At 54.6% G+C, this 100,490-nt stretch carries 104 protein-coding genes and 1 pseudogene; 65 read left to right on the top strand and 40 right to left on the bottom strand.

Annotated elements, in window-relative coordinates; genetic code table 11:
* The first annotated feature begins 273 nt into the window (after positions 1 to 273).
* From ghrA to LDK53_RS02350, 4 genes are all read left to right on the top strand, one after another.
* Complete coding sequence (gene ghrA, locus LDK53_RS02365) at positions 274 to 1,212, top strand: glyoxylate/hydroxypyruvate reductase GhrA (protein WP_225283931.1); 939 nt, start codon at positions 274 to 276, stop codon at positions 1,210 to 1,212.
* Positions 1,213 to 1,296: 84 nt separating this feature from the next.
* Positions 1,297 to 2,034: a phosphatase gene (locus tag LDK53_RS02360; RefSeq protein WP_047958251.1), complete on the top strand. Its 738-nt coding sequence runs from the start codon at positions 1,297 to 1,299 to the stop codon at positions 2,032 to 2,034.
* A gap of 20 nt (positions 2,035 to 2,054) precedes the next feature.
* On the top strand, positions 2,055 to 2,609 hold the full coding sequence (locus LDK53_RS02355; protein WP_025755860.1) for a molecular chaperone: 555 nt from the start codon (positions 2,055 to 2,057) through the stop codon (positions 2,607 to 2,609).
* Between the two features lie 96 nt (positions 2,610 to 2,705).
* The gene (locus LDK53_RS02350) at positions 2,706 to 3,188 is read left to right on the top strand and encodes a DUF1097 domain-containing protein (RefSeq protein ID WP_225283929.1); all 483 of its coding nucleotides are present in this window, start codon (positions 2,706 to 2,708) and stop codon (positions 3,186 to 3,188) included.
* A gap of 43 nt (positions 3,189 to 3,231) precedes the next feature.
* On the opposite strand, the gene csgG is transcribed toward LDK53_RS02350, so the two are convergent.
* The 4 genes from csgG to csgD are packed head-to-tail and all read right to left on the bottom strand — an operon-like array spanning position 3,232 to position 5,573.
* The gene (csgG, locus tag LDK53_RS02345) at positions 3,232 to 4,065 is read right to left on the bottom strand and encodes a curli production assembly/transport protein CsgG (RefSeq protein WP_025755858.1); all 834 of its coding nucleotides are present in this window, start codon (positions 4,063 to 4,065) and stop codon (positions 3,232 to 3,234) included.
* A gap of 26 nt (positions 4,066 to 4,091) precedes the next feature.
* A complete protein-coding gene (gene csgF, locus LDK53_RS02340; protein ID WP_025755857.1) occupies positions 4,092 to 4,505 on the bottom strand; it encodes a curli production assembly/transport protein CsgF in 414 nt (137 codons plus the stop codon).
* Positions 4,506 to 4,528: 23 nt separating this feature from the next.
* Positions 4,529 to 4,918 (bottom strand): curli production assembly/transport protein CsgE, encoded by a 390-nt coding sequence (csgE, locus tag LDK53_RS02335; protein ID WP_025755856.1) that lies wholly within the window; start codon positions 4,916 to 4,918, stop codon positions 4,529 to 4,531.
* 4 nt (positions 4,919 to 4,922) lie between these two features.
* Positions 4,923 to 5,573, bottom strand: a complete 651-nt coding sequence (csgD, locus tag LDK53_RS02330) for a biofilm master transcriptional regulator CsgD (protein WP_045284619.1) — start codon at positions 5,571 to 5,573, stop codon at positions 4,923 to 4,925.
* Between the two features lie 764 nt (positions 5,574 to 6,337).
* On the opposite strand from csgD, the gene csgB reads away from it, so the two are divergent.
* From csgB to ymdB, 5 genes are all read left to right on the top strand, one after another.
* Positions 6,338 to 6,793 carry a curli minor subunit CsgB gene (csgB, locus tag LDK53_RS02325; RefSeq protein WP_025755854.1) on the top strand — a complete coding sequence of 152 codons (456 nt, stop codon included), beginning with the start codon at positions 6,338 to 6,340 and terminating at the stop codon, positions 6,791 to 6,793.
* A 41-nt stretch (positions 6,794 to 6,834) separates the two neighbouring features.
* Entirely contained in the window at positions 6,835 to 7,290 is a 456-nt protein-coding gene (gene csgA, locus LDK53_RS02320; RefSeq protein WP_025755853.1) for a curli major subunit CsgA, read from the top strand.
* A gap of 61 nt (positions 7,291 to 7,351) precedes the next feature.
* The gene (gene csgC, locus LDK53_RS02315; RefSeq protein WP_045285017.1) at positions 7,352 to 7,684 is read left to right on the top strand and encodes a curli assembly chaperone CsgC; all 333 of its coding nucleotides are present in this window, start codon (positions 7,352 to 7,354) and stop codon (positions 7,682 to 7,684) included.
* A gap of 160 nt (positions 7,685 to 7,844) precedes the next feature.
* The gene (locus tag LDK53_RS02310; RefSeq protein ID WP_025755851.1) at positions 7,845 to 8,165 is read left to right on the top strand and encodes a type 1 fimbrial protein; all 321 of its coding nucleotides are present in this window, start codon (positions 7,845 to 7,847) and stop codon (positions 8,163 to 8,165) included.
* A 106-nt stretch (positions 8,166 to 8,271) separates the two neighbouring features.
* On the top strand, positions 8,272 to 8,814 hold the full coding sequence (gene ymdB, locus LDK53_RS02305) for an O-acetyl-ADP-ribose deacetylase (protein WP_025755850.1): 543 nt from the start codon (positions 8,272 to 8,274) through the stop codon (positions 8,812 to 8,814).
* A 34-nt stretch (positions 8,815 to 8,848) separates the two neighbouring features.
* Here the strand turns inward: ymdB and mdoC are convergent, their stop codons facing one another.
* Positions 8,849 to 9,988: a glucans biosynthesis protein MdoC gene (gene mdoC, locus LDK53_RS02300; RefSeq protein WP_225283927.1), complete on the bottom strand. Its 1,140-nt coding sequence runs from the start codon at positions 9,986 to 9,988 to the stop codon at positions 8,849 to 8,851.
* Between the two features lie 253 nt (positions 9,989 to 10,241).
* Here mdoC and mdoG point away from each other — a divergent pair, with 253 nt between their 5' ends.
* The 3 genes from mdoG to LDK53_RS02285 all read left to right on the top strand — a co-directional run bounded on the left by mdoG (position 10,242) and on the right by LDK53_RS02285 (position 14,628).
* Complete coding sequence (mdoG, locus tag LDK53_RS02295) at positions 10,242 to 11,795, top strand: glucans biosynthesis protein MdoG (RefSeq protein WP_032672403.1); 1,554 nt, start codon at positions 10,242 to 10,244, stop codon at positions 11,793 to 11,795.
* On the top strand, positions 11,788 to 14,316 hold the full coding sequence (mdoH, locus tag LDK53_RS02290) for a glucans biosynthesis glucosyltransferase MdoH (RefSeq protein ID WP_047958254.1): 2,529 nt from the start codon (positions 11,788 to 11,790) through the stop codon (positions 14,314 to 14,316). The genes mdoG and mdoH overlap by 8 nt, the downstream gene beginning before the upstream one ends.
* Before the next feature lie 84 nt (positions 14,317 to 14,400).
* Positions 14,401 to 14,628, top strand: coding sequence for a YceK/YidQ family lipoprotein (locus tag LDK53_RS02285; RefSeq protein WP_024908995.1), 228 nt, complete (start codon positions 14,401 to 14,403; stop codon positions 14,626 to 14,628).
* Between the two features lie 6 nt (positions 14,629 to 14,634).
* Here LDK53_RS02285 and LDK53_RS02280 read toward each other — a convergent pair whose 3' ends face one another.
* From LDK53_RS02280 to LDK53_RS02270, 3 genes are all read right to left on the bottom strand, one after another.
* Complete coding sequence (locus LDK53_RS02280) at positions 14,635 to 15,009, bottom strand: MysB family protein (RefSeq protein WP_008500834.1); 375 nt, start codon at positions 15,007 to 15,009, stop codon at positions 14,635 to 14,637.
* Positions 15,010 to 15,106: 97 nt separating this feature from the next.
* On the bottom strand, positions 15,107 to 16,324 hold the full coding sequence (mdtG, locus tag LDK53_RS02275) for a multidrug efflux MFS transporter MdtG (RefSeq protein ID WP_225283926.1): 1,218 nt from the start codon (positions 16,322 to 16,324) through the stop codon (positions 15,107 to 15,109).
* A 141-nt stretch (positions 16,325 to 16,465) separates the two neighbouring features.
* The gene (locus tag LDK53_RS02270; RefSeq protein WP_225283923.1) at positions 16,466 to 17,392 is read right to left on the bottom strand and encodes a Kdo(2)-lipid IV(A) acyltransferase; all 927 of its coding nucleotides are present in this window, start codon (positions 17,390 to 17,392) and stop codon (positions 16,466 to 16,468) included.
* 222 nt (positions 17,393 to 17,614) lie between these two features.
* On the opposite strand from LDK53_RS02270, the gene LDK53_RS02265 reads away from it, so the two are divergent.
* On the top strand, positions 17,615 to 18,664 hold the full coding sequence (locus LDK53_RS02265; RefSeq protein WP_045285013.1) for a rhodanese-related sulfurtransferase: 1,050 nt from the start codon (positions 17,615 to 17,617) through the stop codon (positions 18,662 to 18,664).
* Between the two features lie 41 nt (positions 18,665 to 18,705).
* On the opposite strand, the gene LDK53_RS02260 is transcribed toward LDK53_RS02265, so the two are convergent.
* From LDK53_RS02260 to mdtH, 9 genes are all read right to left on the bottom strand, one after another.
* On the bottom strand, positions 18,706 to 19,284 hold the full coding sequence (locus tag LDK53_RS02260; RefSeq protein WP_225283921.1) for a YceI family protein: 579 nt from the start codon (positions 19,282 to 19,284) through the stop codon (positions 18,706 to 18,708).
* Between the two features lies 1 nt (position 19,285).
* The gene (locus tag LDK53_RS02255; protein WP_225283910.1) at positions 19,286 to 19,852 is read right to left on the bottom strand and encodes a cytochrome b; all 567 of its coding nucleotides are present in this window, start codon (positions 19,850 to 19,852) and stop codon (positions 19,286 to 19,288) included.
* Between the two features lie 208 nt (positions 19,853 to 20,060).
* Complete coding sequence (locus LDK53_RS02250) at positions 20,061 to 20,174, bottom strand: DUF2770 family protein (protein ID WP_032672401.1); 114 nt, start codon at positions 20,172 to 20,174, stop codon at positions 20,061 to 20,063.
* Between the two features lie 60 nt (positions 20,175 to 20,234).
* Positions 20,235 to 21,353 carry an N-methyl-L-tryptophan oxidase gene (gene solA / locus LDK53_RS02245; RefSeq protein WP_225283908.1) on the bottom strand — a complete coding sequence of 373 codons (1,119 nt, stop codon included), beginning with the start codon at positions 21,351 to 21,353 and terminating at the stop codon, positions 20,235 to 20,237.
* A 116-nt stretch (positions 21,354 to 21,469) separates the two neighbouring features.
* A complete protein-coding gene (bssS, locus tag LDK53_RS02240) occupies positions 21,470 to 21,724 on the bottom strand; it encodes a biofilm formation regulator BssS (protein ID WP_008500827.1) in 255 nt (84 codons plus the stop codon).
* Positions 21,725 to 21,998: 274 nt separating this feature from the next.
* Positions 21,999 to 22,244, bottom strand: a complete 246-nt coding sequence (dinI, locus tag LDK53_RS02235; RefSeq protein WP_025755841.1) for a DNA damage-inducible protein I — start codon at positions 22,242 to 22,244, stop codon at positions 21,999 to 22,001.
* Between the two features lie 74 nt (positions 22,245 to 22,318).
* Positions 22,319 to 23,365 carry a dihydroorotase gene (gene pyrC / locus LDK53_RS02230; protein ID WP_225283906.1) on the bottom strand — a complete coding sequence of 349 codons (1,047 nt, stop codon included), beginning with the start codon at positions 23,363 to 23,365 and terminating at the stop codon, positions 22,319 to 22,321.
* A 127-nt stretch (positions 23,366 to 23,492) separates the two neighbouring features.
* Positions 23,493 to 24,053, bottom strand: coding sequence for a lipoprotein (locus LDK53_RS02225; RefSeq protein ID WP_025755839.1), 561 nt, complete (start codon positions 24,051 to 24,053; stop codon positions 23,493 to 23,495).
* A 123-nt stretch (positions 24,054 to 24,176) separates the two neighbouring features.
* Entirely contained in the window at positions 24,177 to 25,385 is a 1,209-nt protein-coding gene (gene mdtH / locus LDK53_RS02220) for a multidrug efflux MFS transporter MdtH (protein WP_025755838.1), read from the bottom strand.
* A 236-nt stretch (positions 25,386 to 25,621) separates the two neighbouring features.
* On the opposite strand from mdtH, the gene rimJ reads away from it, so the two are divergent.
* The 4 genes from rimJ (at position 25,622) to murJ (ending at position 29,457) form a co-directional block, all read left to right on the top strand.
* Complete coding sequence (rimJ, locus tag LDK53_RS02215; protein ID WP_008500822.1) at positions 25,622 to 26,206, top strand: ribosomal protein S5-alanine N-acetyltransferase; 585 nt, start codon at positions 25,622 to 25,624, stop codon at positions 26,204 to 26,206.
* Positions 26,207 to 26,215: 9 nt separating this feature from the next.
* Positions 26,216 to 26,866 carry a YceH family protein gene (locus tag LDK53_RS02210; RefSeq protein ID WP_059385702.1) on the top strand — a complete coding sequence of 217 codons (651 nt, stop codon included), beginning with the start codon at positions 26,216 to 26,218 and terminating at the stop codon, positions 26,864 to 26,866.
* Positions 26,867 to 26,868: 2 nt separating this feature from the next.
* Positions 26,869 to 27,792 (top strand): Gfo/Idh/MocA family protein, encoded by a 924-nt coding sequence (locus tag LDK53_RS02205; protein ID WP_225283905.1) that lies wholly within the window; start codon positions 26,869 to 26,871, stop codon positions 27,790 to 27,792.
* Positions 27,793 to 27,921: 129 nt separating this feature from the next.
* Positions 27,922 to 29,457, top strand: a complete 1,536-nt coding sequence (gene murJ / locus LDK53_RS02200) for a murein biosynthesis integral membrane protein MurJ (protein ID WP_225283903.1) — start codon at positions 27,922 to 27,924, stop codon at positions 29,455 to 29,457.
* A 59-nt stretch (positions 29,458 to 29,516) separates the two neighbouring features.
* Here murJ and flgN read toward each other — a convergent pair whose 3' ends face one another.
* The 3 genes from flgN to flgA form a co-directional block, all read right to left on the bottom strand.
* Positions 29,517 to 29,942 (bottom strand): flagella biosynthesis chaperone FlgN, encoded by a 426-nt coding sequence (gene flgN / locus LDK53_RS02195; RefSeq protein WP_025755834.1) that lies wholly within the window; start codon positions 29,940 to 29,942, stop codon positions 29,517 to 29,519.
* 4 nt (positions 29,943 to 29,946) lie between these two features.
* Positions 29,947 to 30,240, bottom strand: a complete 294-nt coding sequence (gene flgM, locus LDK53_RS02190; RefSeq protein WP_045285005.1) for a flagellar biosynthesis anti-sigma factor FlgM — start codon at positions 30,238 to 30,240, stop codon at positions 29,947 to 29,949.
* A 93-nt stretch (positions 30,241 to 30,333) separates the two neighbouring features.
* Complete coding sequence (flgA, locus tag LDK53_RS02185) at positions 30,334 to 30,993, bottom strand: flagellar basal body P-ring formation chaperone FlgA (RefSeq protein WP_225283893.1); 660 nt, start codon at positions 30,991 to 30,993, stop codon at positions 30,334 to 30,336.
* 157 nt (positions 30,994 to 31,150) lie between these two features.
* Here flgA and flgB point away from each other — a divergent pair, with 157 nt between their 5' ends.
* The 11 genes from flgB (at position 31,151) to flgL (ending at position 41,046) form a co-directional block, all read left to right on the top strand.
* Entirely contained in the window at positions 31,151 to 31,567 is a 417-nt protein-coding gene (gene flgB / locus LDK53_RS02180; RefSeq protein ID WP_025755831.1) for a flagellar basal body rod protein FlgB, read from the top strand.
* A 3-nt stretch (positions 31,568 to 31,570) separates the two neighbouring features.
* A complete protein-coding gene (gene flgC / locus LDK53_RS02175; RefSeq protein WP_025755830.1) occupies positions 31,571 to 31,975 on the top strand; it encodes a flagellar basal body rod protein FlgC in 405 nt (134 codons plus the stop codon).
* 11 nt (positions 31,976 to 31,986) lie between these two features.
* Positions 31,987 to 32,697, top strand: coding sequence for a flagellar hook assembly protein FlgD (gene flgD, locus LDK53_RS02170; RefSeq protein ID WP_025755829.1), 711 nt, complete (start codon positions 31,987 to 31,989; stop codon positions 32,695 to 32,697).
* 26 nt (positions 32,698 to 32,723) lie between these two features.
* Positions 32,724 to 33,974, top strand: coding sequence for a flagellar hook protein FlgE (gene flgE, locus LDK53_RS02165; RefSeq protein ID WP_225283891.1), 1,251 nt, complete (start codon positions 32,724 to 32,726; stop codon positions 33,972 to 33,974).
* Positions 33,975 to 33,994: 20 nt separating this feature from the next.
* On the top strand, positions 33,995 to 34,750 hold the full coding sequence (locus LDK53_RS02160; protein WP_025755827.1) for a flagellar basal body rod protein FlgF: 756 nt from the start codon (positions 33,995 to 33,997) through the stop codon (positions 34,748 to 34,750).
* A gap of 11 nt (positions 34,751 to 34,761) precedes the next feature.
* A complete protein-coding gene (gene flgG, locus LDK53_RS02155; protein ID WP_008500810.1) occupies positions 34,762 to 35,544 on the top strand; it encodes a flagellar basal-body rod protein FlgG in 783 nt (260 codons plus the stop codon).
* Positions 35,545 to 35,600: 56 nt separating this feature from the next.
* Entirely contained in the window at positions 35,601 to 36,299 is a 699-nt protein-coding gene (flgH, locus tag LDK53_RS02150) for a flagellar basal body L-ring protein FlgH (RefSeq protein WP_025755826.1), read from the top strand.
* Between the two features lie 12 nt (positions 36,300 to 36,311).
* The gene (locus tag LDK53_RS02145) at positions 36,312 to 37,409 is read left to right on the top strand and encodes a flagellar basal body P-ring protein FlgI (protein WP_025755825.1); all 1,098 of its coding nucleotides are present in this window, start codon (positions 36,312 to 36,314) and stop codon (positions 37,407 to 37,409) included.
* The gene (gene flgJ / locus LDK53_RS02140; RefSeq protein ID WP_045285001.1) at positions 37,409 to 38,362 is read left to right on the top strand and encodes a flagellar assembly peptidoglycan hydrolase FlgJ; all 954 of its coding nucleotides are present in this window, start codon (positions 37,409 to 37,411) and stop codon (positions 38,360 to 38,362) included. The genes LDK53_RS02145 and flgJ overlap by 1 nt, the downstream gene beginning before the upstream one ends.
* A 75-nt stretch (positions 38,363 to 38,437) precedes the next feature.
* Positions 38,438 to 40,078: a flagellar hook-associated protein FlgK gene (flgK, locus tag LDK53_RS02135; RefSeq protein WP_025755823.1), complete on the top strand. Its 1,641-nt coding sequence runs from the start codon at positions 38,438 to 38,440 to the stop codon at positions 40,076 to 40,078.
* Between the two features lie 14 nt (positions 40,079 to 40,092).
* Positions 40,093 to 41,046 carry a flagellar hook-associated protein FlgL gene (gene flgL, locus LDK53_RS02130; protein ID WP_025755822.1) on the top strand — a complete coding sequence of 318 codons (954 nt, stop codon included), beginning with the start codon at positions 40,093 to 40,095 and terminating at the stop codon, positions 41,044 to 41,046.
* Positions 41,047 to 41,120: 74 nt separating this feature from the next.
* On the opposite strand, the gene LDK53_RS02125 is transcribed toward flgL, so the two are convergent.
* The gene (locus LDK53_RS02125; RefSeq protein WP_225283873.1) at positions 41,121 to 42,335 is read right to left on the bottom strand and encodes an MFS transporter; all 1,215 of its coding nucleotides are present in this window, start codon (positions 42,333 to 42,335) and stop codon (positions 41,121 to 41,123) included.
* Positions 42,336 to 42,444: 109 nt separating this feature from the next.
* Here LDK53_RS02125 and LDK53_RS02120 point away from each other — a divergent pair, with 109 nt between their 5' ends.
* Positions 42,445 to 43,383, top strand: a complete 939-nt coding sequence (locus tag LDK53_RS02120) for a LysR family transcriptional regulator (RefSeq protein WP_225283863.1) — start codon at positions 42,445 to 42,447, stop codon at positions 43,381 to 43,383.
* Positions 43,384 to 43,424: 41 nt separating this feature from the next.
* Here LDK53_RS02120 and rne read toward each other — a convergent pair whose 3' ends face one another.
* Positions 43,425 to 46,538 carry a ribonuclease E gene (rne, locus tag LDK53_RS02115; RefSeq protein WP_225283855.1) on the bottom strand — a complete coding sequence of 1,038 codons (3,114 nt, stop codon included), beginning with the start codon at positions 46,536 to 46,538 and terminating at the stop codon, positions 43,425 to 43,427.
* Between the two features lie 572 nt (positions 46,539 to 47,110).
* On the opposite strand from rne, the gene rluC reads away from it, so the two are divergent.
* Positions 47,111 to 48,058 carry a 23S rRNA pseudouridine(955/2504/2580) synthase RluC gene (rluC, locus tag LDK53_RS02110; RefSeq protein WP_045284997.1) on the top strand — a complete coding sequence of 316 codons (948 nt, stop codon included), beginning with the start codon at positions 47,111 to 47,113 and terminating at the stop codon, positions 48,056 to 48,058.
* 76 nt (positions 48,059 to 48,134) lie between these two features.
* Here rluC and LDK53_RS02105 read toward each other — a convergent pair whose 3' ends face one another.
* Positions 48,135 to 48,719 (bottom strand): Maf family protein, encoded by a 585-nt coding sequence (locus LDK53_RS02105; protein WP_225283853.1) that lies wholly within the window; start codon positions 48,717 to 48,719, stop codon positions 48,135 to 48,137.
* Positions 48,720 to 48,859: 140 nt separating this feature from the next.
* On the opposite strand from LDK53_RS02105, the gene yceD reads away from it, so the two are divergent.
* The 22 genes from yceD to LDK53_RS01995 all read left to right on the top strand — a co-directional run bounded on the left by yceD (position 48,860) and on the right by LDK53_RS01995 (position 67,516).
* Positions 48,860 to 49,381 (top strand): 23S rRNA accumulation protein YceD, encoded by a 522-nt coding sequence (gene yceD, locus LDK53_RS02100; protein ID WP_021240759.1) that lies wholly within the window; start codon positions 48,860 to 48,862, stop codon positions 49,379 to 49,381.
* 16 nt (positions 49,382 to 49,397) lie between these two features.
* Positions 49,398 to 49,571 carry a 50S ribosomal protein L32 gene (gene rpmF / locus LDK53_RS02095; protein ID WP_003857964.1) on the top strand — a complete coding sequence of 58 codons (174 nt, stop codon included), beginning with the start codon at positions 49,398 to 49,400 and terminating at the stop codon, positions 49,569 to 49,571.
* Positions 49,572 to 49,651: 80 nt separating this feature from the next.
* A complete protein-coding gene (gene plsX / locus LDK53_RS02090) occupies positions 49,652 to 50,686 on the top strand; it encodes a phosphate acyltransferase PlsX (protein WP_025758132.1) in 1,035 nt (344 codons plus the stop codon).
* 6 nt (positions 50,687 to 50,692) lie between these two features.
* Positions 50,693 to 51,646, top strand: coding sequence for a beta-ketoacyl-ACP synthase III (locus LDK53_RS02085; RefSeq protein WP_025758133.1), 954 nt, complete (start codon positions 50,693 to 50,695; stop codon positions 51,644 to 51,646).
* Between the two features lie 15 nt (positions 51,647 to 51,661).
* Positions 51,662 to 52,591, top strand: a complete 930-nt coding sequence (gene fabD, locus LDK53_RS02080) for an ACP S-malonyltransferase (RefSeq protein ID WP_025758134.1) — start codon at positions 51,662 to 51,664, stop codon at positions 52,589 to 52,591.
* A 12-nt stretch (positions 52,592 to 52,603) separates the two neighbouring features.
* Complete coding sequence (fabG, locus tag LDK53_RS02075; protein ID WP_025758135.1) at positions 52,604 to 53,338, top strand: 3-oxoacyl-ACP reductase FabG; 735 nt, start codon at positions 52,604 to 52,606, stop codon at positions 53,336 to 53,338.
* Positions 53,339 to 53,491: 153 nt separating this feature from the next.
* Positions 53,492 to 53,728, top strand: coding sequence for an acyl carrier protein (acpP, locus tag LDK53_RS02070; protein WP_003857954.1), 237 nt, complete (start codon positions 53,492 to 53,494; stop codon positions 53,726 to 53,728).
* A 91-nt stretch (positions 53,729 to 53,819) separates the two neighbouring features.
* Positions 53,820 to 55,061, top strand: a complete 1,242-nt coding sequence (gene fabF, locus LDK53_RS02065) for a beta-ketoacyl-ACP synthase II (protein WP_052685737.1) — start codon at positions 53,820 to 53,822, stop codon at positions 55,059 to 55,061.
* 118 nt (positions 55,062 to 55,179) lie between these two features.
* Complete coding sequence (pabC, locus tag LDK53_RS02060) at positions 55,180 to 55,989, top strand: aminodeoxychorismate lyase (protein WP_045284994.1); 810 nt, start codon at positions 55,180 to 55,182, stop codon at positions 55,987 to 55,989.
* Between the two features lie 2 nt (positions 55,990 to 55,991).
* A complete protein-coding gene (yceG, locus tag LDK53_RS02055; RefSeq protein WP_225283851.1) occupies positions 55,992 to 57,014 on the top strand; it encodes a cell division protein YceG in 1,023 nt (340 codons plus the stop codon).
* The gene (gene tmk, locus LDK53_RS02050; protein ID WP_045284992.1) at positions 57,004 to 57,645 is read left to right on the top strand and encodes a dTMP kinase; all 642 of its coding nucleotides are present in this window, start codon (positions 57,004 to 57,006) and stop codon (positions 57,643 to 57,645) included. Before yceG ends, tmk begins: the two co-directional genes overlap by 11 nt.
* Positions 57,642 to 58,646 (top strand): DNA polymerase III subunit delta', encoded by a 1,005-nt coding sequence (gene holB / locus LDK53_RS02045; RefSeq protein ID WP_225283840.1) that lies wholly within the window; start codon positions 57,642 to 57,644, stop codon positions 58,644 to 58,646. Before tmk ends, holB begins: the two co-directional genes overlap by 4 nt.
* A gap of 10 nt (positions 58,647 to 58,656) precedes the next feature.
* Positions 58,657 to 59,451: a metal-dependent hydrolase gene (locus tag LDK53_RS02040; protein ID WP_225283838.1), complete on the top strand. Its 795-nt coding sequence runs from the start codon at positions 58,657 to 58,659 to the stop codon at positions 59,449 to 59,451.
* 297 nt (positions 59,452 to 59,748) lie between these two features.
* Positions 59,749 to 61,182, top strand: coding sequence for a PTS glucose transporter subunit IIBC (gene ptsG, locus LDK53_RS02035; RefSeq protein ID WP_014831454.1), 1,434 nt, complete (start codon positions 59,749 to 59,751; stop codon positions 61,180 to 61,182).
* A gap of 246 nt (positions 61,183 to 61,428) precedes the next feature.
* Entirely contained in the window at positions 61,429 to 61,788 is a 360-nt protein-coding gene (hinT, locus tag LDK53_RS02030) for a purine nucleoside phosphoramidase (RefSeq protein ID WP_006809243.1), read from the top strand.
* 1 nt (position 61,789) lies between these two features.
* Entirely contained in the window at positions 61,790 to 62,164 is a 375-nt protein-coding gene (locus LDK53_RS02025) for a YcfL family protein (protein ID WP_025758145.1), read from the top strand.
* Positions 62,165 to 62,177: 13 nt separating this feature from the next.
* The gene (gene lpoB / locus LDK53_RS02020; protein ID WP_095449563.1) at positions 62,178 to 62,822 is read left to right on the top strand and encodes a penicillin-binding protein activator LpoB; all 645 of its coding nucleotides are present in this window, start codon (positions 62,178 to 62,180) and stop codon (positions 62,820 to 62,822) included.
* Positions 62,803 to 63,627, top strand: coding sequence for a thiamine kinase (thiK, locus tag LDK53_RS02015; protein WP_225283820.1), 825 nt, complete (start codon positions 62,803 to 62,805; stop codon positions 63,625 to 63,627). Before lpoB ends, thiK begins: the two co-directional genes overlap by 20 nt.
* Before the next feature lie 11 nt (positions 63,628 to 63,638).
* The gene (nagZ, locus tag LDK53_RS02010; protein WP_225283946.1) at positions 63,639 to 64,664 is read left to right on the top strand and encodes a beta-N-acetylhexosaminidase; all 1,026 of its coding nucleotides are present in this window, start codon (positions 63,639 to 63,641) and stop codon (positions 64,662 to 64,664) included.
* A 34-nt stretch (positions 64,665 to 64,698) separates the two neighbouring features.
* Positions 64,699 to 65,241 (top strand): alpha/beta hydrolase YcfP, encoded by a 543-nt coding sequence (gene ycfP / locus LDK53_RS02005; RefSeq protein WP_008500781.1) that lies wholly within the window; start codon positions 64,699 to 64,701, stop codon positions 65,239 to 65,241.
* Positions 65,242 to 65,478: 237 nt separating this feature from the next.
* On the top strand, positions 65,479 to 66,783 hold the full coding sequence (locus LDK53_RS02000; protein WP_025758149.1) for an NAD(P)/FAD-dependent oxidoreductase: 1,305 nt from the start codon (positions 65,479 to 65,481) through the stop codon (positions 66,781 to 66,783).
* 193 nt (positions 66,784 to 66,976) lie between these two features.
* Positions 66,977 to 67,516, top strand: coding sequence for a glycine zipper 2TM domain-containing protein (locus LDK53_RS01995; RefSeq protein WP_025758150.1), 540 nt, complete (start codon positions 66,977 to 66,979; stop codon positions 67,514 to 67,516).
* 62 nt (positions 67,517 to 67,578) lie between these two features.
* On the opposite strand, the gene comR is transcribed toward LDK53_RS01995, so the two are convergent.
* On the bottom strand, positions 67,579 to 68,214 hold the full coding sequence (gene comR, locus LDK53_RS01990; RefSeq protein WP_025758151.1) for a TetR family copper-responsive transcriptional repressor ComR: 636 nt from the start codon (positions 68,212 to 68,214) through the stop codon (positions 67,579 to 67,581).
* Between the two features lie 244 nt (positions 68,215 to 68,458).
* Between comR and bhsA the strand changes: the two genes are divergently transcribed.
* The 5 genes from bhsA (at position 68,459) to LDK53_RS01965 (ending at position 71,940) form a co-directional block, all read left to right on the top strand.
* Positions 68,459 to 68,716 carry a multiple stress resistance protein BhsA gene (gene bhsA / locus LDK53_RS01985; RefSeq protein WP_025758152.1) on the top strand — a complete coding sequence of 86 codons (258 nt, stop codon included), beginning with the start codon at positions 68,459 to 68,461 and terminating at the stop codon, positions 68,714 to 68,716.
* Positions 68,717 to 69,016: 300 nt separating this feature from the next.
* Complete coding sequence (locus LDK53_RS01980; RefSeq protein WP_225283818.1) at positions 69,017 to 69,574, top strand: hypothetical protein; 558 nt, start codon at positions 69,017 to 69,019, stop codon at positions 69,572 to 69,574.
* Positions 69,575 to 69,587: 13 nt separating this feature from the next.
* The gene (locus LDK53_RS01975) at positions 69,588 to 70,307 is read left to right on the top strand and encodes a hypothetical protein (protein WP_225283817.1); all 720 of its coding nucleotides are present in this window, start codon (positions 69,588 to 69,590) and stop codon (positions 70,305 to 70,307) included.
* Positions 70,307 to 70,564 carry a PAAR domain-containing protein gene (locus LDK53_RS01970; protein WP_025758159.1) on the top strand — a complete coding sequence of 86 codons (258 nt, stop codon included), beginning with the start codon at positions 70,307 to 70,309 and terminating at the stop codon, positions 70,562 to 70,564. The genes LDK53_RS01975 and LDK53_RS01970 overlap by 1 nt, the downstream gene beginning before the upstream one ends.
* On the top strand, positions 70,564 to 71,940 hold the full coding sequence (locus LDK53_RS01965) for a hypothetical protein (RefSeq protein WP_225283816.1): 1,377 nt from the start codon (positions 70,564 to 70,566) through the stop codon (positions 71,938 to 71,940). Before LDK53_RS01970 ends, LDK53_RS01965 begins: the two co-directional genes overlap by 1 nt.
* A 314-nt stretch (positions 71,941 to 72,254) precedes the next feature.
* Here the strand turns inward: LDK53_RS01965 and ldtC are convergent, their stop codons facing one another.
* The 3 genes from ldtC to LDK53_RS01950 form a co-directional block, all read right to left on the bottom strand.
* Entirely contained in the window at positions 72,255 to 73,220 is a 966-nt protein-coding gene (ldtC, locus tag LDK53_RS01960; RefSeq protein ID WP_225283815.1) for a L,D-transpeptidase LdtC, read from the bottom strand.
* Between the two features lie 148 nt (positions 73,221 to 73,368).
* Positions 73,369 to 76,815 (bottom strand): transcription-repair coupling factor, encoded by a 3,447-nt coding sequence (gene mfd, locus LDK53_RS01955; protein ID WP_225283812.1) that lies wholly within the window; start codon positions 76,813 to 76,815, stop codon positions 73,369 to 73,371.
* Positions 76,816 to 76,964: 149 nt separating this feature from the next.
* Positions 76,965 to 78,038 (bottom strand): acyltransferase family protein, encoded by a 1,074-nt coding sequence (locus LDK53_RS01950; RefSeq protein ID WP_095449539.1) that lies wholly within the window; start codon positions 78,036 to 78,038, stop codon positions 76,965 to 76,967.
* A 256-nt stretch (positions 78,039 to 78,294) separates the two neighbouring features.
* Here LDK53_RS01950 and lolC point away from each other — a divergent pair, with 256 nt between their 5' ends.
* Genes lolC through cobB form a run of 5 tightly spaced genes read left to right on the top strand, consistent with a single transcriptional unit; the run spans position 78,295 to position 83,233 of the window.
* On the top strand, positions 78,295 to 79,494 hold the full coding sequence (gene lolC / locus LDK53_RS01945) for a lipoprotein-releasing ABC transporter permease subunit LolC (RefSeq protein ID WP_025758165.1): 1,200 nt from the start codon (positions 78,295 to 78,297) through the stop codon (positions 79,492 to 79,494).
* On the top strand, positions 79,487 to 80,188 hold the full coding sequence (lolD, locus tag LDK53_RS01940) for a lipoprotein-releasing ABC transporter ATP-binding protein LolD (RefSeq protein ID WP_225283810.1): 702 nt from the start codon (positions 79,487 to 79,489) through the stop codon (positions 80,186 to 80,188). Before lolC ends, lolD begins: the two co-directional genes overlap by 8 nt.
* The gene (gene lolE / locus LDK53_RS01935) at positions 80,188 to 81,432 is read left to right on the top strand and encodes a lipoprotein-releasing ABC transporter permease subunit LolE (protein ID WP_225283809.1); all 1,245 of its coding nucleotides are present in this window, start codon (positions 80,188 to 80,190) and stop codon (positions 81,430 to 81,432) included. Before lolD ends, lolE begins: the two co-directional genes overlap by 1 nt.
* A 53-nt stretch (positions 81,433 to 81,485) precedes the next feature.
* Complete coding sequence (nagK, locus tag LDK53_RS01930) at positions 81,486 to 82,397, top strand: N-acetylglucosamine kinase (RefSeq protein WP_225283807.1); 912 nt, start codon at positions 81,486 to 81,488, stop codon at positions 82,395 to 82,397.
* A gap of 14 nt (positions 82,398 to 82,411) precedes the next feature.
* Positions 82,412 to 83,233 (top strand): Sir2 family NAD+-dependent deacetylase, encoded by an 822-nt coding sequence (cobB, locus tag LDK53_RS01925; protein WP_225283805.1) that lies wholly within the window; start codon positions 82,412 to 82,414, stop codon positions 83,231 to 83,233.
* Between the two features lie 45 nt (positions 83,234 to 83,278).
* On the opposite strand, the gene LDK53_RS01920 is transcribed toward cobB, so the two are convergent.
* Complete coding sequence (locus LDK53_RS01920) at positions 83,279 to 85,210, bottom strand: methyl-accepting chemotaxis protein (RefSeq protein ID WP_225283803.1); 1,932 nt, start codon at positions 85,208 to 85,210, stop codon at positions 83,279 to 83,281.
* 237 nt (positions 85,211 to 85,447) lie between these two features.
* Here LDK53_RS01920 and LDK53_RS01915 point away from each other — a divergent pair, with 237 nt between their 5' ends.
* The gene (locus LDK53_RS01915) at positions 85,448 to 86,677 is read left to right on the top strand and encodes an EAL and HDOD domain-containing protein (RefSeq protein ID WP_045284979.1); all 1,230 of its coding nucleotides are present in this window, start codon (positions 85,448 to 85,450) and stop codon (positions 86,675 to 86,677) included.
* Positions 86,678 to 86,724: 47 nt separating this feature from the next.
* Here the strand turns inward: LDK53_RS01915 and potD are convergent, their stop codons facing one another.
* The 4 genes from potD to potA are packed head-to-tail and all read right to left on the bottom strand — an operon-like array spanning position 86,725 to position 90,533.
* Positions 86,725 to 87,759 (bottom strand): spermidine/putrescine ABC transporter substrate-binding protein PotD, encoded by a 1,035-nt coding sequence (potD, locus tag LDK53_RS01910; RefSeq protein WP_047958288.1) that lies wholly within the window; start codon positions 87,757 to 87,759, stop codon positions 86,725 to 86,727.
* Positions 87,756 to 88,547, bottom strand: a complete 792-nt coding sequence (gene potC, locus LDK53_RS01905; RefSeq protein ID WP_008500765.1) for a spermidine/putrescine ABC transporter permease PotC — start codon at positions 88,545 to 88,547, stop codon at positions 87,756 to 87,758. Before potC ends, potD begins: the two co-directional genes overlap by 4 nt.
* Entirely contained in the window at positions 88,544 to 89,401 is an 858-nt protein-coding gene (potB, locus tag LDK53_RS01900) for a spermidine/putrescine ABC transporter permease PotB (RefSeq protein WP_045284977.1), read from the bottom strand. Before potB ends, potC begins: the two co-directional genes overlap by 4 nt.
* Complete coding sequence (potA, locus tag LDK53_RS01895; RefSeq protein ID WP_225283944.1) at positions 89,385 to 90,533, bottom strand: spermidine/putrescine ABC transporter ATP-binding protein PotA; 1,149 nt, start codon at positions 90,531 to 90,533, stop codon at positions 89,385 to 89,387. The genes potB and potA overlap by 17 nt, the downstream gene beginning before the upstream one ends.
* A gap of 237 nt (positions 90,534 to 90,770) precedes the next feature.
* On the opposite strand from potA, the pseudogene pepT reads away from it, so the two are divergent.
* A pseudogene (gene pepT / locus LDK53_RS01890) lies at positions 90,771 to 91,993 on the top strand (peptidase T).
* Positions 91,994 to 92,099: 106 nt separating this feature from the next.
* Here pepT and LDK53_RS01885 read toward each other — a convergent pair.
* The 8 genes from LDK53_RS01885 to rluE form a co-directional block, all read right to left on the bottom strand.
* Positions 92,100 to 93,221 (bottom strand): cupin domain-containing protein, encoded by a 1,122-nt coding sequence (locus LDK53_RS01885; RefSeq protein ID WP_225283801.1) that lies wholly within the window; start codon positions 93,219 to 93,221, stop codon positions 92,100 to 92,102.
* Between the two features lie 91 nt (positions 93,222 to 93,312).
* Complete coding sequence (phoQ, locus tag LDK53_RS01880) at positions 93,313 to 94,776, bottom strand: two-component system sensor histidine kinase PhoQ (RefSeq protein ID WP_025758178.1); 1,464 nt, start codon at positions 94,774 to 94,776, stop codon at positions 93,313 to 93,315.
* Positions 94,777 to 95,448, bottom strand: a complete 672-nt coding sequence (gene phoP, locus LDK53_RS01875; protein ID WP_045285019.1) for a two-component system response regulator PhoP — start codon at positions 95,446 to 95,448, stop codon at positions 94,777 to 94,779.
* Between the two features lie 123 nt (positions 95,449 to 95,571).
* Positions 95,572 to 96,942, bottom strand: a complete 1,371-nt coding sequence (purB, locus tag LDK53_RS01870; RefSeq protein ID WP_047958292.1) for an adenylosuccinate lyase — start codon at positions 96,940 to 96,942, stop codon at positions 95,572 to 95,574.
* A gap of 19 nt (positions 96,943 to 96,961) precedes the next feature.
* A complete protein-coding gene (gene hflD, locus LDK53_RS01865; RefSeq protein WP_008500756.1) occupies positions 96,962 to 97,591 on the bottom strand; it encodes a high frequency lysogenization protein HflD in 630 nt (209 codons plus the stop codon).
* A 27-nt stretch (positions 97,592 to 97,618) separates the two neighbouring features.
* Positions 97,619 to 98,731: a tRNA 2-thiouridine(34) synthase MnmA gene (gene mnmA / locus LDK53_RS01860; RefSeq protein WP_225283799.1), complete on the bottom strand. Its 1,113-nt coding sequence runs from the start codon at positions 98,729 to 98,731 to the stop codon at positions 97,619 to 97,621.
* Positions 98,732 to 98,771: 40 nt separating this feature from the next.
* Positions 98,772 to 99,245, bottom strand: coding sequence for an NUDIX hydrolase (locus LDK53_RS01855; RefSeq protein ID WP_059385735.1), 474 nt, complete (start codon positions 99,243 to 99,245; stop codon positions 98,772 to 98,774).
* Positions 99,246 to 99,254: 9 nt separating this feature from the next.
* Complete coding sequence (gene rluE, locus LDK53_RS01850) at positions 99,255 to 99,908, bottom strand: 23S rRNA pseudouridine(2457) synthase RluE (RefSeq protein WP_045284970.1); 654 nt, start codon at positions 99,906 to 99,908, stop codon at positions 99,255 to 99,257.
* Between the two features lie 117 nt (positions 99,909 to 100,025).
* Between rluE and LDK53_RS01845 the strand changes: the two genes are divergently transcribed.
* Positions 100,026 to 100,490 (top strand): isocitrate/isopropylmalate family dehydrogenase (locus LDK53_RS01845; protein ID WP_263643417.1); only part of this gene is annotated, 465 nt, incomplete at its 3' end.

Below are 100,490 nucleotides of genomic sequence, written 5' to 3'. Positions count from 1 at the left end.
ACTTTCCAGGCGTGCTCCTTCAGCCACTCGGACACCTCACCATATTGTCATCCCGTTGTTGTCGGGACGGGCGCTAATGTAAGGAAAAGCTGAACTGCCGTCAACTCACTTTTTCAGTAATTTAGCGCGTTTAGACAAACTTCAGGCAACATGATTCTTAAATGTGCTGAAAGCGTCTTTTTTATCAGCAACACCCTTGTGCAATAAATTTGTTATGCTGGCACTCCAGTTAAAAAGCAAAATAAATCAGCGCAATAAAAGGCAGGAATCACTATGGATATACTCTTTTATCACCCTACTTTTGATACGGCTTACTGGATCAAGGCGCTCACGGCGGCGATCCCCGGCGCACGCGTTCGCGAGTGGAGGCGGGGTGATAACGAACATGCAGACTATGCGCTGGTCTGGCATCCGCCGGTAGAAATGCTTCAGGGACGTAACCTGAAGGCCGTTTTTGCCCTGGGTGCCGGGGTGGATTCCATCCTGAGCAAACTGAAGGCGCACCCTGAAATGCTGCCGGACGCCACACCTCTGTTCCGCCTGGAAGATACCGGAATGGGCCAGCAAATGCAGGAATACGCCGTGAGCCAGGTGCTGCACTGGTTCCGCCGCTTTGATGATTATCAGGCGTTTAAACAGCAAGCCCACTGGGAGCCGCTGCCGGAGTATCAGCGCGAGGATTTCACCATCGGCATTCTTGGTGCCGGTGTGCTGGGATCCAGAGTGGCTGAAGCCCTCGCCCCGTGGGGGTTCCCGCTGCGCTGCTGGAGCCGCAGCCGCAAGGATTATCCTGGCGTAGCGAGCTTTGCCGGAACCGATGAGCTCCCGGCTTTCCTGAAAGGCACACGGGTACTCATCAATTTGCTGCCAAACACGGCGGAAACGGCAGGGATCATCAATGAAGCCTTGCTCAACCAGTTAGCCGATGAGAGCTACCTGATGAACCTGGCGCGCGGAGTGCATCTGGTCGAGCCGGATCTGCTGAAGGCGCTGGACAGCGGCAAGTTAAAAGGTGCCATGCTGGATGTCTATAGCCGTGAGCCGCTGCCGAAGGAGAGCCCGCTGTGGGCACATCCGCGTGTGGCGATGACTCCGCACGTGGCGGCCGTGACGCGCCCGGCTGAAGCGGTGGCCTATATATCCCATACCATCAGCGAACTGGAAAAAGGCAACGCGGTCAGCGGCCAGGTCGACAGACAGCGTGGATACTGAGAGAAACCCGGCGTTTGCCGGGTTTTTGCTAATATTCGCTGCTGATAACTGCTATCCTTTGGAAAAACCGCAGAGGAGAGAGAGATGTATCCCGTTGACCTGCATATGCACACCGTCGCCAGTACCCACGCGTATAGCAACCTCCATGATTATATCGCCCAGGCGAAGCTCAAAGGCATCACGCTTTTTGCGATCACCGATCATGGCCCGGATATGGCGGATGCACCGCACTACTGGCATTTTGTGAATATGCGGATCTGGCCACGTCTGGTGGACGGCATCGGAATACTGCGCGGCATTGAGGCAAACATCAAAAACATCGACGGTGAAATCGACTGCACCGGCCCGATGCTAACCTCGCTTGATCTTATCCTTGCTGGTTTCCATGAACCGGTCTTTGCGCCTCAGGATAAAGAGACCAACACCGCGGCGATGATCGCCACCATTGCCAGCGGCAATGTGCATATTATCAGCCACCCGGGCAACCCGAAGTACCCGATTGATATTCAGGCTGTCGCGCAGGCGGCTGCAAAACACCGCGTGGCGCTGGAAATTAACAACTCCTCCTTTGTTCACTCGCGTAAGGGCAGTGAAGCTAATTGTCGCGAAGTGGCGGCCGCCGTCCGTGATGCGGGTGGCATGGTGGCACTGGGTTCAGATTCCCATACCGCGTTCACGCTCGGTGACTTTAGCGAGTGCCTGAAAGTGCTGAATGACGTTGACTTCCCGGAAGCGCAAATCCTGAACGTCACCCCACGCCGCATGCTCGATTTCCTCGAGTCGCGCGGAATGGAGCCGATTGCCGAATTTGCCGATCTTTAATTGTGTAATGGAATAAAAAAATGAATGAGTTTTCCATCCTCTGCCGCGTGCTGGGTACGCTGTATTACCGTCAGCCACAAGACCCGCTGCTGGTTCCGCTCTTTACATTGATTCGTGAAGGGAAACTGGCGCAGAACTGGCCGCTGGAACAGGATGATTTACTGGAGCGTCTGCAAAAAAGCTGCGACATGCAGCAGATTGCGACGGATTACAATGCCCTGTTCGTGGGGGATGAGTGCCGCGTTTCGCCATACCGTTCTGCCTGGCAGGAAGGGGCAACGGAAGCGGAAGTCCGTGCTTTTCTCTCCACGCGTGGGATGCCGCTGACCGATACCCCTGCGGACCATATCGGTACGCTGCTGCTGGCCGCGTCCTGGATCGAGGACAACGCGGGGGATGATGAGAACGAAGCCATCGAAACCTTGTTCGAAACGTACCTGTTGCCGTGGGTCGGGACTTTCCTGGGTAAAGTCGAAGCGCATGCAACCTCGCCATTCTGGAGAGCGCTGGCGCCGTTGACCCGCGACGCCATCGCGGCAATGTGGGATGAGCTGGAAGAAGAGAACGAAGAGTGATGCTCGTCACATAAATTCTGCAACTCTACATTTCAATTTGCACGTAATGTGCGGATGATCGCATTTCCATGGTGCGCTTCTGCTAAGATGCGCGCCATGAACATATTACTTTGTATCGCATTAACGACAGGCATTCTCTCCGGGCTGTGGGGGTGGGTGGCCGTGTCTCTCGGATTGCTCAGCTGGGCCGGGTTCCTCGGCTGTACGGCCTATTTCGCCTGCCCGCAGGGCGGCATAAAAGGGCTCTTTATCTCAGGTTGCACGCTGATGAGCGGTGTTATCTGGGCGTTGGTGATCATGAAAGGCAGCTCGCTGGCGCCGCATCTGGAGCTGCTGGGGTATATCATGACGGGTGTTGTCGCCTTCCTGATGTGCATCCAGGCCAAGCATCTGCTGCTTTCGTTCGTGCCGGGCACCTTTATGGGAGCGTGCGCGACGTTTGCAGGGCAGGGCGACTGGAAGCTGGTGGTCCCTTCGCTGCTGCTGGGCCTGCTGTTTGGCTATGCCATGAAAAACAGCGGACTTTGGCTGGCATCGAGGCGGGAAAAAGCGCAAAACGTCGCGACGGTGAGTGAATAAAAAAAGGCGAGATAATCATCTCGCCTTTTTTATACGCTTCCTGTCAGGATTCCGGAGGCACTGACATATCGCGGTATTTCACCAGTATCGGGTTCTGGACGTCCGCTTTATTTTGCAGATCCCACAATCCGCGATCGATACCGTCGTTGATTAAGAAGATCACGCCGGTTTCAATGGCTGACATCAGGCACATCATGACCGGTTCGTTAGAGGTGTAGCCAATTTCACCCTCCAGCAAACGCTGGTAATCGATGAAGCGGAACACCCCTGCCTGCACTTCATAGGACAGGATGGTTTTGCTGGTGTTCACCGAAGAGAGCACTTCACCCGTACTGACGTTGACCACACGCAGGTTAACGGCGATTTGGTCGAGCTGATACTGGGTATCCGCGCCGATACCGAAGTAACGCGCACCCGCACCACCCGATTTAACGTTACTTTCGTAACCAATAATCGATCCTTCAATCATTACGTTCGCCGCCGCCAGCGATTGCAGAGGCATACGGTTATTGTCCGCGACGGTGCCATTCTCCTGGGCGGCACGGATAATTTTGCGTTCATTTAACAGGTTCTGTAGCCCCTGGCGTTCCAGAGGAATAAACCAGTGTGAATCCTTGAGCGCGGTTACCAGCATCGCGGTGGCGCTTTGCGGCACAGCCGTGGAGAAGTTACTTGCCGGGTAAGGCTTAAATTGCCCGGTTTCATCCTGAATATTATATACGGAAACAAATATTTTCCCCGTCGGAGAAGGTAAATGCGTTAAATCACGATAACTCTGGGCCCGAGGCATTAAAGTGGGTTTTGCAGCTTCTTTAGGGGGAGCAGTTAAACAACCGCTCAATAAGCACACTGCAACAAATATCAGGAAGCGCTGCATGATCGTTGTCCTTATTTAGCTGTTGTTTAGAAGTCAGTTGAATTAGTTTGTAGACCGGAAACCTGAATGGTTGAGGTTTTACCGGTTTTACGATCGGTCACGTTCAACTGGAGCTGTCCGTCCCTGTTCGCGATGTCGACAATAAAGTCGTTGGTCACCATTCGGCCGGGTTTGCCGGTATTGATGTTGGTCAGCAACCCGCCCAAAATCTGCGACTGGATAGCCTGCGTGAAGTTGTCCAGTGCGGACGGGGTATCCACGCCAAGATCCTTAAAGCTGGGATCTTTATAAGAGTTTTGCGCCTGAGCTTCATTCAACATGAACGCGCCGTTGTTAGGGTTACCCCCAAAGTTAGGGTTCCGGAACTGGAATGTCATGTTCCCGGCCCAGCTTAAGGGTGTTATTAGCATTATCGAAACAACTGCATATGCAATACGCATGACAGCCTCCGCATATCGGTTCGCTAGAACTCGTCTTTTGCTAAATCGCGGGTGCTTAATAGGGCTTTATCTATTTGCAGGCGATTAATAGCGTCTTCTGATTGGGCCAGCGCTAAGGCGACGTTTTTATCGAAGTCTATTTTCGTGGGGAATAAAAACGTTTGATAGATAACGGTCTGGTTCGCCGTTATTGTTATCCAACTTCCCCATCGTGCACTGGGCCGCTCGTTGATTGTTATATTTCCGGTGTAGGTACTGTCCCATTTATCACTGAAGGCGCGATAAAAATTGTGCCCGACAGAGGAAACAGTGTGGTCTGTTAACAATCCGGGAACTTCGACCTCGACGGCCTGTAGGTTCCCTGCAGCGAGGAGAAAGCCCGCTGCGGCAATCCAACTCACGGTGCGTTTCATGTGATTAACGCCTGAGGTTATCGTTTGCCCACGAAACAGCCTGAGTTCGGTTTTTAACAGCTATCTTCTTGAAAAGATTATAAAGGTGCGTCTTTACTGTATTTTCGCTGATAAATAACGAACGGGCGATTTCAATATTTGAAGCACCAATGCGTAATTTGTTCAGGATCTCTTTCTCACGGTGTGTGAGCAGTGCGGACTCTGAGCTGTTATAGCGATAATTGCCGGAATGCGTGATGAGATAGCTGGCAAGTTTTTGCGAAAAATAACATTCTCCGCGCAAAATACCCTGCAAGCCCTCTACCACCCGATCTTCTTCTTCAGTAACGTAGAACACGCCATTGATATGCGGCCAGCTTTCAATATCTCTGAAAGGATATTCATCAGGCGTATTCAACAATAGCACGCGGATATTGTTGTTTTTCCTGCTTAAAACATCCTGCCAGTAATGGATGAGCTTTTTATCAGCTTCCATCATATCAAACAGAATAATGCTGCCAGGGGCAATATCATCAAAAGAACGTTGAATATTATGCAATTTCCCGTTCAGTGATAACGATTGCTTTAAATGTTGTAATAACGCTGTCGCTTGCAAAGAAGGTTTTGTGATCAACAGTAATGTATGACCATGTAAACTATGGACTTCATTAAACATGATGAAACCCCGCTTTTTTTTGGCACCTGGCAGCTGTCCTCCTGATTAAAAGAGGACTCCAGAAGTACTGACAGATGTTGCACTGCTGTGTGTAGAATCAAACCATAACCTCCAAAGGGAGGTAAATATAAAACCAATTTCGTACATCTAATTTCAATCTAGCTTTTACGAAGTTTAAAGCAAGTGTTAAACGTGTAACAGAATGTAAAAATAAATATTAATTTGTTAAATTAGGATGTGTGAAATGATTCAATTTGATACAAAAGTTGTACATGTCAATATGGCTGCACAGATTTTAAAAATCATACAAATATTCTTATCTCATTGAATTTAGTCGTTATCTTTTATTTTTTGAATGCTGAGTTCAGGTATGAGTGACGGGATATTTCTAATCCTTTAAATGAATGACTTTCCGACTTAAGAAAACACGTGTCGTGTCACGCACTATGACAAAATGTTCTTTTGCCGTTGCGTTTAAACAATGCGGGGGGCAGTGTGGAGAGCCTTCCTGCCGTTGTTCAATCGCCTCTGTGAAGGGAGTGAATAAAAAAATAAGCTGGCCTGTTTAAAGTGTTTTTTGCCGGAAATTACAACTTTGTGGTGATCTGATAAATAAAAATAAGTCGCGCGGGTGAGATATTTAAAATGTTTCAGCAGACATACTCTTCACCGTAACGACGCGTTAACACAAAACGAGTCGCTTTAACAAATATCCATGTTACATGGTTATGAAATGATTTAATAACCAGGTCCAGGGTGACAACATGAAAAACACATCGTTATTTATGATGTTTACATTACTGGGTGCGCCTGGATTTGTAACCGCAGCAAATTCAGATTTAGCCAGGGCTGAATATAACTTTGCGGTTAATGAATTAAGCCTTTCATCATTAAATCAGGCAGCCATTATTGGTCAGCGGGGCGTATCAAATGACGCTCAGGTTCGCCAGGACGGTTCAAAATTACTGTCCATTGTTTCCCAGGAAGGGGGAGGTAACAGGGCGCGGGTTGATCAATCAGGGACTTATAATTTTGCGTATATCGCTCAGAGCGGCTTCGCGAATGATGCTGATATTACGCAAGACGGATATGGTAATAGTGCGAAAATTATCCAGAAAGGGTCGGGTAATAGAGCAAGCATCACGCAGTACGGTACACAGAAAACCGCAGTTGTAGTGCAAAAACAGTCGCAAATGGCCATTCGCGTTATTCAACGTTAGTTATTCGCGGCGACTTAAATCAATCCGATGGGGGTTTTACCATGAAATTTATCAAAGTGGCAGCTCTTGCAGCAATCGTAGTTTCTGGTAGTGCTATGGCTGGTCTTATTGATCAAGGTGGCTGGGGTCACGGACACGGTCATGGTCACGGTGGTTATGGCCCAAATTCAACCCTGAATATTTACCAGAGCGGTGGCGGTAACTCAGCGGTCGCCTTGCAGACTAATGCCAGAAATTCAACTCTGTCTATTAGCCAGAGTGGTGGCGGTAATGGCGCGGATGTTGGACAAGGCTCTGACGACAGCACCATTTCCCTGACCCAGAATGGTTTTGCCAACAGCGCAACGCTTGATCAGTGGAACAGTCACGACTCAACAATGAATGTTAGCCAGTACGGTGGATTTAACGGCGCGCTTGTTGATCAGACTGCCTCTAATTCTACCGTCAATGTTACCCAGATTGGTTTAGGTAACCACGCATCAGCTTATCAGTATTAATACTGAAATCTGTGCTACAAAAAAACAGGGCGTGCGCCCTGTTTTTTTTCGGGAGTTCATCATGAATACCTTAATTCTTCTTGCCGCGCTTTCCAGCCAGATAACCTTTAAAACGTCTTTGCAGGACAATATGACCACCATTATTCCGCAGGTGATGCTGACGGAGTCGTGTGACTGTCAGGTTCAGATTATCGCCGTACGGGAAGGGCAGGGGGGCCAAAGTACTTCCCGGCAGCAAAATACACTTTTTATACCCGCTAATCAGACGATTGATTTAACGCGGTTGAGTTTAAATATTAACGCAGGAGACACGGTCAACATTGTGGTCACCGTTTCTGATGGTAAATCGATTCATCTATCGCAGCAGTGGTCTCCCGCGGGGAGCGCGCTTTAATTATTTATAAAATCAATGCGTTGTGAATGTGGCGGGGCTGTGCCGTTGAGCTATGCTGATATCAGGAACCTGGCCGTTATGTTCCGTAACGTGAAACTTCGTTTGCCCTAACGAAGCGCGTTTGCCCCTCAAGGACGATTTTCATTGAGGAGTATTTATAATGCACAACGCTTTCGCTCAACTCGCGACAGGTCTGGGCCTGATCGTCTCTGCTTTTAGTCTTCCGGCTTATTCGACCACTATTGTTGATGGCGGTGTCATTCATTTTCGCGGGGCCATTGTGGCAGACCCCTGTGAAGTTACAGCGCAGCAGCGTCAATTTGCCATGTCATGTCCGGATAATAACCGGATGCAAACCCGGATGGTCAGCTATGAAGAGGCGCTTAATGGCAAGGTGGCCGATTCGAATCTGGCGACGCTCCATATGAAATACCTTAACCCTGAAAAAACGCTCGCCGTTGTTGAAATCCAGTATCGCTAATGCCTGCTATTTCGCCTTACCGCGAAAGAGGATTTTTTCTGATAGTTTTTTCTCCCGGACGCCTCTGCGATACACTTAAGAAAAAGGCGGGTTGCAGAGGGGCTTTATGAAACCGCAAATAGACGTTATTCATGGCGATATCACGACAATGCATGTCGATGTCATCGTCAATGCGGCCAATCCCTCCCTGATGGGGGGAGGCGGTGTGGACGGGGCTATCCACCGGGCTGCCGGACCGCAGTTACTGGAAGCCTGTAAAATCGTGCGGCAGCAGCAGGGTGAATGTCCTCCCGGCCATGCGGTCATCACCCTCGCGGGCAATCTGCCTGCCAGAGCGGTGATTCACGCTGTTGGACCTGTCTGGCACGGTGGTGACCAGCACGAAGCGAGTATTCTGGAAGAGGCTTACCGAAACTGTCTGCGGCTGGCCGCCGACAACGGCTATAAAACAATGGCGTTCCCGGCCATCAGTACCGGTGTGTATGGCTATCCGAAAGCTGCCGCTGCGACTATCGCCGTCGAAACCGTTTATCGCTATCTGTCGCTTAAGCCGATGCCTGAGAAAGTTTTCTTTGTCTGTTTCGATGAAGAAACCACGCACCTGTATCAACGGTTGCTGACCCAGCGCGGGCAGGAACTGGACACCTGAAACACACGCGGCGCACTCAGTGCGCCGCGTGTGTTTATGCCGCTTTCGTCTGCGGTTTTCCGGAAAAGAGGAAACGCAGGAGCGGGATCCGCAGGTGGATTTCGTAGAGCACAATCGCAATCCCCACCACAAAGACCAGCCCGGTAAAGAAGCCCAGCGTGTTAGATGCGATATGCGGTGTGATATAAGCCCCGAAGAACAGCGTTAAGGGGTGATGCACCAGATAGATAAACAGTGACGCGTTGACAAAGTAGGTTACGCGGCTGGACTTGAAGTTCAGCAAACGGTGTCCCAGCGCGAAAACCACGTTTACCATCCACAGGCCCAGCAGCATAGTGATGACGCTCTCCGTCTCATACATCCAGGCGTCGCCGCTACCGTAGCGCTGGTTCAGCAGATAGGCCACGAACGCCAGGGCGGACCCCAGCGCACACCACGGTGATGGGGTGGTAAACAGCGATTTAAGTTTTGGATGAATAAAGGCCAGCGCGCCGATTAAAAAGAACGGTATGTAGAACAGCGATTGCATCACCACAAAATTAAATAACCCGTCACTCAGAATCGGCGGATAGACGATAAACAGGGTACGTCTTACCGCGGCATAGGCGATCCCCAACAGCAAAAAGAGCACGGACAGTTTGCCCATGGTCAGGTTGGCGAAAAAGGTGTCGGCTTTATGACTCAAATGATGGCGCAGGCGGCTGAAAATCACCAGACTGACCGTTGTGAGTACCACCAGGACCAGCAGGAACCACAGGTGAGAGACCAGCTCCCAGACCAGCGTATTGTACTTTTCATACAGTGACAGATTCGGCCAGTTCTCCGCCTTGCCTTTGACGTATTGCAACATGATGAACTGCGGCAGCGTCAGCAGCGGGATGGCGGTCAGCATGGGTATCCCCACGCGCTCCACGCGCACTTTCCACCAGCGCTTGAGCGGATATCGCAGAAACAGCATGTAAGAGAAATAGCCGGAAATGACAAAAAACACCTGCATACGGAAGGCGTGAATAAAGTCATTAAACAGCGTCAGCCACCAGGAGGGCATCGGGCTATTAACATGCCAGGTGTGGCTGGAGTAAATCAGTGAAATGTGAAAAGGGATCCCCAATAGCATCAGCCATGCCCGGATCGAGTCGAGGAAATATTCACGTTCTGTAGGTGTTGTGCTCATATAACGTTGTGCATTCTCAGACTTTTCGTCTTATCCCTAAGACTCATAATGGTTACATTCGAAGCCAACCCTACACCAAGACCGACACCCTGTCTCCAGGATAAGCACGCAAAGTGAATAGAGGGTTCTTTCATTGCTTAATCCATGAGCCAGCAGCTGAACAAAGCAGTGATAATGTTGTCGGATTGCCTGAGTTTCCATTAAAATGGATCGGATCGATATAAGCACACAAAGGGGGAAGTGCTTACTTATTATGAAACATAAACCACAGATGATGAAAATGCGTTGGTTAGGTGCTGCAGTGGTGTTATCACTGTATACCTCATCGGCACTGGCCTTTAACATCGACGATGTCGCAAAACAGGCAAAATCGATGGCAGGCAAGAGCTACGAAGCGCCGAAAAGTAACTTGCCCTCCGTTTTCCGCGACATGAAGTATGCGGACTATCAGCAGATCCAGTTCAATCACGACAAAGCGTACTGGAGCAATATTAAAACCCCGTTCAAGCTTGAATTTTATCATCAGGGTATGTACTTCGACACGCCTGTTGCCATCAATGAAGTGACGGCGACAGCGGTACGTAAGATCAAATACAGCCCGGATTACTTCAATTTTGGCAATGTGCAACACGACAAAGATACGGTGAAAGACCTGGGCTTCGCAGGCTTCAAGGTGCTTTACCCGATCAACAGCAAAGATAAAAACGACGAAATCGTCAGCATGCTTGGCGCCAGCTATTTCCGCGTGATTGGCGCGGGGCAGGTGTACGGGCTTTCTGCGCGTGGCCTGGCCATTGATACCGCGCTGCCATCAGGTGAAGAATTCCCGCGTTTCCGTGAGTTCTGGATTGAACGTCCAAAACCAACGGACAAACGTCTGACCATTTATGCGCTGCTGGATTCCCCACGTGCAACCGGTGCTTATCGCTTTGTGATTATGCCGGGCCGTGACACGGTAGTTGACGTTCAGTCTAAAGTTTACCTGCGCGATAAAGTGGGCAAACTGGGCGTTGCGCCGCTGACCAGTATGTTCCTGTTTGGACCGAATCAGCCGTCGCCGGCAACCAACTTCCGCCCGGAACTGCACGACTCCAACGGTCTGTCTATTCATGCCGGTAACGGTGAGTGGATTTGGCGTCCGCTGAACAACCCGAAACATCTGGCCGTGAGCAGCTACGCGATGGAAAACCCGCAAGGTTTTGGCCTGCTGCAGCGTGGTCGTCAGTTCTCCCGCTTTGAAGATTTGGACGATCGCTACGATCAGCGTCCAAGCGCCTGGGTCACGCCAAACGGTGACTGGGGTAAAGGTAAGGTTGAGCTGGTTGAGATTCCAACCAACGACGAAACCAACGATAACATCGTGGCTTACTGGACGCCGGATCAACTGCCGGAAGCCGGTAAAGAGATGAACTTCAAGTACACCATCACCTTCAGCCGCGACGAAGATAAGCTGCATGCGCCGGATAACGCGTATGTGATGCAGACTCGCCGTTCAACGGGTGATGTGAAGCAGTCTAATCTTATCCGCCAACCTGACGGTACCGTGGCTTTCGTCGTGGACTTCACAGGCCAGGATATGAAGAAACTGTCGCCGGATACCGCCGTTGCCGCTCAGGCCAGCATCGGTGATAACGGTGAAATCGTTGAGAACACCGTGCGTTACAACCCGGTAACGAAAGGCTGGCGTCTGACCCTGCGCGTGAAAGTGAAAGATCCGAAACAGACCACTGAAATGCGTGCTGCGCTGGTCAGTAACGATCAGCCGCTGAGTGAAACCTGGAGCTATCAGCTACCTGCCAATGAATAATACATCTGAATATATTGATGCCATGCCGCTGACGGATATTGAGAAAGCGGCACTGCCTGAGAGCAACATTCGCGCGGTTCACGCCGCGCTGGATGGTGAACATCGTCAGTTTTCCCGTGATGATGATACGCCGCTGGGGTCAGTAAAGGCGCGTCTGGAGCAGGCATGGCCAGACTCGCTGGCAGAAGGGCAGTTGATTAAAGACGACGAAGGACGCGATCAGCTTCAGGCAATGCCGAAGGCGACCCGTTCCTCGATGTTCCCTGATCCCTGGCGCACCAACCCGGTTGGCCGCTTCTGGGATCGCCTGCGCGGGCGTGATGTCACGCCGCGCTATCTGTCACGCCTGACGAAAGAAGAGCAGGCGTCCGAACAGAAATGGCGTACAGTGGGGACTATCCGTCGCTATATCCTGCTGCTGCTGACGCTGGCACAGACGGTCGTCGCGACCTGGTATATGAAAACCATCCTGCCTTACCAGGGCTGGGCGTTTATCAACCCGACGGACATGATGGGCCAGGATCTCTGGGTCTCCTTCATGCAGCTGCTGCCGTACATCCTGCAGAGCGGCATCCTCCTGCTGTTCGCCGTCCTCTTCTGCTGGGTCTCGGCCGGTTTCTGGACCGCGCTGATGGGCTTCCTGCAGCTGCTGATGGGGCGTGACAAATACAGCATTTCGGCGTCAACGGTCGGGGATGAACCCCTCAATCCTGAGCACCGTACTGCGCTGATTATGCCTATCTGTAACGAAGACGTTGACCGCGTGTTTGCGGGCCTGCGTGCTACCTGGGAGTCCGTAAAGGCGACCGGCAACGCGGAGCATTTCGACGTTTACATCCTGAGCGACAGCTACAACCCGGATATCTGCGTGGCAGAACAAAAAGCGTGGATGGAACTGATTGCGGAAGTGCAGGGCGAAGGTCAAATCTTCTACCGTCGTCGCCGTCGTCGTGTGAAGCGTAAAAGCGGCAACATCGATGACTTCTGCCGCCGCTGGGGTAACCAGTACAGCTACATGGTGGTGCTGGATGCGGACTCTGTCATGAGCGGCGACTGCCTGAGCGGGCTGGTGCGTCTGATGGAAGCCAACCCGAACGCGGGTATCATTCAGTCTTCGCCAAAAGCCTCCGGTATGGACACGCTGTATGCGCGCTGTCAGCAGTTTGCGACGCGTGTTTACGGGCCGTTGTTCACGGCGGGTCTGCACTTCTGGCAGCTGGGTGAATCCCACTACTGGGGTCACAACGCCATTATCCGCGTGAAGCCGTTCATCGAACACTGTGCGCTGGCGCCGTTGCCGGGTGAGGGGTCGTTTGCCGGCTCTATTCTGTCGCACGACTTCGTGGAAGCGGCGCTGATGCGTCGTGCTGGCTGGGGCGTCTGGATTGCCTACGACCTGCCGGGATCCTACGAAGAGCTGCCGCCGAACCTGCTGGACGAGCTCAAGCGTGACCGCCGCTGGTGTCATGGTAACCTGATGAACTTCCGTCTGTTCCTGGTTAAAGGGATGCACCCGGTTCACCGTGCGGTGTTCCTGACGGGCGTGATGTCTTATCTCTCGGCACCGCTGTGGTTCATGTTCCTTGCGCTGTCGACTGCGCTGCAGGTCGTTCATGCCCTGACGGAGCCGCAATACTTCCTGCAACCGCGCCAGCTGTTCCCGGTGTGGCCGCAGTGGCGTCCGGAGCTGGCGATTGCGCTGTTTGCCTCCACCATGGTGCTGCTGTTCCTGCCTAAGCTGCTCAGTATCATTCTGATCTGGTGCAAAGGCTCGAAAGAGTACGGCGGTTTCTTCCGCGTGACCCTTTCATTGCTGCTGGAAGTGCTGTTCTCCGTGCTGCTGGCACCGGTGCGTATGCTGTTCCACACCGTGTTTGTGGTCAGCGCGTTCCTGGGCTGGGAAGTGGTCTGGAATTCACCGCAGCGTGATGACGACTCCACGCCGTGGAGTGAAGCCTTTATGCGTCACGGCTCTCAGCTGCTGCTGGGGCTGGTATGGGCGGCCGGGATGGCGTGGCTGGATCTGCGCTTCCTGTTCTGGCTGGCGCCGATCGTCTTCTCGCTGATCCTGTCGCCGTTTGTGTCCGTCATCTCCAGCCGTGCAACGGTGGGGCTGCGTACTAAACGCTGGAAACTGTTCCTGATCCCGGAAGAGTATTCCCCGCCGCAGGTGCTGGTGGATACCGACACCTATCTGGAGCAGAACCGCAACCGCTCGCTGGATGACGGCTTCATGCACGCTGTGTTTAACCCGTCATTCAACGCCCTGGCCACGGCAATGGCGACCGCGCGTCACCGCGCCAGCCAGGTGCTGGAGATTGCCCGCGATCGTCACGTTGAGCAAGCGCTGAACGAGACCCCGGAAAAACTCAACCGCGACCGTCGTCTGGTGCTGTTGAGCGACCCGGTCACGATGGCGCGTCTTCACTATCGGGTGTGGTCTGCTCCGGAGAGATACTCTTCGTGGGTAAACTACTATAAAGAACTGAAACTGAATCCGCTGGCGTTGAAGGCGAAGTAAGTTGTTAACCAGGGCGGGTAAGCGAAGCGTCGCCCGCCAGATAAAATACCGGCTTAATCGCCGGTATTTTTTTAGAGGTTACCCATGAGAATCATTATCGTCGTCATGATGGCATGCCTGCTTAGTGGCTGCGGCAGTATCATCAGCCGCACCATCCCAGGGCAAGGTCACGGCAATCAGTATTACCCGGGCGTGAAATGGGATCTTCGTGATTCCGCATGGCGCTACCTCACTGTGCTCGATCTGCCGTTTTCGCTGATTTTCGACACGCTGTTGCTGCCGATCGATGCCAGCCACGGCCCTTATGAGTAGCGTAAATTAACGCTCGTCCCATTCGTCAGCCGCGGTTTGTCCTTCTTCCGTATCCAGCGGCGGTTCGAGCTGAAATTCGCCCTCATCCCATTCATGCAGGGTGTTTTCTTCCAGCCATTCCTGCCGTAACTCGATTTCATCGTAGTCGCCATCAAAGACGGCCTGCGCACCTTCACCGCTCAGGACCGGCAAACATTCCCCTTCTTCACCTTCATCGGCAAAAAATTCGGCCTGCCACATAATATCCCCATCCTGCAGAACGTATTTTTGGATATTAAGTTGTTGCACGTCAGCATCTTCTTCCTCAACGCCGGGATTGTCGGCGAGGAACTCTTCGCGAGCGGCATCAATAGCTTCTTCCAGCGTGGCGTACATAGTCATTGGTGTCTCCCTGTTTTCCTGAAGGTTTAAGGGAAAGAATAGCTGAATATCAGATTCTGCAAGTATGAATGCAAAAATAAGCTGTCAGGCGTTCGTCTTATTCCGTTGCGGGCCGTAACGCACGGGATAAACTGAACCATGAGTAGATCGCATTAAACAGCACCACGCCTGCCGTGACGATAAAGACGGCGCGAAAACCGAAGCTGGCGGAGATCCCTGCCCCGAGAAGCGGTCCGGTGACGTTGCCGATGTCGCGGAAGGACTGGTTATAGCTGAATATCCGCCCGGCAATCTGGTTTGTGGAGTTGTAGACCAGCAGAGTCTGGACGGCGGGCAGCAACGCCCCGTCGGCGGCACCCAGCAAAAAGCGCAGTACGCCCAGCTGCCAGGGGGATTGCACCAACGACATGGGGATAAGCAGCAACACGGAAATCACCAGCGCACAGATCAGGATTTTCTCCGGACCAACGCGGTCCCCGAGTTTCCCTAACCGCGGGGCGCTAAGCAGCGCCGCCACGCCGGGCACTGAGGCAATCAGTCCACTGATAAAGGCGATGTTACTGACGTTACCCGCGAGATCGCGGACATACAGCGTCAGAATAGGGGCAATTGAACCGGTTGCCACCTGAATAATCAGAGTCGTCACGAACAGGCTCAGCACCAGTCTGGGGTTTTTAAGCGAGGCCAGCACGTCTCTGGCGTGAAGCATCTCTTTTTTGGCGACGGGTGTGAAATTTTCACGGATACAGAGCAGGGTGACAACAAAGCACAGGAACAGCACGCTGGCGGTGATAAAGAACACCGGTCGCAGGCCGTAGCTATCGGCCAGTAACCCACCGGCCAGAGGCCCCAGCAGGGCACCACTCACGCCGCCAGTGGAGAGCGTTCCCAGCGCCCAGCCGCTCTTATGGCGAGGAATTTGCGTGGCGATGAGAGCATTCGCGTTAGGAATAAATCCGCCCAGCAAACCCAGCAATGCGCGCAGGATCAGGAACTGCCAGACGTTTTGCGCCACGCCCATCAGCGCCATGATCATCGCCATACCCAGCGCTGAACGGAGCAGCATAATTTTACGGCCCTTGCGGTCGGCAAGGCCGCCCCAAAAGGGCGAGGCAATCGCGGAAAAGAGGAACGTGATGCTGAACACCAGGCCAGACCACATATTCAGCGCACTGTGACCCGTCACGCCCAACTGTTCGACGTAGAGCGGGAGGAAAGGCATGACCAGGCTAAACGCCGCGCCAGTGAGAAAACAGCCAAGCCACGCAACCGCGAGGTTACGCTTCCAGTTTATGGGGGCATCTGAGGGTGACATAACAATCCGCATAGTGAGGTGCAGAGCACCTGAGGCATAAAGTAATAAGCCTGCTAATTATGCGCCTGAGTTATGATTGCCGCAATGAAGGTGAGCTTTTAAAGCTAAAACAGCAGGCGGCCCTGAGAGCCGCATGATGAATCAATAGCGGGACGGTGTCCCTTTTGGCCGCGTTTTAAAGCGGCGGTGCAGCCACATATACTGCTCTGGCGCGAGCAGGATGCACTTCTCGACAATGCCGTTCATCCAGCGGGCGGTTGTCTCGGCGTCATCCAGCGGCGGCGCAAGTTCCGGCTCCAGCATAATCAGCTCGTAGCCTGAACCATCCGGCTTACGGCGGGGAACAAAGGGCACGATGGCGGCTTTGGACATGCGCGCCAGCATCCATGTGCCGGTCGTTGTGGCGGCCTCGTCAACGGCGAAGAAGGGAACAAATACGCTGGATTGCGGACCATAGTCGTGGTCGGGGGCATACCAGACCACTTCACCGGATTTCAGCGCGCGGATCATGCCCTTCAGATCCTTACGGTCGATCATGCTTTTATTGGAGCGCATGCGCCCGTTGGTCTGGATTAAATCAATGACCGGGTTATCGTTAGGGCGATAAACGCCACTGCCGGGTGCCTGCATGCCAAACATCCGCGCGCCGATCTCCAGCGTCAAAAAATGGACACCGATCAGCAGAACGCCCGTCTGGCTGGACTGAAGCGTATGCACAGGCTCCATGCCGGTTCCCGTCACTTCGCTCCAGCGAGCCATGCGTTTATCCGGCCAGAACCACGCCATACCGGTTTCCATCAGCCCCATCCCGACGGATTCGAAATTCTTCGTGACCAGCTGGTGACGCTCTGCTTCACTCATCTGCGGGAAGCACAGCTCAAGGTTGCGGTACGCAATCCTGGCGCGGCGCTTCATCACCTTTTGTGCGAGACGGCCCAGAGCGTTACCCAACCGGAAAATAACAGGGTAGGGAAGCTGTACCAGTAGCCATAAAAAGCCGATGCCAAGCCAGGTCAACCAATAGCGGGGATGCAAAAGGGCGGCAGTAAATTTTGGTAACTGGGTCATGTCTTTCCTGTGTTTAAACGTCCTGTTCCGCTAGTGTCTCACTTTTTGAGACGTAGCCAAAATATCTGCTTTCGAAACGTGCACGAATACAGCAATTGTTAACCCTGATTACTCAGGGAGTGTGAAATGTAGCGTAAATTGTGTGGATGTAAATTGGTTTTGTTTGCTATATGATGCCGACCGATTTTTTCATTCTCTCTGACGAACCCAGGACTGTACACCATGCCAGTGTTACACAACCGCGTATCAAATGAGATGTTAAAAGCGCGTATGTTGGCTGAAACCGAACCGCGCACGACCATCTCCTTCTACAAATACTTTACGATCAACGATCCGCAGGCGACCCGCGATGCGCTTTATCAGGCATTCACGGCGCTGAACGTCTTCGGACGCGTCTATCTTGCCCGCGAAGGTATCAACGCGCAGATTAGCGTACCGGAAAGCAAAGTGAGCGCTTTCCGCGAGTGTCTTTATCAGTTTGATCCGGCCCTTGACGGCTTACGTCTGAATATTGCGCTGGACGATGACGGGAAATCCTTCTGGGTGCTGCGCATGAAAGTGCGCGAACGCATCGTGGCGGATGGCATTGACGATCCTGAGTTTAACCCGGCCGATGTTGGTGAATATCTGAAGGCTGCAGAAGTGAATGCGATGCTGGACGATCCGGATGCCGTATTCATCGATATGCGTAACCACTATGAGTATGAGGTGGGGCATTTCGAGAACGCCATGGAAATCCCGGCCGATACCTTCCGCGAGCAACTGCCCAAAGCGGTTGAGATGATGCAGGAACATAAAGATAAAAAAATCGTGATGTACTGCACCGGCGGTATCCGCTGCGAGAAAGCCAGCGCGTGGATGAAGCACAACGGCTTCAATAAGGTCTGGCACATTGAAGGCGGCATTATCGAGTACGCCCGTCGCGCCCGTGAGCAGGGTTTACCGGTACGTTTTATCGGCAAAAACTTTGTCTTTGACGAACGTATGGGGGAACGTATTTCTGAGGACGTGATTGCCCATTGCCATCAGTGCGGCGCACCGTGCGATACCCATACCAACTGCAAAAACGACGGATGTCATCTGCTGTTCATCCAGTGCCCGGCCTGCGCCGAGAAGTTTAACGGCTGTTGTAGCGAACTGTGCAGTGAAGAGAGCATGCTGCCGGAAGAAGAGCAGCGCCGTCGTCGCGCAGGTCGTGAAAACGGCAATAAGATTTTCAATAAGTCCCGTGGCCGTCTGAATACCAAACTGGGGATCCCAGACCCGGAATAATGATAACGCCCGGCAGCGTAAAAACCTGCCGGGCGTATTTATCACGACTTCTGCTGAACCCCTTCAACGGAAATAATCAGCTCCACGTCCTGAGAGGCCGGGCCCAAATCCGTTGTGATATTAAAATCTTTCAGGTGAATTTTCCCCGCCGCTTCAAAGCCCGCACGTTTACCGCCCCACGGATCGTCTCCCTGACCCAGTAATTTTGCTTCAAGGGTGACAGGTTTCGTGACGCCATTAAGCGTCAGGTTGCCGGTAATATCCAGCTTATCACCCGCTTTCTTTACTTCCGTCGACGTAAAGGTTGCCCGCGGGAATTTCGAGACATTCAGGAATTCAGCACTACGCAAATGTTTATCGCGCTCTGCATGATTCGTGTCGACGCTGTTGGTATTAATCGTCACATTGACTTTATCGGCGGCAGGGTTTTTATCGTCAAACGTGAACGTGCCGTCAAAATCTTTAAAGGTACCATACAGCCAGCTATATCCCAGATGCTGAATACGGAAATTGACGAAAGCATGCTGGCCCTCTTTATCAATTTTATAATCAGCCGCCACGGCGGAACCGGCGGTCAATAACAGAGAACCCAGTGCGATACCCAGCAGGTGTTTTTTCATTTTATACTCCAGAGTCAATAGACGAGCGTCCAAGCATGCGCTTGAGCGTATCGTCTTTATCAATAAAGTGGTGTTTGAGGGCGGCAAGCCCGTGCAGTACAGACAGGATCACCACGCTCCAGGCAAGCCAGAGATGAACGACCCCAGCCGTGTCTGCCTGAGATCCGGCATCGCTGATCGTTGCCGGAACGTCAAAAAGACCAAAGACGCTAATCGGCTTACCGTCCGCTGTCGAGATCAGGTAGCCGCTAATCAGGATGGCGAAGAGCAGCGCGTAGAGCGCAATATGTGCCGCGACGGCACTTACGCGGGTCATTTTACCGTGGCTTTTCGGCGGCGCGGGCGGCGGGGAAATATGTCGCCAGACCACGCGAAAGACCAGCCCCAGCATCAGCAGAACGCCAATGCTTTTATGTAACTCCGGCGCCTGGTGATACCAGCCATCGTAATAGCTGAGCGTGACCATCCAGAGGCCAAGACCAAACATACCGTAGACGGCAAGAGCAAATATCCAGTGCAAAGCTATGGATATTATTCCGTAGTGTCGGGAGGAGTTACGCAATTGCATCAGAATGTCCATTTTCAAATTAGCCGAAGAGTAAAAATGAACGGGGCGGCATAATATTGCAACTGAAAAAATGGTATATTGATTTTTATTTTTCTTATTTCAGCAATTTTGAAAAGAAACGCTAAAGTTAATTCAATTGCTTCGTGCAAGTAGAAATAATGAATTTCAAAAAAGATAAATTAATGTCAATTACTGTCAGTGCGGGCTTTCAATAAAATACAATGTACACGAAATCGATAATAGCCAGCAGCGCCCACAATAAGAGGTAGAGCATAAAATGCTCGCGAATATTATTGATGAGGAAGTTAACAATCCTGCGCATATCGCTCCGCAATACAGTGTGAATGAAACGGGCTCCGGGAAGTCCGAAGCCCGCGAGGGATTATCCGTTAAAACGCGAGAGTGAGAAGGGCGTCAGATCAAACTGCGGCGTGATACCCTGGGCAAACTGCGCGGCAATTTCCCCCAACACGGAGGCAAACTTAAATCCGTGACCGCTCAGCCCGGTGATAAGCAGGGTGTTGTCATGGCCTGGCAACGTATCAATGATAAAGTCTTCATCCGGCGTGTTGTCATAGGTACAGGCTGCGCCATACAGCAAGCCGCCGACACCGGGAAGGATGTTACGCAGGAACGAGAAGGCTTCTGAACCATCCTGCGGGAAGGCGCCGAAGGGTTTGCGCTCTTCAGGGGAGGCGATCGCCTGGCCTCCGTTGTGTTTACCGATTTTCAGCGCGTCTTTCTCGGAAGGGAAACCGTAGAACTGGTCGCCATTCGGCAGTTCACCGGTAAAGGCCGGGAATTTATTCTGTGCGCTGAAACGACCATCTGACTGGAACCAGGAGAAGACCTTACGCACCGGCTGAATGGGCAGGTCTGGCATCAGACGGGTGACCCAGGTTCCCGCGCTGACCAGCAGGCGGGACGCGGAATATTCGCCGTCGAGGGTCTTCACGGTGACGCCGTCAGCGTCATGGGTGATGGCGTCCACCGGGCAGTTAAACAGCTGCGCACAGCCCGCTTTCGCGGCAAGATCGATCCAGGTTTTGATCGCGGTTTCGCAATGCAATACTCCGGAATTGGCTTCAAAGAGACCAATGTAATCGTCCGGGACGGTAATTTCAGGCCAGCGCGCGGTAACGGCCGCTGCGTCCAGCTTCTCAACGGTAAGATTAAAGGCTTTCGCGCTGCGTTCGACATTAGCGAGAAATTCCGAACGGGCCGGACCAAGATTAATAACCCCGGTACGCTCGAAAATGCGATCTTCGGTCTGTTTCGCCAGTTCATCCCACAGCGTCTGGGCGCGAAGCACCAGAGGAACATAGCGTTCGCCTTCACCGTAGGCATGGCGCATGAGGCGGGTGTCTCCATGATGGCTACCCTCCGCATGGGGCGGAAGATGGGCATCAATCATCAGAACATTCAGACCCGCCTGCGTCGCGTAATAACCGGCGGCCGAACCTACGGAGCCGCTACCAATAATGATTAGGTCGTATCTCATATCTTTCTCGTAAACTGATGTTTTGTTAGCAGAGTAATTAACAACGCGGGGTTAGACAAGGGAGAAATAAATAAGGCACCGCGAGGGTGCCTGTTGAGTGAAAAGTGGGCATACGGTTAGTGCCGTTTATACTCATTTTCCTGATAGTCGCCAGATTCTATTTTGGCAATACCTGCCTCCAGAATAGAAATAAACTGACGAGCGACGTCTGTTGTTAGCCACAGCGTCTGTCCAACTTCCGCTTCTTCACGGTTGAGTTGATTCGGGGTCTGGTAGTGCAAACGCAGCATCAGCGCATCGTAGCTATCTACGGTACTGATATCCCAGCCAACAAGTGGGTGGGTCTGGATGACTTCACTATTCTTTTCCATTATAACCCCCTTAATGCGTGTTAGAAGACAACGGCTCTGAGGTTCAATGCATGTTTTTCTGAAAGCATCTTCAGTATACCAAGTAATAAGGGTTCCAACGGGAAAAATAAACAGGTGGCAACACATTTTTCTGCTTTTTAGGATTGTTCGAACAATAAAACACCATGTCGTTCACGATTTTTAAAGAAGATACCGAATTAATTTGAACTTCCAGAATGTTCAGACGAAAAAAAAGCCGGGGCGACCCGGCAAAAAACACAATGAGGGAGCAGTGTTAATCTGTGATGAACCAGTCGTCGGCGCTTTCCCACGTTTCCTGCAGGATTTCGCTGATGCGATCTTTATCTTCTTTCGCGCCGCCAATGACGGAGAGGTTGTTCGCTGAGGCGTAACGCACCGTTACGGCACCCGCGTTGTCGGGAAAGGTATTATTAATACGACGGGACAATTCGCCTGCCAGTGCATCAAGCGCGCCGGCAGGCAGAACGGTCGTTTTGGCTATGGTGACTTCAATACGCATAAAGGCCCCCTGTGTAATATACTGTTTATTTATACAGGTATATTCTCGGTTTGACAACAAGGGGCATTGATTTTTTAACGTTTTACCGTCCAGTTTACGGTTTCACCCGCCAGGAATGGGATCAGCGTGTCATCCGTCAGCGCGATGGACTCTTCAACGTGGCGCGTTTTACGCTCCAGTTCGATGAAGGTCTCGTTCACCGGCAGGCTATAGAAACGCGGGCCGTTGAGAGAGCAGAACGCTTCGAAATGCTCCAGCGCGTTCATCTCTTCAAACACGGTCGCGTAGCTGGCAAGCGCTGTTGGGGCATTGAAACAGCCTGCGCAACCGCAGCTTGCCTCTTTACGATGGCGGGCGTGGGGGGCGGAATCGGTGCCCAGGAACGCACGAGAGAACCCGCTGGCTACCAGCTCGCGCAGCGCCTGCTGGTGGATATTGCGCTTAAGAATAGGCAGGCAGTACAGGTGAGGGCGCACCCCGCCGACCAGCATGTGGTTGCGGTTAAACATCAGGTGCTGTGGCGTAATGGTCGCGGCGATAAGTTCGTTGCCGTCACGCACGTACTCTGCTGCGTCTTTGGTGGTGATATGCTCGAAGACCACTTTCAGCGCCGGCAGGCGCTGGCGCAGAGGCTCCATGACGGTCTCAATAAAACGGGCTTCACGGTCGAAGATGTCAATCTCGGCATGCGTCACTTCCCCATGAACCAGCAGCGGCATGCCCAGTTTCTGCATGCGTTCCAGAACCGGCATGATGGCATCAATACTGGTGACCCCGTGGCTGGAGTTGGTGGTGGCATTCGCCGGGTAGAGTTTCGCCGCCGTAAATACGCCTTCGTTGAACCCGCGCTCCACTTCGTTCGGATCCAGGGAATCGGTCAGATAGCAGGTCATAAGCGGGGTAAAATCATGTCCCGCAGGAACGGCATCAAGGATGCGCTGGCGGTAGGCCATCGCCGCATCAACGGTGGTGACTGGTGGCACCAGGTTAGGCATGACAATCGCGCGGCCATAAATTTCGCTGGTATAAGGCACGACAGTTTTCAGCATATCGCCATCACGCAGATGGATATGCCAGTCGTCAGGGCGGCGGATTTTAAGAACCTGGGGTTGTGCAGTCATGGAAGCTCCGGCTTGTCAGGGATCAGTCATAAGGATGGCTGTTTTTGCCGGACACAAATCATAAGCGGAAACGTTTTCCTTTGCACACTTTTCCGTAAAAAAAAGGGCGCCGCGGCGCCCCTTCAGGTTAATCGGTGAAAGGAATAATAATCTCTCCTGGTTTCACCTCTATGCCTTTAGCATATTTTTTCGCCAGGGCTTCCCCTTTGCTTTTGTCTTCACTTAAGACGTACGCGGGCTGCTGGTTAAAGTAATTACGCAGTGACTGATTCAGATAAGGCATCAGGGTTTGCAGAACCGGCGCCATCTTGTCCGGGGAAACCTTCGCATCGACGACTTCCATCTCCTGCAGGAAAATCGCCCCTTTCTCCTTGTTGAAAACGGGCAGTGCCTTCAGCTTGAGCTTGATGTTGGCTTTCTGATTGCCAAAAAGGGATGACATATCGAGGTCCGCATCCCCTGACAGGGTGACTTTGTTTGGCTCTTCACGTCCGATCTGACTGGTCAGATTCGAGAGCACGATATGCGCGTCCGCAAGCCCCGGCACGCCAATGTCTTTAGAAAAATTATTATGTTTTTCCAGCGCCTGATTAATTTCCTGTTCACTGACGGTATATTGCGTGAGCTGGTTACAGCCAACCAGCAGACCGCTGACAATGAATGCAGCAGCAAAGACAATCTTCTTCATAGTGTTCCTCAACGAAAAATCGGCGCTTCTATCCTGTTACGCCAGTATGTCAGTGTGAAATGGCAGAAACCAGCAGAAAAAACTGAGAAATGGGGCGGGAAGGGCTCCCGCCCGAGGGAAAGGCTACGCGCCGGGTTCGAGCATGCCGCTCGCGCTGCGTTTCTGGCTGAACTGCCACCATAGGGCAAGGAGCGTCATAAAGCCCACCACGCCGAGCATCATCCAGGGAAGCTCAGGTTGCTGTAACGCTTTGCCGGCATCAAACAGCCAGCCGCCGCCGGTGTATCCCAACGCGCCGCCAAGGGCCAATCCCAGGCGGCTGAACCCCATATAGCTGCCGCGTGCACGCGCATCCGCGAGCGAGGCGCTCAGCGTTTCACGGGCAGGTTCGGCGATGATGGAGCCGATATAGAACGTGCAAATCAGCGTAAACAACTGCTGAAGCGAGTTCACCAGGCCAATGGGCATCATGCTCAGCGTCATCAGGAACAGCCCGGCCATCAGGCGATGTTCCAGACGAAAACGCCGTTCGCTCCAGCGGGCAATGGGATAGAGCAGCGTCAGAGAAAGCGCGGCTTCAATGGCGTACATCCATTTAACGGCAGCAGGGGTGCCCGCAATGTCGTTCACCATGATCGGCAGCATCAGCATCACCTGCACGGCAAGCATGTAATACCCCGTCAGGGTCAACACATAGGTGACAAAGCGCTTGTCATGCAGGACGCGCCCCAGCCCTTCCCGGACCGGCGCTTTGACCGTCGACAGCTTCCACGCTGGCAGGAACAGGCCATTAAACAGCGCGCACAGAACAAAGAGCACCGCACCCGCCGCGCAGACCAGACGGAAGTCATACTGCAGAAGCCAGCTTCCCAGCAGTGCGCCGACAACCGCTCCGGCACTGTCCTGCATCATCAGAATTGAGAAAAAACGACCGCGGTGCTGCGGACGAATGAGCTTCACCACCAACGCGGTGCGCGGCGGATCGAACAGGGTCCCCCCGATACCGGAGAGGAAGCAGGAGAACCAGAGCAGCCAGGGCTCGTGGGCGATGGCCATCGTGGCAAAACCTGCCGCGCGGAGCAGCATGCCGGTCACGATCATTGGTTTAGCGCCAAAACGGTCAGCGATGGCACCGCCAAAGACGCCGAGACCTTGCTGCACAAACTGGCGTAACCCCAGCGCGATGCCCACCATCAGCGCTGCCCAGCCCATTTGATCGACGAAGCGAATTGAGATGAGGGGGAATACGACAAAAAAGCCGAGCACGACGAGCATGTTATCGACCAGCAGGAAATATTTACCCAGGCTCCTGGCCTGTGATACGCGGGACATTTTCCCTCCAGGGAAAATAAGATGGTGAGCACGCTAACATTCTGCGGTGTCGCTGCGTTTTTGCCCACCCCTGGGCGTGACAATATTTTTTTATCAAAAGCGCGCTTTGATAGAGAGTTCTCATCGAAAAAGAGGAAAAGGAGGCAAAATGGTATGTCACTGTTTTCACAGACGGCAGCGGCGCAGGTATAGTAAAGCTAATGGGTAAGCAGAAGTGACGGGAAGGAGTGGTATCGATGTTTGGCTATCGCAGTAATGTGCCAAAAGTGCGTCTGACAACGGACAGGCTGGTCGTTCGTCTGGTGCATGAGCGTGATGCCTGGCGTCTGGCGGATTATTACGCCGAGAATCGCCAGTTTTTAAAACCCTGGGAACCCGTTCGGGATGAGAGTCATTGTTACCCTTCCGGCTGGCAGGCGCGCCTCAGCATGATCACCGAATTTCACAAGCAGGGCAGCGCGTTTTATTTCGCCCTGCTGGATCCTGAAGAGAAAGAGATTATCGGGATCGCCAATTTTTCAAACGTGGTGCGGGGATCGTTCCACGCCTGTTACCTTGGCTACTCCATTGGCCAGAAATGGCAGGGGCAGGGGCTGATGTACGAGGCGCTGACGGTAGCTATCCGCTATATGCAACGCACGCAACATATCCATCGCATTATGGCGAACTACATGCCGCATAATCAGCGCAGCGGGAATTTGCTGGCGCGGTTAGGGTTCGAGAAAGAAGGCTATGCCAAAGACTATCTGCTGATAGACGGAGAGTGGCGCGACCACGTTCTGACGGCATTAACCACCCGGGACTGGACTGCAGGTCGTTAAGGAGAAAAGATGAAGTATCAGCTAAACGCTACAGAAGCGCGCGTGATTGGGTGCTTGCTCGAAAAACAGGTCACCACCCCGGAGCAGTATCCGCTCTCCGTCAACGCCGTGACCATGGCCTGCAACCAGAAGACGAACCGCGAGCCGGTCCTGAACCTCAGCGAGCATGAGGTTCAGGACGTGCTGGATGCGCTGGTAAAACGCCATTATCTGCGCACCGTCAGCGGTTTTGGTAACCGCGTGACCAAATACGAACAGCGCTTTTGTAACTCTGAATTTGGCGACCTGAAGCTGAGCAGTGCGGAAGTGGCGGTCATCACCACGCTGCTGCTGCGCGGGGCGCAAACGCCGGGTGAACTGCGCACGCGTGCCTCCCGTATGCATGAGTTCGCGGATATGCAGGAAGTTGAACAGGTCCTGGAAGGGCTGGCCTCACGTGAAGATGGCCCTTACGTGGTGCGTCTGGCACGCGAGCCGGGTAAACGTGAAAGCCGCTATATGCATCTCTTCAGTGGTGAAATTGATATTTCAGATAAATCGATTACCCCCGATATCACTGTGGGTGACGACGATTTGGTGGCCCGCGTGGCGGCGCTGGAAGACGAGGTCGCTGGACTGAAACAGCGTCTGGATGCACTTCTGGCTCATCTGGGAGATTAATAGTGAAAAAATTACGTATAGGCGTGGTTGGGTTGGGGGGGATCGCGCAAAAGGCCTGGCTTCCGGTATTAGGCGCGGCGACGGACTGGACTCTGCAAGGGGCGTGGTCACCCAGCCGGGAAAAGGCAGAACGTATCTGCGAAACCTGGCGCATGCCGTATGCAAACTCTCTTTTGGATCTGGCCCGCGAGTGCGATGCGGTCTTTGTTCACACCTCAACGGCAACCCATTATCAGGTCGTGAGTGAGCTCCTTAATGCAGGCGTCCACGTCTGCGTGGATAAACCGCTCGCTGAAAATGTACAGGATGCCGAACGGCTGATTGAGCTGGCGGCGCGTAAAAACCTGACGCTGATGGTCGGTTTCAACCGCCGTTTCGCCCCGCTTTACCAGCAATTAAAGGCGCAGTCCGGCAGCTTCGCCTCGCTGCGCATGGATAAACACCGCACCGACAGCATTGGGCCAAACGATTTGCGCTTTACGCTGCTGGATGACTATCTGCACGTGGTGGACACGGCGCTGTGGCTCGCCGGTAGCCAGGCGCAACTGCAAAGTGGGACGCTCCTGACGAACGAACAGGGTGAGATGGTCTATGCCGAACATCATTTCGCGATTGAGCATCTGCAGATAACGACCAGCATGCACCGTCGTGCGGGCAGCCAGCGCGAGAGCGTTCAGGCCGTCACCGACGGCGCACTGTACGACGTTACCGACATGCGCGAATGGCGGGAAGAGAAGGGCAGCGGCGTGGTGATGCAGCCGGTCCCGGGCTGGCAGAGTACCCTTGAGCAGCGCGGTTTCACCGGTTGTGCCCGCCACTTTATCACCTGCGTGCAAAATCAGACGGTTCCTGAAACCTCCGGCGAACAGGCCATTCTGGCGCAGCGCATTGTGGAACGGCTGTGGCGCGAAGCCATGAGTGAATAACTCGCGGTAACATCTGCGGATAGTAATTCGTTGAAATCCGGTTAGACTAAGCGCCGCTTGTTGGCTTTGCCGGGTGGCGCTTACGCTTACCCGGCCTACACATCCGTATGGTTCTGGAAATTCACGTTAATGAACTTATTAAAATCGCTGGCAGCCGTCAGCTCGATGACCATGTTCTCACGCGTACTCGGTTTTGCGCGTGATGCGATTGTGGCAAGGGTCTTTGGTGCAGGGATGGCAACGGACGCCTTTTTCGTCGCGTTTAAATTGCCGAACCTGCTGCGTCGTATTTTTGCTGAAGGGGCATTTTCCCAGGCGTTCGTTCCCATCCTGGCGGAATATAAAAGCAAACAGGGTGAAGACGCGACGCGCGTATTTGTGTCGTATGTCTCCGGACTGCTGACGCTGGCCCTCGCCGTGGTGACCGTGCTCGGGATGCTGGCCGCGCCCTGGGTGATAATGGTAACCGCACCCGGTTTTGCCGATACGGCCGATAAATTCGCCCTGACCACGCAGCTGCTGCGCATTACCTTCCCCTATATTTTATTGATCTCGCTGGCCTCGCTGGTGGGGGCGATCCTGAACACCTGGAACCGCTTCTCCGTTCCGGCGTTTGCGCCGACGTTTCTTAACGTCAGCATGATCGGTTTTGCCCTGTTCGCCGCGCCGCATTTCAACCCGCCGGTGCTGGCGCTGGCGTGGGCGGTCACCGTGGGTGGCGTGCTGCAGCTGGCGTATCAGCTGCCGCATCTGAAAAAAATTGGCATGCTGGTGCTGCCGCGCATCAATCTTAAAGATGCCGGGGCGATGCGCGTCATTAAGCAGATGGGGCCCGCCATTCTTGGCGTCTCCGTCAGCCAGATCTCGCTTATCATCAACACCATTTTTGCCTCTTTCCTGGTCTCCGGCTCGGTTTCCTGGATGTACTACGCGGACCGGCTGATGGAGTTTCCGTCCGGAGTGCTGGGCGTGGCGCTGGGGACCATTCTTCTGCCGTCGCTGTCGAAGAGTTTTGCCAGCGGTAATCATGATGAATACTGCCGCCTGATGGACTGGGGGTTACGTCTCTGTTTCCTGCTGGCCCTGCCAAGCGCAGTGGCGCTGGGTATTCTGGCCAAACCGCTCACGGTGTCGCTCTTCCAGTACGGGAAATTCACCGCGTTTGACGCCGCCATGACCCAGCGGGCACTGATTGCCTATTCGGTCGGATTGATGGGGCTTATCGTCGTCAAGGTACTGGCGCCGGGCTTCTATTCGCGTCAGGACATCAAAACGCCGGTGAAAATTGCCATCGTGACGCTGATTATGACGCAGCTGATGAACCTGGCGTTTATTGGTCCCCTGAAGCATGCAGGTCTGTCATTATCGATTGGTCTGGCAGCCTGTCTGAATGCCGGGCTGTTGTACTGGCAGCTGCGCAAGCAGGATATTTTCACGCCGCAGCCAGGCTGGGCGAGTTTCCTCGTGCGTCTGATCGTTGCGGTACTGGTGATGTCTGCTGCGTTAATGGGCATGATGTCCATCATGCCGGAGTGGTCCCTGGGCACCATGCCTTACCGTCTGATGCGGCTGATGGCCGTGGTTGGCGTTGGGGTGGTGGCTTACTTTGCCACGCTCGCCGTGTTGGGTTTCAAAGTGAAAGAGTTTGCCCGCCGTACGGCATAAACGCCAAAAGGGGAGTTCACCTTAGGGTGCTCCCCATTGCATGATTTGTCGCTTATGCTTCAAATCGAAATCTTTTTAACACCCGCAATACGCGCCGTCGCCGTCTGGCCATCCGCACCGTACAATCCGGTCTCTTTATGCGGTTTCAGCACCTCAAGCGCCTGCTGGTTACGCTCAATCTGACCTTCCAGCAGCCAGCCGTTATGCTGATTAAGATCGCGCAGATGCTGGGTTTTTTCTGTAATGGTCTGCCAGCGCTCAACAATATCGTCATTGGCGCTGCGCTTAGGATCTTGCTCAGCGCGGCGTTGTTGCTCCAGATAATCCAGCGTCGCCAGAAGCGAACTTTTATCTTCAGTAATACGCTGCAACGCGCTGCCGTTGATGTGACCGGAAGAGAGATGCTGTTGCTCAGCGTCCATTACCGTTTTCAGGTCGTTCAGGACAACCGTCATTTGATCCAGTATTTCTGACAGTCGACTCATACGGTTAGTTACTCTGTAAGAAACTCTGTGCTTCCTGAATCAGGGCATCAGCGATTTTGCTGGTGTCCATTTTCAGTTCACCGTTACGAATAGCCGTTTTCAGCGCTTCAACACGTTCCATATTGATGTCGTTGCTGCCTGGCTGCATCAGTTTTGCCTGCGCATCGCTCAGGGTTACGCTGGTGCTGTTGGAGGTTGACGGTTTTTCCAGACGCGTCTTCTGAGGGGACGCGTCATTCGTTTCGCGAGGTTGTACAGCGCTTACCGGCTTCAGGGCTGATGTACGATCAATGCTCATAGTGTTGTCCTCATCGAGGGTTCGCGGCGTTTGCGCCTGACATCATCATTAGTTGAATATTTATCGGCACGCGCAGCGAAATCTTTAAAAAGATTATAGGTTAATCAGAATATTCCCATCAGAATCGACGGTTCCGCTAACCACCTGGCCTGAGGACATTCTGACGCGGGCGTTTTGCGCTACCGCGGCATTGTTCAACGCTTTGCCTTCACTGTTGATACGAAAGCCATCTCCGTTGGCCACGACCATGACCTGTTGACCGGCTTTGACCCGCCATGCCTGACGCAGCATCGAGATCTGTATCGGCTGACCCGGGGCGACGTCGCGCAGGCTGACGGCGTCCTGTGCCTGGTTAATATCCAGCATGGTTCGTGGCGGCAGTTGATCGAGACGGCCACGTTTCAGCGTCACGCTGTTTGTTTGCAGTACGCTGCCGCGCGCAATGGGCACGGCGGCAACAACATAATTGCCCGTCGCCTGAACTGCAACCTGTAAATAGCGTTTTTCGTTGGCGCAACGTGCCAGTACGTTCACATTTCCCCACAGCTTTGTGAACCCCACCACGCTGAATGACGGCTTGTCACACGTCGGGTACAGATTCGGTGGCGTGCGCACGCTGACGGTGACGTCATCACTAAAGCCTGCCAGTTTTTCCGCAAAATAAGCCGTGAGCCGATCCTGCAGACCGTCAGCCTGCACCAGGGGGCTTAAGAGCAAGAGAGTCGCCACCAGACCACGTTTTAACGTTTGCATCGTCAGTTCCACCGTTTCCAGAGTTGAACAAATTCTACCTGCAGTGGTTTTGCATCAACGGAATAAATAGCGACGCATTTTGCGCTTATTCCGTCGATAGGGGAGACCGGGTGAGATTTAAGCTGTGAACTGAAATTTTGCCATCAGCGGAGGAGACATGCTCGATAAACTCGACGCCGCGTTACGTTTTCAGCAGGAAGCGCTCAATTTACGCGCCCAGCGGCAGGAGATTTTAGCCGCCAACATCGCTAACGCCGATACCCCGGGGTATCAGGCGCGCGATATTGATTTTTCCAGTGAACTCAAAAAAGTGATGGAGCGTGGACGTGCCGAAGGAACGGGTGTTGCACTCGCCATGACTTCCTCTCGCCATATTCCTGCTCAGGCGATGACCGCGCCAACGACCGATTTACTTTATCGCATCCCCGATCAGCCTTCACTCGACGGTAACACCGTGGATATGGACCGGGAGCGCACGCAGTTTGCCGATAACAGCCTGAAATACCAGACGGGCCTGACCGTACTCGGCGGACAAATCAAAGGTATGATGAACGTCCTGCAGGGGGGTAACTGATAGATGGCGTTGCTGAATATTTTTGATATCGCCGGCTCGGCGTTAACCGCTCAGTCCAAACGTCTGAACGTGGCCGCCAGTAACCTGGCGAATGCGGACAGCGTAACCGGACCTGACGGACAACCTTATCGTGCCAAACAGGTTGTCTTTCAGGTCGATGCTGCGCCAGGCGCGGCGACGGGCGGCGTGAAGGTTGCTGATGTGGTCGAGAGCCAGGCCCCGGACAGGCTGGTATATGAGCCAGGTAACCCGCTCGCGGATGCCAACGGATACGTGAAAATGCCCAACGTGGATGTGGTGGGTGAGATGGTGAACTCCATGTCGGCTTCCCGTAGCTACCAGGCCAACGTCGAAGTGCTTAATACCGTGAAGAGCATGATGCTCAAAACACTCACTCTCGGCCAGTAAAGGAGACATGCATGTCCATCGCCGTAAATGTGAATGATCCTACGAACTCGGGTGTCAGTAACACCAAAAGTTCGACAGGTTCTAACTCCCTGACGGGGAGTAACGCCGCCGATCTTCAGGGCAGCTTTCTGACGCTGCTGGTGGCTCAGCTGAAGAACCAGGATCCCACTAACCCAATGCAGAACAACGAACTGACCACGCAGCTTGCGCAGATCAGTACCGTGAGCGGCATTGAGAAACTCAACACCACCCTCGGTTCTGTCTCCGGACAGATTAACAGCGCCCAGTCTCTGCAGGCGGCAAGCCTGATTGGTCATGGGGTGATGATCCCGGGAACCACGATCCTGGCGGGCACCAGCACCACCGATGGCAATGCCACAACGACGACCACGCCGTTTGGCGTTGAGCTGCAGCAGCCGGCTGACAAGGTGACCGCGACGATCACCGACGCAACCGGTGCCGTGGTTCGCACCATCGACATTGGTGAACTGAAGGCGGGCGTTCACACCTTTACCTGGGATGGCACCCTCACCGACGGCACCAAAGCGCCAAACGGTTCCTACAAAGTGGCAATCAGCGCCAGCAAAGGGACAACCCAGCTGGTGGCGCAGCCGCTGCAGTTCGCGCTGGTCCAGGGCGTGATTAAGGGGAGCGACGGCAACAAACTGGATTTGGGTACCTCTGGTACCACCACACTCGACGAAGTTCGGCAGATTATCTAAGCCTTAACACTTATCAGGAGTAAGTCATGGCCTTTTCTCAAGCGGTCAGCGGCCTGAATGCTGCGGCCACCAACCTGGATGTCATTGGCAACAACATCGCCAACTCCGCGACCTATGGTTTTAAATCCGGTTCTGCTTCCTTTGCAGATATGTTTGCCGGTTCTAAAGTAGGCCTGGGCGTTAAAGTGGCGGGCATCACTCAGGACTTTACCGACGGTACCACCACCAACACCGGTCGTGGTCTGGACGTTGCTATCAGCCAGAACGGTTTCTTCCGTATGGTTGATTCCAACGGTTCAGTGTTCTACAGCCGTAACGGTCAGTTCAAGCTGGACGAAAACCGTACGCTGGTCAACATGCAGGGCATGCAGGTGACAGGCTACCCGGCAGCGGGTACCCCACCGACGATTCAGACGGGTGCGAACCCTCAGGCTATCACCATTCCGAATACGCTGATGTCGGCGAAAGCCACCACCACCGCCTCACAGCAGATCAACCTCAACTCCACCGATCCTGTGCAAACTGCCCCGTTCGATGCGACCAACCCGGATACCTATAACAAAAAAGGGACCGTGACCGTCTTCGACAGCCAGGGTAACGCCCATAACATGTATGTCTACTACGTGAAGACAGCCAACAACAAATGGGATCTTTACACGCAGGACGGCAGCGTAGCGGGTTCTACCGCGACGAAAGCAGCGCAGATGAACTTCGATGCCAACGGTAACCTGGCAGGCGTTTACAACTACAACGCTGCGGGTGTACTGAGCGCCACGCCAAACGCCACGCCGGCCATTAACATCACCACCGGCTCTGTCGGCGGGGCGACGGCGGCGACCTTCTCCCTGAGTTTCCAGAACTCCATGCACCAGAACACCGGCGCCAACAGCGTGGTGGCAACCAATCAGAACGGCTACAAGCCGGGTGACCTGGTGAGCTATCAGATCAACGACGATGGCACCGTGGTCGGTAACTACTCCAACGAACAGACTCAGGTTCTGGGTCAGATCGTGCTGGCTAACTTCGCCAACAACGAAGGTCTGAAATCTGAAGGCGATAACGTCTGGTCGGCTACCCAGTCCTCCGGCGTGGCGCTGCTGGGTACGGCAGGCACCGGTAACTTCGGCAAGCTGACCAACGGCGCGCTGGAAGCATCCAACGTGGATATGAGTAAAGAACTGGTGAACATGATTGTCGCGCAGCGTAACTATCAGTCGAACGCGCAGACCATCAAAACCCAGGATCAGATCCTCAACACGCTGGTTAACCTGCGTTAAGCGGCTAACAGGAAAGCGCAATGGATCACGCAATATATACCGCGATGGGCGCGGCAAGTCAGACGCTCAATCAGCAGGCTGTTACCGCCAGCAACCTGGCAAACGCCTCTACGCCGGGCTTTCGCGCGCAGCTCAATGCGCTGCGCGCGGTGCCGGTGGAAGGATTGTCTCTGCCGACCCGTACGCTGGTCACGGCCTCTACTCCTGGCGCCGATATGACGCCAGGGCAGATGGACTACACCTCGCGCCCGCTGGACGTTGCCCTGCAGCAGGACGGCTGGCTGGCGGTGCAAACGGCGGACGGCGGCGAAGGCTATACCCGTAACGGGAATATCCAGGTGAGCGCGACGGGGCAGTTGACGATTCAGGGGCATCCGGTGATGGGGGAAGCGGGTCCGCTGACCGTGCCGGAAGGTTCTGAGCTGACCATCGCCGCGGACGGCACCATTTCGGCGCTGAACCCGGGCGATCCGGCCAATACCGTTGCACCTGTCGGACGTCTGAAACTGGTTAAAGCGGAAGGCAAAGAGGTGCAGCGTGGCGACGACGGCATGTTCCGTCTGACCCAGGCGGCGCAGGCGACGCGTGGTGCCACGTTACAGGCCGACCCGAGCATCCGCGTGATGTCCGGCGTTCTGGAAGGCAGTAACGTCAAGCCGGTTGAGGCCATGACCGACATGATCGCCAGCGCCCGTCGTTTTGAAATGCAGATGAAAATCATCAGCAGCGTGGATGAAAACGCGGGCAAGGCTAACCAACTTCTGGCTATGAGTTAACAGGACTCCTTATGATCAGTTCTTTATGGATCGCGAAAACTGGCCTCGACGCCCAGCAAACCAATATGGACGTGATTGCCAACAACCTGGCAAACGTGAGCACCAATGGTTTCAAGCGTCAGCGCGCCGTTTTCGAAGATTTGCTTTATCAAACCATCCGCCAGCCGGGTGCGCAGTCTTCTGAACAGACGACGCTGCCATCGGGTCTGCAGATCGGTACCGGTGTTCGTCCAGTGGCCACCGAGCGTCTGCACAGCCAGGGCAACCTGTCTCAGACCAACAACAGTAAAGATGTGGCGATCAAAGGCCAGGGCTTCTTCCAGGTACAGCTGCCTGACGGGACCTCTGCCTATACACGCGACGGCTCGTTCCAGGTCGATCAGAACGGTCAGCTGGTCACGGCGGGCGGTTTCCAGGTTCAGCCTGCGATTACCATCCCGGCAAACGCCCTGAGCATCACCATCGGCCGTGACGGCGTGGTCAGCGTGACCCAGCAGGGACAGGCCGCGCCTGTTCAGGTGGGACAACTCAACCTGACCACCTTCATGAACGATACCGGCCTGGAAAGCATTGGTGAGAACCTCTACACCGAAACGCAATCCTCCGGTACGCCGAATGAGAGCACCCCGGGTCTGAACGGCGCGGGCCTGCTCTACCAGGGCTATGTAGAAACGTCCAACGTGAACGTGGCGGAAGAGCTGGTGAATATGATCCAGGTCCAGCGCGCGTATGAAATTAACAGTAAAGCAGTGTCGACGACCGACCAGATGCTGCAGAAACTGACGCAACTCTAAGGTGTAGCCCGGTGCGGTAAACGCCGCACTCCTCCCTGTTTTCGAAGATGAAGGCAATGCAAAAAAACGCGGCGTTTCGTTATCCGATTCTGACTGTTCTGGCCGTCTCCCTTAGCGGATGTGCCTGGATCCCGTCTAAACCATTGGTCCAGGGTGCGACGACTGCCCAACCCGTTCCTGGCCCCGCGCCAGTTGTCAACGGCTCTATTTTCCAGACCGCGCAGCCGATTAATTACGGTTATCAGCCGCTGTTTGAAGATCGCCGCCCGCGTAACGTCGGCGATACCCTGACCATTGTGCTGCAGGAAAACGTCAGCGCGAGCAAGAGCTCGTCGGCGAATGCCAGCCGCGATGGCAAAACGAATTTTGGCTTCGATACTGTCCCGCGCTACCTGCAGGGACTGTTCGGCAACGCGCGAGCAGATGTCGATGCCTCTGGCGGCAATACCTTTAACGGTAAAGGTGGCGCGAACGCCAGCAACACCTTCAGCGGCACGCTGACGGTCACGGTTGACCAGGTGCTGGTTAACGGCAACTTACACGTTGTGGGTGAAAAACAGATCGCCATTAACCAGGGCACTGAATTCATTCGCTTCTCAGGCGTGGTTAACCCTCGCACCATCAGCGGCAGCAACACCGTTCCGTCCACCCAGGTGGCCGATGCGCGCATTGAGTACGTCGGTAACGGCTATATCAATGAAGCGCAAAATATGGGTTGGCTGCAGCGCTTCTTCCTTAACTTATCGCCAATGTAAGCGAGGTGACCCATGTTTAAATCGATCTTCGCCGTGGCGCTGGCGCTGGTGGCTACGTTTGCCCAGGCTGACCGTATTCGCGATCTCACCAGTGTCCAGGGCGTGCGCGAAAACTCGCTGATTGGCTATGGCCTGGTGGTCGGTCTGGATGGTACCGGTGACCAGACAACCCAGACGCCATTCACCACTCAAAGCCTGAACAACATGCTTTCCCAGCTCGGCATTACCGTGCCGGCGGGAACCAACATGCAGTTGAAAAACGTGGCTGCGGTAATGGTCACCGCCTCCTACCCGGCGTTTGCGCGTCAGGGGCAGACCATTGACGTGGTCGTCTCCTCCATGGGTAACGCCAAAAGCCTGCGCGGCGGCACGCTGCTGATGACCCCGCTGAAGGGTGTTGACAGCCAGGTCTATGCGCTCGCGCAGGGCAATATTCTCGTCGGCGGTGCAGGGGCATCCGCAGGGGGAAGCAGCGTGCAGGTGAACCAGCTGAACGGTGGGCGTATCACCAACGGTGCGATCATTGAGCGTGAATTGCCTACCCAGTTTGGCTCGGGCAACACCATCAACCTGCAGCTTAATAATGAAGACTTCACGATGGCGCAGCAAATTGCCGATACCATCAACCGCAACCGCGGTTACGGCAATGCAACGGCTCTCGATGCGCGTACCGTGCAGATCCGTACCTCTACGGGCAACAGCAACCAGGTGCGCATGCTGGCCGATATCCAGAATATGGAAGTCAACGTTCCGGTACAGGATGCGAAGGTGATCATCAACTCCCGTACGGGCTCGGTGGTGATGAACCGGGAAGTGTCGCTGGACAGTTGCGCCGTTGCCCAGGGTAACCTCTCTGTGACGGTCAACCGCTCGGCAAATGTCAGCCAGCCTGATACGCCATTTGGCGGTGGTCAGACGGTGGTAACACCGCAAACGCAGATTGATATGCGTCAGAGCGGTGGATCGCTGCAGAGCGTTCGCTCCAGCGCCAACCTGAACAGCGTGGTCCGCGCCCTGAACGCCCTGGGGGCAACGCCGATGGATCTGATGTCCATTCTGCAATCCATGCAAAGCGCGGGCTGTCTGCGCGCCAAACTGGAAATCATCTGATGCTGACCGATAGCAAACTGTTGACCAGTGCCGCCTGGGATGCCCAGTCGCTTAACGAACTGAAAACCAAAGCAGGGAAAGACCCGGCGGCGAATATCCGCCCGGTCGCCCGCCAGGTGGAAGGGATGTTTGTCCAGATGATGCTGAAAAGCATGCGTGAAACCCTGCCGAAAGACGGGATGTTCAGCAGTGATTCAACGCGTCTGTACACCAGCATGTATGACCAGCAGATTGCGCAGCAGATGACCGCCGGTAAAGGCCTCGGTCTGGCTGACATGATTGTGAAACAGACCGAAGCCGCGCAGGGCATTCAGCCTGAGGAGCAGCCGCAGCAGGTGCCGATGAAGTTCGACCTGCAAACGGTGACCAGCTATCAGAACCAGGCCCTGACGCAAATGGTGCGCAAGGCCATACCCAAAGCCACGAGCAGTAATGATGAGCCGCTCTCCGGTGACAGCAAAGACTTCCTGGCGCAGCTTTCGCTGCCTGCGCGCCTTGCCAGTGAACAGAGCGGTGTGCCGCATCACCTGATTCTGGCTCAGGCTGCGCTGGAGTCGGGCTGGGGGCAGCGCCAGATCCGTAAGGAAAACGGCGACCCAAGCTTCAACATCTTTGGTGTCAAAGCCACCGCCAGCTGGAAGGGGCCGACAACGGAGATCACGACTACCGAATACGAGAACGGCGCCGCGGTGAAGGTCAAAGCAAAATTCCGCGTCTACAGCTCGTATCTGGAAGCCTTGTCCGATTACGTGGGGCTGCTGAGCCGAAATCCGCGCTATACCGCTGTGACGCAGGCGGCGACGGCGGAGCAGGGGGCGCAGGCCTTACAAAACGCCGGCTACGCGACCGATCCGAACTATGCCCGTAAGCTCACCAGCATGATCCAGCAGCTGAAATCCATGGGCGAGAAGGTCAGCAAAGCCTATAGCACAGATATTGAAAATCTGTTCTGAAAGTTCTCAAGTCCCGGTGGAGGTTGCCGATAACCTTCATCAGGACTTGTGTCTGAACGTATAAAAGGAACCCCCATGTCCAGTTTGATTAACAGCGCCATGAGTGGCCTCAGTGCTGCACAGGCGGCACTCAATACCGTCAGTAATAATATTTCAAGCTATAACGTGGCCGGCTATACCCGCCAGACCACGGTGCTGGGCGCATCTAACAGCACGCTGACCGGCGGTGGCTGGGTGGGTAACGGGGTTTATGTCTCCGGTGTCCAGCGTGAGTATGACGCTTTCATTACCAACCAGCTGCGCGCCGCACAGACGCAAAGCAGCGGTCTGACGACGCGCTATCAGCAGATGTCAAAAATCGACGATGTGCTCTCCGATACGACCAACTCGCTCTCCACCACGTTGCAGGACTTCTTCAAGAGCCTGCAAACGCTGGTGAGCAACGCGGAAGACCCGGCGGCACGTCAGACGGTGCTGGGTAAAGCGGGTGGTCTGGTGAATCAGTTCAAAACCAACGATCAGTATCTTCGCGACCAGGATGCGCAGGTGAATACCGCCATCTCGAGCAGCGTTTCACAGATCAACAACTATGCGGCACAGATTGCCAATCTGAACGATCAGATTTCTCGTCTGACCGGCGTAGGCGCGGGCGCGTCCCCTAACGACCTGCTTGACCAGCGCGACCAGCTCGTGACTGAGCTCAACAAAATCGTGGGCGTGGAAGTCTCGGTACAGGATAGCGGTACGTTTAATATCTCTCTCGGCAACGGGTACACCCTGGTGCAGGGGAGCAAAGCGAGCCAGCTGGCGGCCGTGAAGTCCAGCGCCGATCCGGCGCGTACCACCATCGCCTATGTCGATGACGTGGCCGGGAACATTGAGATCCCGGAAAAGTTTATCACCAACGGCTCTTTAGGCGGTTTACTGACCTTCCGTGCGGAAGATCTGGATAAAGCCCGTAACAGTCTGAACCAGATGGCGCTGGCCTTTGCCGATGCGATGAACACCCAGCATGAAGCCGGTTTTGATGCTAACGGTGATGCTGGCGGCAAGCTGTTCGACTTCGGTTCTCCGGCGGTGCTGTCCAACAGCAAAAACGGCGGTTCTGCCGTTGTCACGGCGTCTGTGACGGACAGTAAACAAGTCCAGGCGACAGATTATACCCTGCAGTTTAATGGCACTGACTGGACGGTCACCCGTACATCAGACAAAACCAGCTTTACGATGAGCCCGGACGCCAGCGGTAATCTGGCGTTTGATGGACTTAAGGTCAATGTGAGCGGCACGGCAAACACCAAAGACAGCTTTACCGTGAAGCCAGTTGCCAACGTCATTATGAACATGGATCTGGCCATCAGCGACGAGTCCAAACTGGCCATGGCTGCGGTGCAGAATGGCGGTGAGAGCGACAACCGTAATGGCCAAAAAATGCTTGATCTGCAAAACGGCAAAGTGGTCGGTGGCAACAAAACCTTCAACGATGCGTATGCCTCTCTCGTCAGTACCGTAGGGAGCACGACGGCGTCACTGAAGGTGAGCAGCCAGACGAAAGCCAATGTGGAAACTCAGTTAATCAAGCAGCAGCAGACCATCTCTGGGGTAAACCTCGACGAAGAGTATGGCAATTTGCAGCGTTATCAGCAGTATTACCTGGCCAATGCGCAGGTGTTACAGACTGCCAGTACGCTCTTTGATGCAATTATCAACATTCGTTAAGGTTGAGGTGAAAAATGCGTATTAGCACCCAGATGATGTACGAGCAGAACATGCGTGGGATCACCGATTCCCAGAGCAGATGGCTGAGCTACGGTGAGCAGATGTCCACCGGAAAGCGTGTTAATCGTCCGTCGGACGATCCCATCGCGGCGTCGCAGGCTATCGTTCTGTCTCAGTCTCAGTCTCAGAACAGCCAGTTTGCTTTAGCGCGTACCTTTGCAACGCAGAAGGTTTCGCTGGAAGATAGCGTATTAACGCAGGTGAACACCGCGATCTCCAGCGTGCGCGAGAAGCTGGTTTACGCGTCGAACGGGACGTTAAGCGATGACGATCGTCTTTCTCTGGCGACCGATATTCAGGGGATCCGCGATCAGCTTATGAACCTGGCCAACACGACGGATGGTAACGGTCGCTTTATCTTCGCGGGATACAAAACCGAGAGCGCACCGTTTGATGCGGCAACCGGCGATTACAACGGTGGCACTGAGGCGATTACCCAGCAGGTTGATACGGCGCGAACGATGGCCATCAGCCATACCGGACAGCAGATTTTCAACAGCATTACCAGCAATGCTGAAGAGCTGCCGGGCGGTGGGTATGGCGAAACAAATATGTTCAAAATCCTTGATTCTGCTATTGCATCGCTGAAGACACCGATTGAGAACGATCCGGCAGCCGCCGCGGCGCAAAGCCAGGTGATTGCCAACACGCAGATCGGCATTAAAAACGCCCAGAACAACATCCTGACGGTCGTTGCGGATGTGGGTACCAAGATGAACGAGCTGGAAAAACTCGATACGCTGGGTGATGACCGCGCGCTGGGTCAGACAAAGCAGATGAGTGACCTGGTTGACGTTGACTGGAATGAAGCGATCTCTTCCTACACCATGCAGCAGGCGGCTCTGCAGGCATCGTATAAAGCGTTTAGCGATATGCAGGGCATGTCTCTGTTCCAGCTGAACAAATAACATCTTGACCTCTTGAAACATGTCTTGAAACTGGGCATGTTTTACTGCCCAATCCGTCTGGATTGGGCATTTTTTTATGCTGCTTCTGCCGCAGCGGAGGCGATACGTGCGCTTTCCATCAGGCGAATTGCCAGCGCAATGATGCCGCAGACGGTCGCCAGAGCGACTACCCCGGTCCAGCCAGCCAGCGAATAGATGTTACTGCCTAACGCCGAACCCAACGCCATTCCGATAAACACCATCGTGAAGAGCAGCGCATTAAGACGACCGCGTGCCTGCGGTTCAAGGCTGTAGACCAGGTTCTGGTGGGCGACCAGACTGGATTGCAGACCCAGATCGAAACCGACGGCAGAGAGGGCGATAAGCATCAACTGCCCATGAACACCCAGTACGGGCATCAGGAACATCAGGGCGAAGGAGACCGTCACCAGAACAGCACCAAGCTGCGTGACTTTTCCTGCGCCCAGTTTGTCCGCCAGACCTCCTGCCAGCGGGGCCGCTAACGCACCGGCGGCACCGGCAATACCAAAACCGCCCGCGACGGCACTGCCCAGGTGATAACGTTCCAGCAGCATGACTGCCAGCGTAGACCAGAAGGCGCTAAAGGCAATCGACAGAAAACCCTGAGCCAGCGCGGCGCGGCGCAGCGCCGGATAGCGACGCCACAAGTGCTCCATTGAGCGCATCAGCGCGGGGTAGCTCAGCGTGGAGTGAATGGCAAAACGGGGAAGTACAAACCACATCATTACCCCGATGAACGCAATGCTCGCAGCCGCCAGCTGGTACATGACGCGCCAGCCAAACGCTTCGCCCACCACGCCGCTCACGGTCCTTGATAATAAGATACCCAGCAGTAGCCCGGTCATTACCGTTCCTACGGTTTTCCCCTGTTTGCCTTCCGGGGCGAGGATCGCCGCGGCGGGAACAATATCCTGTGCCATGGTGGCGGCCATACCGATAAGCAGGCTTGCTACCAGCAGAGAGTGGAGCTGCCCGGTCAGGCTACAGCCGAGGAGAAACAGGGCCAGTGCCGCGCTTTTGATCAGGATTAACGTCCGGCGGTCATGACGATCGCCAAGCGGAAGCAGGAACAGGATACCTAGCGCGTAGCCTGCCTGCGTCAATGTGGGAACCAGCCCCATACCTTCAATTGTGAGATGAAGATCGGCACCCATCAGCGGCAGAAGAGGCTGGGCGTAGTAGATCGATGCCACGCTGAAGCCAGCCCCGAGGGCCAGCATGAAAATCACCCAGCGGCTTGCAGCATGGGGCGTTGTAGTTGTGTTCATAGGTTGTTCCTCATTCGTCGTGTGAAGCTATTTTTTACCAGCAGGCGTTGCGTGGGTAGCCAGCCCGGTGGTAAAACGCTTATACGTTGAGCGTATAAGCGAAAAGGCGATGAAAAGAATTGAGCGTATAGACAGGGTGGAGTTGATGCGGACGTTTGTCCGCATTGTTGAGGCGGGTTCACTCTCTGCGGCGGCACGGCAGCTGGCAACAACCCAGGCGACGGTGAGCCGACGGTTACAGTCGCTTGAGACAATGCTGGGCGTGCGCCTGCTGCTGCGCACCACCCACACGACGCGGCTGACGGATGACGGCGAACGCTGCTATCAACACGCCCGTCGGGTGATTGACAGCTGGCTGGCGCTGGAAGATGAGGTGGGGCAGTCGGAAGATGAACCGGTAGGCGTGCTGCGGGTGCGGGCACCGCACGCCTTTGGGCAGGATCAGCTTCTGAAGCCGGTAACCGAATTTTTGCAACGTTATCCGCAGCTTTCTATCGAGTGGATGCTTAACGATCGGTCAGCTGATTTTCTCGGCGACAACCTTGACTGTGCGATTCGGGTGGGCGTGGAAGTCGATCCGGCGACCGTCTCCGTGCTGCTGGCTGAAGTGCCGCGCTCGGTGGTGGCTTCTCCGGCACTGCTGGCCCGTTTCCCGACGGTTAACACCCCGGAGGATTTGCAACAGTTCCCCTGGATAGCCATCAGCTCGTTCTACCAGCGTCATGTGGAGCTTTTTAACGAGGCATCACCCGCCACCGCGCGAGTGGCGATTACCCCCCGCCTCAGCACCGACAGCCTGTATGTCGCGCGCAATACGGCGCTCACCGGGCTTGGCGTTGCGGTCGTATCCAGCTGGACGGTACAGGATGATATTCGGGAGGGGCGGCTGGTGCATTTACTGCCAGAGTGGCAGCCGGCGGCATTACCGGTGCATCTGGTATACCCCTGGTCCCGTTATTATCCGGCACGCTTGCGGCGCTTTCTGGAGCTGATGCGGCAGGTCATGCCGGAGGTCACCGGGATGAGAAAGCCCGTACAGCAGCCATAAAAAAAGCCGACCTGGAGGTCGGCTTTTTACGTTCAGCGTCGTTATTCGACAGACTGTGGACGCGTCGCCGGGGCGGTCGCCTGGTGCGTTGCACTGTGGCCACCTGCAGCGCCTTTACCGTCGAAGTTGAACGCCGGGCGTACCCAGTCACTGTGACGCGGGGCTTCAGGCACGTATTCCGGTGCTGGCGCGCGCGTCATCGGTGCTGTCGCTACGTGGGCAGCGGTTGGCGCAGAAACCACCGGCTCTGGTTTCACCTCAGGTGCTTTCGCTTCTTCGGCTTCACGAACAGGTTCCACGGCAATCTCTACGTCCTGAACCACTTCTTCAGTGACGGTTTCGACCACAACCTCTGCGGCTTCTTCAACCGCGGCGGCAGGCTGCGCTTCTTCCACAACGCTTTCAGCCACGGCGGTGTCTTCTTCAGCAATCAGCTGTGGTGCGGCATCAACCGGCGCGGCAATCACTTCAGGATGCGTGGTTTCCACTTCAACCGCCTGCGGCGCTTCAGCTGCAACAGCCTGCGGTTCCACCACGGTAGCGGCTTCAGCCACCACTTCTTCAGCGACAGCGACAGGTGCAATCACCTCTTCGGTTACCGGCTGTTCTTCAACAACCTGCTCCGGACGAGCAACCGGGTAGCGGATCCAGACCTTACCGGAGGCCATTTCTGGCGAAGCACAGGCAATAGTCAGCGGCATTGGCGACTGGGCCGGGTAACGCTCGTCACGATAGCGACGACGGCGCTGACCGCTGACGCGCAGATGACGTGGGGAACGACGCGAACGACGTGGCATGCCGGCGTTATCACGGTTTTCACCGTTTTCATCCTGCTCTACGTTGTTGTCCACGACCGCTGGCAGGTCAACTTTTGCCAGCTGCGTACCGGCTGCGCTCTCGTTTGTTTCCGCAGCGATTGCTGGCGCTTCGGTGGCTTCGGAAGCGAAACGCACTTTCTGGGTAAGCTGGCGCTGCTTACGACGCGGCATTACCTGAGTGCGTTCTTCCTGCTCGCCGTCCTGCTGTTCAACAGGCTCTTCGCGGTTCAGGTTTTTGACTTCCTGCTGCGCCTGACGCTTCTCGTCGTTACGACGACGGTTACGTTCACGGCGTGGCTGCTGGTCGTCACGCTGTTTGCTCTTCTCAGACTCATCGCCCGCCTGCTGGCGAATTTCACGATCGTCAGCGTTCTGCTGTTGTTTCTCGCGACGGTTACGACGGTTGTCTTCGCGTTGCTCACGGCCTTCGTTATTCTCAGCGCGGTTGTCACGACGTTCGCTACGGTCGTTACGGTCGCTGCGGTCATTACGATCGCGGCGGTTGTTCTGACGCTTGCGGCGGTCCTGCTGACGCTCAGGTTTAGCGGCTTTCGGCTCTTCTTTCGGCTGCTCTGGCTGAACTTCCTCGCCGGCAAACATTTTCTTCAGCGCACCGAAGAAGCGGCTCAGCAGGCCAGGCTGAGAAGGCTGGGCTTTCGCCGCTGCGGCTTCTGGTTTCTGCGTTGCGGCTTTCGCTGTCGGTTTTTCCAGCGCCGTTTCTGGCGGAGCTTCAGGCATGATAAAGGTGGCTAACGCAGGCTGCTCTGGCAGTTTGCGCTCGGCCGGCTCTTCATCGGAAGGCAGAGCCATCTCTTCTTCATGCAGCTTCGGCAGCAGGTAGCTGAGGGTCGTTGTCTCTTCGCCTTTACGGACGCGCAGCACGTGATAGTGCGGGGTTTCCATCTGATCGTTTGGCACGATGATGCAGCGAACGCCACCCTGACGCGCTTCAATGGCACTGACCGCGGCACGTTTTTCGTTCAGCAGGTAGGAGGCAATTGGCACAGGAACAATGGCGTGAACCTCTTTGGTATTCTCTTTCAGCGCTTCTTCTTCAATCAGACGCAGGATAGAGAGGGACAGAGATTCGTTATCACGTACGGTACCGGTGCCGGAGCAGCGCGGACAAACGTGATGGCTGGACTCACCCAGCGACGGGCTCAGGCGCTGACGGGACATCTCCAGCAGGCCGAAGCGAGAAATATGGCTAATCTGGATACGCGCACGATCCTGACGAACCGCTTCGCGCAGACGGTTTTCTACCGCGCGCTGGTGGCGAACAGGGGTCATGTCGATGAAGTCGATGACAATCAGACCACCCAGGTCGCGCAGGCGGAGCTGGCGGGCGATTTCATCAGCGGCTTCAAGGTTAGTGTTGAAGGCTGTCTCTTCGATGTCGCCACCACGCGTCGCACGCGCGGAGTTAATGTCGATAGCGGTCAGCGCTTCAGTGGTATCGATAACGATAGAACCGCCGGATGGCAGACGCACTTCACGCTGGAAGGCGGACTCAATCTGGGATTCGATCTGATAGTGGCTGAACAGCGGGATTTCACCGGTGTACAGTTTGATTTTGCTGGTGAAATCCGGACGGCCCAGTGCGGCGATGTGCTGGCGAGCCAGCTCAAGGACTTTCGGGTTATCGATCAGAATCTCACCGATATCCTGACGCAGATAATCACGGAAGGCACGCACGATGACGTTGCTTTCCTGGTGGATCAGGAACGGAGCAGGGCGGCTTTCCGCTGCTTTCTGGATAGCTTCCCAGTGCTTCAGACGGAAGCTCAGGTCCCACTGCAGCGCTTCGGCAGATTTACCTACGCCTGCGGTACGCACGATAAGCCCCATGCCATCAGGCAGTTCCAGGCTTGCCAGCGCTTCTTTCAGCTCGGTACGGTCATCACCTTCGATACGGCGAGAGATGCCACCCGCACGCGGGTTGTTAGGCATCAGAACCAGATAGCTCCCTGCCAGGCTGATAAAGGTGGTCAGTGCGGCACCTTTGTTGCCACGCTCTTCTTTATCAATCTGAACGATAACTTCCTGACCTTCACGCAGAACATCTTTGATGTTTGGGCGGCCATGGGCGTTGTAGTTTGCAGGAAAATATTCGCGGGCGATTTCTTTCAGAGGGAGGAAACCATGACGCTCAGCACCGTAATCGACAAATGCAGCTTCAAGGCTTGGTTCAATGCGGGTGATTTTACCTTTGTAAATGTTCGCTTTTTTCTGTTCGTGTCCAGGACTTTCGATATCCAGATCGTACAGGCGCTGCCCATCCACAAGGGCGACACGCAACTCTTCTTGCTGAGTTGCGTTGATTAACATTCTTTTCATCGTAACTTACTCGTTATTCTTACATTGACGACAAAGCTGCGGGCAAGGTGACGCTTTCCGGGGTATGAACCGATGGCCTCGTGTCTATTCACGTCGCCAACCTCACGGTTGTCGCTCGCTTAAGAGGCGCAGAGTGTCGGTTGCCTGTGTTTCATACGGAAACACAGCGCAATTATCAGGGGAATTGCCTGGGTAGAACTCTCCAGAGAACAATCCTTATACCGGGAAGTACTGCAACCCGCAGCCCGCTAACTGCCTGAAAGATCAATACGTCTTACGCCATTGCTGCGTGGATGATCGGTCAGACAAAATTGGTCATTCCGTCGAGATCCTTACAAAACCCGGATTTAACGCGGAAAACGGCTTCATTATTCCACTGCTAGCCGGGTTATAGCAAGATGACTTTTACCAATTATCACCCGGTTACTCACAGTTTCTTCACTTCAAGGTGGTGATTGGTTTAATAACCACCAAACCGATTGCGCGAAACAGGGGGCAGGCCGGATAAAAGTAAATATAAGCATAGAAAAATGAGTGGCGCTAATGGCTGACGATATTTAGAATCGCCCACCATGAAAACAGAGACTCCAGCCGTAAAAATGGTTGCCATCGCCGAAGACGAAGCGGGGCAACGTATCGATAACTTTTTGCGCACTCAGCTGAAAGGCGTGCCAAAGAGTATGATTTACCGCATCCTGCGCAAGGGCGAGGTGCGGGTTAACAAAAAGCGCGTCAAACCTGAGTACAAGCTCGAAGCCGGCGACGAAGTGCGTATTCCACCGGTGCGCGTTGCTGAACGCGAAGAAGAAGTTGTGTCGCCGAAGCTGCAGAAAGTGGCGGCCCTGAGTGATGTGATCCTCTACGAAGATGACCACATTCTGGTGCTCAATAAGCCGTCCGGAACGGCGGTGCATGGCGGGAGCGGTTTGAGCTTCGGCGTGATTGAAGGGCTGCGTGCCCTGCGTCCGGAAGCGCGTTTCCTTGAACTGGTCCACCGACTTGACCGTGACACCTCCGGCGTACTGCTGGTGGCGAAGAAGCGGTCAGCGCTGCGCGCGTTGCATGAGCAGCTGCGTGAAAAGGGCATGCAGAAAGACTATCTGGCGCTGGTTCGCGGTCAGTGGCAGTCCCATGTGAAAGTGGTCCAGGCGCCGCTGCTGAAGAACATTCTGCAAAGCGGCGAACGTATTGTCCGCGTGAGCCAGGAAGGCAAACCTTCTGAGACGCGTTTTAAGGTGGAAGAGCGCTATGAGTTTGCCACGCTGGTGCGCTGCAGTCCGGTGACCGGACGTACCCACCAGATCCGCGTGCATACACAGTTTGCAGGCCATCCTATTGCGTTTGATGACCGCTATGGCGATCGCGAATTTGATAAGCAGCTGGCGGGCACGGGGCTGTCGCGTCTGTTCCTGCATGCGGCAGCGCTGAAGTTTACCCATCCTCATACGGGTGAAATCATCCGTATTGAAGCGCCGCTGGATGAGCAGTTAAAACGCTGTCTGAAAGTGCTGCGCGGCTGATTTTGCCCGGCGGCGCTACGCTTGCACGGGCCTACGGTTTTGTAGGACGGGTAAGCGTAGCGCCGCCCGGCGAAGATCACATTGTCAGTGGATTACACGCTTCTCGCCTTAACATCTGACACAGCGCAATCAGCGGCAACCCGACCAGCGTATTCGGATCGCGCCCGTCCAGCTTGTCGAATAATGCAATCCCCAATCCTTCACTTTTAAAGCTACCCGCACAGTTGAGCGGGCGCTCCCGTCGCACATAATCCTCAATTTCTTGCTCACTGAGGTGGCGGAAGTGAACGTCGAAGGGCTCGCATTCTGTTTGCAGGTGGCCAGAGGCGGAGTTATAGAGCGCCAGGCCCGTATAAAAAGTGACGATATTGCCGCGCGCCTGCAGTAATTGCTGACAGGCTTTCTCCTCGGTGTGCGGCTTGCCGGTAATTACGCCGTCCAGCAAACAAACCTGATCGGAGCCTATAATCAAATGCGAAGGGTAACGTGCGGCCAGCGATTGCGCTTTCTCTTTCGCCAGACGCGTCACCAGATGACGCGGTGACTCGCCCGGTTGTGGCGTCTCATCAACCTCTGGCGCGACACATTCAAACGGGATCCCGAGCTTTTCCAGCAACATTCGGCGGTAGGGAGAGGTGGACGCGAGAACGAGATTTGGCATATTTTTATCACCAGATATAGCGTATCGATGCCAGCCATTTTAAACTACAGGCCGCAATGTGTGCGAATAATTGGCAAAAGGCAGCCCAGGTTGCCTTTTTCTTTGACTCTATGACGTTACAAAGTTAATATGCGCGCCCTATGCAAAAGGTAAAATTACCCCTGACTCTTGATCCGGTTCGTACGGCTCAAAAACGCCTCGATTACGAAGGTATTTATACTTCCGATCAGGCTGAGCGTATTGCCGAATCCGTAGTCAGTGTGGACAGTGATGTAGAATGCTCCATGTCGTTCGCTATCGACAACCAGCGTCTCGCCGTTTTAACCGGTGATGCAAAGGTGACGGTAACGCTCGAGTGCCAGCGTTGCGGGAAACCGTTTGTACAGCATGTTCACACAACGTATTGTTTCAGTCCGGTTCGTTCTGACGAACAGGCTGAAGCACTCCCGGAAGCGTATGAGCCGATTGAGGTTAACGAATTCGGTGAAATCGATCTTCTGGCTCTGGTTGAAGATGAAATCATCCTCTCCTTGCCAGTGGTTCCGGTGCATGATTCTGAACACTGTGAAGTGTCCGAGGCGGACATGGTCTTTGGGGAACTGCCTGATGAAGCGCAAAAACCAAACCCATTTGCCGTATTAGCCAGCTTAAAGCGTAAGTAATTAAGGAGTAAGGTCCATGGCCGTACAACAGAATAAACCAACCCGTTCCAAACGTGGCATGCGTCGTTCCCATGACGCGCTGACTGCAGTTACCAGCCTGTCTGTTGACAAGACTTCTGGTGAGAAACACCTGCGTCACCACATCACCGCTGACGGTTTCTACCGCGGCCGCAAGGTTATCACTAAGTAATCACGCGTCAGCGTGATTAGGCTTAGTGAGGAGCTCCCCGTGCAAACGGGGAACTTACCGAACCAGGCTGCGACGATACCTTGACACGTCTAACCCTGGCGTTAGATGTCATGGGGGGAGATTTCGGCCCTTCCGTGACAGTGCCTGCAGCATTGCAGGCACTGAATTCTAATTCGCAACTCACTCTTCTTTTAGTCGGTAATCCCGACACAATCACGCCATTACTTGCAAAAGCTGACTTTGAACAACGTTCGCGTCTGCAGATTATTCCTGCGCAGTCAGTTATTGCCAGTGATGCCCGGCCCTCTCAGGCTATTCGTAATAGCCGCGGCAGTTCTATGCGCATCGCGTTGGAGCTGGTGAAAGAAGGGCGCGCTCAGGCCTGCGTCAGTGCGGGGAACACCGGCGCGCTGATGGGGCTGTCGAAATTATTGCTCAAGCCTATTGAGGGCATTGAGCGCCCGGCGCTGGTGACGGTGTTACCGCATCAACAGAAGGGTAAGACGGTGGTGCTCGACCTGGGCGCTAACGTCGACTGTGATAGTACAATGCTGGCTCAGTTTGCCGTGATGGGATCGGTGCTGGCAGAAGAAGTGGTCGGGATTAATACTCCCCGTGTTGCGTTACTGAACATTGGTGAAGAAGAGACCAAAGGCCTGGACAGCATTCGCGATGCGGCTGAATTGCTCAAACAGGTTCCCTCCATCAACTATATTGGTTATCTCGAAGCCAATGAGTTATTGACGGGTAAAACGGATGTTCTGGTGTGCGATGGTTTCACCGGAAACGTCACGTTGAAGACCATGGAAGGGGTGGTGCGTATGTTTCTTTCTCTGCTGAAATCGCAGGGAGAAGGCAAAAAAAGCGCCTGGTGGTTGATTTTATTAAAGCGTTGGTTACAAAAAAGCCTGACGCGGCGATTCAGTCACCTCAACCCCGACCAGTATAATGGCGCCTGTCTGTTAGGATTGCGCGGCATCGTGATTAAGAGTCATGGCGCCGCCAATCAGCGAGCATTTGCTGTCGCGATTGAACAGGCAGTGCAGGCGGTGCAGCGACAAGTCCCACAGCGGATTGCCGCTCGCCTGGAATCTGTATTAGCTAAAAGTGACTGAGCGTACATGTATACGAAGATTTTAGGTACCGGCAGCTACCTGCCAAAACAAGTGCGTACCAACGCCGATCTGGAAAAAATGGTAGATACGTCTGACGAGTGGATTGTCACGCGCACAGGTATCCGTGAACGTCGTATTGCCGCGCCAGACGAAACCGTGTCGACCATGGGTTACGAAGCCGCACAGCGTGCTATCGAGATGGCGGGCATTGATAAAGAACAGATTGGTTTGATCGTGGTCGCCACGACGTCTGCCACACACGCTTTCCCAAGCGCGGCGTGCCAGGTGCAAAATATGCTCGGCATTAAGGGCTGTCCTGCGTTTGACGTCGCTGCCGCGTGTGCAGGTTTCACCTATGCACTGAGCGTTGCCGATCAGTATGTTAAGTCCGGTGCCGTCAAATATGCGCTGGTGATCGGTGCTGACGTGCTGGCGCGTACCTGCGATCCGACCGATCGCGGAACGATCATTATTTTTGGTGATGGTGCAGGTGCGGTGCTGCTGGGCCAGTCCGAAGAGCCGGGCATTATCTCCACGCATCTGCATGCCGACGGAAGCTACGGTGAGCTGCTGACACTGCCTAACGCCGATCGCGTTAATCCAGACAATGCCATTTACCTGACCATGGCAGGTAATGAGGTGTTCAAGGTGGCGGTGACTGAGCTTGCGCACATTGTTGATGAGACGCTGGAAGCCAATAACCTGGAACGCACTGCACTCGACTGGCTGGTGCCGCACCAGGCGAACCTGCGTATCATCAGCGCGACCGCGAAAAAGCTGGGCATGTCGATGGATAACGTCGTGGTGACGCTGGATCGCCACGGCAACACCTCTGCGGCGTCAGTACCGTGCGCATTTGACGAAGCGGTACGCGACGGGCGAATCAAACGGGGCCAGCTGGTCTTGCTTGAAGCCTTCGGTGGCGGGTTCACCTGGGGTTCCGCGCTGGTTCGTTTCTAGGATAAGGAATAAAAAATGACGCAATTTGCTTTTGTGTTCCCGGGGCAGGGCTCTCAAACCGTTGGGATGTTGTCTGAAATGGCAGCAAACTATCCGGTAATTGAAGAGACTTTCCGTGAAGCTTCCGATGCACTGGGTTATGATTTGTGGGCGCTGACCCAGCAGGGGCCGGCCGAAGAACTGAACAAAACCTGGCAGACCCAGCCAGCACTGCTGACCGCGTCCGTTGCGTTGTGGCGTGTCTGGCAGCAGCAGGGCGGTAAAGCGCCAGCGCTGCTCGCGGGCCATAGCCTGGGTGAATACTCTGCGCTGGTCTGTGCCGGAGTGATCGCGTTTGCTGACGCGGTACGTCTGGTGGAACTGCGCGGTAAATTCATGCAGGAAGCGGTGCCAGAAGGCACGGGCGGTATGTCTGCCATCATCGGTCTGGATGATGCCGCGATTGCAAAAGCGTGCGAAGAATCCGCTGAAGGCCAGGTGGTTTCTCCGGTTAACTTCAACTCGCCGGGCCAGGTCGTTATCGCCGGTCATAAAGAAGCGGTTGAACGTGCTGGTGCGGCCTGTAAAGCGGCGGGTGCCAAACGTGCGCTGCCGCTGCCTGTTAGCGTGCCGTCACACTGTGCGCTGATGAAACCTGCTGCCGAAAAACTGGCGGTCGAGCTGGAAAAAATTACGTTTAACGCACCGACGATTTCCGTTGTGAACAACGTCGACGTGAAATGCGAAACTTCGCCGGAAGCTATCCGTGACGCGCTGGTTCGCCAGCTCTACAGCCCGGTACAGTGGACCAAAACCGTTGAGTTTATGGCAGCGGAGGGCGTTGAGCATCTGTATGAAGTTGGCCCAGGGAAAGTCCTCACCGGTCTGACTAAACGTATTGTTGACACCCTGACTGCCTCGGCGATTAACGAGCCGGAAGCGATGTCAGCGGCACTCTCGCAATAAAAGAGGAATACCATGAGTTTTGAAGGAAAAATCGCCCTGGTGACTGGGGCTAGCCGCGGTATCGGGCGTGCGATTGCTGAAACACTGGTTGCGCGCGGCGCGAAGGTGATTGGTACAGCAACCAGCGAGAATGGTGCGAAGAGTATCAGCGAATATCTGGGTGCGAACGGTAAAGGTCTGGTACTGAATGTGACCGAGCCTGCATCTATCGAATCTGTTCTGGAAAATATTCGCGCAGAGTTTGGCGAAGTGGATATTCTGGTAAACAATGCCGGGATCACCCGTGATAATCTGTTAATGCGAATGAAAGACGACGAGTGGAACGATATCATCGAAACCAACCTGTCATCTGTATTCCGTCTGTCAAAAGCGGTAATGCGCGCTATGATGAAAAAGCGTCATGGTCGTATTATCACTGTCGGTTCTGTGGTTGGTACCATGGGAAATGCTGGTCAGGCTAACTACGCTGCGGCGAAAGCAGGTCTGATTGGTTTCAGTAAGTCGCTGGCGCGTGAAGTCGCGTCCCGCGGTATTACTGTAAACGTTGTTGCTCCGGGCTTTATTGAAACGGACATGACGCGTGCGCTGACTGATGAGCAGCGTGCGGGTACGCTGGCAGCTGTTCCTGCGGGCCGCTTAGGCGACCCGAAAGAAATTGCCAGCGCGGTTGCATTTTTAGCCTCTGACGAAGCGGGTTACATCACTGGTGAGACCCTCCACGTCAACGGCGGGATGTATATGGTTTAACCACGATAAAAAAATTTGCGTTATTTGGGTAAAAGGCCTCAAAATAACGTAAAATCGTGGTACGAACTGCCGGGATTTAGTTGCAAATTTTTCAACATTTTATACACTACGAAAACCATCGCGAAAGCGAGTTTTGATAGGAAATTTAAGAGTATGAGCACTATCGAAGAACGCGTTAAGAAAATTATCGGCGAACAGCTGGGCGTTAAGCAGGAAGAAGTTGTGAACTCCGCTTCCTTCGTTGAAGACCTGGGCGCAGATTCTCTTGACACCGTTGAGCTGGTAATGGCTCTGGAAGAAGAGTTTGATACTGAGATTCCGGACGAAGAAGCTGAGAAGATCACCACCGTTCAGGCTGCCATTGATTACATCAACGGTCACCAGGCGTAAGTGAACATCTCCAGGCGGTCATTCGACCGCCTGAGTTTTATCTTTTTTAGTCCCACGAATCTCTTTTTTTATCCCTCCCTGGAGGACAAACGTGTCTAAGCGTCGTGTAGTTGTGACCGGACTTGGCATGTTGTCTCCTGTCGGCAATACCGTAGAGTCCACCTGGAAAGCTCTCCTTGCCGGTCAGAGCGGCATCAGCCTAATCGACCATTTCGATACTAGCGCCTATGCAACGAAATTTGCTGGCTTAGTAAAGGATTTTAACTGTGAAGAGATCATCTCGCGCAAAGAACAGCGCAAGATGGATGCCTTCATTCAATATGGAATTGTCGCTGGCGTTCAGGCCATGCAGGATTCTGGCCTTGAGATTACGGAAGAGAACGCAACCCGTATCGGCGCCGCTATCGGCTCCGGGATTGGCGGTCTTGGCCTGATTGAGGAAAACCATACATCTCTGATGAATGGCGGACCGCGTAAAATCAGCCCGTTCTTCGTTCCGTCCACGATTGTTAATATGGTGGCGGGTCACCTGACCATCATGTTCGGCCTGCGTGGGCCAAGCATCTCTATTGCGACCGCATGTACGTCTGGCGTGCATAACATCGGCCAGGCCGCGCGCATTATTGCGTACGGCGATGCAGATGCTATGGTGGCGGGCGGCGCTGAAAAAGCCAGTACCCCGCTCGGCGTGGGTGGCTTCGGTGCCGCGCGTGCGCTGTCTACCCGCAACGATAATCCCCAGGCGGCAAGCCGTCCGTGGGATAAAGACCGTGACGGTTTTGTGCTGGGCGACGGTGCAGGTATGCTCGTGCTGGAAGAGTACGAACACGCGAAAAAACGTGGTGCGAAAATTTATGCTGAAGTCGTTGGCTTTGGTATGAGTAGCGACGCTTACCATATGACGTCTCCTCCGGAGAACGGCGCGGGTGCTGCACTGGCAATGGAAAACGCAATCCGTGATGCGGGTATCACTCCAGCCCAGATCGGCTACGTTAACGCGCACGGGACGTCAACACCAGCAGGTGATAAAGCAGAAGCGCAGGCGGTTAAGTCTATCTTCGGCGAGTCTGCCAGCCGCGTACTGGTGAGTTCTACCAAATCCATGACCGGTCACCTGTTGGGTGCGGCGGGTGCAGTAGAATCTATCTACTCTATCCTTGCGCTGCGCGATCAGGCTGTTCCGCCAACCATCAACCTGGATAACCCGGATGAAGGTTGCGACCTGGACTTCGTTCCTCATGAAGCGCGCCAGGTTAGTGGTATGGAGTACACCCTGTGTAACTCCTTTGGCTTCGGCGGTACGAATGGATCTCTGATCTTCAAAAAGATCTGATCCAGACTCTCGATAGCCTAAAAAAGGTCCGCTTGCCGGACCTTTTTTATTAAGGCTAATCTTCTTGTCGGCTGCATAACATCCTGCCAGACTAAACGCCCACGCATAAGGAGCCACCATGTTTTTAATCAATGGCCTTGAGCAGGACACGCTGCCTGCCAGCGACAGGGCGACGCAATTTGGTGATGGTTGCTTTACCACGGCGCGCATTGCCGATGGTGACGTATGCCTGCTTGATGCCCACCTTCGTCGTCTGCAAACGGCCTGCGAAGCGTTACTGATCCCCTTTACACAGTGGGATACATTGCGTCAGGAAATGTGCCAGCTGGCATCCGGGAAGCAGAGCGGCGTACTTAAAGTTATTATCAGCCGTGGCAGTGGTGGCCGGGGGTACAGTGCCGCGTCGTGCCTTAACCCAACGCGTATCCTCTCCACGTCTGCTTATCCCGTGCATTACGCTCGCTGGCGAGAAGAGGGCGTCACCCTGACGTTGAGTCCCCTGCGGCTGGGACGAAACGCCATGCTCGCCGGCATTAAGCATCTCAATCGCCTGGAGCAGGTGTTGATTCGTACTCATCTTGAGCAGACGGACGCCGATGAGGCGCTGGTTCTTGACAGCGAAGGCGTCATTACGGAATGCTGTGCGGCTAATTTATTCTGGCGGCAGGGGAATGATGTTTTCACGCCGTCACTGGAACAGGCGGGTGTGAACGGTATTATGCGTCAGTTTTGTTTGCAGCAGCTGGCACACTCTGGCTTTCGCGTTGTCGAAGTGAGCGCAGGCGAAGCAGCGCTACAGACCGCAGATGAAGTCATCATATGTAATGCGCTGATGCCTGTTGTACCGGTCCGTGCGTATGGCCAACACCGCTGGGTCTCGCGCGAGCTGTTTCAGTTTCTAGCCCCGATATGTGAGCAAACCAGATAGTCATGAAAAAAATGTTGCGCTTTGTCCTTCTCCTGATCGTTGCGCTGGGTGTCGCTGGCGGAGCAGGCGTGTGGAAAGTTCGCCAACTGGCGAACAGTAAAATCCTGATTAAAGACGAGACAATCTTCACCCTGAAAGCGGGGACGGGCCGCCAGGCGCTTGGGGAACAGCTCTATGGCGACAAGATTATCAATCGTCCGCGTGTTTTCCAGTGGCTATTGCGCGTGGAGCCTGACTTGTCTCATTTCAAAGCTGGTACCTATCGCTTCACGCCGGGAATGACCGTCAGGGAGATGATGCAGTTGCTGGAAAGCGGTAAAGAAGCGCAGTTCCCCCTGCGGTTTGTGGAGGGGATGCGCCTGAGCGATTACCTCAAACAACTGCGCGACGCGCCGTATATCAAACACACGTTAAAAGACGATCGCTATCAGACGGTGGCCGAGGCGCTGAAATTAGAGCATCCGGAATGGGTGGAAGGCTGGTTCTGGCCAGACACCTGGATGTATACCGCCGGTACAACCGACGTGGCGATTCTGAAGCGGGCGCATAAAAAAATGGTCGCAGCGATCGATGCCGCCTGGGAAGGGCGAATGGAAGGGCTGCCTTACAACGATCGGAACCAGTTTGTAACGATGGCGTCAATCATTGAAAAGGAGACGGCCGTCGCCGCTGAGCGGGATCGGGTGGCGTCTGTCTTTATCAACCGTCTGCGTATCGGCATGCGTCTGCAAACCGACCCTACTGTTATCTACGGCATGGGTGAGAGTTATACCGGCAAAATTTCCAGAAAAGATCTCGAGACACCCACGGCGTATAATACGTATGTGATTAGTGGTTTACCGCCTGGCCCGATTGCCACGCCGAGCGAGGCGTCGCTCAGGGCAGCCGCGCACCCGGCTAAAACACCGTATCTCTATTTTGTGGCGGATGGAAAAGGGGGGCACACCTTTAACACCAACCTTGCCAGCCATAATCGTTCCGTTCAGGACTATCTGAAGGCACTTAAGGAAAAAAATGCGCAGTAAATACATTGTCATTGAGGGACTCGAAGGGGCAGGTAAAACCACTGCCCGCAACGTGGTGGTGGATACGCTCAAGGCGCTTGGCGTGACGGACATGGTATTTACCCGTGAGCCGGGTGGTACGCTGCTGGCCGAGAAGCTGCGCAGCCTGGTACTGGACATTAAATCCGTTGGCGACGAAGTTATCACTGACAAAGCGGAAGTGCTGATGTTCTACGCGGCGCGCGTACAGCTGGTTGAGACGGTGATTAAGCCCGCGCTGGCCGAGGGCAAGTGGGTTATTGGCGATCGTCACGATCTCTCTACTCAGGCGTATCAGGGCGGGGGACGCGGTATTGACCAGACAATGCTGGCAACACTGCGTAATGCCGTATTGGGTGATTTTCGCCCCGACCTGACCCTCTATCTGGACGTTACGCCGGAAGTGGGGCTCAAACGCGCACGCGCGCGCGGCGAGCTGGACCGCATTGAACAAGAGTCCTTTGATTTCTTTAACCGCACCCGTGCACGCTATCTAGAGCTGGCAGCACAGGACAGCGCTATTCGTACCATCGATGCGACGCAGTCGCTGGATGACGTCACGCGCGATATTCAGCAGACCGTTACACAGTGGGTACAGGAGCAACAGGCATGAAATGGTATCCATGGTTGCGTCCGCACTTTGAACAGCTGATCGGCAGCTATCAGGCGGGGCGGGGGCATCATGCGTTACTGATTCAGGCATTGCCAGGGATGGGGGATGAGGCGCTAATTTATGCCATCACCCGTTTTCTGATGTGTCAGCAGCCGGAAGGGCACAAAAGCTGCGGCAAGTGCCGTGGATGTCAGCTGATGCAGGCGGGCACACATCCTGACTACTACACGCTTGAGCCTGAGAAGGGCAAGAGCGCACTGGGTATTGATGCCGTGCGTGAAGTCAGTGAAAAATTGTACGAACACGCGCGTCTGGGCGGCGCTAAAGTCGTCTGGCTTAAAGACGCCACCCAACTGACCGAGGCGGCGGCTAATGCCCTGCTTAAGACCCTTGAAGAGCCGCCGGAAAAAACATGGTTTTTCCTCTCGTGCCGCGATCCGGGACGATTGTTGGCGACGTTGCGCAGCCGCTGCCGTCTTCATCACCTTGCGGTGCCTCAGGAATCATGGGCGCTGAGCTGGCTGGAGCGAGAGGTGACAACATCACCTGAAAGTGCGCTGTCCGCCTTGCGCCTGAGCAGCGGAGCTCCGGCGGCGGCACTGGCCATACTGCAGCCGGACGTCTGGTCACAGCGAGAAGCGCTCTGCCGGACCGTCGAGTCTTCGCTTCACAGCGGTGACTGGCTAAGCGTATTGCCGGTGCTCAACAGCGACCAGGCCGACGAGCGTCTGCACTGGCTGGCCGCCTTACTGCTGGATGCGCTAAAAATCCAGCAAGGGGCAACGCTGCTGACCAACCCGGATGCATGGACACTGGTGAATACGCTGGCGAACCGTCTCTCAGGTGCGGTTCTTCACGCGATGCTTCATGACATTTGTCAGAGTCGTGAACAGCTTATAACCGTTACTGGTCTTAATCGCGAGCTTTTACTGACCGACCAGTTACTGCGCATTGAACATTACCTGCAACCCGGCGTCACACCGCCTGTTTCCCATCTCTGAGAGAGACATTATGTTTTTAGTCGACTCACACTGCCATCTTGATGGCCTGGATTATCAATCCCTGCATAAAAACGTGGATGACGTGCTGGCGAAAGCCGCGGCCCGCGATGTGAAATTTTGCCTTGCGGTGGCGACGACGCTGCCGGGTTATCGCACGATGCGCGAGCTGGTAGGCGTTCGCGATAACGTGGTGTTTTCCTGTGGCGTTCATCCGTTGAATCAGGATGAGGCGTATGACGTCGAGGATCTGCGCCGACTGGCCGCCGAAGAGGGCGTGGTGGCGATGGGTGAGACCGGGCTGGACTATTTTTACACGCCGGAAACGAAACCGCGCCAGCAGGAGTCTTTCCGCCATCATATCCGCATCGGCCGCGAGCTTAACAAACCGGTTATTGTGCATACCCGCGATGCGCGTGCCGATACGCTGGCGATCCTGCGGGAAGAAAACGTGACGGATTGCGGGGGCGTACTACACTGTTTCACAGAAGACAGAGAAACGGCGGGTAAACTGCTTGATTTGGGGTTTTATATTTCGTTTCCCGGGATCGTCACGTTCCGTAACGCTGAGCAACTTCGTGATGCTGCTCGTTATGTTCCGCTCGATCGCATTCTGGTGGAAACAGACTCTCCTTATCTGGCACCGGTACCGCATCGCGGTAAAGAGAACCAACCGGCGATGACGAGAGATGTTGCGGAGTACATGGCCGTGCTTAAAGGTGTCAGTATTGAAGAGCTGGCTCGCGTCACCACGGATAACTTCTCTACGCTGTTCCATATCGACCCCGCCCGCCTGCAATCTGTCTGATACATCTGTTTTTTTTAGGCTCGTAATTAATAAATAAAACGAGTAAAGTTCACCGCCTCATTTGGGGCGGTGAGGGTGTTTTTAGACACATCCGGACATGCTTTTTGTAAATAACTGAAAGTTTTTCGACCGCCTTAAGCTGAAACGTGATAGCCGTCAAACAAACTCAGAGGGAATTATTTTACTCTGTGTAATAAATAAAGGGCGCTTAGATGTCCTGTCCACGGCACGGTACTCCCCCCGGGCCAATGCGTGAAAGCGTAAAAAAAGCACAAATACTCAGGAGCACTCTCAATTATGTTTAAGAATGCATTTGCTAACCTGCAAAAGGTCGGTAAATCGCTGATGCTGCCAGTATCCGTACTGCCTATCGCAGGTATCCTGCTGGGTGTCGGTTCTGCAAACTTCAGCTGGCTGCCAGCCGTAGTTTCCCACGTGATGGCCGAAGCAGGCGGTTCTGTCTTTGCTAACATGCCACTGATCTTCGCGATCGGTGTGGCTCTGGGCTTCACCAACAACGACGGCGTATCTGCGCTGGCTGCAGTGGTGGCTTACGGCATCATGGTGAAAACCATGGCTGTGGTTGCGCCGCTGGTTCTGCATTTACCGGCAGAAGAGATTGCCGCGAAACACCTGGCGGACACCGGTGTTCTGGGCGGTATCATCTCCGGTGCGATTGCAGCGTATATGTTTAACCGCTTCTATCGCATCAAGCTGCCTGAGTATCTGGGCTTCTTCGCGGGCAAGCGTTTCGTTCCGATCATTTCTGGTCTGGCAGCGATTTTCACTGGCGTGATCCTGTCCTTCATCTGGCCACCAATCGGTTCCGCTATCCAGACCTTCTCTCAGTGGGCTGCTTACCAGAACCCGGTTGTGGCGTTTGGTATCTACGGCTTCATCGAGCGTTGCCTGGTGCCATTCGGTCTGCACCACATCTGGAACGTTCCATTCCAGATGCAGATTGGTGAATTCACCAATGCCGCAGGCCAGGTGTTCCACGGCGATATCCCACGTTACATGGCGGGCGACCCAACTGCAGGTAAACTGTCTGGTGGCTTCCTGTTCAAAATGTACGGCCTGCCAGCAGCGGCAATCGCTATCTGGCACTCTGCTAAACCAGAGAACCGTGCAAAAGTGGGCGGTATCATGATCTCCGCAGCGCTGACCTCGTTCCTGACCGGTATCACCGAGCCGATCGAGTTCTCCTTCATGTTCGTTGCGCCGATCCTGTACGTGATTCACGCGATTCTGGCAGGTCTGGCATTCCCAATCTGTATCCTGCTGGGTATGCGTGACGGTACGTCCTTCTCTCACGGTCTGATCGACTTCATCGTTCTGTCCGGTAACAGCAGCAAACTGTGGCTGTTCCCAATCGTGGGTGCGTGCTACGCCGTTGTGTACTACACCATCTTCCGCGTGCTGATCAAAGCACTGGACCTGAAAACCCCAGGCCGTGAAGATGCGACAGAAGACAGCAAAGCGGGTGCAACCAGCGAAATGGCGCCGGCACTGGTTGCCGCGTTCGGCGGTAAAGAGAACATCACTAACCTGGACGCGTGCATCACTCGTCTGCGTGTGAGCGTGGCCGACGTCGCGAAAGTAGACCAGCCGGGTCTGAAAAAACTGGGCGCAGCCGGTGTGGTTGTTGCAGGTTCCGGTGTACAGGCAATCTTCGGTACCAAATCCGATAACCTGAAAACCGAAATGGATGAGTACATCCGCAACAGCTAAGTTGTGACCTGGGGAGACTAAGGCAGCCGAATGGCTGCCTTTTTTATTTCTGTCTTAAAAAAACGCACCCGCATGCTTTAACGGTCACTCTTCGTTCAGCTGATGAACATTCAGGAAAGAAATCGGGGGAGGAGGTTGAAAGGACAGGAGAAACTCGCTCATACTCTTGAATTGTGTCACGCACTCAATCAGAGCGTGTGTTAACAGCGATTGCTCGCGCCAGATTAAACAAAAAAGGAAAAGGTCATGGCTGAAGAAACGATTTTCAGTAAAATTATCCGTCGCGAAATTCCGTCGGATATCGTCTATCAGGATGAACTGGTGACGGCTTTCCGGGACATTTCCCCTCAGGCACCGACGCACATCCTTATCATTCCTAATATTCTGATTCCGACCGTAAACGACGTAAAAACCGAGCACGAAGTGGCGTTAGGTCGTATGCTGACGGTGGCCGCGAAAATCGCTGAACAGGAAGGCATTGCTGAAGACGGTTATCGTCTGATCATGAACTGCAACCGTCATGGCGGCCAGGAAGTTTATCATATTCATATGCATCTGCTGGGTGGACGTCCTCTGGGGCCGATGCTGGCACACAAAGGTCTTTGACATGTTTAAAGGGCGTATTGCAGCGCTGATAATGACGATGACGATCGTGGGGTGCAGTTCACGCCCGGCGATCCCCGTGAATGATGAGCAGACGCTGGTGATGGAATCCTCTGTGCTTGCTGCGGGCATTACCGCGCAACAACCCGCGCTGACCATCAGTGAAATCAACTCGTCTGCCTCCTCTACGCTCTTTAATGAAAGACATGAACCAGTAACGGTTCACTACCGTTTTTTCTGGTATGACGCAAGAGGTCTTGAAATGCACCCGCTGGAGGCGGCGCGCAGCGTTACCCTTCCGGCAAGGTCGTCGGTAACGCTCTATGGCAGCGCCAACTATCTGGGTGCGCATAAAGTGAGACTTTATCTTTATCTCTGAGGGGTGAACCTTGATTAAAAATGTGAGCCGTTATGCGCTCGTGACCGCTTTTGCCCTGTTCCTGGCAGGGTGTGTGACCCGTACTGAACAACCGGCGCCTGTGGAAGAGGCTAAACCGGGCACGGAACAGCCAGCGCAGCCAACGCAGCCGCAGCCAACCGTGCCGTCTGTACCGTCTATTCCGGCGCAGCCGGGGCCAATTGAACATCCTGACCAGACGTCGCAGCCCACGCCCCGCGTGCGCCATTACGACTGGAACGGGGCAATGCAGCCGATGGTGGGCAAAATGCTGCAGGCACAGGGTGTGACCGCAGGCAGCGTGTTGCTGGTCGATAGCGTGAACAACCGTACCAACGGTTCTCTGAACGCGGGCGAAGCGACGGAAACCCTGCGCAATGCGCTGGCAAACAACGGTAAGTTTACGCTGGTTTCCGCCCAGCAGCTCGCGGTAGCCAAACAGCAGCTTGGCCTGTCGCCACAGGACAGCCTCGGCACACGTAGCAAGGCGATCGGTATTGCCCGTAACGTGGGCGCACAGTATGTGCTGTACTCTAACGCCACCGGCAACGTGAACACGCCAGCCCTGCAGATGCAGCTGATGCTGGTTCAGACAGGCGAAATCATCTGGTCAGGTAAAGGTGCGGTTACGCAACAATGACAGCACGCGTGACGAGATCCTGACACGCTATTTTCCGCAGTATCGCCTTATCGCGCCGCAGGCCCACTCCGGGCTTGGCGGCGCGAGTTGCATTATTGCGCAGGGTGATCAACGCCTGGTCCTGCGGCAAAATCACGATCCTTTCGCGCCTGCCTCCCATTTTCGTCGTCAGTTTCGTGCCCTGAGACGTCTTCCGTCAGATCTGGTACCCGCTCCCCGTTTTTTCAGACAGGGATGGATGGCCGTTGAGTATCTGGAAGGCGAGGTTAAAAGCGCGCTGCCGGACACGCCACAGCTTGCGGCTATGCTGTATCATTTGCACCGGCAACCCCGTCTGGGATGGCGAATCACGTTATTTCCCTTGCTCGAACATTACTGGCAGCAAGCCCTGCCGGAGAGACGCAGCCCGGCGTGGCTGGCACAGCTCAAACGGCTGCGCAAAACGGGCGAGCCACAGCCGATTCGACTCTCGCCGTTGCACATGGATGTTCATGCCGGAAATATTGTGCATACCCCGGCGGGGATCAGGCTGATCGACTGGGAATATGCCGGAGATGGCGATGTGGCGCTGGAGCTGGCGGCGGTCTGGACGGAAAGCGACGCCGCGCGGCAGGCGCTCATCAGGGACTACGCCAGGCTGGCACAGATTGACGTCGACGCGCTGAAGCGTCAGGTCAGACGCTGGCGACCCTGGGTTGTCATATTAATGGCCGGCTGGTTTGAAATGCGCTACCAGCAGTCCAGAGACAAACATTTTATTGCGCTGGCAGACGATGCCTGGCGTCAGTTACAAACTAAAGGATAAGAGAGGTGGATGTGGGTCCAGTCATGTTGGATGTAGAAGGGTTTGAGCTGGATGCGGAGGAGCGTGAAATTCTGGCGCATCCGCTGGTGGGGGGCCTGATCCTGTTTACCCGCAACTATCACGATCCGGCTCAGTTGCCTGAGCTGGTGCGTCAGATCCGCGCCGCATCGCGCAACCATCTGGTGGTGGCCGTGGATCAGGAAGGCGGACGCGTGCAGCGTTTTCGCGAAGGATTTACCCGTCTGCCGGCGGCCCAGTCTTTTGCCGCACTGCTCGGTACGGAAGAGGGCGGGAAACTGGCGCAGGAGGCCGGCTGGCTGATGGCCAGCGAGATGATTGCCATGGATATCGACATCAGTTTTGCCCCGGTACTGGACGTGGGGCATATCAGCGCCGCCATTGGCGAGCGTTCATACCATGAAGATCCGCGTGTTGCGCTGGCAATGGCAACCCGCTTCATCGACGGCATGCACGCTGCAGGGATGAAAACCACCGGGAAACACTTCCCGGGCCACGGGGCGGTAACGGCGGATTCCCACAAAGAGACCCCGCGTGATCCGCGCCCGGAAGCGGAAATTCGCGCCAAAGACATGTCGGTGTTCCGCTCGCTTATCACCGATAACAAGCTGGACGCCATCATGCCAGCGCACGTGATTTACAGCGACGTTGATCCGCGTCCTGCCAGCGGCTCTCCGCACTGGCTGAAAACCGTTTTGCGCCAGGAGCTGGGCTTCAATGGCGTGATCTTCTCTGACGATTTATCGATGGAAGGGGCGGCGATCATGGGCAGCTATGCTGAACGCGGTCAGGCCTCGCTGGATGCAGGTTGCGATATGATCCTGGTCTGCAATAATCGTAAAGGTGCGGTTAGCGTGCTGGATAACCTGTCGCCGATCAATGCAGAGCGTGTTACACAATTGTATCATAAAGGTTCATTTAGCCGTCAGGAGCTGATGGATTCGGCGCGCTGGAAGACGGTCAACGCCCGGCTTGAAGACCTGAATGAGCGCTGGCAGGCACATAAAGCCAGCCTGTAAACCCTCCCGGAAGGCGTAGCATGGTGAGAAGACGATGATCATCTATTTACACGGTTTTGACTCAAACAGTCCTGGTAATCATGAGAAGGTGCTGCAGCTGCAGTTTATCGATCCGGATGTACGGTTGATCAGCTACAGCACGCGCCATCCGAAGCATGATATGCAGCATCTGCTTAAAGAAGTGGACAAGATGCTGCAGCTTAACGTCGACGATCGACCGTTGATCTGTGGCGTAGGGTTGGGCGGCTACTGGGCAGAGCGGATTGGCTTCCTGTGCGACATCCGCCAGGTGGTATTTAATCCTAACCTTTTCCCGAACGAGAACATGGAAGGCAAGATTGACCGCCCGGAAGAGTATGTCGATATTGCGACCAAGTGCGTCAGCAATTTTCGGGAGAAAAACCGTGACCGCTGCCTGGTGATCCTGTCGCGTAATGATGAGGCACTCAACAGCCACCGGGCTGCAGAACTGCTGCATCATTACTATGAGATCGTCTGGGACGAAGAACAGACCCACAAGTTTAAGAACATCTCTCCGCACCTGCAGCGTATCAAAGCGTTTAAAACGCTGGGTTAAGCCCTGTCAGCAGATCCAGAAGCCCGGATGCGAAAGCGTACCGGGCTTTCTTTTTGACCAGAATTGTCTACTTTTAAGCCATCAAAACTTGATGCATATCAATTTTGGTATGACCAATGCGCCTGACGTGTTATTCTCAATTCACCTGAATGGTTTCAGTGCTGTAACCTGTTGTTAATTAAGGGTTATTTTTATAACTTTTAATTAACAATTGGTTAATAATTTGAGGGGGTCACGTTGACTACGCCATTGAAAAAGATAGTGATTGTAGGCGGTGGTGCTGGCGGGCTGGAGCTGGCGACACAGCTGGGCAAGAAGCTGGGTCGCGGTAAAAAAGCCAAAATTACGCTGGTGGATCGTAACCACAGTCACCTGTGGAAACCGTTGCTGCACGAAGTGGCGACCGGCTCTCTGGATGAGGGTGTGGACGCACTGAGCTATCTGGCACACGCGCGCAACCATCACTTCCAGTTCCAACTGGGCTCGGTGGTGGACATTAACCGTGAAAGCAAAACCATTACTCTGGCAGAGCTGCGTGATGAAAAAGGGGAGCTGCTGGTCCCGGAGCGCAAGCTGGCGTATGACACGCTGGTTATGGCGCTGGGCAGTACGTCTAACGATTTCAACACGCCTGGCGTGAAAGAGCACTGTATCTTCCTTGATAACCCGCACCAGGCGCGTCGTTTCCATCAGGAAATGCTGAACCTGTTCCTGAAGTACACCAGTAATCTGGGGGCGAACGGCAAGGTGAATATCGCCATTGTCGGCGGCGGTGCGACGGGCGTTGAGCTGTCTGCTGAGCTGCACAATGCGGTGAAGCAGCTGCACAGCTACGGCTATAAAGGGTTAACCAACGAAGCGCTGAACGTGACGCTGGTTGAAGCGGGTGAACGCATTCTGCCTGCGCTGCCACCGCGTATTTCCGGCGCGGCGCACAATGAACTGACCAAACTGGGCGTGCGGGTGCTGACACAGACCATGGTGACCAGCGCTGACGAAGGCGGCCTGCACACCAAAGACGGCGAGTACATCAAAGCGGATCTGATGGTCTGGGCGGCAGGTATCAAAGCCCCTGACTTCATGAAAGATATTGGTGGCCTGGAAACGAACCGCATTAACCAGCTGGTGACGGAGCCGACGCTGCAAACCACCCGCGACCCTGACATCTTTGCTATTGGCGACTGCGCTTCCTGCGCGCGTCCTGAAGGTGGCTTCGTGCCGCCGCGTGCTCAGGCCGCTCACCAGATGGCAAGCCTGGTGCTGCACAACATCCTGGCGCAGACCAAAGGTAAGCCAATGAAAGCGTATGTCTATAAAGACCACGGTTCGCTGGTATCGCTGTCCAACTTCTCAACCGTCGGCAGCCTGATGGGTAACCTGATGCGTGGCTCGATGATGGTAGAAGGGCGCATTGCCCGCTTCGTGTATATCTCCCTGTACCGTATGCACCAGATTGCGCTGCACGGCTACTTCAAAACCGGACTGATGATGCTGGTGGGCCGCATCAACCGCGTGATCCGTCCGCGTCTCAAGCTGCACTAATCTTTCACTCCCTCCGGGCTCTCCGGAGGGAGTTTTTAGCATTTCATGCTGCAGATCACAGTTTGAGTGCTTAAGAGTTCTCCTAAATCGACGCTCCCCCCTCGTAATGCCGCTTTTTTGATCCTTTATCTGATTGGCGAGGTCGTGCCTCCATTGCAAAATTGTTACCAATAGCAACAAAGGAGGAAGTCCCGTGAATAAATCAATGTTGGCGGGTATAGGGATTGGTGTTGCGGCTGCGTTAGGTGTGGCTGCCGTTGCCAGTCTCAACGTATTAGATCGCGGCCCGCAGTATGCTCAGGTGGTTTCTGCTACGCCGATTAAAGAAACCGTGAAAACCCCTCGTCAGGAGTGCCGTAACGTCTCGGTAACTCACCGTCGTCCGGTACAGGATGAAAACCGTATTGCCGGTTCTGTTCTGGGAGCGGTAGCGGGTGGCGTGATTGGTCACCAGTTTGGCGGTGGTCGGGGCAGGGATGTGGCGACCGTGGTAGGCGCACTGGGTGGCGGCTATGCCGGTAACCAGGTGCAGGGCGCGATGCAGGATAACGATACCTACACCACCACTCAGCAGCGCTGCAAAACCGTCTATGACAAGTCGGAGAAAATGCTGGGTTATGACGTGACGTATAAAATTGGCGATCAGCAGGGCAAAATCCGCATGGATAAAGATCCCGGCACGCAAATCCCACTGGATGGAAATGGCCAGCTGGTTTTGAATAACAAAGTGTAAAAAATAGATGTTCTCTGAATTTAGCTCCTCATGCGCTCAGGCTGAGGAGCTTTTTTTTTGCATCAGAGTTTGAGGAGCTCAGGCCACAGTCGCAGCGTGGTGTCGCTGATAGTCTGCAGTTTTTCCAGCGAGGCCCCTTCACGGGCGCTGATCGACATCCCCTGCAAAATACAGCTCAGGTATTGCGCCAGCACCTGAGGGTTACAGTGCGCCGGGATTTCACCGCGCTGCTGACGCTGAGCCAGAAACGCGCTGAGCGTCTCCTCCTGCATGGCGTGACGCGATTTCACCGTATTGGCGATCTCTTTTGACGACGCCGCAAGGGTGGCAGAGGTGTTAATCATAAAGCAGCCCGCAGGCGTGTCTTTACTGGTAAAACAGGTTGCGACGGCGGTGAAGTAATCCCGCAGAGCCTGTTCAACGCTTTTTTCTTCACAAAAAAGCTGGGCTTCGTGCTTCGCCGCAAAGCGCGAAATGTATCTGTCCAGCACTGCCCTGAACAGCCCCTCTTTATTGGTAAATTCAGCATACAGCGTCGGCGCTTTGGCTCCGGTGGCTTCCACCAGATCGGAAAGCGAGGTCGCTTCATACCCATGTTGCCAGAAGAGAGTCATGGCCTTATCAAGCGCTGCATCCCTGTCAAACACTTTTGGTCGGCCACGGCTTTTCTTCGCACAACTCGTGACATCGGTTGTCATGTGCCGTTGGTCCTCTGTTGGTTTGTTGAATAACCATTATAAAAATAAACGCAAGCCACCACCAGCGCTGAATGCTTAAAAATAAATTAATCATATGCGTATGAAAATTAACGATTTTAAAAATAACTTAACGCTCATTATAAAATTATGTTGACGCGTGAGCTGGATCACATTTATGATTTACCTATCGATCGTTAACTAAATGGCTAACGACCTCCAAATTCATCTGCAAAAGGTAAAGATCATGAAAAACGTAAAAACTCTCATCGCTGCCGCTGTTCTGAGCTCACTCTCTTTCGCCAGCTTTGCTGCTGTTGAAGTGCAATCCACCCCTGCCGATCAGCATAAAGTCGGGACTATCTCAGCATCTGCCGGGACTAACCTGGGTTCTCTGGAAGATCAGCTGGCGCAAAAAGCGGAAGAAATGGGTGCGAAATCTTTCCGTATCACCTCTGTGACCGGTCCTAACACTCTGCACGGCACAGCTGTTATCTACAAATAAGCTGGGCATAAACCCTCATTTATGCCACTGCAATAAAAAACGCCCTGCACATGTGCAGTAATGCCGATCGTTTAAGAACACTTGAACGATCCTGCCAGTAGGAGACAATCCGGGTTCAGCCCCTCTGAACCCGGATTTTTTTTCGTCTGAATACGATATGGACTTCGTTGTGGATGCTTTCCCGTCCGAACTGAATACCTTTTCCCGCTCTCTGCCTTCTCCTGCGAACCCTATGCGCTTAGTAACTATCAACGTATCAGCTGGCAACCGGGTCATGTATTAACGCCGAATGAGCTGCAGGTGGAAAGTTTTGACCGGGGGCATGAAGTTATTCGCGGCAAAGTGACGGGAACGAGAGATTTTTCTCAGTTGACACTGACCTGGCTTAAATCCCGTAATGAACTTGAAAAGGAGTGGCAGAAAACCGATCCGGTAGGCTACAGCCAGCACTGTTCTATTGTGGCGAGTGAGTTTGCGCCGTCTCATGCGATGGCGTTCGATCTGGCTATCGGCCAGTGCATTTCTTTTGACTATCAGGCAGGCAAGTTCTGGGAGGGATTGTTACACCGCGCGGACTGGCGTGACCCTCAAAATGGTTATCCTTTCGCTAAAGAATATTACCGAACCGGTAAGCTGGATAACGTGACGACAAAATTTTTCATGAACAAGCCGGATGACATTCTGCCAAAAGGTGAGTTCGGTGTGGAAAATCAGTTTAACAATGCTACGGCTGTCAAGCCGTCCCGTGACTTAGCTGCCGGGAATCAGGAGGTGGCAAATCTACAATGGGATATGCCGAAGCCAAAATCTGACAGTAACCTGGGAATAGCGAAACAAAAATCGTGGTGGGAATCATGACAGGGAGACATATATGAGTCTGAAATATACAACGGGTATTAACTTAGTTGCGGTACTGGTAGGTTCCGGTTGCCAGGCTTCAGAGCCGCCGACCCAGGTAGTTTACCGTTTTGATGACCACCGTTACCTGGAATTGAAGGGTTGGGACTGTGAAGGTGAACTCTGGTACACCGATACACAACGGGGTATTCACTCTGAGCCTGTCAGCCAATTTTACCGGATTTACACCAAAAAATTTATTCATCCCTCTGAACATTATATTGCTATTCCTACCTGGGATTCTCCTGGGGCTATGGTTTCGAAAGATTATGGGCAAACTTGGTATCCTTCTTCGTTTGCTCCCAGAGAAAATGAACCTAATGGTGATTCATCACCTCCTTACGACGATATTATTTCCTTCACCGTCGTCAACGAACAGGGGTTTTTACAGACCAAACATCGGCTGTATATGTCGTCCAAGCCGTTTGATGATCCGCGCCTTGCCGCTGGCGGTTCTGGGATTGAATATACCGTGGATGATGGCATGGGCAGCAAAGTTGATGGGAAGCTGGAACCCCGTTCCCCTGGGCCTGCATGGGGGCTGGATTACATCACCAAACAAGGTCTGAAAGAAGATACTGCGCAGTTTAAGGCCAACTATCAGGGCTTACCCGACAAAGTACCGGATGTAAAAGGCTACACCGGCTGGGACCATATGCGCTGCGATATGAATGCAGGAAGGAAAGGATACTGATGAACGGCGTAATTCGACTGAATGACCCGCTGGTGAGCGGCGGAAAAGTGATTAAAGCGTCCGGCGCGCAGTTTATGGGCCTGCCCGTCGCGCTGAAAGGTGATGAGGTGACGTGTCCACAACACAAGGGAACATTCCCCATTAACGAATGCCACCCGACATGGACGATGAACGGCCGTGGCGTGGTCGTGGATGGCTGTAAAGCGGCGTGCGGCTGTGCCATTCGCACCACACTCCCCACTGCGGGGGCTGTGTGATGAACTGGTGGCTTTACCCTAAGCAGAACGAATTTAAACATGACTTTCCCGCTATGGGTGTGTGTGTTGTCTATGTGCTCGTGGTGATTGTTTGTATTGGTATCCGGGCTGTCACCTGGCCGGGTAATAAACATGTTGATTCAAGTTTCCTTATTGATGCCGTGGTAATACCTGTCGCTGCAGTAACCTTTTTAGTACAGGCGTTCTGTATGGCGTATAACGCGAACAGACACTACATAGAAACGCGCTTATTGATTGCGGCACGGCAGGAATACAAGGTTGTCAGCTATGCCAGGAGTAACATCATCCTGGCTGGCTGGTCGATACTGACCCCGCCAAAGGCAACAAAGGAACTGGCGCTGAACATGCTGAAACTGGAGGGGGAGTTTCCGCTGGCCGCCAAAATACCGTTGAAAATTGAACTGGATAAATCATTCGATTTCACGCGGGCCGGGCAGGCTATTATCCACGTCCTGGAGCCGATGGTGGAAAAACTCTCTCGGTACAGGCAGATAGAAGCGCTTGTATGGGTGCGGGGTGGGGATGAATCCTGTAGCGATGAACTCCGGCGTGTGCTTGAACGTTCTGGGATCTCGACCAAAAAAATCACATTTTTACCTGAATGCCCGGATTATACGTTAGTCACAGAGTGGATAAAACAGACGAACGGCTACGTCGTTGAACGCCTGCTTATCTGTGTCGATTTGCATTCTGAAGAAGGGGAATGCAAGTGGATGGAGAATGCTACCGCGCTTCTCCTGACGAATTACTACGTTAAAACGGCAGGAGAAAAACCTGTTTATCTTTATCAACCTATGACGGCGGTTACTGACGTAGAAAGAGCGGTACCTGTTTATCTGCGTGCGGAGGTTGTCAGCAAACCCAAACAGATCTGGTATACCGGTTTATCGCGCACAGAGAAGTATCCGCTGCTGGAAGTGCTGGACGAAAAGAAAGTCGTACCGGAACGACTGGAACTTGAAATGTCGCTCGGTGAGCATTCTGCAGGGTATTCGTGGCTGGCGCTGGCGCTGGCATCAGATGCAGTGACGTATGCACAGGGAGACCAGTTTGTGGCGGCATCCGAACAGAAAAAGTTTTCTATAACGGCGGTATCATCCAGATTAACCCATCAGCCCGATTATCCGACGGAAAAAATGTACACGCCACCGTGGTCTTCCGCCGGAATATCAGGAATGATGTTATTTTTCGCTGTGATATTAACTATGTGTAGTTTCAGCGTTAACGAGGGTAAAGAGATTTCTGGCTGGTTCCTGGTTATTCTGTTCGTAATATGTACTGGATTGTTTACGGCTGCAGGGGTATTTATCACCTGGCTACAGGGTGATAAGGCTTACCAGCACATGGGGATGTAATAATGGATGAACTAATTGCTCTCATTTTACCTTATAAAGCTGTATTTTACAGAAATCGACCATTTATATATTTCGATACGTATCCCTTCCCGACGAAAATACTATATTAATGTGTCGCGCTGAAAAATTTCACAGATTAAGTTTAAGCAGCAGCTCGTTACCACCTCCTGCGACCCCGGGATATCCTGCCAGAAAAAAGAAAGCACCGACGATACGATCGTTCGGTGCTTTATGTACCGCCTGAATATCCTTTCAGCTTTACGTCACGCTAGCCTTAAATGAACGGACACGTGCAGGGCGTTTTTCTTTCTGAATTACAGCGACTGCTGGACGACATCGTGATGCCGGGTGACATCGGTCGGCATTCCTGAACGAGCCTCCATGGCGCGCTCCATGACGGTGCCATCGGTGTTCGCATTGGTTTTAAAGCTCACCATGGCAGCATTCAGGTTGATGGGCAGCGTCTGCGGATCGTCGCCAATGTTTTTCGACAGCGGCTGGTGAATTTCAACCAGCCGCACGCCGCCTAGCTCCTCAGAAACCTTGATCGGCGTGTTGATGATATTCACTTTGGTTCCCGGCGTAACGACGTTAAACAGTGTTTTGATGTCGTCATCGCGCAGACGAATACAGCCGGAGCTGACGCGCATGCCGATGCCAAAGTCCGCATTGGTGCCATGCAGCAGATAGACGCCACCGTAGGCCGCCAGGCGGATGGCATGGTGCCCCATCGGGTTATCCGGGCCTGCCGGCACCACGGCGGGAAGATCGATACCCTGTGCCTTATAGCGGGCACGAATGTTGGCCGTCGGGGTCCAGGTAGGGTTCGCTCGTTTATCCGAGACGGTGGTGACCATCGTCGGCGTCAGGGTGTCGCCGCCCAGCTGGCCAATCCCGATAGGGTAGACGGTCACTTCCTTTTTGCCCGGTGGATAATAATAGAGACGTAACTCCGCCAGGTTTATCACGATCCCCTCCCGCGGGGCATCCGGCAGCAGAGTTTGTAACGGGATGGTCAGTACGCTGCCCGCGCGGGGGACGTACGGGTCAACCCCCGGGTTGGCCTGCAGCAACGCCAGAAAACCAACGTTATATTTTTTGGCAATCGCTTCCAGTGAACCACCGTTGTTTTCAACCACATGAAAGCGGTTTTCCCCGACCACCTTGCTGCCAGGAGGGGGAAGGGGCCAGGTGTTTGCCCGGGCGGGAAGGGCCACCGCGACGGTGGCTGCCAGCGCAAACAAGGTTATCCAGCGAGTCATACGCATAGAGATCGTCATCACCATAATCCATATAAATGATAAGGCTATTGTTTTATAAGGGGTTAACGATAATTATGGCGAATGGGTGTGTCGGGAAGATCGGGTGAAGTGCAAAGAGTTTGTAAATTGTCCCCCCGCAACAGGACATTAAAGGGGGGAAGGGGCGTCAGGCGATCGCGTTCTCTTCCAGCTGGCGCATAAAATTACGCACCCAGTCCATCCGGGTTTTGCGCTCCGTCAGCTCCTGGGTAAATCTCAGACGTGTCGGGCCATCCAGGCGGAAATGCTGCGGCTGTTTTTGCAGCAGACCGATCAGCCACATCGGGTTGACGTGGTTCTTCTCGGCGAATTCAATCACGCCGCCTTTTTCGTTGCCTTCAAGCTTCCGAATGCCCAGCTTCTGTGCCTGTTGACGCAGACGCGCGATATCCAGCAGATTTCTCGCCGCATCGGGCAGCAGGCCAAAGCGGTCAATCAGCTCCACCTTAATCTCTTCCAGCTCGTTTTCCGTCTTCGCACTGGCGATGCGCTTATAGAACGACAGACGGGTATTCACATCCGGAATGAAATCGTCCGGCAGCAGGGAAGGCATACGCAACTCGACCTCGGTCTGCTGGCTGGTGAGATCCTCCAGCGACGGTTCGCGTCCGGCCTTCAGGGCATCGACTGCGTTCTCCAGCAGTTCCATATAGAGCGTGAAGCCGTTGGTCTCCATGGAGCCGCTCTGGTCTTCCCCCAGCAGTTCACCGGCACCGCGGATCTCCAGATCGTGCGTGGCCAGCGCAAAGCCTGCCCCAAGATCTTCCAGCGAGGCGATGGCTTCCAGGCGCTTTTGCGCGTCGGTGGTCATCGCTTTCGGGTGCGGGGTCAGCAGCCAGGCGTAAGCCTGGTGGTGCGAACGTCCGACGCGGCCGCGCAGCTGGTGGAGCTGCGCCAGACCGAAGTGATCCGCGCGCTCGATAATAATCGTGTTCGCTGTCGGGATGTCGATCCCGGTTTCAATGATGGTGGTACACACCAGCACGTTAAAGCGCTGGTGGTGGAAGTCGTTCATCACCCGCTCCAGCTCGCGCTCGCGCATCTGCCCGTGACCGATGGCAATGCGCGCTTCCGGCACCAGCTCCGCCAGCCGGTCTGCCGCCTTCTGGATATTTTCCACGTCGTTGTAGAGGTAGTAGACCTGTCCCCCGCGCAGCACTTCACGCAGAATGGCCTCACGTACCACCAGATTATCGTACTCACGGACAAAGGTTTTTACCGCCAGACGGCGCGCAGGCGGCGTGGCGATAATCGACAGATCGCGCATGCCGCTCATCGCCATATTGAGCGTACGTGGAATAGGCGTCGCGGTCAGGGTCAGGATATCGACGTCGGCGCGCATCGCCTTGATCCGCTCTTTATGACGCACCCCGAAGCGGTGCTCTTCGTCGACAATCAGCAGCCCCAGATCTTTCCACTTCACGTCGCTTTGCAGCAGCTTGTGGGTGCCAATCAGAATGTCGATCTTACCCTCGCTTGCCTGTTCCAGAATCTGCGTCTGCTCTTTGGTACTGCGAAAACGCGACAGCATCTCGATGCGTACCGGCCAGTTGGCGAAGCGGTCGCGGAAGTTGTCAAAGTGCTGCTGGGCGAGCAGAGTGGTTGGCACCAGTACCGCCACCTGCTTGTTATTTTCGACCGCAAGGAAGGCGGCACGCATTGCCACTTCGGTTTTGCCGAAGCCGACGTCGCCGCACACCAGCCGATCCATTGCCAGCGGCTGGCACATATCGCTCAGCACGGCGTTAATGGCCTGTGCCTGATCCGGCGTGGTTTCAAACGGGAAACTGTCGCAGAACAGCTGATACTGCTCTTTATCATGCTTAAAGGCGAAGCCCTCTTTGGCCGCGCGTTGCGCGTAGATGTCCAGCAACTCGGCTGCCACATCGCGCACTTTTTCCGCCGCTTTCTGGCGCGCGCGCGCCCAGGCGTCACCGCCCAGTTTATGCAGCGGCGCATTCTCCTCGGCGCCCCCCGCATAGCGGCTGATCAGATGCAGGGAAGAGACCGGTACATAGAGTTTGGCGTCGTTAGCGTAGGTCAGCATCAGGTATTCACCTTTGATACCGCCCGCTTCCAGCGTCGTCATTCCCTGGTAACGACCCACGCCGTGTTCAAGGTGAACAATCGGCTGGCCCGGATGCAGCTCGGCCAGGTTGCGGATCAGCGTGTCCGGATTGATGGTACGACGGCTGTCCTGGCGGCGACGCGCGACGCGTTCGCCCAGCAGGTCGCTTTCGCAAATCAGTGCCAGGTTGTTAAGCGTATCAATAAATCCATGCTCGGCGGCGCCGATCATCAGGTAACGACCGTTGCCGGTCGCCTCGCTCAGACGCAGGATGCGCTTCGGCGCCACTTTAATGCGCCCCAGTAGCTCACCGAGCGCTTCACGGCGGCCCTCACTCTCTACGGAAAACACCACCGGGCCGGTAAAGGATTCCAGGAACTTGCGCAGATTTTCCAGCGGAGATTTCTGCTGTGCCTGAACGGCCAGATCCGGCAGCGCCTGGAAGGCGAGGTTGGTGTTGGCGGCCTTATCGGCAAGCGAATTGGTCTTGAGCTGCACTCGCGGCCAGCGCTTCAGCTCGGCGTTGAGCTCATCGGTACGCAGCCACAGCGCTTCCGGCGGCAGCAGCGGGCGCATCGGGTCAACGCCGCGGTTTTCAAAGCGGGCGCGGGTTTCGCTTTCAAAGCGGCTCGCGCTGGCGTCGATATCGCCGGTGTTCACAATCAGCGTGTTCGCCGGGAAGTAACTGAACAGGGACGGCAGCGGCTCGTTAAAGAACAGCGGCTGCCAGTATTCGATGCCGGCAGGCAACGTGCCTTTGCTGACCTGCTGGTAAATGTGTTCGGCGTCACGCTTCACCTCGAATTTATCGCGCCACTGGCTACGGAACAGTTCGATGGCGGTTTTGTCCGTCGGGAACTCATGTGCGGGCAATAAATTAATGGACTCGACCTCCTCCAGCGTGCGCTGGGTGTCGGCGTCGAATACCCGCAGACTGTCGATTTCATCATCGAAGAAGTCGAGACGATACGGCTGGTCGCTACCCATCGGATAGAGGTCAAGCAACGCGCCGCGGGTCGCGTATTCCCCGTGCTCCATCACCTGATCGACATGGCGATAACCGGCGCCGTCAAGCTGCTCGCGCAGGGCATCACGGGACAGGCGCTGGCCTTTTTTCATCACCAGCGCATGACCATGCAGATAGCTGTGCGGGCAGACGCGCTGCATCAGGGTGTTCACCGGCACAATCAGCACACCGCGCTGCATGGTCGGCAGCTGATAGAGCGTCGACAGGCGCGAGGAGATGATCTCCTGATGCGGAGAGAAGCTGTCATACGGCAGCGTTTCCCAGTCGGCCAGGCTGAACACCAGGTTATCGGTGAACTGGCGAATTTCGTCGTGCAGGCGCAGGGCGTTTTGCATATCCGGGGCAACCAGGATCACCGGGCCAGGATGGCGCTCAGCAATTTCTGCCACCAGCGTGGCGCACGCCGCGCCCGTGAGTTCACCCAGCTGGCGCTGGTCGCCCGCTTTGACAGGTAAGGAATAACGATAGTGTTCAGGCATGGCTTTGTCAGAGTCTCTTATGGATATACCAACAGTATTGGGGCATATCACTGATACGCAATGTCTTTATTATCCTCGATCGTTTTACATAAGCAAATCGTAAGCGCAGGGTGGGGCTGTACGCCCCCGAGACGGGGGCGGAAAGGGGATTAACGGGTGGTTGGTGACAGCGTGAGCGTTGAGGGCGGGGAGAAGAAAATGTCCCCAAACAGGGCGGTAGAGAGTTTACGCACCCCAAGCCCGGCCAGGGTACAGATAAGCAGGCTGGCAAACGGGTAGACCAGAATCAGGGAAAGCTCTGCCCAGACCGGCCAGTATGCGGCATTCATTTCGCCAATCAGGACCAGGCTGAAGGCCTCAATGAGGATGCGATGGGTGGTATAAATCGCAATGGTGTTAGAGCCAATCACGTTCAGCAGGTTATTCGGTTGAACGGCATAGCGCTGCTCCAGGCTGTAGAACAGCTTCATGATCAGCACAATCGACAACAATGAGAGCAGCAGCGGAACATTAGCAAACCACAGTACCACGGCGACAGCAGCGAAAGCGCCAGTTGCCAGCCAGGTGCGGCGCAGGCTTAGATTTTTCATCCATGCCATTAGCTCAGCGCCATACCACGCCCCGAGGCTGTAGTAGACCATATTGCGTACCACGCTGTTCATCCCCCACCACGGCAGCGGCAGGAAGTTAATCGCGATGCTCGCCAGCGCCAGCAGTCCCAGCACCGGCAGCTTCCAGCGGCTGAGCAGTTTACACAGCGTGAAATAGACTACCAGGGCGTACAGATACCACAGGCTGGTACTGGCGGTGAGCATCCCCAGAACAAATCCTGAGAGCGAGTCGGCGTAGGCCGCGTTCGATGAGGTGGCAAGCTCACGCTCCGGCGCCAGCCAGGCATTCAGGTGGCTCAGCGCCTGCCACTGCAGGATGCCCCACAGGGCCAGCACCCAGACGATACTCCAGATGCGTTTGTCGAGACTGGTCCGCCAGTCTACCTCGTCAATATAACGACGAATCAGATAGCCGGAAATAAAGAAGAAGACCGGCATACGGAACGGTGCGAGATAAAGGTTAAAGTAGATCCAGCATTTGGCGAGAAGCCCGGAGAGCGGGTGTTGCAGCCCGTTCAGGTGCGGATAAAACGTGATGACCGAATGATAGATAACCACCAGGCAGATACACAGCCCTTTTATCTGGTTAATCCATAATGCTTTTTGCTTCATTGTTCGCAGCTACCTTATTGCCATAAACGAACGAGCAATTGTTCAAAAACGGAACCGGGATGTAATGGGTAACAGTCTGTATCAGGAGGTTTTTCGGAAAAGGTGGAGGTTGCGAGGTGCGGTTTCAGCCATTAGTACCCTGATTTATCTGAATTTTTCGGAAAAATGATTACCAAAGCTTACGGTTTCAGTCATTTACGCTTAACGGATTCGCTTATATACTCGTGGGTCTGCTATCAGCAAACAGACGGACTTCATGTATCAACCTGTCGCACTCTTCATAGGCTTACGCTACATGCGTGGGCGCGCCGCGGACCGCTTCGGTCGCTTTGTCTCCTGGCTTTCGACTATTGGCATTACGCTTGGCGTGATGGCACTGGTGACGGTGCTTTCCGTCATGAATGGCTTTGAGCGCGAGCTGCAAAACAACATCCTGGGGCTGATGCCGCAGGCCGTTCTCTCATCCACTCACGGTTCGGTTAACCCACAACAGCTGCCGGAAAGCGCGGCGAAGTTACAGGGTGTCACGCGCGTTGCGCCACTGACGACCGGCGACGTGGTGCTGCAAAGCGCCCGCAGCGTGGCGGTCGGCGTGATGCTGGGGATTGACCCGGCGCAAAACGATCCGCTGACGCCATATCTGGTTAACGTGAAGCAGACCGATCTGCAAGCGGGAAAATACAACGTGATTCTCGGTGAACAGCTTGCTGGCCAGCTCGGCGTCAACCGCGGCGACCAGCTGCGCGTGATGGTGCCTTCGGCCAGCCAGTTTACGCCGATGGGGCGCCTGCCAAGCCAGCGCCTGTTCACCGTGGTTGGCACTTTTGCGGCCAACAGTGAAGTCGATGGTTATCAGATGCTGGTTAACATCCAGGACGCGTCACGCCTGATGCGCTACCCGGCCGGGAATATCACCGGCTGGCGTCTGTGGCTCGACGCGCCGCTGAAAGTCGATACCCTCAGCCAGCAAAAGCTGCCGGACGGCACGAAATGGCAGGACTGGCGCGAGCGCAAGGGCGAGCTGTTCCAGGCCGTGCGCATGGAAAAAAACATGATGGGGCTGCTGCTGAGCCTGATCGTGGCCGTGGCTGCCTTTAACATCATCACCTCGCTGGGGCTGATGGTGATGGAAAAGCAGGGCGAAGTCGCCATTCTGCAAACCCAGGGACTCACGCCGCGCCAGATCATGGCGGTCTTTATGGTGCAGGGTGCCAGCGCCGGGATCATCGGCGCGCTGCTCGGTGCCGTGCTGGGTGCGCTGCTTGCCAGTCAGCTAAATAATTTAATGCCGATCATTGGTGCATTGCTCGATGGCGCGGCGCTGCCGGTGGCTATCGAGCCGCTGCAGGTGATCGGTATTGCGCTGGCCGCGATGGCCATTGCGCTGCTTTCTACGCTTTATCCTTCCTGGCGCGCTGCCGCCACTCAACCCGCTGAGGCTTTACGTTATGAATAAGATCCTGTTGCAATGCGACAACCTGTCCAAACGCTATCAGGAAGGCTCTGTGCAGACTGACGTGTTGCACAATGTGAGCTTCAGCGTGGGTGAAGGCGAGATGATGGCGATTGTCGGCAGCTCCGGCTCCGGTAAAAGTACCTTATTACATCTGCTGGGCGGGCTGGACACGCCCACCAGCGGCGACGTGATTTTCTCCGGCCAGCCGATGAGCAAGATGTCTTCCACGGCGAAAGCGGACCTGCGTAACCGCGAGCTGGGCTTTATCTACCAGTTCCACCACCTGCTGCCGGATTTTACGGCGCTGGAAAACGTGGCGATGCCGCTGCTGATTGGTAAAAAGAAACCGGCAGAAATTAATGCCCGTGCCAGCGACATGCTGAAAGCGGTAGGGCTGGGCCATCGCGGTAACCACCGTCCGTCGGAGCTCTCCGGCGGTGAGCGTCAGCGTGTAGCCATTGCCCGTGCGCTGGTGAACAACCCGCGTCTGGTGCTGGCGGATGAGCCTACCGGTAACCTCGATGCGCGTAACGCCGACAGTATTTTCCAGCTACTGGGCGAGCTGAACGCCTCGCAGGGCACTGCGTTTCTGGTGGTCACCCATGACCTGCAGCTGGCAAAACGCATGGGGCGTCAGCTTGAGATGCGCGACGGCCATCTGAACGCGGAACTGACCCTGATGGGAGCAGAGTAATGGCGTCACCGTTATCGTTACTCATCGGTTTACGTTTTAGCCGCGGTCGCCGTCGTGGCGGCATGGTGTCGCTGATCTCCGTTATCTCGACCATCGGTATTGCGCTGGGCGTGGCAGTGCTGATTGTGGGCCTGAGCGCCATGAACGGCTTTGAGCGCGAGCTGAATAATCGCATTCTGGCGGTTGTGCCGCACGGGGAGATCGAGCCGGTTAACCAGCCATGGACAAACTGGAACGATGCGCTCACCAAAGTTGAAAAAGTGCCGGGCATTGCCGCGGCTGCGCCCTACATTAACTTTACCGGGCTGGTGGAGAGCGGGGTAAACCTGCGCGCCATTCAGGTGAAAGGGGTCAATCCCGCTCAGGAAGCGCGTCTCAGTGCGCTGCCGAACTATGTGCAGAACGGCGCGTGGGCCAACTTCAAGGCTGGCGAGCAGCAGATCATCATGGGTAAAGGCGTTGCCGATGCCCTGAAGGTGAAGCAGGGAGACTGGGTGTCGATCATGATCCCGAACGCCAGCGCCGATCATAAATTGCAGCAGCCTAAACGCGTGCGCCTGCACGTCACCGGTATTCTTCAGCTGAGCGGCCAGCTTGACCATAGCTTTGCAATGGTGCCGATGGAGGATGCGCGGCAGTATCTCGATATGGGCAACAGCGTGACGGGCATTGCCATCAAGGTTAACGACGTCTTTAACGCCAACAAACTGGTGCGCGATGCGGGCAGCGTGACCAATAACTATGTCTACATCAAGAGCTGGATCGGCACGTACGGTTATATGTACCGTGATATCCAGATGATCCGCGCCATCATGTATCTGGCGATGGTGCTGGTGATTGGGGTGGCGTGTTTTAATATCGTCTCGACGCTGGTGATGGCGGTCAAAGACAAGAGCGGTGACATTGCCGTGCTGCGTACCCTGGGGGCAAAAGACGGTCTTATTCGCGCCATTTTTGTCTGGTACGGTTTGCTGGCGGGGCTGCTCGGCAGCGTGTGCGGCGTGGTGATTGGCGTGGTAGTTTCCCTGCAGCTGACGCCAATTATCAATGGCATAGAAAAGCTGATTGGTCACCAGTTCCTGTCGGGTGATATCTATTTTATTGACTTCCTGCCGTCTGAACTGCACTGGCTGGACGTTTTTTATGTGCTGGTTACAGCACTTTTACTGAGTCTGCTGGCAAGCTGGTACCCGGCGCGTCGCGCAAGCCGAATTGATCCGGCGAGGGTATTAAGTGGCCAGTAATTTCGTCATGATCTAGCGGCTTTCAGGCCGCCAGGTTAAAAGAGGAATGCGTTATGTATTACGGATTTGATATTGGCGGCACCAAGATTGCGCTCGGCGTATTTGATAAAGACCTCAAACTGCAGTGGGAAACCCGCGTTCCCACGCCGCGCGACAGCTACGACGAATTTTTAACCGCCATTGCCGCGCTGGTGGCCCAGGCCGATGAACGCTTTGGCGTGAAAGGCAGCGTTGGCATTGGTATTCCGGGGATGCCCGAAACCGACGACGGCACGCTGTATGCCGCCAATGTGCCTGCCGCCAGCGGCAAACCGCTGCGCGCCGATCTCTCCGCTCTTCTTGAACGCGACGTGCGTTTAGACAACGATGCCAACTGCTTTGCGCTCTCTGAAGCCTGGGATGATGAATTCCGTCGCTATCCGCTGGTGATGGGGCTGATCCTCGGTACCGGCGTGGGCGGGGGGATTGTCATCAATGGGAAGCCCATCACTGGCCGCAGTTACATCACCGGCGAGTTTGGTCATATCCGCCTGCCGGTGGACGCGCTGGAGGTGGTGGGCCGTGATTTTCCGTTAACCCGCTGCGGCTGTGGTCAGCACGGCTGTATTGAGAACTACCTGTCAGGTCGCGGGTTTGCATGGCTTTACGAACACTTCTATCATCAGAAACTTGAGGCCCCTCAAATCATTAGCCTGTGGGGGCAAGGGGATGCGCAGGCGCGTGAGCACGTCGAGCGCTATCTGGATCTGCTGGCGGTATGTCTGGGAAATATTCTCACCATCGTCGACCCGGATCTGCTGGTGATTGGGGGAGGGCTTTCAAACTTTACCGCGATTACGGAACGGTTGTCCGGGCGTTTGCCCCGACATTTATTGCCGGTTGCCCGCGTGCCGCGTATCGAACGTGCGCGACACGGGGACGCAGGAGGCATGCGCGGAGCCGCATTCCTTCATCTCACCGATTAGTTTACGAGGTTTCTATGCTGTCGCGTCGCCAGGGTCGACTCAGCCGTTTTCGCAAAAACAAACGCCGCTTACGTGAGCGCTTGCGCCAGCGGATCTTTTTCAGAGACAGAATAATGCCAGAAGCGATGGATAAACCCAGAGTGGTGGTGCTGACCGGAGCGGGGATCTCCGCAGAGTCAGGAATTCGAACCTTCCGTGCGGCGGATGGGTTGTGGGAAGAGCACCGCGTGGAGGATGTGGCCACGCCGGAAGGTTTTGCCCGCGATCCGGACCTCGTGCAGGCGTTTTACAACGCCCGCCGTCGCCAGCTTCTCCAGCCAGAGATTGCCCCGAATGCGGCGCATCTGGCGCTGGCAAAGCTGGAGGAGACGCTGGGCGATCGTTTTCTGCTGGTGACGCAGAATATCGATAACCTGCATGAGCGGGCCGGTAACAGGAACATCATCCATATGCACGGTGAGCTGCTCAAAGTTCGCTGCGCATGGAGCGGTCAGGTGCTGGACTGGAAAGAGGACGTGCTGCCAGAGGATAAATGCCACTGCTGCCAGTTCCCGTCACGCCTGCGTCCGCATGTCGTCTGGTTTGGCGAGATGCCGCTGGGCATGGATGAGATCTACAGCGCGCTGGCGATGGCCGACGTATTTATCGCCATCGGCACATCCGGTCATGTTTATCCGGCGGCGGGATTCGTTCACGAAGCGCGACTGCACGGTGCGCATACGGTGGAACTCAACCTTGAGCCAAGCCAGGTGGGCAGCGAGTTTGAAGAGAAGCACTACGGCCTGGCCAGTGCCGTCGTCCCGGCGTTTGTCGACAAGCTGTTGAAAGGGCTGTAACGGCAATCGCGTGAAAAGGCACCCGTCCTGCGGGTGCCTTATTTTTTATGAATGAAAGAACGCCAGCGTCTTCTCCAGCGATTTAGCCTGCTCATCCAGCGACAGCGCCGCCGCAGAGATCTGCTGAACCAGAGAGGCGTTCTGCTGGGTTGTGCTGTCCATCTGGTTAACGGCGGTGCTGACCTGGCTAATCCCCCGATTCTGTTCGTCCAGCGCCTGAACAATATCGTTGATGACCAGATGCACGTGCGATACCGCCTCAATCACCTGTTTCATCATCGCACCGGTTTCATTGACCAGCGCGACGCCTTTGCTGACGCGACCAGAGGACTCGGCAATCAGCTGAGAGATCTCTTTTGCCGCGTTAGCGCTTCGCTGAGCCAGATTACGAACTTCGCCTGCCACCACTGCAAAACCGCGTCCCTGTTCTCCAGCCCGTGCTGCTTCAACGGCCGCATTCAGCGCCAGGATATTAGTCTGGAAGGCGATACCATCCACGATGCTGTTAATCTCACCGATCTTACGTGCACTCTCATCAATCTCCCCGATCACAACGACCACGTCGTTCACCAGCGTTTCGCCATGTCCGGCGAGCGTCGCGGCGCGATCGGTCAGCGTGGTCGCCTTGTGCGCATTGTCGGCATTATTCTTCACCGTGACCGAAATCTCTTCCATACTGGCAGCCGTTTCAACAATAGCTGCTGCCTGCTCTTCGGTACGCGAGGCGAGGTCAAGATTGCCCGCCGAAATTTCGCTGGTGCCACCGTGGACGGAATGGCTGGCTTCGCTGATATTGTCAACGATGCGCTTGAGCTGCCTCTGCATGGTATGCAGAGCGTAAAAAATACTTTCGGTATCCCCGGAACGCACCGGGATAGTGTTATTCAGATCCCCGCGGGCGACAGCCAGGGCGATCCCGGCCGCCTCCGAAGGTTCACCCCCCACCGGGCGGTCAACTTTACGGGTAAAGATTTGGGCCATCACCAGGCTAACCGCAACGATGCTTAACACCATCAGGACGATGGCTTTCAGTAAAAATGCGCGCGCTTCGGCCATCACTTCGCTGACCGGCGTGACAATGGCGAGTTTCCATGGCGTCTGGCTGTTACCGACGGCGATCGCCTGCCAGGTGATAAACACCTCCTCTTTCAGCAGCGGATCGTTTATCCGAATAACCTCATGACCGGCAATTTTGCCCGCGTAAGGCTTGCCTGCAGCACGTTTGTCCGGGCTGGACACCACCTTGTTACCTGCTGAAAGGAGCAGGGCGTAGCCGGTGCCATTCCACGGTTTAATCGCCCCAATCATGGCTTGCAGGGTGGCAAGGGAGAAGTCAGAGGTGACCGAACCCAGGAACTGACCGTCACGCATGATGGGCGCGGCAATTGAGGTGAGCATCACGTCTACGCCGTTGTAGGGGTAAATATAGGGCTCGATGATCACGTCTTTAAGCCGTTGCTTCGGCAGCAGATAGTAATCCCCACTGCCGGGCGTTTCGAAATCCGTCAGCAGGTGCAATGCCGGTTTGCCGGTGGCGTCGCGGTCGACATAGTGGGCGTAGCGCCCGGCAGGATCTTCACCGCTTTGACCGGCAAATGTCGTGTCTTTATCGTCGAACGCGTTGGGCTCAAAGGCCATCGACATAGAAAGAAACTGGGGATGAGCTGAGAGGTAATGGATAAGCAACTGGTTGAGACTCTGGCGATCGGCTATCCCCGCATCGTGCAGTGCCAGGGCGCTGTTGCCCATGTCCCGGGCGGCAGCCAGGGCGGCGTCCAGCTGTTTACCAACCTGCAAAGACTGTACCTCGGCGATTTGACGGATATGTTTTTTGGCCAGAATTTCCTGCTGTGCCATCCACTGCCACATCATAAACCCGATCGTTGCCGTAAAGCCCACCGTCACGGTAAGGAAAATGGACAATAGCATCAACGTCTTGACGCTTATTTTTTGTTTTCGGACCATGGCGTTTTTCATTCTCATCTCCCGTAATGTTGTGCATGTCGGGCAAGCACATATGACTTATCGGATATTTTCTCCTTTTTCTGTAGAGCGCCGGGTATATTTAATTTAAATCACCGGATATTAAACCCGGTTAATTAGTGTGGATGCTTTTATTTTGTGCATTAAATCAAAATAGCACTCGATAATGCTCGTTATAGTCGTGTAGAAAGAGGATGCTAATAAATATTAAGTTGTAGAGGAGGATGGGATATGTACGGATTTATTGCGCGACAACCCATTTTTAACCCAGAGATGAAAACGGTGGCCTATGAGCTGCTCTTCAGAGACGGGATGACAAACCGTTTTCCGGATGTGTCGGCGGAGTATGCCACCTCCAGAATGATTTCCGACCAGTTCTTATGTGTGCCTTCTCAGCGCATCGCCGGGACACATACGTCGTTTATCAACTTCCCTTCACGCATGGTCATTGACCGCAGTGGTGAAGCGCTCGATAAAGAGCATGTGGTTATTGAGATCCTGGAGGATGCTGTGCCGGGGGATGAACTCTTGCAGGCCGTTAAGGAGATGAACGCGCAAGGTTATCAGTTTGCGCTTGATGATTTCACCCTTGCACCTGAATGGGATGCTTTTTTACCTTATATTTCCATCCTGAAATTCGATGTCAGAAATTACACCTTAGCGCAAATTAAAACGTATCTGAAAGAGCGTAAACATCTGACCGGACATATTAAATATCTCGCTGAAAAAATTGAGACTAAAGAGGAATTCAAACAATACAGGGAAGAGGGATTTTCCCTGTTTCAGGGTTATTTTTTCTGCCGTCCGGAGGTCATTAAATATAAACGGTTGTCGCAAAATCAGCTGGCGATTTTCCGTCTGCAAATGGAAGTGGGTCGCAATAAACCTGATTTTCGCATCATCGAGTCGTTGATTAAAACCGACCTGACGCTCTCCTGGAAAATCATGCGCTACATGAAACACACCGCATTTAAACATATCGGTGCCTGTAATTTCAGTAAGTTGACGCTGAGTGAGGTGCTGAGATACCTCGGAGAAAACCAGCTAAGACGGTTTGTTGCCGTCGTGGTCCTGGCGAGTGCAGGGAATGATACCGTCAGCGAGCTCTACCCCTTGAGTATGATGCGCGGGAAGTTCTGCGAACTGATCGCAGAGACGATGAACGAGCCGACGCTGGCTGAAAATGCGTTTATGTGCGGTTTGTTTTCACTGCTCGATACCCTCCTTGAGCTGCCGATGGCAGAATTGATGAAGCAAATTGCGGTGCCGCAGAATGTGAGCAATGCGTTGTGCCATCAGGAGGGACAGTTAGCCGATATGGTCACGCTTTGCCGTTACTACGAACAGCAACAATGGGAGGAGGCGGCCACGGTCCGTGAGGCGCTGGGTTTGTCGGATGAGGCGGTAGTTGAGGCGATGAGAAAAGCGACCCTCTGGGCAGGGGAGAATGCGGTCAGTTAATCCTTCCTCACGCCGTGCAGGCGGCGCGAGGAAGAACGCGATACCGTTTATCGGCCCGCTTTTAATTTCTGGTAATACTCTTCATAGAGGCGGCTGGCGTCGCCGACATCATTCTGCCACTCCCCTTTGCTGATGGTCTGGGCATCCGGATAAAGCGATTTATCATTCGCCACCTCTGGCTTCAGCAGCTTGCGCGCAGCCAGGTTGGGCGTTGGGTAGCCAATCGTCTCAGCAACCTGTTTCGCCACGTCCGGACGCAGCAGGAAGTTAATCAGCTTTAGCGCACCGTCCACGTTTTTCGCATTGGCCGGGATAGCGAGGCTATCCATCCAGAAGATCCCGCCTTCCTTCGGCCAGACCACCTCAAGCGGCGTGCCGGCCTGACGGGCGACAAAGGCAGAGCCGTTCCAGACCATCCCCAGATTCACTTCGCCTTCCATATACGGGTTTGCCGGGTTATCAGAGTTGAATGCCGCCACGTTAGGCATCAGCTTTTTCAGCTCGTTATACGCCGCTTCGATCTCTTTCGGATCCGTCGTGTTGCCTGAATAGCCCAGCTTGCGCAGCGCCACCTGGAACACTTCGCGCGCATCGTCGGTTAACAACAGGCTGCCTTTGTACTCTGGTTTCCACAGATCGGCCCAGCTTGTCACTGTTTTCGGATCGACGGCATCGCTGTTCACGCCAATCGCGGTCGCACCCCAGATATACGGAATGGAGTAGTCGTTATTGGGATCAAACGGTTTGTTAAGCATCTCCGGATCGAGATTTGAAAAATTGGTTAGCTTTGTTTTATCGATCTTCTGAATCATGCCCTCTTTGCGCATTTTGTCGACAAAGTAGGTGGAAGGCACGACCAGATCGTACGCGCCGTCCTTGTAGGTTTTCAGCTTGGCGTACATGGTTTCATTCGACTCGTAGGTCGAGTAGATAACCTTGATGCCCGTCTCCTTCGTAAACTGCTCCAGCAGTCCCGGCGGCACATACTCGGTCCAGTTATAGAAGTAGAGCGTTTTGCTGTCATCAGCGTGCGCGGCACCCATGCCCAGCACCAGCGCCGCAGCGGCGAGCATTTTTTTCATTTCATTGTCCCCTGAGATTTTGTTTTATCACGAGCAATAACCTGGCTGGCGATCACCAGAACCAGCGAAAACACCAGCAGAATGGTCGCCAGCGCGTTCACCTCAGGTGAAACGCCGACTTTCACCATCGAATAAATTTTCAACGGCAGAATTTCATAGCTCGGCCCGGTCACGAAGGAGGAGACCACCACGTCATCCATCGACAGGGTAAAGCTAAGCAGCCATCCCGCGGCAACAGCAGGCATCGCCAGCGGCAGGATGATTTTGCGCAGGATAGTCATCTCGCTGGCGCCCAGATCCTTCGCCGCCTCCAGCATACGCACGTCGAACCCTTTCAGGCGTGCAAAGACCGTCACCACCACAAACGGCAGGCAGAAGGTGATATGTGAAAACAGCAGTGACCAGAAGCCAAGCTGAACGCCCAAAAGCATAAACAGCACCAGCAGCGAAATCGCCATCACGATGTCCGGGGACATCATCACCACAAACAGCATACCGCTGACGAACGGTTTTCCGCGGAATCGGTAGCGATACAACGCCACGGCGGTGAGCGAACCAATCAGCGTGGCGAAGGTGGCGGAGAAGATCGCCATCGTCAGCGAGTGCTGCGCGGCCTGCAGCAGGCTGTCGTTATTCATCAGCAGGCTGTACCAGTCGGTGGTAAAGCCCTGCCAGTTGATCCCAAAACGCGAGCTGTTAAATGAGTTCACGATCAAAATGATAATCGGGATATACAGGTATGCATAAATGGCGGTCATAAAACCGCCGCGAAGCAGTCGACCGATCATTCGAGTTCCACCTTCTTGTTCAGCAGTCGTGAAGCGCGCCAGTAGACCAGCAGCATCAGACCCATCACCACTGTTAGCGTTATGCTGGTGGCGGAGCCGAACGGCCAGTCGCGAATATTCAGGAACTGGCTCTTGATGACATTACCAATCAGCAGGTTTTTCGCGCCGCCCATCAGGTCAGACACGTAGAACAAACCCATCGCCGGAAGCATCACCAGCAGACAACCCGCGATAATACCAGGCATCGTCAGCGGGATGATAATGCGGATAAAAGTCTGCAGCTTATTCGCCCCCAGATCTTTTGCCGCTTCCAGCAGCGGTTTATCCAGCTTCTCAATACTGGAGTAGAGCGGCATCACCATAAACGGCAGCAGGATATAGACCAGACCGATAATGACCGCGCCAGGCGTAAACATGATGCGGATCGGGGTATCGATTACCCCCAGCCACAGCAGAAACGCGTTGAGATAGCCTTTGGTACTGAGGAAAATTTTCAGCCCGTAGATGCGAATGAGTGAGTTGGTCCAGAACGGCACAATCAGCAAAAACAGCAGCAGCGGGCGCACCTTTTGCGGCAGACCCGCGAGGAACCATGCGAAAGGATAACCCAGCACCAGGCAGGCAATCGTGGCGATCAGCGCCATATTGAGCGAGTGCAGCAGCACGTCAAAATAGAGCGGATCGAGCAGGCGCGCGTAGTTGTCCAGCGTAAAGACCAGCGAAACGAAGCTAGCGTCATCGCGGGTCAGGAAGCTGGTGGCGATGATCATCAGGTTGGGTAAAAAGACAAACAACACAAGCCAACCGACGATCGTGGCAATCACCACATTCTGGAACTTACTTGTGTTCTTCATCAGCCAGCACAACCTCCCAGCTTTCTACCCAGTTGATAACCATTTTCTGGTCGAGAGAGTGGTCGAAGTCCGGGTCGTCCTCGTTAAAGAACTCACTGACCATCACCATTTTGCCGTTCTCCAGTTCAACGATGGATTCCAGCGTCATCCCTTTGTAGTTGCGTTCGCGGATATAGCCGATGAGCCCTTCGGCCTCGGTGTTGCCGTGAATTTCGTCAACGCGCAGATCTTCCGGGCGCAGCAGAACGTTGAGCTTTTGCCCCTTCTCGACGGGGAAATTTACGGTGATGTTGCATTCGCGACCTTCAACGCTGGCCCGCACGCGCTGGACATCCAGACGTTCAATCACCGTGGCGTTAAAGATATTGATCTCACCAATGAAGCTTGCGACAAACAGGTTCTTCGGCTCTTCGTAAATTTCACGCGGCGTACCGTCCTGCTCGATTTTGCCGTCACGCATCACCACGATACGGTCGGACATGGTCAGCGCCTCTTCCTGGTCGTGAGTGACGAAGACAAAGGTAATGCCGAGCTTGCGCTGCAGGGCCTTAAGTTCGTTCTGCATCTGCTTGCGCAGTTTGTAATCCAGCGCCGAGAGGGACTCATCCAGCAGAAGCAGGCGAGGTTTATTGACCACGGCGCGGGCGATGGCTACACGCTGCTGCTGACCACCGGAAAGCTGATGCGGTTTACGCTTAGCAAACGTCTCAAGCTGCACCATGCGCAGGGCGCCGGTGACGCGCGGTTCTATCTCGTTCGCCGGGGTTTTTTGCATCCGCAGGCCAAACGCCACGTTCTCAAACACCGTCATGTGCGGGAACAGGGCATAGCTTTGAAAGACCGTGTTGACGTGACGATCTTCGGCGGGAACCCGCGTAATGTCCTGGTTTTCAAGAAGGATTTGACCGTTATCGACGCTTTCCAGCCCGGCGATAAGGCGCAGTACAGTGGTTTTGCCGCAGCCAGAGGGGCCAAGCAGCGTAAGAAACTCACCGTCATTGATGGTGAGATTGAGGTCGGAAATAACGTCTTTACCATCAAAACTTTTACGAATTCGTTCCAGTTGCACCAGCGGCGCACGTGAACGGGATTGTGTATTCAATTTTTGCGCTGTCCCATATAGACGCCTCAGGCAGCAGACTGAAGCGGGGTTTGTGTGTAACCACCTTGGTGACTCGTAATGAGGGCGGACATTCTACGGCAATCCCCCGCAATCGCCAATCATTGTCACTGATTCATAAGCTACATTTACTGACGTGTAACGATATAAACGGAAAATATTCTCGTTTGCGGGATAAAAGTGACCTGACGCAATATTTGCGTTTTGATGCTTATTGATAATGTTGTCACAAAAAGTGAGGGTGACTGCATGGATAAATTACTTGAGCGTTTTTTACAGTACGTTTCGCTGGATACCCAATCTAAACCGGGTGTCCGCCAGGTGCCGAGCACCGAAGGCCAGTGGAAGCTATTAAACCTGCTTAAAGAGCAGCTTGACGCCATGGGGCTGGTCAACGTCACGTTAAGCGAAAAAGGCACTGTGATGGCAACGCTGCCGGCGAATGTCCCGGGTGACATTCCCGCGATTGGCTTTATCTCCCATGTCGACACCTCTCCGGATTTTAGCGGTAAACATGTGAACCCGCAGATTGTTGAAACTACCGTGGCGGCGACATTGCGCTGGGGATCGGTGACGAGGTACTTTCCCCGGTGATGTTCCCGGTGCTGCACCAGCTGCTGGGTCAGACGCTGATCACCACCGACGGGAAAACGCTGCTGGGGGCGGATGACAAGGCCGGTATCGCGGAAATCATGACGGCGCTGGCGGTACTGAAGGAAAAAAACATCCCCCACGGGGATATCCGGGTGGCTTTTACGCCGGACGAAGAGGTCGGTAAAGGCGCAAAACATTTCGACGTGGAAGCCTTCAACGCGCAGTGGGCGTATACCGTCGATGGCGGCGGTGTTGGTGAACTGGAGTATGAAAACTTCAACGCCGCGTCCGTGACGATCAAAATTGTCGGCAATAATGTTCACCCCGGTTCGGCGAAAGGCGTCATGGTGAACGCGCTGTCGCTGGCCTCCAGAATTCATGCGGAAGTCCCGGCGGATGAGAGCCCTGAACAGACGGAAGGGTATGAAGGGTTCTATCACCTGACCAGCATCAAAGGCACCGTGGACAGCGCCCAGATGCACTACATCATCCGCGATTTTGATCGCAAAGCCTTTGAGGCGCGCAAGCGCAAGATGATGGAGATCGCCAAAAAGGTCGGGAAGGGCTTACACCCTGACTGCTATATCGAGCTCATCATCGAAGACAGTTATTACAATATGCGTGAGAAGGTGATGGCCCATCCGCATATTCTTGATATTGCCCAGCAGGCCATGCGTGACTGCGATATTGAACCGGTATTAAAACCGATTCGTGGCGGTACCGACGGTTCTCAGTTGTCGTTTATGGGACTGCCGTGCCCGAACCTGTTTACCGGTGGCTACAACTATCACGGTAAACATGAGTTCGTCACCCTGGAAGGGATGGAAAAAGCGGTGAAGGTGATTGTGCGGATTGCGGAGTTAACCGCGAAGCGGTAGTCGCGTTTTGCTAAATGTATGCCGGGTGGCGGTTGCGCCTTACCCGGCCTACAAAACCCACGATCGTAGGCCCGGTAAGCGAAGCGCCACCGGGCGTTAAGGCGACTCAGTCCTCAAAGAACCAGTACCCGCTGTTGACCAGCGCAGCCAGCATCGCGAGGAAGGACGGATCCTCCAGGGCGTCGCCAAAGGTCTCGGCGGTCAACACCAGATGGCTGGCAATGGCATCCAGCGCCGGACGGTGTGGGGAGTCCAGCTTCTCGCCGTTGACGAAGACATCCTCACCAATGCGCAGCACGCGCAATCCGCCAAGACGTACCAGCTTGTCGCCCTGCTGAAGGGCATCATAAATCTCGTCGGCCTGATACGGCGGCTCTGGCGGCGCAACGTCCAGCTCATGACGAGACTGGCTGATAAACTCACCAAACCACTGTCTGAAATGTTTCGGCTCGTTGATCAGATCCAGCATCATGCCGCGCAGCTTATCCAGCTCCGCAGGCAGGATGTCTGCCGGATGCTCGCGCGCAGGCACATCCGGATCGCTATAACGATAGCTGCCCAGCTCGCGTTGCAGAACGTAATCGGCAAACCCGCTGATCATCTCGCGGCCGCTTGGGGCACGGAACCCGACGGAATAGTTAAGTGAGTTTTCCAGGGAATAACCTTCATGAGGGAATCCTGGCGGAATGTAGAGAATATCGCCCGGCTCCAGCTCTTCGTCGATAATCCCTTCAAACGGATCAACCTGAAGCAGGTCCGGATGCGGGCAGTGCTGCTTCATGGGCACTTTTTCGCCCACGCGCCAGCGACGGCGGCCCGTCCCCTGAATAATAAACACGTCGTACTGGTCCAGATGCGGACCCACGCCGCCACCCGGCACCGAGAAGGAGATCATTAGATCGTCCATGCGCCAGTCGGGCAGGGCACGGAACGGACGCATTAATGCGGCCGTCGGCTCGTGCCAGTGGTTGACCGCCTGCACCAGCAGCGACCAGTTGTTTTCACCGAGGTGATCGTAGCTTTCGAAAGGACCGTGGCTGACCTGCCATTTCCCGTCCTGGTGGCTGACCAGACGGCTGTCGACTTCGTTTTCCATAGCCAGACCGGCCAGCTCATCAGGGGAGATAGGGTCGACAAAATTGCTGAACCCGCGTTTAAGAACCACCGGGCGTTTTTGCCAGTAGCGTTCAATAAACTCGGGCCAGTTAAGTGTTAAGTGATAATCCATATTTTTTTATTCCGCAGGCTCTTACTGACTCGGATTATAACGGAAGCTCAGCCCCCCGGCTGCGAGATCCTCGCATTTTTCACATAACGGGTTAACTATCGTTCGATGCAGGCTGTTGACGGCCAAAAATGACCTCCATTCTGGCACCGCCCAGCAAACTTTCGCCGGTTTCGATCTTTCCGTCGTACTGATCAACAATCTCCCGGGCCACGGCGAGTCCCACCCCCTGGCCGGGACGCAATGTATCAGCGCGTTGACCGCGATCGAACACCACATCGCGTTTATTGCGCGGGATACCCGGACCATCATCCTCAACGATAATATGCAGTTCGTTATCGGTCTGACGCGCAGACACTTCCACGAACTCCAGACAGTATTTGCAGGCGTTATCCAGCAGGTTGCCCATCACTTCCATAAAATCATTTTTCTCACCGACAAAACTTATCTCAGGCGAGATATCGAGGCTGATGTTCACCCCTTTACGCTGATATACCTTGTTGAGGGCGGAAGTGAGGTTATCCAGAAGCGGAGCCACGGGATGCAGTTCGCGGCTCAGCAGCGCGCTTCCGGAACGCATACTGGCACGATGCAGATAATAGCCAATTTGCTGGGAGATACGGCTGATCTGTTCCAGCATGACCGGCTCGGCATCATCCACGCTCAGCGTTGAGCTGCGCATGGAACGCAGAGTACTTTGCATGACCGCCAGCGGCGTTTTCAGGCTGTGGGTCAGGTCGGTCAGGGTGGTACGGTACTTATCATAGCGTTCGCGTTCACTTTTCAGCAGGCGGTTGAGGTTACGTACCAGGCTGGTGAGCTCACGGGTGGTTTCCGGATTAAGCTTCTCGCGATGATGTTCCTCCAGCTCGCGAACCTCTTTCGCCAGTGACTCAATGGGCCGCAGGCTCCACCACGCCGCGACCCACAGCAGCGGGATCACCAGCAGCAGATTCGCCGCAAGCACATAGACGAACCAGCTCCAGACCATATAGGAACGCTTAAGCTCGACCGGAATGGTGTCGATCACCACGATGGTCAGCTGCGGCATGTTCAGCGTCGCCGGATAGAGATTAATCGCAACGGAGTGCGTCATCTCGGTTTCGGCATCATCGGCGCGGATCTCGTTCAGCTTTTGCTGCAGGGAACGATCTTCCCGGATCAGGGAGCTGGTGGTATTGAGATCGGCTTCAATTTCATGAAATCCGTTGGTTTTGAGCCACTCCGGCCGAATGCTTTTGACCAGCCAGGGGATATCACGCTGCGCCCAGAGTAGCTTGCCCTTTTCGTTATAAATCAGGGCCAGCGTGGGGCTCTGCTGGTTGAGATTTTCCGGCATCTCGACGGTGATTTTGTTGTTTTCCCACTTCGCCAGGGTATAAAACAAATTGCTTTCGCCACGCAACAGGCGAAAGGTGGTTTTATCGAAGCTGACGCTGTAACCCACCAGCGCGACCATGCCGTAGGAGAGCGACAGCACTAGCACGACGGCAGCCGTTGCCAGTAAAAAACGTACCCGCAGCGACAGGGGCAAAATATGGCGCAAGATCCGTCTCATTTAGCGTAATTCGAACAGATAGCCCTGGCCACGGACGGTAGTAATGACGTCCTGCGGATACTGTGCCTGAATTTTCTTACGTAAACGTCCCATCAGCACATCAATGGTATGGCTCTCGCGCAGTTCGGCATCAGGATAGAGCTGAAGCATTAAGGAATCTTTACTCACTACCTTGCCGCTGTTACGGATCAGCGTTTCCATAATGGTGTATTCGAAGGCGGTTAGCTTGATCACTTCATCGTTGATCGCTAATTCCCGACGGGAGAGGTCAACCTGGAAGGGCGGGATGGAGATAACCTGTGAAGCCAGTCCGCTGTTACGGCGTAGCAGGGCCTGCATGCGGGCCGCCACCTCTTCAATATGAAACGGTTTGGTAACGTAATCATCTGCTCCCGCGCTGAGCACCTCGACCTTATCCTGCCAGCCTTCACGGGCGGTCAGAACCAGAACCGGCAGGGAAACATCATGGCTGCGCCAGCGACGAATCAACGAGAGGCCGTCTTCATCGGGCAGCCCTAAATCGACAATGGCGATATCCGGCAGGTGTTCATTGAGATAATAATCGGCTTCTTTTGCATCTTCAGCATCGTCCACCTGATGTCCCATCTCCTGAAGCTGAACCTTCAGGTGATGACGTAGCAATGCGTTATCCTCAACAACCAGTACGCGCATCATCTTTTCTCCCAGAATGAATAGTATGAATAGTTTAACGCTGATTATGTTGCTGTGGGGATAAACATTGAGTAAACCGGGGAAAAGCAACCCCCTTTCCGGGCGGAAAGGGGGGAGGGGATATTACTTCAGCTCGTCGACCATGGTGATGGCGCGGCCAATGTAGTTCGCCGGGGTCATCGCTTTCAGACGCGTTTTCTCTTCTTCTGGAAGGGCCAGACCGTCGATAAACTGCTTCATGCCTTCGGCGTCAACGCGTTTGCCGCGGGTCAGCTCTTTCAGTTTCTCGTACGGTTTTTCGATGCCGTAACGACGCATGACGGTCTGAATCGGCTCTGCCAGCACTTCCCAGTTGTGATCCAGCTCGTCCAGCAGACGATCGCGGTTCACTTCCAGTTTGCTCACGCCTTTCAGGGTGGACTGGTAAGCGATCAGCGCGTAGCCAATGCCCACGCCCAGGTTACGCAGTACGGTGGAGTCGGTCAGGTCGCGCTGCCAGCGGGATACCGGCAGTTTGCTGGCCATATGCTGCAGTACGGCATTCGCCAGACCCAGGTTGCCTTCGGAGTTTTCGAAGTCGATAGGGTTCACTTTGTGCGGCATGGTTGACGAGCCGATTTCACCGGCGATGGTTTTCTGTTTGAAGTGGTTCAGCGCGATGTAGCCCCACACGTCACGATCGAAGTCGATCAGAATGGTGTTGAAGCGTGCGATGCAGTCAAACAGCTCCGCAATATAGTCATGCGGCTCAATCTGGGTGGTGTACGGGTTCCACTGAATGCCCAGCGAGGTCACGAACTCTTCGCTGAACTGGTGCCAGTCCACTTCCGGGTACGCGGCGATGTGGGCGTTATAGTTACCGACAGCACCGTTGATTTTGCCGAGGATCTCAACCTGCTCCAGCTGACGATACTGGCGCTCCATACGGTACGCCACGTTCGCCATCTCTTTACCCATTGTGGAGGGGGTAGCTGGCTGACCGTGGGTACGGGAAAGCAGAGGGATGTCGCGGTATTCCACGGACAGCGCTTTCACCGCGTCGATGATTTTACGCCAGTATGGCAGCACCACCTCTTTACGTGCGGTGGAGAGCATCAGGGCGTGGGACAGGTTGTTGATGTCTTCTGAGGTACAGGCGAAGTGAATGAACTCAGACACGGCGTGCAGCGCAGGAACACTCTCCACTTTCTCTTTCAGGAAATACTCAACCGCTTTTACGTCGTGGTTGGTGGTGCGCTCAATGGTTTTAATGCGCGCAGCATCTTCTTCGTTGAACTCAGCCACGATTTTATCAAGGTAATCGTTTGCCTGGGCGTCAAAAGCAGGAACTTCCTTGATTGCTGCCTGGGCGGCCAGCTTTTGCAGCCAGCGTACTTCAACCTGAACACGGAACTTCAGCAAACCATATTCGCTGAAGATCCCGCGCAGCGCGCTGACTTTATCGCCGTAGCGTCCATCGACAGGGGATACGGCGGTCAGTGAGGATAATTCCATAATTCGCAACTCCGGGAGGTTAACAATGAGCAAGAATTTGTTTTGCCTGAGTGGTCAGGCGATTACGAGAAAACATTAACTGCAGGCGGCCACCGCCAACCTGGTGCCACAGCACGGCGGCACGGATCCCTGCCAGCAGGGAGGCGCGTACTTTTGCCTGTACCTGTGGGCTTTGCAGCACAGCAGGGGAGCCAGTGACCTGAATACGCGGGCCGAGCGGGCTGATGACGTCGACATAAATGCCGGCCATGGCGCTCAGTAGCGTGTCGGACTGCAGGTCAAAATGGTCGAGCTGACGCTGTAACCCGGCAATCCGATCGCCCAGGGTATTGAGCGCGCCTTTTGCCGCGCTCAGTTTACGCTCCAGCACCATCAGGCTTAACGTGTAGCGGGTCAGCTCTGCGTTTAACCCCTGACGGCTACTGGCGTTGAGCACGCCAAGCAGGGTTTCAAGACCGAGACGAAGATTGGTTTCACTGCCGCCGAACACACCCAGGGTAGAGCCGGGGTTGAGGTCGATAACGCTATTGAGTGAAACGTGCAGGGCATCAGCGTCGCAATGACCCTGATGTGCCAGCTGTTGCACCAGACGGGCTGACTGGCAAATTCCCGCCAGTGCCAGGGTGATGTCATAGTAGTTCTTCGCCACACGGTCTCCTTTATGTGTGCAATCGTGTTAAACAGCGGGCAGCGGCAGGCGCTGTTCAATAATCCCGCCGCCCAGGCAGATTTCGCCGCTGTAGAAGACAGCAGACTGACCCGGGGTGACGGCGGCAACCGGCTCGTCGAAACGCACATCAATGCGATCGTCATCAAGCGCAGTCACGGTGCAGGGAATATCGGTCTGACGGTAACGTGTTTTCACCGTGCAGCGCAGTGTGCCTTTTAACGGCTCACGAGCGACCCAGTGCAGCTGTTGCGCGATAAGGCCAACAGACATCAGACGCGGATGGTCGTGTCCCTGGGCCACAACCAGAATATTGTTTTCGACATCTTTGTCGACAACGTACCACGGATCTTCGCTACCCTCTTTGGTCCCGCCGATACCCAGGCCTTTACGCTGGCCGAGCGTGTGGTACATCAGCCCCTGGTGCTGGCCAATTTCGTCGCCATCGACGGTGACAATTTTGCCCGGCTGTGCCGGCAGGTAACGACCGAGGAAGTCGCGGAACTTGCGCTCGCCGATGAAGCAGATGCCGGTAGAATCTTTTTTCTTCGCGGTGATCAGATCCAGCTCTTTCGCGATTTTACGCACCTGCGGCTTTTCCAGCTCGCCAACCGGGAACAGGCTCTGGGCGATTTGCTCGTGGCTCAGCGTATAGAGGAAGTAGCTCTGATCTTTGTTGCCGTCCAGACCGCGCAGCAGCTGGCTTTTGCCATTCACATCTGCGCGACGCACGTAGTGACCGGTCGCAATGTAGTCTGCGCCCAGATCTTCTGCGGCGAATTCCAGGAAGGCTTTAAATTTGATCTCTTTGTTGCACAGAATATCCGGGTTTGGCGTACGTCCGGCTTTGTACTCTTCGAGGAACAGTTCAAAAACGTTGTCCCAGTATTCTGCGGCAAAGTTAACGGTGTGCAGTTCAATGCCGAGCTTATCGCACACGGCCTGCGCATCGGCGAGATCCGCTGCGGCAGTGCAGTATTCCTCACCATCATCTTCCTCCCAGTTCTTCATGAACAGGCCCTCCACCTTATAGCCCTGTTGCTGTAACAGGTAGGCGGAAACGGAGGAATCGACACCGCCGGACATGCCGACGATTACTTTTTTCTGGCTGTTATCTGACATGGAATACTCACGACATTGAACTTCAAGGCGGCGTATTCTATCACGCCCCCCCACCATTGACACCCTCTGTAAACGGCCAGTTAAATGCGCCGATGACATCCAGCGGTAAGCGACCGGCAGATTGCCAGCAGCGAATGCTTTCCGCAACCAGCGGCGAGCGCAGGTTTGGCGCGTTCAGGATCTCGTCGGCGGTGACCCACAGGCAGCGGTCGATATCGTCATCCTGCGGTTCCGTGGCGCACGTTTCGCTAAGCTCAACGGCAAACAAAAAACGCAGGAACGGGGTGCTGTCGGGCGCAATCCACTGGTGCATACGGATGAAATGCTGGGGCTCAGCGTGAATACCGGTCTCTTCCCACAGCTCGCGTTTCGCCGCCTGCAGCAGGGTCTCATTGGCTTCAAGGTGTCCGGCAGGCTGATTCCACAGCGCTTTGCCGTTAATGCTCTCTTCGACCACAAGGAATTTCCCCTGGGCGTGGACCACACAGGCAACCGTGACATGAGGTTTAAACATAGTGACTCCTTAAGAGGTAACGTCCCGCCATTCACCGTTGGCGAGCGTTTCCAGCGTGTAGTTGCCCATGGCGTAGCGGATCAGGCGCAGGGTCGGAAAGCCAACGTGTGCGGTCATGCGCCGAACCTGACGGTTGCGGCCTTCATAAAGGGTGATTTTGAGCCAGCTGGTGGGAATCGATTTGCGTTCGCGGATAGGCGGGTTGCGCGGCCACAGCCACGCCGGTTCATTCACGCGCTCAATACCTGCGGGCAGGGTGGGGCCATCGTTCAGCGTGACGCCTTTGCGTAATGTTTCCAGCGTCTCGTCATCCGGCTCGCCTTCCACCTGGACGAAGTAAATTTTTCCGGTGCGTTTCCCGGGCTGGGTGAGCTTCGCCTGCAGCGCACCGTCGTTGGTTAAGACCAGCAGGCCTTCGCTGTCACGGTCCAGACGACCGGCCGCGTAGACCCCCTGAACAGGAATGTAGTCCTTCAACGTGCTGCGCCCGGCTTCGTCGGTAAACTGCGGCAAAACATCGTAGGGTTTATTGAACAAAATCACCCGCTTCGGCTGGGTTTGTTGCGGTCTTCTGGCGGCTTGTCGCGAGCTGAATCGCTCAACCCGGTGTTTTGTAAAAGAAGTTTTCTTCATGGTATTTTCAGGCGTTATCAATTGCCGCATTATAGCCTAATAACGAAGACCTTTCATGGCGTCGGACAATCAGGTACTATCGAAGGGCTCATTACAATTTATTAACATAAGATCAGTAACAACCAGAAGCGCTCGAAGGAGAGGTTAATGGAAAGCAAAGTAGTTGTTCCGGCGGAAGGTAAAAAGATCACCCTGCAAAACGGCAAGATTAACGTTCCTCACAATCCGATTATCCCGTTCATCGAAGGTGACGGTATCGGTGTAGACGTTACCCCGGCAATGCTGAAGGTGGTTGATGCCGCTGTTGAGAAAGCCTACAAAGGCGAGCGTAAAATTTCCTGGATGGAAATTTACACCGGTGAGAAATCGACTCAAGTTTATGGCCAGGACGTCTGGCTGCCAGCTGAAACGCTGGACCTGATCCGCGAATACCGCGTTGCTATCAAAGGCCCACTGACGACGCCAGTTGGCGGCGGTATCCGTTCCCTGAACGTGGCACTGCGTCAGGAGCTGGACCTGTACGTCTGTCTGCGTCCGGTTCGTTACTATCAGGGCACCCCAAGCCCGGTTAAGCACCCAGAACTGACCGATATGGTTATCTTCCGCGAAAAC

The sequence above is a fragment of the Enterobacter sp. K16B genome (genome assembly GCF_020216105.1).
Taxonomy (GTDB): domain Bacteria; phylum Pseudomonadota; class Gammaproteobacteria; order Enterobacterales; family Enterobacteriaceae; genus Enterobacter; species Enterobacter sichuanensis.
Note: the sequence above shows the minus strand (reverse complement) of the source record. Positions and strands in the feature narration are given on the sequence as shown.

Excerpts from the sequence above, each read along its gene's own strand:
- ghrA (WP_225283931.1), top strand. The coding sequence starts at position 274 with ATGGATATACTCTTTTATCACCCTACTTTTGATACGGCTTACTGGATC.
- LDK53_RS02360 (WP_047958251.1), top strand. The coding sequence starts at position 1,297 with ATGTATCCCGTTGACCTGCATATGCACACCGTCGCCAGTACCCACGCG.
- LDK53_RS02355 (WP_025755860.1), top strand. The coding sequence starts at position 2,055 with ATGAATGAGTTTTCCATCCTCTGCCGCGTGCTGGGTACGCTGTATTAC.
- LDK53_RS02350 (WP_225283929.1), top strand. The coding sequence starts at position 2,706 with ATGAACATATTACTTTGTATCGCATTAACGACAGGCATTCTCTCCGGG.
- csgG (WP_025755858.1), bottom strand. The coding sequence starts at position 4,065 with ATGCAGCGCTTCCTGATATTTGTTGCAGTGTGCTTATTGAGCGGTTGT.
- csgF (WP_025755857.1), bottom strand. The coding sequence starts at position 4,505 with ATGCGTATTGCATATGCAGTTGTTTCGATAATGCTAATAACACCCTTA.
- csgE (WP_025755856.1), bottom strand. The coding sequence starts at position 4,918 with ATGAAACGCACCGTGAGTTGGATTGCCGCAGCGGGCTTTCTCCTCGCT.
- csgD (WP_045284619.1), bottom strand. The coding sequence starts at position 5,573 with ATGTTTAATGAAGTCCATAGTTTACATGGTCATACATTACTGTTGATC.
- csgB (WP_025755854.1), top strand. The coding sequence starts at position 6,338 with ATGAAAAACACATCGTTATTTATGATGTTTACATTACTGGGTGCGCCT.
- csgA (WP_025755853.1), top strand. The coding sequence starts at position 6,835 with ATGAAATTTATCAAAGTGGCAGCTCTTGCAGCAATCGTAGTTTCTGGT.
- csgC (WP_045285017.1), top strand. The coding sequence starts at position 7,352 with ATGAATACCTTAATTCTTCTTGCCGCGCTTTCCAGCCAGATAACCTTT.
- LDK53_RS02310 (WP_025755851.1), top strand. The coding sequence starts at position 7,845 with ATGCACAACGCTTTCGCTCAACTCGCGACAGGTCTGGGCCTGATCGTC.
- ymdB (WP_025755850.1), top strand. The coding sequence starts at position 8,272 with ATGAAACCGCAAATAGACGTTATTCATGGCGATATCACGACAATGCAT.
- mdoC (WP_225283927.1), bottom strand. The coding sequence starts at position 9,988 with ATGAGCACAACACCTACAGAACGTGAATATTTCCTCGACTCGATCCGG.
- mdoG (WP_032672403.1), top strand. The coding sequence starts at position 10,242 with ATGAAACATAAACCACAGATGATGAAAATGCGTTGGTTAGGTGCTGCA.
- mdoH (WP_047958254.1), top strand. The coding sequence starts at position 11,788 with ATGAATAATACATCTGAATATATTGATGCCATGCCGCTGACGGATATT.
- LDK53_RS02285 (WP_024908995.1), top strand. The coding sequence starts at position 14,401 with ATGAGAATCATTATCGTCGTCATGATGGCATGCCTGCTTAGTGGCTGC.
- LDK53_RS02280 (WP_008500834.1), bottom strand. The coding sequence starts at position 15,009 with ATGACTATGTACGCCACGCTGGAAGAAGCTATTGATGCCGCTCGCGAA.
- mdtG (WP_225283926.1), bottom strand. The coding sequence starts at position 16,324 with ATGTCACCCTCAGATGCCCCCATAAACTGGAAGCGTAACCTCGCGGTT.
- LDK53_RS02270 (WP_225283923.1), bottom strand. The coding sequence starts at position 17,392 with ATGACCCAGTTACCAAAATTTACTGCCGCCCTTTTGCATCCCCGCTAT.
- LDK53_RS02265 (WP_045285013.1), top strand. The coding sequence starts at position 17,615 with ATGCCAGTGTTACACAACCGCGTATCAAATGAGATGTTAAAAGCGCGT.
- LDK53_RS02260 (WP_225283921.1), bottom strand. The coding sequence starts at position 19,284 with ATGAAAAAACACCTGCTGGGTATCGCACTGGGTTCTCTGTTATTGACC.
- LDK53_RS02255 (WP_225283910.1), bottom strand. The coding sequence starts at position 19,852 with ATGCAATTGCGTAACTCCTCCCGACACTACGGAATAATATCCATAGCT.
- LDK53_RS02250 (WP_032672401.1), bottom strand. The coding sequence starts at position 20,174 with ATGCGCAGGATTGTTAACTTCCTCATCAATAATATTCGCGAGCATTTT.
- solA (WP_225283908.1), bottom strand. The coding sequence starts at position 21,353 with ATGAGATACGACCTAATCATTATTGGTAGCGGCTCCGTAGGTTCGGCC.
- bssS (WP_008500827.1), bottom strand. The coding sequence starts at position 21,724 with ATGGAAAAGAATAGTGAAGTCATCCAGACCCACCCACTTGTTGGCTGG.
- dinI (WP_025755841.1), bottom strand. The coding sequence starts at position 22,244 with ATGCGTATTGAAGTCACCATAGCCAAAACGACCGTTCTGCCTGCCGGC.
- pyrC (WP_225283906.1), bottom strand. The coding sequence starts at position 23,365 with ATGACTGCACAACCCCAGGTTCTTAAAATCCGCCGCCCTGACGACTGG.
- LDK53_RS02225 (WP_025755839.1), bottom strand. The coding sequence starts at position 24,053 with ATGAAGAAGATTGTCTTTGCTGCTGCATTCATTGTCAGCGGTCTGCTG.
- mdtH (WP_025755838.1), bottom strand. The coding sequence starts at position 25,385 with ATGTCCCGCGTATCACAGGCCAGGAGCCTGGGTAAATATTTCCTGCTG.
- rimJ (WP_008500822.1), top strand. The coding sequence starts at position 25,622 with ATGTTTGGCTATCGCAGTAATGTGCCAAAAGTGCGTCTGACAACGGAC.
- LDK53_RS02210 (WP_059385702.1), top strand. The coding sequence starts at position 26,216 with ATGAAGTATCAGCTAAACGCTACAGAAGCGCGCGTGATTGGGTGCTTG.
- murJ (WP_225283903.1), top strand. The coding sequence starts at position 27,922 with ATGAACTTATTAAAATCGCTGGCAGCCGTCAGCTCGATGACCATGTTC.
- flgN (WP_025755834.1), bottom strand. The coding sequence starts at position 29,942 with ATGAGTCGACTGTCAGAAATACTGGATCAAATGACGGTTGTCCTGAAC.
- flgM (WP_045285005.1), bottom strand. The coding sequence starts at position 30,240 with ATGAGCATTGATCGTACATCAGCCCTGAAGCCGGTAAGCGCTGTACAA.
- flgA (WP_225283893.1), bottom strand. The coding sequence starts at position 30,993 with ATGCAAACGTTAAAACGTGGTCTGGTGGCGACTCTCTTGCTCTTAAGC.
- flgB (WP_025755831.1), top strand. The coding sequence starts at position 31,151 with ATGCTCGATAAACTCGACGCCGCGTTACGTTTTCAGCAGGAAGCGCTC.
- flgC (WP_025755830.1), top strand. The coding sequence starts at position 31,571 with ATGGCGTTGCTGAATATTTTTGATATCGCCGGCTCGGCGTTAACCGCT.
- flgD (WP_025755829.1), top strand. The coding sequence starts at position 31,987 with ATGTCCATCGCCGTAAATGTGAATGATCCTACGAACTCGGGTGTCAGT.
- flgE (WP_225283891.1), top strand. The coding sequence starts at position 32,724 with ATGGCCTTTTCTCAAGCGGTCAGCGGCCTGAATGCTGCGGCCACCAAC.
- LDK53_RS02160 (WP_025755827.1), top strand. The coding sequence starts at position 33,995 with ATGGATCACGCAATATATACCGCGATGGGCGCGGCAAGTCAGACGCTC.
- flgG (WP_008500810.1), top strand. The coding sequence starts at position 34,762 with ATGATCAGTTCTTTATGGATCGCGAAAACTGGCCTCGACGCCCAGCAA.
- flgH (WP_025755826.1), top strand. The coding sequence starts at position 35,601 with ATGCAAAAAAACGCGGCGTTTCGTTATCCGATTCTGACTGTTCTGGCC.
- LDK53_RS02145 (WP_025755825.1), top strand. The coding sequence starts at position 36,312 with ATGTTTAAATCGATCTTCGCCGTGGCGCTGGCGCTGGTGGCTACGTTT.
- flgJ (WP_045285001.1), top strand. The coding sequence starts at position 37,409 with ATGCTGACCGATAGCAAACTGTTGACCAGTGCCGCCTGGGATGCCCAG.
- flgK (WP_025755823.1), top strand. The coding sequence starts at position 38,438 with ATGTCCAGTTTGATTAACAGCGCCATGAGTGGCCTCAGTGCTGCACAG.
- flgL (WP_025755822.1), top strand. The coding sequence starts at position 40,093 with ATGCGTATTAGCACCCAGATGATGTACGAGCAGAACATGCGTGGGATC.
- LDK53_RS02125 (WP_225283873.1), bottom strand. The coding sequence starts at position 42,335 with ATGAACACAACTACAACGCCCCATGCTGCAAGCCGCTGGGTGATTTTC.
- LDK53_RS02120 (WP_225283863.1), top strand. The coding sequence starts at position 42,445 with ATGAAAAGAATTGAGCGTATAGACAGGGTGGAGTTGATGCGGACGTTT.
- rne (WP_225283855.1), bottom strand. The coding sequence starts at position 46,538 with ATGAAAAGAATGTTAATCAACGCAACTCAGCAAGAAGAGTTGCGTGTC.
- rluC (WP_045284997.1), top strand. The coding sequence starts at position 47,111 with ATGAAAACAGAGACTCCAGCCGTAAAAATGGTTGCCATCGCCGAAGAC.
- LDK53_RS02105 (WP_225283853.1), bottom strand. The coding sequence starts at position 48,719 with ATGCCAAATCTCGTTCTCGCGTCCACCTCTCCCTACCGCCGAATGTTG.
- yceD (WP_021240759.1), top strand. The coding sequence starts at position 48,860 with ATGCAAAAGGTAAAATTACCCCTGACTCTTGATCCGGTTCGTACGGCT.
- rpmF (WP_003857964.1), top strand. The coding sequence starts at position 49,398 with ATGGCCGTACAACAGAATAAACCAACCCGTTCCAAACGTGGCATGCGT.
- LDK53_RS02085 (WP_025758133.1), top strand. The coding sequence starts at position 50,693 with ATGTATACGAAGATTTTAGGTACCGGCAGCTACCTGCCAAAACAAGTG.
- fabD (WP_025758134.1), top strand. The coding sequence starts at position 51,662 with ATGACGCAATTTGCTTTTGTGTTCCCGGGGCAGGGCTCTCAAACCGTT.
- fabG (WP_025758135.1), top strand. The coding sequence starts at position 52,604 with ATGAGTTTTGAAGGAAAAATCGCCCTGGTGACTGGGGCTAGCCGCGGT.
- acpP (WP_003857954.1), top strand. The coding sequence starts at position 53,492 with ATGAGCACTATCGAAGAACGCGTTAAGAAAATTATCGGCGAACAGCTG.
- pabC (WP_045284994.1), top strand. The coding sequence starts at position 55,180 with ATGTTTTTAATCAATGGCCTTGAGCAGGACACGCTGCCTGCCAGCGAC.
- yceG (WP_225283851.1), top strand. The coding sequence starts at position 55,992 with ATGAAAAAAATGTTGCGCTTTGTCCTTCTCCTGATCGTTGCGCTGGGT.
- tmk (WP_045284992.1), top strand. The coding sequence starts at position 57,004 with ATGCGCAGTAAATACATTGTCATTGAGGGACTCGAAGGGGCAGGTAAA.
- holB (WP_225283840.1), top strand. The coding sequence starts at position 57,642 with ATGAAATGGTATCCATGGTTGCGTCCGCACTTTGAACAGCTGATCGGC.
- LDK53_RS02040 (WP_225283838.1), top strand. The coding sequence starts at position 58,657 with ATGTTTTTAGTCGACTCACACTGCCATCTTGATGGCCTGGATTATCAA.
- ptsG (WP_014831454.1), top strand. The coding sequence starts at position 59,749 with ATGTTTAAGAATGCATTTGCTAACCTGCAAAAGGTCGGTAAATCGCTG.
- hinT (WP_006809243.1), top strand. The coding sequence starts at position 61,429 with ATGGCTGAAGAAACGATTTTCAGTAAAATTATCCGTCGCGAAATTCCG.
- LDK53_RS02025 (WP_025758145.1), top strand. The coding sequence starts at position 61,790 with ATGTTTAAAGGGCGTATTGCAGCGCTGATAATGACGATGACGATCGTG.
- ycfP (WP_008500781.1), top strand. The coding sequence starts at position 64,699 with ATGATCATCTATTTACACGGTTTTGACTCAAACAGTCCTGGTAATCAT.
- comR (WP_025758151.1), bottom strand. The coding sequence starts at position 68,214 with ATGACAACCGATGTCACGAGTTGTGCGAAGAAAAGCCGTGGCCGACCA.
- bhsA (WP_025758152.1), top strand. The coding sequence starts at position 68,459 with ATGAAAAACGTAAAAACTCTCATCGCTGCCGCTGTTCTGAGCTCACTC.
- LDK53_RS01975 (WP_225283817.1), top strand. The coding sequence starts at position 69,588 with ATGAGTCTGAAATATACAACGGGTATTAACTTAGTTGCGGTACTGGTA.
- LDK53_RS01970 (WP_025758159.1), top strand. The coding sequence starts at position 70,307 with ATGAACGGCGTAATTCGACTGAATGACCCGCTGGTGAGCGGCGGAAAA.
- LDK53_RS01965 (WP_225283816.1), top strand. The coding sequence starts at position 70,564 with ATGAACTGGTGGCTTTACCCTAAGCAGAACGAATTTAAACATGACTTT.
- ldtC (WP_225283815.1), bottom strand. The coding sequence starts at position 73,220 with ATGACGATCTCTATGCGTATGACTCGCTGGATAACCTTGTTTGCGCTG.
- mfd (WP_225283812.1), bottom strand. The coding sequence starts at position 76,815 with ATGCCTGAACACTATCGTTATTCCTTACCTGTCAAAGCGGGCGACCAG.
- LDK53_RS01950 (WP_095449539.1), bottom strand. The coding sequence starts at position 78,038 with ATGAAGCAAAAAGCATTATGGATTAACCAGATAAAAGGGCTGTGTATC.
- lolC (WP_025758165.1), top strand. The coding sequence starts at position 78,295 with ATGTATCAACCTGTCGCACTCTTCATAGGCTTACGCTACATGCGTGGG.
- lolD (WP_225283810.1), top strand. The coding sequence starts at position 79,487 with ATGAATAAGATCCTGTTGCAATGCGACAACCTGTCCAAACGCTATCAG.
- lolE (WP_225283809.1), top strand. The coding sequence starts at position 80,188 with ATGGCGTCACCGTTATCGTTACTCATCGGTTTACGTTTTAGCCGCGGT.
- nagK (WP_225283807.1), top strand. The coding sequence starts at position 81,486 with ATGTATTACGGATTTGATATTGGCGGCACCAAGATTGCGCTCGGCGTA.
- cobB (WP_225283805.1), top strand. The coding sequence starts at position 82,412 with ATGCTGTCGCGTCGCCAGGGTCGACTCAGCCGTTTTCGCAAAAACAAA.
- LDK53_RS01920 (WP_225283803.1), bottom strand. The coding sequence starts at position 85,210 with ATGAAAAACGCCATGGTCCGAAAACAAAAAATAAGCGTCAAGACGTTG.
- LDK53_RS01915 (WP_045284979.1), top strand. The coding sequence starts at position 85,448 with ATGTACGGATTTATTGCGCGACAACCCATTTTTAACCCAGAGATGAAA.
- potD (WP_047958288.1), bottom strand. The coding sequence starts at position 87,759 with ATGAAAAAAATGCTCGCCGCTGCGGCGCTGGTGCTGGGCATGGGTGCC.
- potC (WP_008500765.1), bottom strand. The coding sequence starts at position 88,547 with ATGATCGGTCGACTGCTTCGCGGCGGTTTTATGACCGCCATTTATGCA.
- potB (WP_045284977.1), bottom strand. The coding sequence starts at position 89,401 with ATGAAGAACACAAGTAAGTTCCAGAATGTGGTGATTGCCACGATCGTC.
- LDK53_RS01885 (WP_225283801.1), bottom strand. The coding sequence starts at position 93,221 with ATGGATTATCACTTAACACTTAACTGGCCCGAGTTTATTGAACGCTAC.
- phoQ (WP_025758178.1), bottom strand. The coding sequence starts at position 94,776 with ATGAGACGGATCTTGCGCCATATTTTGCCCCTGTCGCTGCGGGTACGT.
- phoP (WP_045285019.1), bottom strand. The coding sequence starts at position 95,448 with ATGCGCGTACTGGTTGTTGAGGATAACGCATTGCTACGTCATCACCTG.
- purB (WP_047958292.1), bottom strand. The coding sequence starts at position 96,942 with ATGGAATTATCCTCACTGACCGCCGTATCCCCTGTCGATGGACGCTAC.
- mnmA (WP_225283799.1), bottom strand. The coding sequence starts at position 98,731 with ATGTCAGATAACAGCCAGAAAAAAGTAATCGTCGGCATGTCCGGCGGT.
- LDK53_RS01855 (WP_059385735.1), bottom strand. The coding sequence starts at position 99,245 with ATGTTTAAACCTCATGTCACGGTTGCCTGTGTGGTCCACGCCCAGGGG.
- rluE (WP_045284970.1), bottom strand. The coding sequence starts at position 99,908 with ATGCGGCAATTGATAACGCCTGAAAATACCATGAAGAAAACTTCTTTT.